The sequence below is a fragment of the Actinomadura barringtoniae genome (genome assembly GCF_017573505.1).
GTDB classification, from domain to species: Bacteria; Actinomycetota; Actinomycetes; order Streptosporangiales; family Streptosporangiaceae; genus Spirillospora; species Spirillospora barringtoniae.
Genome location: NZ_JAGEOJ010000007.1, coordinates 57,672 through 173,014 on the forward strand (window position 1 = coordinate 57,672; position 115,343 = coordinate 173,014).

General features: G+C 69.4%; 99 protein-coding genes and 2 riboswitches (1 of these 101 only partly in view). Of the genes, 49 read left to right on the forward strand and 50 right to left on the reverse strand.

What is annotated here, in order from left to right:
* Positions 1–4: 4 nt before the first annotated feature.
* Genes J4573_RS17915 through J4573_RS56125 form a run of 3 tightly spaced genes read right to left on the reverse strand, consistent with a single transcriptional unit; the run spans position 5 to position 4,026 of the window.
* The gene (locus J4573_RS17915) at positions 5–559 is read right to left on the reverse strand and encodes a GNAT family N-acetyltransferase (RefSeq protein ID WP_208256760.1); all 555 of its coding nucleotides are present in this window, start codon (positions 557–559) and stop codon (positions 5–7) included.
* Between the two features lie 53 nt (positions 560–612).
* Positions 613–1,461 carry a sigma-70 family RNA polymerase sigma factor gene (locus J4573_RS17920; RefSeq protein ID WP_208256763.1) on the reverse strand — a complete coding sequence of 283 codons (849 nt, stop codon included), beginning with the start codon at positions 1,459–1,461 and terminating at the stop codon, positions 613–615.
* A 3-nt stretch (positions 1,462–1,464) separates the two neighbouring features.
* Complete coding sequence (locus J4573_RS56125; RefSeq protein ID WP_208256765.1) at positions 1,465–4,026, reverse strand: helix-turn-helix transcriptional regulator; 2,562 nt, start codon at positions 4,024–4,026, stop codon at positions 1,465–1,467.
* A 222-nt stretch (positions 4,027–4,248) separates the two neighbouring features.
* On the opposite strand from J4573_RS56125, the gene J4573_RS17930 reads away from it, so the two are divergent.
* The gene (locus J4573_RS17930) at positions 4,249–4,842 is read left to right on the forward strand and encodes a dihydrofolate reductase family protein (RefSeq protein ID WP_208256768.1); all 594 of its coding nucleotides are present in this window, start codon (positions 4,249–4,251) and stop codon (positions 4,840–4,842) included.
* 21 nt (positions 4,843–4,863) lie between these two features.
* On the opposite strand, the gene J4573_RS17935 is transcribed toward J4573_RS17930, so the two are convergent.
* Positions 4,864–5,568, reverse strand: coding sequence for a response regulator (locus J4573_RS17935; RefSeq protein WP_208256770.1), 705 nt, complete (start codon positions 5,566–5,568; stop codon positions 4,864–4,866).
* A 192-nt stretch (positions 5,569–5,760) separates the two neighbouring features.
* Here J4573_RS17935 and J4573_RS17940 point away from each other — a divergent pair, with 192 nt between their 5' ends.
* Complete coding sequence (locus J4573_RS17940) at positions 5,761–7,050, forward strand: serine/threonine-protein kinase (RefSeq protein WP_208256773.1); 1,290 nt, start codon at positions 5,761–5,763, stop codon at positions 7,048–7,050.
* On the opposite strand, the gene J4573_RS17945 is transcribed toward J4573_RS17940, so the two are convergent.
* The 5 genes from J4573_RS17945 to J4573_RS54075 form a co-directional block, all read right to left on the reverse strand.
* Complete coding sequence (locus J4573_RS17945) at positions 7,019–7,804, reverse strand: hypothetical protein (RefSeq protein ID WP_208256775.1); 786 nt, start codon at positions 7,802–7,804, stop codon at positions 7,019–7,021. The genes J4573_RS17940 and J4573_RS17945 overlap by 32 nt on opposite strands.
* 31 nt (positions 7,805–7,835) lie before the next feature.
* Positions 7,836–8,876, reverse strand: a complete 1,041-nt coding sequence (locus J4573_RS17950) for a tyrosine-protein phosphatase (RefSeq protein WP_208256777.1) — start codon at positions 8,874–8,876, stop codon at positions 7,836–7,838.
* A gap of 40 nt (positions 8,877–8,916) precedes the next feature.
* The gene (locus J4573_RS17955) at positions 8,917–10,920 is read right to left on the reverse strand and encodes a hypothetical protein (protein WP_208256779.1); all 2,004 of its coding nucleotides are present in this window, start codon (positions 10,918–10,920) and stop codon (positions 8,917–8,919) included.
* 7 nt (positions 10,921–10,927) lie between these two features.
* The gene (locus tag J4573_RS17960) at positions 10,928–11,167 is read right to left on the reverse strand and encodes a hypothetical protein (RefSeq protein WP_208256780.1); all 240 of its coding nucleotides are present in this window, start codon (positions 11,165–11,167) and stop codon (positions 10,928–10,930) included.
* A 79-nt stretch (positions 11,168–11,246) separates the two neighbouring features.
* On the reverse strand, positions 11,247–12,131 hold the full coding sequence (locus tag J4573_RS54075) for an SGNH/GDSL hydrolase family protein (RefSeq protein WP_307796680.1): 885 nt from the start codon (positions 12,129–12,131) through the stop codon (positions 11,247–11,249).
* Between the two features lie 90 nt (positions 12,132–12,221).
* On the opposite strand from J4573_RS54075, the gene J4573_RS17970 reads away from it, so the two are divergent.
* The 3 genes from J4573_RS17970 (at position 12,222) to J4573_RS17980 (ending at position 15,509) form a co-directional block, all read left to right on the forward strand.
* On the forward strand, positions 12,222–13,466 hold the full coding sequence (locus J4573_RS17970; protein WP_243773201.1) for a PucR family transcriptional regulator: 1,245 nt from the start codon (positions 12,222–12,224) through the stop codon (positions 13,464–13,466).
* A gap of 43 nt (positions 13,467–13,509) precedes the next feature.
* Entirely contained in the window at positions 13,510–15,147 is a 1,638-nt protein-coding gene (locus J4573_RS17975; RefSeq protein ID WP_208256783.1) for an ABC-F family ATP-binding cassette domain-containing protein, read from the forward strand.
* 134 nt (positions 15,148–15,281) lie between these two features.
* Complete coding sequence (locus J4573_RS17980; RefSeq protein ID WP_208256785.1) at positions 15,282–15,509, forward strand: hypothetical protein; 228 nt, start codon at positions 15,282–15,284, stop codon at positions 15,507–15,509.
* Between the two features lie 89 nt (positions 15,510–15,598).
* Here J4573_RS17980 and J4573_RS17985 read toward each other — a convergent pair whose 3' ends face one another.
* A complete protein-coding gene (locus J4573_RS17985) occupies positions 15,599–16,243 on the reverse strand; it encodes a GntR family transcriptional regulator (RefSeq protein ID WP_208256787.1) in 645 nt (214 codons plus the stop codon).
* A 65-nt stretch (positions 16,244–16,308) separates the two neighbouring features.
* On the opposite strand from J4573_RS17985, the gene J4573_RS17990 reads away from it, so the two are divergent.
* From J4573_RS17990 to J4573_RS18015, 6 genes are all read left to right on the forward strand, one after another.
* Entirely contained in the window at positions 16,309–17,418 is a 1,110-nt protein-coding gene (locus J4573_RS17990; protein ID WP_208256789.1) for a glycerate kinase family protein, read from the forward strand.
* A gap of 110 nt (positions 17,419–17,528) precedes the next feature.
* Positions 17,529–19,280, forward strand: coding sequence for a GMC oxidoreductase (locus J4573_RS17995; protein WP_208257227.1), 1,752 nt, complete (start codon positions 17,529–17,531; stop codon positions 19,278–19,280).
* A gap of 245 nt (positions 19,281–19,525) precedes the next feature.
* Positions 19,526–20,821: a L,D-transpeptidase gene (locus J4573_RS18000; protein ID WP_208257228.1), complete on the forward strand. Its 1,296-nt coding sequence runs from the start codon at positions 19,526–19,528 to the stop codon at positions 20,819–20,821.
* A 79-nt stretch (positions 20,822–20,900) separates the two neighbouring features.
* Positions 20,901–21,473, forward strand: a complete 573-nt coding sequence (locus J4573_RS18005) for a TetR/AcrR family transcriptional regulator (protein WP_208256791.1) — start codon at positions 20,901–20,903, stop codon at positions 21,471–21,473.
* Positions 21,474–21,602: 129 nt separating this feature from the next.
* The gene (locus J4573_RS18010; RefSeq protein ID WP_208256793.1) at positions 21,603–22,805 is read left to right on the forward strand and encodes a Cmx/CmrA family chloramphenicol efflux MFS transporter; all 1,203 of its coding nucleotides are present in this window, start codon (positions 21,603–21,605) and stop codon (positions 22,803–22,805) included.
* Positions 22,806–22,871: 66 nt separating this feature from the next.
* Positions 22,872–24,917 (forward strand): ATP-binding protein, encoded by a 2,046-nt coding sequence (locus tag J4573_RS18015; RefSeq protein ID WP_208256795.1) that lies wholly within the window; start codon positions 22,872–22,874, stop codon positions 24,915–24,917.
* Here the strand turns inward: J4573_RS18015 and J4573_RS18020 are convergent.
* Both J4573_RS18020 and J4573_RS18025 read right to left on the reverse strand, forming a co-directional pair.
* On the reverse strand, positions 24,914–25,489 hold the full coding sequence (locus J4573_RS18020) for a dihydrofolate reductase family protein (protein ID WP_208256797.1): 576 nt from the start codon (positions 25,487–25,489) through the stop codon (positions 24,914–24,916). The two genes, J4573_RS18015 and J4573_RS18020, sit on opposite strands and share 4 nt — an antisense overlap.
* A gap of 109 nt (positions 25,490–25,598) precedes the next feature.
* Positions 25,599–26,009, reverse strand: coding sequence for a DUF3291 domain-containing protein (locus J4573_RS18025; RefSeq protein WP_208256800.1), 411 nt, complete (start codon positions 26,007–26,009; stop codon positions 25,599–25,601).
* A gap of 84 nt (positions 26,010–26,093) precedes the next feature.
* Between J4573_RS18025 and J4573_RS18030 the strand changes: the two genes are divergently transcribed.
* On the forward strand, positions 26,094–26,642 hold the full coding sequence (locus J4573_RS18030) for a TetR/AcrR family transcriptional regulator (protein ID WP_208256802.1): 549 nt from the start codon (positions 26,094–26,096) through the stop codon (positions 26,640–26,642).
* Here J4573_RS18030 and J4573_RS55370 read toward each other — a convergent pair.
* On the reverse strand, positions 26,639–29,380 hold the full coding sequence (locus tag J4573_RS55370) for a helix-turn-helix transcriptional regulator (RefSeq protein ID WP_208256804.1): 2,742 nt from the start codon (positions 29,378–29,380) through the stop codon (positions 26,639–26,641). The genes J4573_RS18030 and J4573_RS55370 overlap by 4 nt on opposite strands.
* Before the next feature lie 161 nt (positions 29,381–29,541).
* Between J4573_RS55370 and J4573_RS18040 the strand changes: the two genes are divergently transcribed.
* On the forward strand, positions 29,542–30,141 hold the full coding sequence (locus J4573_RS18040; RefSeq protein ID WP_208256806.1) for a TIGR03086 family metal-binding protein: 600 nt from the start codon (positions 29,542–29,544) through the stop codon (positions 30,139–30,141).
* A gap of 72 nt (positions 30,142–30,213) precedes the next feature.
* Here the strand turns inward: J4573_RS18040 and J4573_RS18045 are convergent, their stop codons facing one another.
* Positions 30,214–31,947 carry a pyruvate dehydrogenase gene (locus J4573_RS18045; RefSeq protein ID WP_208256808.1) on the reverse strand — a complete coding sequence of 578 codons (1,734 nt, stop codon included), beginning with the start codon at positions 31,945–31,947 and terminating at the stop codon, positions 30,214–30,216.
* Between the two features lie 323 nt (positions 31,948–32,270).
* Here J4573_RS18045 and J4573_RS18050 point away from each other — a divergent pair, with 323 nt between their 5' ends.
* Together J4573_RS18050 and J4573_RS18055 are read left to right on the forward strand one after the other, a co-directional pair.
* Complete coding sequence (locus J4573_RS18050; protein WP_208256810.1) at positions 32,271–33,995, forward strand: ABC transporter permease; 1,725 nt, start codon at positions 32,271–32,273, stop codon at positions 33,993–33,995.
* Positions 33,996–34,006: 11 nt separating this feature from the next.
* A complete protein-coding gene (locus tag J4573_RS18055; protein WP_208256812.1) occupies positions 34,007–35,317 on the forward strand; it encodes an ABC transporter ATP-binding protein in 1,311 nt (436 codons plus the stop codon).
* On the opposite strand, the gene J4573_RS18060 is transcribed toward J4573_RS18055, so the two are convergent.
* The 5 genes from J4573_RS18060 to J4573_RS18080 are packed head-to-tail and all read right to left on the reverse strand — an operon-like array spanning position 35,314 to position 41,026.
* A complete protein-coding gene (locus J4573_RS18060; RefSeq protein WP_307796681.1) occupies positions 35,314–36,531 on the reverse strand; it encodes a DUF4032 domain-containing protein in 1,218 nt (405 codons plus the stop codon). The genes J4573_RS18055 and J4573_RS18060 overlap by 4 nt on opposite strands.
* A gap of 25 nt (positions 36,532–36,556) precedes the next feature.
* Entirely contained in the window at positions 36,557–37,891 is a 1,335-nt protein-coding gene (locus tag J4573_RS18065; protein WP_208256816.1) for an ABC transporter ATP-binding protein, read from the reverse strand.
* 6 nt (positions 37,892–37,897) lie between these two features.
* Positions 37,898–38,728, reverse strand: a complete 831-nt coding sequence (locus tag J4573_RS18070; RefSeq protein WP_208256818.1) for a carbohydrate ABC transporter permease — start codon at positions 38,726–38,728, stop codon at positions 37,898–37,900.
* Positions 38,728–39,651, reverse strand: coding sequence for a carbohydrate ABC transporter permease (locus tag J4573_RS18075; protein ID WP_208256820.1), 924 nt, complete (start codon positions 39,649–39,651; stop codon positions 38,728–38,730). The genes J4573_RS18070 and J4573_RS18075 overlap by 1 nt, the downstream gene beginning before the upstream one ends.
* Positions 39,652–39,667: 16 nt before the next feature.
* Complete coding sequence (locus J4573_RS18080) at positions 39,668–41,026, reverse strand: extracellular solute-binding protein (RefSeq protein ID WP_208256822.1); 1,359 nt, start codon at positions 41,024–41,026, stop codon at positions 39,668–39,670.
* A 234-nt stretch (positions 41,027–41,260) separates the two neighbouring features.
* Between J4573_RS18080 and J4573_RS18085 the strand changes: the two genes are divergently transcribed.
* Positions 41,261–42,577 (forward strand): ammonium transporter, encoded by a 1,317-nt coding sequence (locus J4573_RS18085; RefSeq protein WP_307796682.1) that lies wholly within the window; start codon positions 41,261–41,263, stop codon positions 42,575–42,577.
* Between the two features lie 214 nt (positions 42,578–42,791).
* On the opposite strand, the gene J4573_RS18090 is transcribed toward J4573_RS18085, so the two are convergent.
* Positions 42,792–43,748 (reverse strand): SCO0930 family lipoprotein, encoded by a 957-nt coding sequence (locus tag J4573_RS18090; RefSeq protein WP_208256823.1) that lies wholly within the window; start codon positions 43,746–43,748, stop codon positions 42,792–42,794.
* Between the two features lie 156 nt (positions 43,749–43,904).
* Here J4573_RS18090 and J4573_RS18095 point away from each other — a divergent pair, with 156 nt between their 5' ends.
* Positions 43,905–45,056 carry a hypothetical protein gene (locus J4573_RS18095; RefSeq protein ID WP_208256825.1) on the forward strand — a complete coding sequence of 384 codons (1,152 nt, stop codon included), beginning with the start codon at positions 43,905–43,907 and terminating at the stop codon, positions 45,054–45,056.
* A 41-nt stretch (positions 45,057–45,097) separates the two neighbouring features.
* On the opposite strand, the gene J4573_RS18100 is transcribed toward J4573_RS18095, so the two are convergent.
* Positions 45,098–45,310 (reverse strand): DUF6243 family protein, encoded by a 213-nt coding sequence (locus J4573_RS18100; protein ID WP_208256827.1) that lies wholly within the window; start codon positions 45,308–45,310, stop codon positions 45,098–45,100.
* 238 nt (positions 45,311–45,548) lie between these two features.
* Here J4573_RS18100 and J4573_RS18105 point away from each other — a divergent pair, with 238 nt between their 5' ends.
* Positions 45,549–46,628: a quinone-dependent dihydroorotate dehydrogenase gene (locus J4573_RS18105; RefSeq protein WP_208256829.1), complete on the forward strand. Its 1,080-nt coding sequence runs from the start codon at positions 45,549–45,551 to the stop codon at positions 46,626–46,628.
* A gap of 69 nt (positions 46,629–46,697) precedes the next feature.
* A complete protein-coding gene (locus tag J4573_RS18110) occupies positions 46,698–47,963 on the forward strand; it encodes a sodium:calcium antiporter (RefSeq protein ID WP_208256830.1) in 1,266 nt (421 codons plus the stop codon).
* Between the two features lie 18 nt (positions 47,964–47,981).
* On the opposite strand, the gene J4573_RS18115 is transcribed toward J4573_RS18110, so the two are convergent.
* The 4 genes from J4573_RS18115 to J4573_RS18130 form a co-directional block, all read right to left on the reverse strand.
* A complete protein-coding gene (locus tag J4573_RS18115; protein ID WP_208256832.1) occupies positions 47,982–49,493 on the reverse strand; it encodes a DUF7059 domain-containing protein in 1,512 nt (503 codons plus the stop codon).
* Positions 49,494–49,512: 19 nt separating this feature from the next.
* The gene (locus tag J4573_RS18120) at positions 49,513–50,388 is read right to left on the reverse strand and encodes an N-acetylmuramoyl-L-alanine amidase (RefSeq protein WP_243773204.1); all 876 of its coding nucleotides are present in this window, start codon (positions 50,386–50,388) and stop codon (positions 49,513–49,515) included.
* A gap of 248 nt (positions 50,389–50,636) precedes the next feature.
* Positions 50,637–50,873, reverse strand: a complete 237-nt coding sequence (locus J4573_RS18125) for a hypothetical protein (protein ID WP_208256833.1) — start codon at positions 50,871–50,873, stop codon at positions 50,637–50,639.
* Between the two features lie 640 nt (positions 50,874–51,513).
* A complete protein-coding gene (locus tag J4573_RS18130) occupies positions 51,514–52,530 on the reverse strand; it encodes a LacI family DNA-binding transcriptional regulator (protein ID WP_208256834.1) in 1,017 nt (338 codons plus the stop codon).
* Positions 52,531–52,769: 239 nt separating this feature from the next.
* Between J4573_RS18130 and J4573_RS18135 the strand changes: the two genes are divergently transcribed.
* Positions 52,770–53,444, forward strand: coding sequence for a TetR/AcrR family transcriptional regulator (locus J4573_RS18135; protein WP_307796683.1), 675 nt, complete (start codon positions 52,770–52,772; stop codon positions 53,442–53,444).
* 348 nt (positions 53,445–53,792) lie between these two features.
* On the opposite strand, the gene bldC is transcribed toward J4573_RS18135, so the two are convergent.
* Positions 53,793–53,996: a developmental transcriptional regulator BldC gene (gene bldC / locus J4573_RS18140; RefSeq protein WP_012850682.1), complete on the reverse strand. Its 204-nt coding sequence runs from the start codon at positions 53,994–53,996 to the stop codon at positions 53,793–53,795.
* Positions 53,997–54,234: 238 nt separating this feature from the next.
* Positions 54,235–55,140: a DUF8083 family protein gene (locus J4573_RS18145; RefSeq protein ID WP_208256835.1), complete on the reverse strand. Its 906-nt coding sequence runs from the start codon at positions 55,138–55,140 to the stop codon at positions 54,235–54,237.
* A gap of 134 nt (positions 55,141–55,274) precedes the next feature.
* On the opposite strand from J4573_RS18145, the gene J4573_RS18150 reads away from it, so the two are divergent.
* Both J4573_RS18150 and J4573_RS18155 read left to right on the forward strand, forming a co-directional pair.
* Positions 55,275–56,366: a Glu/Leu/Phe/Val family dehydrogenase gene (locus J4573_RS18150; protein WP_208256836.1), complete on the forward strand. Its 1,092-nt coding sequence runs from the start codon at positions 55,275–55,277 to the stop codon at positions 56,364–56,366.
* 260 nt (positions 56,367–56,626) lie between these two features.
* Positions 56,627–56,935, forward strand: a complete 309-nt coding sequence (locus J4573_RS18155) for a DUF3073 domain-containing protein (RefSeq protein WP_372442846.1) — start codon at positions 56,627–56,629, stop codon at positions 56,933–56,935.
* 157 nt (positions 56,936–57,092) lie between these two features.
* Here J4573_RS18155 and J4573_RS18160 read toward each other — a convergent pair whose 3' ends face one another.
* From J4573_RS18160 to J4573_RS18195, 8 genes are all read right to left on the reverse strand, one after another.
* The gene (locus tag J4573_RS18160) at positions 57,093–57,845 is read right to left on the reverse strand and encodes a SanA/YdcF family protein (RefSeq protein ID WP_307796685.1); all 753 of its coding nucleotides are present in this window, start codon (positions 57,843–57,845) and stop codon (positions 57,093–57,095) included.
* Between the two features lie 32 nt (positions 57,846–57,877).
* Positions 57,878–58,903, reverse strand: coding sequence for a phosphoribosylformylglycinamidine cyclo-ligase (gene purM, locus J4573_RS18165; RefSeq protein WP_208256837.1), 1,026 nt, complete (start codon positions 58,901–58,903; stop codon positions 57,878–57,880).
* Positions 58,900–60,354 carry an amidophosphoribosyltransferase gene (gene purF / locus J4573_RS18170; protein ID WP_208256838.1) on the reverse strand — a complete coding sequence of 485 codons (1,455 nt, stop codon included), beginning with the start codon at positions 60,352–60,354 and terminating at the stop codon, positions 58,900–58,902. Before purF ends, purM begins: the two co-directional genes overlap by 4 nt.
* An 828-nt stretch (positions 60,355–61,182) precedes the next feature.
* The gene (locus J4573_RS18175; RefSeq protein ID WP_208256840.1) at positions 61,183–62,541 is read right to left on the reverse strand and encodes a class I SAM-dependent methyltransferase; all 1,359 of its coding nucleotides are present in this window, start codon (positions 62,539–62,541) and stop codon (positions 61,183–61,185) included.
* Positions 62,541–63,620, reverse strand: a complete 1,080-nt coding sequence (locus J4573_RS18180) for a hypothetical protein (protein ID WP_208256842.1) — start codon at positions 63,618–63,620, stop codon at positions 62,541–62,543. Before J4573_RS18180 ends, J4573_RS18175 begins: the two co-directional genes overlap by 1 nt.
* A complete protein-coding gene (locus tag J4573_RS18185; protein WP_208256843.1) occupies positions 63,613–64,224 on the reverse strand; it encodes a hypothetical protein in 612 nt (203 codons plus the stop codon). The genes J4573_RS18180 and J4573_RS18185 overlap by 8 nt, the downstream gene beginning before the upstream one ends.
* Before the next feature lie 50 nt (positions 64,225–64,274).
* Positions 64,275–66,254: an AAA family ATPase gene (locus J4573_RS18190; RefSeq protein ID WP_208256845.1), complete on the reverse strand. Its 1,980-nt coding sequence runs from the start codon at positions 66,252–66,254 to the stop codon at positions 64,275–64,277.
* A 376-nt stretch (positions 66,255–66,630) separates the two neighbouring features.
* Positions 66,631–68,115, reverse strand: coding sequence for a helix-turn-helix domain-containing protein (locus tag J4573_RS18195; RefSeq protein WP_208256847.1), 1,485 nt, complete (start codon positions 68,113–68,115; stop codon positions 66,631–66,633).
* A gap of 927 nt (positions 68,116–69,042) precedes the next feature.
* On the opposite strand from J4573_RS18195, the gene J4573_RS18200 reads away from it, so the two are divergent.
* The 8 genes from J4573_RS18200 to J4573_RS18230 all read left to right on the forward strand — a co-directional run bounded on the left by J4573_RS18200 (position 69,043) and on the right by J4573_RS18230 (position 74,143).
* Complete coding sequence (locus tag J4573_RS18200) at positions 69,043–69,240, forward strand: hypothetical protein (RefSeq protein ID WP_208256849.1); 198 nt, start codon at positions 69,043–69,045, stop codon at positions 69,238–69,240.
* Positions 69,241–69,481: 241 nt separating this feature from the next.
* Positions 69,482–69,613: a hypothetical protein gene (locus J4573_RS55380; RefSeq protein ID WP_279575508.1), complete on the forward strand. Its 132-nt coding sequence runs from the start codon at positions 69,482–69,484 to the stop codon at positions 69,611–69,613.
* 27 nt (positions 69,614–69,640) lie between these two features.
* Positions 69,641–69,976: a hypothetical protein gene (locus J4573_RS18205; RefSeq protein ID WP_208256851.1), complete on the forward strand. Its 336-nt coding sequence runs from the start codon at positions 69,641–69,643 to the stop codon at positions 69,974–69,976.
* Positions 69,973–71,814 carry an FtsK/SpoIIIE domain-containing protein gene (locus J4573_RS18210; RefSeq protein WP_243773206.1) on the forward strand — a complete coding sequence of 614 codons (1,842 nt, stop codon included), beginning with the start codon at positions 69,973–69,975 and terminating at the stop codon, positions 71,812–71,814. Before J4573_RS18205 ends, J4573_RS18210 begins: the two co-directional genes overlap by 4 nt.
* A 72-nt stretch (positions 71,815–71,886) precedes the next feature.
* Positions 71,887–72,159, forward strand: a complete 273-nt coding sequence (locus J4573_RS18215; RefSeq protein ID WP_243773256.1) for a helix-turn-helix domain-containing protein — start codon at positions 71,887–71,889, stop codon at positions 72,157–72,159.
* Between the two features lie 155 nt (positions 72,160–72,314).
* Positions 72,315–72,494, forward strand: coding sequence for a CopG family ribbon-helix-helix protein (locus J4573_RS18220; protein ID WP_208256854.1), 180 nt, complete (start codon positions 72,315–72,317; stop codon positions 72,492–72,494).
* On the forward strand, positions 72,472–73,617 hold the full coding sequence (locus J4573_RS18225) for a site-specific integrase (RefSeq protein WP_208256856.1): 1,146 nt from the start codon (positions 72,472–72,474) through the stop codon (positions 73,615–73,617). The genes J4573_RS18220 and J4573_RS18225 overlap by 23 nt, the downstream gene beginning before the upstream one ends.
* 157 nt (positions 73,618–73,774) lie before the next feature.
* Positions 73,775–74,143 carry a DUF4190 domain-containing protein gene (locus tag J4573_RS18230; protein ID WP_208256857.1) on the forward strand — a complete coding sequence of 123 codons (369 nt, stop codon included), beginning with the start codon at positions 73,775–73,777 and terminating at the stop codon, positions 74,141–74,143.
* On the opposite strand, the gene J4573_RS18235 is transcribed toward J4573_RS18230, so the two are convergent.
* A complete protein-coding gene (locus J4573_RS18235) occupies positions 74,133–74,765 on the reverse strand; it encodes a LamG domain-containing protein (protein ID WP_208256858.1) in 633 nt (210 codons plus the stop codon). The genes J4573_RS18230 and J4573_RS18235 overlap by 11 nt on opposite strands.
* A 72-nt stretch (positions 74,766–74,837) precedes the next feature.
* Complete coding sequence (locus tag J4573_RS18240) at positions 74,838–75,278, reverse strand: sterol carrier family protein (RefSeq protein WP_208256859.1); 441 nt, start codon at positions 75,276–75,278, stop codon at positions 74,838–74,840.
* 169 nt (positions 75,279–75,447) lie between these two features.
* On the opposite strand from J4573_RS18240, the gene J4573_RS18245 reads away from it, so the two are divergent.
* The 3 genes from J4573_RS18245 to J4573_RS18255 all read left to right on the forward strand — a co-directional run bounded on the left by J4573_RS18245 (position 75,448) and on the right by J4573_RS18255 (position 80,039).
* The gene (locus J4573_RS18245; RefSeq protein WP_208256860.1) at positions 75,448–77,445 is read left to right on the forward strand and encodes a serine/threonine protein kinase; all 1,998 of its coding nucleotides are present in this window, start codon (positions 75,448–75,450) and stop codon (positions 77,443–77,445) included.
* A 159-nt stretch (positions 77,446–77,604) separates the two neighbouring features.
* Positions 77,605–78,771 (forward strand): S8 family peptidase, encoded by a 1,167-nt coding sequence (locus J4573_RS18250; RefSeq protein ID WP_307796686.1) that lies wholly within the window; start codon positions 77,605–77,607, stop codon positions 78,769–78,771.
* Between the two features lie 163 nt (positions 78,772–78,934).
* Positions 78,935–79,109, forward strand: a riboswitch (cyclic di-AMP (ydaO/yuaA leader).
* Positions 79,110–79,112: 3 nt separating this feature from the next.
* Positions 79,113–80,039 carry a coiled-coil domain-containing protein gene (locus J4573_RS18255; RefSeq protein WP_208256861.1) on the forward strand — a complete coding sequence of 309 codons (927 nt, stop codon included), beginning with the start codon at positions 79,113–79,115 and terminating at the stop codon, positions 80,037–80,039.
* A 140-nt stretch (positions 80,040–80,179) separates the two neighbouring features.
* Here J4573_RS18255 and purL read toward each other — a convergent pair whose 3' ends face one another.
* From purL to purS, 4 genes are all read right to left on the reverse strand, one after another.
* Positions 80,180–82,468 (reverse strand): phosphoribosylformylglycinamidine synthase subunit PurL, encoded by a 2,289-nt coding sequence (purL, locus tag J4573_RS18260; protein ID WP_208257236.1) that lies wholly within the window; start codon positions 82,466–82,468, stop codon positions 80,180–80,182.
* A 772-nt stretch (positions 82,469–83,240) separates the two neighbouring features.
* On the reverse strand, positions 83,241–83,921 hold the full coding sequence (gene purQ / locus J4573_RS18265) for a phosphoribosylformylglycinamidine synthase subunit PurQ (RefSeq protein WP_208256862.1): 681 nt from the start codon (positions 83,919–83,921) through the stop codon (positions 83,241–83,243).
* 95 nt (positions 83,922–84,016) lie between these two features.
* Positions 84,017–84,469, reverse strand: a complete 453-nt coding sequence (locus tag J4573_RS18270) for an ATP-binding protein (RefSeq protein WP_208256864.1) — start codon at positions 84,467–84,469, stop codon at positions 84,017–84,019.
* A gap of 323 nt (positions 84,470–84,792) precedes the next feature.
* Positions 84,793–85,035 carry a phosphoribosylformylglycinamidine synthase subunit PurS gene (purS, locus tag J4573_RS18275; protein WP_208257237.1) on the reverse strand — a complete coding sequence of 81 codons (243 nt, stop codon included), beginning with the start codon at positions 85,033–85,035 and terminating at the stop codon, positions 84,793–84,795.
* Positions 85,036–85,195: 160 nt separating this feature from the next.
* Here purS and J4573_RS18280 point away from each other — a divergent pair, with 160 nt between their 5' ends.
* Entirely contained in the window at positions 85,196–86,821 is a 1,626-nt protein-coding gene (locus tag J4573_RS18280) for a C2 domain-containing protein (RefSeq protein WP_208256866.1), read from the forward strand.
* A gap of 164 nt (positions 86,822–86,985) precedes the next feature.
* On the opposite strand, the gene J4573_RS18285 is transcribed toward J4573_RS18280, so the two are convergent.
* Positions 86,986–87,636 (reverse strand): maleylpyruvate isomerase N-terminal domain-containing protein, encoded by a 651-nt coding sequence (locus J4573_RS18285; RefSeq protein WP_208256868.1) that lies wholly within the window; start codon positions 87,634–87,636, stop codon positions 86,986–86,988.
* Between the two features lie 283 nt (positions 87,637–87,919).
* Here J4573_RS18285 and pdhA point away from each other — a divergent pair, with 283 nt between their 5' ends.
* The 3 genes from pdhA to J4573_RS18300 are packed head-to-tail and all read left to right on the forward strand — an operon-like array spanning position 87,920 to position 91,528.
* Positions 87,920–89,059 (forward strand): pyruvate dehydrogenase (acetyl-transferring) E1 component subunit alpha, encoded by a 1,140-nt coding sequence (pdhA, locus tag J4573_RS18290; RefSeq protein ID WP_208256869.1) that lies wholly within the window; start codon positions 87,920–87,922, stop codon positions 89,057–89,059.
* A complete protein-coding gene (locus J4573_RS18295) occupies positions 89,056–90,066 on the forward strand; it encodes an alpha-ketoacid dehydrogenase subunit beta (RefSeq protein WP_208256870.1) in 1,011 nt (336 codons plus the stop codon). The genes pdhA and J4573_RS18295 overlap by 4 nt, the downstream gene beginning before the upstream one ends.
* 16 nt (positions 90,067–90,082) lie before the next feature.
* Positions 90,083–91,528, forward strand: a complete 1,446-nt coding sequence (locus J4573_RS18300) for a dihydrolipoamide acetyltransferase family protein (RefSeq protein ID WP_208256871.1) — start codon at positions 90,083–90,085, stop codon at positions 91,526–91,528.
* A gap of 75 nt (positions 91,529–91,603) precedes the next feature.
* Here J4573_RS18300 and J4573_RS18305 read toward each other — a convergent pair whose 3' ends face one another.
* The 4 genes from J4573_RS18305 to J4573_RS18320 form a co-directional block, all read right to left on the reverse strand.
* Positions 91,604–92,641, reverse strand: coding sequence for a hypothetical protein (locus tag J4573_RS18305; protein ID WP_208256872.1), 1,038 nt, complete (start codon positions 92,639–92,641; stop codon positions 91,604–91,606).
* A gap of 103 nt (positions 92,642–92,744) precedes the next feature.
* A complete protein-coding gene (locus tag J4573_RS18310) occupies positions 92,745–93,071 on the reverse strand; it encodes a DUF6458 family protein (protein ID WP_208256873.1) in 327 nt (108 codons plus the stop codon).
* Positions 93,072–93,088: 17 nt separating this feature from the next.
* The gene (locus J4573_RS18315) at positions 93,089–94,561 is read right to left on the reverse strand and encodes an OmpA family protein (RefSeq protein ID WP_208256874.1); all 1,473 of its coding nucleotides are present in this window, start codon (positions 94,559–94,561) and stop codon (positions 93,089–93,091) included.
* A 138-nt stretch (positions 94,562–94,699) separates the two neighbouring features.
* Complete coding sequence (locus J4573_RS18320; RefSeq protein WP_208256875.1) at positions 94,700–96,535, reverse strand: acyl-CoA dehydrogenase; 1,836 nt, start codon at positions 96,533–96,535, stop codon at positions 94,700–94,702.
* Between the two features lie 523 nt (positions 96,536–97,058).
* Here J4573_RS18320 and J4573_RS18325 point away from each other — a divergent pair.
* From J4573_RS18325 to J4573_RS18370, 10 genes are all read left to right on the forward strand, one after another.
* Complete coding sequence (locus tag J4573_RS18325; RefSeq protein ID WP_208256877.1) at positions 97,059–98,327, forward strand: glycosyltransferase family 2 protein; 1,269 nt, start codon at positions 97,059–97,061, stop codon at positions 98,325–98,327.
* Between the two features lies 1 nt (position 98,328).
* Positions 98,329–100,797, forward strand: a complete 2,469-nt coding sequence (locus J4573_RS18330) for a right-handed parallel beta-helix repeat-containing protein (protein WP_208256879.1) — start codon at positions 98,329–98,331, stop codon at positions 100,795–100,797.
* Position 100,798: 1 nt separating this feature from the next.
* A complete protein-coding gene (locus J4573_RS18335; RefSeq protein WP_208256881.1) occupies positions 100,799–102,787 on the forward strand; it encodes a right-handed parallel beta-helix repeat-containing protein in 1,989 nt (662 codons plus the stop codon).
* Positions 102,788–102,913: 126 nt separating this feature from the next.
* The gene (locus tag J4573_RS18340) at positions 102,914–104,080 is read left to right on the forward strand and encodes a right-handed parallel beta-helix repeat-containing protein (protein ID WP_208256883.1); all 1,167 of its coding nucleotides are present in this window, start codon (positions 102,914–102,916) and stop codon (positions 104,078–104,080) included.
* 106 nt (positions 104,081–104,186) lie between these two features.
* The gene (locus J4573_RS56130; protein ID WP_208256885.1) at positions 104,187–105,338 is read left to right on the forward strand and encodes a right-handed parallel beta-helix repeat-containing protein; all 1,152 of its coding nucleotides are present in this window, start codon (positions 104,187–104,189) and stop codon (positions 105,336–105,338) included.
* Positions 105,339–105,387: 49 nt separating this feature from the next.
* Positions 105,388–106,719 carry a UDP-glucose dehydrogenase family protein gene (locus J4573_RS18350; protein WP_208256887.1) on the forward strand — a complete coding sequence of 444 codons (1,332 nt, stop codon included), beginning with the start codon at positions 105,388–105,390 and terminating at the stop codon, positions 106,717–106,719.
* 104 nt (positions 106,720–106,823) lie between these two features.
* A riboswitch (guanidine-III (ykkC-III) riboswitch) is annotated at positions 106,824–106,892 on the forward strand.
* Positions 106,893–106,939: 47 nt separating this feature from the next.
* On the forward strand, positions 106,940–107,266 hold the full coding sequence (locus tag J4573_RS18355; protein WP_208256889.1) for a DMT family transporter: 327 nt from the start codon (positions 106,940–106,942) through the stop codon (positions 107,264–107,266).
* A gap of 110 nt (positions 107,267–107,376) precedes the next feature.
* A complete protein-coding gene (locus J4573_RS18360; protein ID WP_307796687.1) occupies positions 107,377–108,159 on the forward strand; it encodes a sporulation protein in 783 nt (260 codons plus the stop codon).
* Positions 108,160–108,207: 48 nt separating this feature from the next.
* Positions 108,208–109,665, forward strand: a complete 1,458-nt coding sequence (locus tag J4573_RS18365) for a hypothetical protein (RefSeq protein WP_307796688.1) — start codon at positions 108,208–108,210, stop codon at positions 109,663–109,665.
* Between the two features lie 144 nt (positions 109,666–109,809).
* The gene (locus J4573_RS18370; protein WP_208256892.1) at positions 109,810–110,577 is read left to right on the forward strand and encodes an SDR family oxidoreductase; all 768 of its coding nucleotides are present in this window, start codon (positions 109,810–109,812) and stop codon (positions 110,575–110,577) included.
* Between the two features lie 87 nt (positions 110,578–110,664).
* On the opposite strand, the gene J4573_RS18375 is transcribed toward J4573_RS18370, so the two are convergent.
* Together J4573_RS18375 and J4573_RS18380 are read right to left on the reverse strand one after the other, a co-directional pair.
* Positions 110,665–111,486: a hypothetical protein gene (locus tag J4573_RS18375; RefSeq protein ID WP_208256894.1), complete on the reverse strand. Its 822-nt coding sequence runs from the start codon at positions 111,484–111,486 to the stop codon at positions 110,665–110,667.
* A gap of 78 nt (positions 111,487–111,564) precedes the next feature.
* Positions 111,565–112,179: a rhomboid family intramembrane serine protease gene (locus J4573_RS18380; protein ID WP_208256896.1), complete on the reverse strand. Its 615-nt coding sequence runs from the start codon at positions 112,177–112,179 to the stop codon at positions 111,565–111,567.
* A 123-nt stretch (positions 112,180–112,302) separates the two neighbouring features.
* On the opposite strand from J4573_RS18380, the gene J4573_RS18385 reads away from it, so the two are divergent.
* A complete protein-coding gene (locus tag J4573_RS18385; RefSeq protein WP_208256898.1) occupies positions 112,303–113,235 on the forward strand; it encodes an NADPH:quinone oxidoreductase family protein in 933 nt (310 codons plus the stop codon).
* Here the strand turns inward: J4573_RS18385 and J4573_RS18390 are convergent.
* The gene (locus J4573_RS18390; protein WP_208256900.1) at positions 113,232–113,546 is read right to left on the reverse strand and encodes a WhiB family transcriptional regulator; all 315 of its coding nucleotides are present in this window, start codon (positions 113,544–113,546) and stop codon (positions 113,232–113,234) included. The genes J4573_RS18385 and J4573_RS18390 overlap by 4 nt on opposite strands.
* Positions 113,547–113,675: 129 nt before the next feature.
* Here J4573_RS18390 and J4573_RS18395 point away from each other — a divergent pair, with 129 nt between their 5' ends.
* Positions 113,676–114,152 carry a GNAT family N-acetyltransferase gene (locus J4573_RS18395; RefSeq protein ID WP_208256902.1) on the forward strand — a complete coding sequence of 159 codons (477 nt, stop codon included), beginning with the start codon at positions 113,676–113,678 and terminating at the stop codon, positions 114,150–114,152.
* A gap of 6 nt (positions 114,153–114,158) precedes the next feature.
* Here the strand turns inward: J4573_RS18395 and J4573_RS18400 are convergent, their stop codons facing one another.
* A protein-coding gene (locus J4573_RS18400; protein ID WP_208256903.1) for a helix-turn-helix domain-containing protein crosses the window boundary here: on the reverse strand, positions 114,159–115,343 show its 3' portion. The gene runs 9 nt beyond the window's last position; only the last 1,185 of its 1,194 coding nucleotides appear in the window; the start codon falls outside the window, past its right edge; its stop codon occupies positions 114,159–114,161.

Below are 115,343 nucleotides of genomic sequence, written 5' to 3' on the forward strand. Positions count from 1 at the left end.
CGAGCTAACTAAGCCCGCGACGTCCCGGTCTCCTGGTCCAGATCATCAACCGCCCGCACTCGCCCGGCGCCTCCGGCGTCCGTTCGTCCACCCGGTCGAGGCTGTAGCCGAGCCGCCGGGGCACGCCCGCACTCGCGACGTTGGCCTCGTCGCAGCGGATCTCCACACGTTCGGTGCCGGGCACGGCGAGCGCGATGTCGGTGAGCGCCCCTGCGGCGGCCGTGGCGATGCCTCGGCGGGTGTAGGAGGTGCGGACCCAGTAGCCGATGTCCCAGGCGTTCGGGCCGACGCGGCGGTGGAGGCCGATCGTTCCGGCGAGCGTGCCGTCGGCGCCGAAGATGCCGTACTCGTACGCCTCGCCGGTGTCCCAGCGGTAGCGCGAGACGGCCATGTGCTCGCGTTCGGCGGCGAGCGTCGGCGCCTGCGTCATCCACGGCATCCAGAGCCTCAGCTCCGGTGCCGACTCGGTCACCGCCGCGAACAGCGCACGATCATCCTCGTCCGCCCAACGCCGGAGGAACCACCCCGACGCCACCATCTCCTCCGGAAGCCCACTCACACCTCTCATTCTGAACGGAACCATGATCTTAAGCAGCTCGATATTCGCCGGGTCTAGCCCTGCAAGACTCCCAGGTCGAGGGCGGCGAGGCGGGCGGGATCGGTCACAACGTCGACCTCGGTGACGTGGTCGCCGTCGACGGTGAGCCTGATGGCGACGGCCAGGCGGCCGTTCGGGGCGACGAGGATGCCCGCGACGCCGTCGACGAGGGCCAGGCGGGCGAAGCGGGCCCGGGCCACGTTGGTACGGGTCTCCTCGGCGACGTTCCGGGCGCCGCGCAGGTCCGGGCGGGCGTCGGAACGGCGGACGACGTCGGGGGCGAGCACCGACACCAGGCCGTCGAGATCGCCGGCACGGGACGCGGCGAGGAAGGCCTCCACCACCGCGCGCTGCCGGTCCAGGTCGGGGGGTGGCAGCGCGGGCGTTCCGTCGATGCGGGCGCGGGCGCGGCTGGCGAGCTTCTTGGTGGCGACCTCGGTCTTGCCCACGATGCCGGCGATCTCGGCGAACGGCACCGAGAACATGTCGTGCAGAACGAAGGCGACGCGTTCGTCGGGGCCGAGGGCGTCCAGGACCACCAGCAGGGCGAGACCTACTGAGTCGGCCAGCACCGCCTCGCCCTCGGGGTCGTCGTTTGCTGCCAGGTCCAGTTCGGCCATGTCGGCGAGGGTCTCGCTTCGGCGGCGGCGAGCGCGCAGCATGTCCAGGCAGATCCGGCTGATGATCGTGGTCAGCCAGCCGGGGAGGTTGACCACGCCCGAGGCGCCGTCACGGGAGGCGCGCAGCCAGGTCTCCTGGACCGCGTCGTCGGCCTCGTCGGCCGAGCCGAGCATCCGGAACGCGACCCCGCGCAGATGGCGGCGGGCCTCGTCGAAGCGCACGGCCAGCTCGGCCTGGTCCATCGATCAGCCTTCCAGGTGCGGTCCGGCCATCGCGGCCAGCTCGGTGCGGTTGGTGACTCCGAGCTTGGCGTACACGTGCGACAGATGCGTCTTGACGGTGCTGCGGCTCATGAAGAGCCGGGATCCGATCTCGGGGTTGCTGAGGCCCTCTACCGTCAGCCGCACGACGCTCTGCTCGGTAGGGGTGAGGCTTGCCCAGCCGGAGGACGGCCTGCCGCGCTTGCCTCGGGCCCTGCGCGCGTAGTCGACGGCATCGCGCAGGCTGAGAACGGTGCCTTCGTAGGGCTGTTGGGCGGCTGCCGGGGTTAGGCGGGGTGCGCCCATTTCTTGTCTTGCGTGGTTGCAGGCTGCTTGGAGACGTGCGGCTTCGGTTGTTCCGGGGGCTAGGTCGGCCAGGGCTTCCAGACTGTCGACGCATGGCAGCCACAGGCCGTGCTCGACGCGCAGGGCGAGTGCCTCGTGGTGGAGCTCTTCGGCGCGTTCGGGCTCTGGGGTGAGGAAGGCGGACTGTTCGAGGGCATCGGCCTCCACACTGGGCATTCCGATCTTGCGGGCCAGGGTGAGAGCGCGTTCGCAGGCTTGGGCGGCGGCCTCGGTGTCGCCGGTGGCCCGGTGCGCGGCGGCGAGGCCGGTCAGCGTCTGCGGGGCCAGGTAGAGGTCCACGCCCTCGGGCAGCCAGGCGGTCTCGCGGCCGAACCAGGCGACCGCCTCGGCGGGCCGTCCCGACCACAGGTGCAGGTTGGCGACGGCGCGCGCGAAGCCGGGGATGAACGGCGATGGATCGGTGGCCTCGACCAGCCTGATCACCGGATTGAGGGCGGCCCACGCCGCGTCCACGTCGCCTGCGGTCGCCTCCACGATGGCCACGGCCGCGGCGGCCGATCCGACCCGGTGGTGATCGGCGAGGGGGCGGGCGACGGCCGCGCCCTCGGCGGCCAGTTCGCGGGCGCGGGCGACATCGCCGGTGATCAGCGCGCTCCCGGCCAGGTAGCCGAGCGCGGTGGACGCGACGCCGCGGTCCCCGCGCCTGACCAGGCCGTCGACCGCCTCCTGGAGGTGCTTCACCGCCTCCGCGTGCTCGTCGCGCAGGTGCAGAACGATCCCCATCAGCGCGGTGGCGCCGTCGATCACGAAGCCCTCGCCGATCTCGCGGGCCCGCGCACGTGCCTGCTTCGCCTCCGACCAGCCGGTGTCCAAGTCCAGGGCGAACACCGCGACCGCGCCGAGGAGCCGGGCCATGGAGGCGGTCGCCGCGTCGCCGGTCTCGGTCGCGATCTCCATCGCGGCCTGCGCGGCGTCGTACTCCAGCCCGTCGGGACGCGTGGTGTCGGCGACCAGGGACAGCCCGGTGAGGAGGCGGGCCTGCAGCCCGGTCCGTTCACCCGCTCCAAGGTCGACGGCGCGTTGGAGCAGGTCGAGGCCCTCGCGACCCCGGTCGTTCAGGTGCCAGAGCCAGGGCAGGCCCGCCGCGAGCCGCCGGCCGCGCTCGGGGTCGTCCCGCGACAGGCCCCAGTCGATGGCCGCCCGCAGGTTCTCCTGCTCGGCGCCGATCGTGGCGCGCCAGGCGTCCTTGTCGCGGCCGAGCAGCGGCGCGGCCTCCTCGGTGAGGGCGAGGAACGCGTCCAGATGGCGGTCGCGGATGCCGTCCCGTTCACCGGAGGCCTCGAGCCTGGCCACCGCGTACTGGCGGATCGTCTCCAGCATGCGGTAGCGGGCGACCTCACCCCGGGTGTCGGCGATGACCAGCGACTTGTCGACAAGGCGACGCAGCCCGGCGACGACCTCGCCGTCACAGACCGCGCGGGCCGCCGCGAGCGTGAACCCGCCCTGGAAGACGCCCAGCCGCCGGAACAGCACGCGATCGGCCTCGTCCAGCAGGTCGTGGCTCCACGCCATCGACGCCGCCAGCGTCTGATGCCGCGCCGCCACCCCGCGCGGGCCCCGCACCAGCAGCGCGAACCGGTCGTCCAGGCCCTGGAGGATCTCGCGCTCCGACAGCGTGTCCGACCAGGCCGCGGCCAGCTCGATCGCCAGCGGGATGCCGTCCAGCCGGATGCACGCGGTCCGTACCGCCTCCGACCGGGCCGTACGCCCCGCCCGTTCCTCGAACAGCGCGAGCGCGTCGGCGCCGCTGAGCGGCGGCACCCGCCAGACGACCTCGCCCGCGACGCCCAGCGGCTCGCGGCTGGTGGCGAGAACGGTCACGCCCGGGCACGCGGTGATCAACTCGACCACCAGGTCCGCCGCCGCGCCGATGACGTGCTCGCAGTTGTCCAGGCACAGCAGCAGCGGCCGGTCGCCGATCTGCTCCGCGAGGGCGCCGGCCGAGGACGGCAGGACCCCGGCGGCGGCCGCCACGAGTTCGGGGACCAGGCGCGGCTCCGCGGTGGTCGTCAGGTCGACCCAGCGGGCGTCGGTACGGGCCGCCGCGGCCTGGAGCGCCAGGCGGGTCTTGCCGCAGCCGCCCGGCCCGACGAGGGTCACCAGCCGCGCCTCGTCCAGCGCGGCGGCGACCGCGTCGAGCTCGGCCGTACGGCCCACGAACGTGGTCAGCGGCCTCGGCACGGCTGCCGCGGGCGTCTCAGTACTTCCCGAGGGGGGTCGACCCCCCACACCCCCCGGGCCGACTTCGTCGGAGTCAGTGGTCATCGCCGTCCAGTCTCCCAGGGCGGATCTCAACCAGGCCGATGCCCGGGCATCGGCCAGGTGGCCGATGTTCCGATCGGCCTGAAACGGCAGCGTAGAGCGTGTTCGAAGACATCACCGCCACACCGCAGGGAGAACACGATGAGCAAGGTCATCGCCAACATGTCCATGTCCCTCGACGGCTTCATCGCCGACCCGGCCGACGGCATCGACCGGCTCTTCGGCTGGATGGGCAGCGGCGACGTCGAGGTGCCGACCGCCGTGGAGTGGGCGACGTTCCGGATGTCGCCCGCCAGCGCCGAGTACATGCGCACGTCCATGGAGAGCGTCGGCGCGCTGATCACCGGCCGCCACCTGTTCGACATCACCCAGGGCTGGGGCGGCACCCACCCGCTGGGCGTGCCGATCGTGGTCGTCACCCACCGCGAGGCCCCCGCCGACTGGCCGCACACCGAGACGTTCACCTTCACCGGCGGCGTCGAGGAGGCGGTCGAGGCCGCCACGAAGGCCGCCGGGGACAAGGACGTCGTGGTCGCCAGCGCCAAGATCGCCCAGCAGTGCCTGGACGCGGGCCTGCTGGACGCCGTCCACATCGACCTGGTGCCGGTGCTGCTCGGGTCGGGCGTCCGCTGGTTCGAGAACCTCGGCAAGTCCCCGGTGCAGTTCGGCGACCCGACCGTCATCGAGGGCAACGGCGTGACCCACCTCGCCTACGAGGTCACCAAGCGAGCGTGACCCGCCACCGATCCGGTCTGGTCAGCCGCCCGACTCGACCAGCCCGCTCTGGTACGCCGAAGCCACGGCCTGCGCGCGATCGCGCAGGCCGAGCTTCATGAGGACCCGGGTGAAGTGCGTCTTCACCGTCGCCTCGCTGATCACCAGGCGGGCGGCGATCTCCGCGTTCGACAGGCCCCGCGCGACCTCCTTGAGGATCTGGAGCTCGCGCGGGGTCAGTCCGCGCAGCCGTTCCGGCGGCACCGACGCGGGCTGTGAACGCGTCGTGAGCTCGCGCACCAGCCGCCCCGTCACCACCGGATCGAGCCACCCGTGCCCCGCCGCCACCGCGCGCACGGCGAGCACCAGCTCGGCCGGGCCGGTGAACTTCAGCAGGAACCCGGCGGCGCCCGAACGCAGCGCGTCGATCACCAGGTCGTCGGCGTCGTACGTCGTGAGGATGAGGACGCGGACCGGCGGATCGGGCCCGTCCGCGACGCCGGCGCGGGACGCGACGCCCGCGCGGGCAGCGTCCGCGACGATGGCGCGGGTCGCCTCCACGCCGTCCATGCCGGGCATCCGCACGTCCATGACCACGACCTGCGGGCCCAGCAGGCGGGCCGCCTCGACGGCCGCCGCGCCGTCGCCGACCTGGCCCACCACCTCGATGTCCGGCTCGGCGTCCAGCAGCATGGCGAGCCCCGCCCGCATCACCGGCTGGTCGTCGGCCAGCAGCACTCGGATCATCGAAACCCCCGTGGGGCCACCGCGTCTGAGAGCCGGCGCGGCGCCCCTACGTCCATGAAACACCGCGGCCTCCCGCCGGGAAACCGGATACTTCAACGGTCTTAGGCCCGCGCCGGACTACGCGCCTGGGTGCAGGGCAAGTCCACCGCACCGGTGGACGATTCCGGCCACGGACCGCGTCACCATGGCGCGATGGCCAGACTGCGCCCGGACGACCCCCAGCGCCTCGGGACCTACTACGTGATCAAGCGCCTCGGCGAGGGCGGCCAGGGCGTCGTCTTCCTCGCCCGCGACCTCGCCGGAACGAGCGTGGCGATCAAGCTGCTGCACGCCGACCTGACCGCGACCGCGCGGCGCCACTTCACGCACGAGGTCGGGGCGGCGCGGAAGGTCGCCAAGTTCTGCACGGCGCAGGTGCTGGCGGCCGATGTGGAGGGCGGCCGTCCCTACATCGTCAGCGAGTACGTGCCGGGACCGTCGCTCGCGCACGAGGTCGACGACATCGGGCCCCTGCGCGGCGGCGTCCTGGACCGGCTCGCGATCGGCACCGCCACCGCGCTGGTCGCCATCCACCAGGCCGGCATCGTGCACCGCGACCTCAAACCGGCGAACGTGATCCTCGGCCCGGACGGCCCGCGCGTGATCGACTTCGGGCTGGCACGCGCGCTGGACGCGACCGTCACCGACGGCCGTGCGACGGCCGGGACCCCCGCGTACATGTCACCGGAGCAGTTCACCGGCAAGGGCATCAGCCGGGCCACGGACGTTTTCGCCTGGGCTGCCACGATCGCCTACGCCTCGACAGGCTCACCGGTCTTCGGCTCCGGCACTCTCGCGGTCCTGATGTATCGCGTTCTCCACGACGAGCCGAGCCTGGACGGAGTGCCCAGCCACCTCCGCGGCCTGATCCTGCGCTGCCTGGCCAAGGAACCCGCGCAACGCCCAACCGCCCAGCGCGTCCTCACCGAGTTGCTCGGCATGGAAGCCGACTCCACACCCTCCGAGCTTCCAGCCGCCGTTCTCACCCAGGGCGTGGTCCGCGCCGACGCACGCAGAAGACCCCGAGCCACGCCCCTAGTCCGGCGCATCAGCCTCACCGCCATCGCCGCGTCCATCGCAGCGACGGCCGCCGTCGGCTACGCGGCGGCCGGGCGGACCACCGAGCACCCACAGCCCCCACGCACCCCCGCGCCGTCCACCACCCTGTCCACATCAGCAGAGGAACGCCCTCCGGACACCACGATCGAGGTGCCGGGCCCGACCTCCACCGTCACCGTGACGACCACCCCCGAGCCCGACATCATCTGGCCCCCAGCCAACCCACCGGTATCTCCGACGCCGACCCTTCCGGAGACGACACCGACGCCAACGCCGACGGCGTCTCCGACGGAAACCCCGTCAGAGACGCCCAAGGCCAAGGTGCGGGTCAGCGAGAGACCGTTCGGCCCGTCTAGCCCGTCGGACGGAAATGGCGGAAGTTGACTGAGACGCGGTTCGGGGCGACGTCCAGGACGTGCATCGTCGTGCCGTCTGAGCGCGGGAGGAACGTCAGGCCTTCGACTTCGGTGCCTGAGGGCACTGGGAGGTCTAGGGCCTTGGTGACGGCGCCGCTGTCCAGGTCGACCTCGTAGACGGCCTTGGTGCCACTGTCGGAGGTGGCGTAGAGGTGGCCTTGGTAGACGTGCGCGCCTTGGAGGTGCGGGATGGTCTGGCTGAGCGGGATGCGCTTGACCAGCTGGCCGTTGGCCAGGCTGTAGGCGTTGATGGCGGTCGCGTCGTACTCGGAGGACAGGATGAAGCCGCGTTCGGCGTCGACCGCGGTCCAGGGGACGCCGTCGCGCTGGATCTCCTGCGGAAGCGCGTAGGCGGTGCCCGTGTAGGAGAGGTTGGAGGCGTTGTAGAGGGCGATGTAGGGGTGCTGGTAGGCGTCCCCGTCCTCGATCGGCGCGTAGATCTTGCCGTTGTAGTAGTCGATCCCGCCGATGTGGTTGGAGCCCTTCAGCGCGAACGCCGCCGGGATCGCCAGGGTGTTGTTCGACAGCGTCTTCTTGCCGTCCAGCGAGACGCGGCTCAGCCCGTACTGCCAGGAGAAGTACCAGGCCTGCCCGTCGCTGGTGACGCCCTGCGAACGCTGGAGCGCGTCGGTCAGGTAGAACGTGTCGCTGGAGGTCTGCTGCCAGCCGGTCGCGGTGGTCATGGCCGCCGCGAGCGAGACGGCCAGAATGCCGTTGAGCATCACGTACTCCCGTTCAGGAGGCGGGCGGCGGTCAGGAGGCCAGCAGGCGCGACTTGAGCGCGGCGATGGTGGCGTCGGACAGGCCGAGGCCCTTGTGCACGTACGCGTCGAAGCTGCCGTACGAGCGGTTCACCTCGGCGAACGCGGCGTCGAGCCAGTTCGCGCGGACGCTGTCGCCGCCGTAGTAGGTGTTGCTCGCCAGGAAGTCGTTGTAGACGGTGGTGCGGTCGACGCCGAGGATCGTCAGCAGGACGGCGGCGCCCCAGCCGGTGCGGTCCTTGCCTGCGGTGCAGTGGAAGACGGCCGACGCGGGCTGCGAGGCCAGGGCGTTCATCAGGTCGCGGTAGGCGATGCGGGCGCTCGGGGCGTTCACCATCAGCCGGTAGCCGAGGTTCTGCTCGGCGTCCTTGGACGACTTCAGCAGGAACGGCAGGGCCAGCAGCAGCGCGAGCGTCAGGTCGGGTCCGGTCGGCAGGCCCTTGGTGATGTCGATCAGGTCGGCGACCTGGTACGTGGCGCCCGCCGGGATCTTGTCGGGATCGTCGCTGCGCTCCGAGCCGTTCCGCAGGTCCACGACCAGCTTCACGTTGTCGGCGGTGAGGCTGTTCAGCTCGTTCTGGTCGAGCTCGGACAGCTTGTTGGAGCGGTAGAACGCGCCCATCCGCACCCAGTGGCCGTCGGCGGTCCGGTAGCCGCCGACGTCGCGGAAGTTGCGGGCGTGCGCCAGGTGCAGCGAACGGTCCGCGACCACCAGCGGGGTGCCGTGCGCGGGAACCAGCCGGAAGTACCAGCGCGGTGCGGCGGGCAGGGCGGGGACCGTGAGTGAGCCCGTCGCGCCGCCGGAGCCGACGGCCGTTCCGGCGCCGCCGCCCGAGGCGTCGGTGGTGGCGGTGACCGCGACGGTCCCCGCGTCGGGCGCCTGCCAGCCGACCGTGTAGCTGCCGTCGGCGGCCTGGGTGACCGTGGCGGCGGTGAAGACCGAGCCGGTGGCCGCCTGCGCGGACGTCGCGACGGCCGGTGTCACGGGTGCCAGAAGGACGAGTGCGGAGGTCATCGCGATGGCGACGCGCATGGGAGTCTGCTCCTCAAGAGGGGGCTGCGGGAGAGAGTTGTCAGCCTTGCGGGGGGATCGTGCAGGGCGCTCCCGCACAGGTGTCGATCAACTGTCCGGTGCGCAAAAACTCGGCGAGCTGCGACATCGCCTCGGCGGAGCCGCGGGTCGAGCCGTGCGGATCGTCGCCGGCGGTGTTGGGGGTGTTGGTCAGCGGCGGAGCGGGCGTGCCGGCGTCCCAGATGACCAGCGACGAGCCGTCGTACGGGTAACCGGGCACCGCCGACAGGTCCCAGAACGGGGTCACGTCGGGCTTGCGGCCGGGCGCCATCGCGGGCTGCCGGACCCGCACGTCGCCCATCGTGCGGGCCATCACCTCGGTGGCGATGTTGGCCACCTGGTGGTCGCCGAACGCCTCGTGGACCAGGACCTTGTGCGCGGGCGTGCCCGGCAGCGGGTCGCGGGTGACGTGCGCGGCGTAGCCGTCGCCCTCGCCGCGGTCCCACAGCATCTGGATGAGGTTGAGGACGAGCTGCTGCTCCATCTTGTCCGGGTAGCTGATGTTGAGGATCTGCTCGTACTCGGAGAAGTCGACGCTGCGGTTCAGCATGGTGCTGTAGTTGATGCCGGGGACGATCAGCGCCGACCGGGTGAAGTCCTTGGCGAGCGCGGTGAGCGCCACGCCCTGGATGCCGCCCTGGCTGGCGCCCGCGTAGGCGAGGCCGCCGCCGATGAACGACTTTCCGGCGGGCGTCTGGAACGCGGTGGAGCTCGCGAAGCCCTGCGGGTGGATCAGGTCGCGGCCGAGGAACTGGAAGTCCAGGTAGCTTTGCTGCTGCCGGTCCGGAACGGTGTTGAACCGCGAGATGTTGAGCAGCACGCTCGCCACGTTCGGCACGTCGCCGGTGGCCATCCCGATCCAGTCGGTCGCGCAGATCAGGATGTTGTGGTCCTGCGAGGCCTTGCGCAGCTTCTCGCTGTCGATCTCGCTCGCGCTGCCGAGCAGTCCGTGCCCGTACATCACCGGTTGCGCGGGCTCGTTGAGCGCGCTGCGCGGGACGTTGCAGCGGAAGTTGGCCTTCTGCACGTTGCCGGGCAACTGCTCGGGGAGGCCGTTCTTGCCGTAGTGCAGCGAAGACCCGGCCGGGCCGCCGGGCAGGTCGAGGTAGCTGGGCACGTCCACGGTGCCCTCGACCCGCCGCGCCAGGTAGGGATCCTGGTCGGTCGTGAAGTCGGTGACCTTGTCGACCTTGAACGTGGGCGCCTTGCCGCCGAGCTTGCCGAACGCGTCGTCGCGCATGTGGATCGCGCGCTCGGTCAGGCTGCGGGTGGAGGCGACCGTGAAGTCCCAGGCCAGGTACAGCCCGTCAGTGGAGACGTGGTGGCCGTTCAGCTCACTGACGGTGCGGCGCAGCGCGTCGCCGCGGGCCTTCTCCGTGCCGCCGATCGTCTTGCCCGACAGCATCCGCTGCACGGCGTCCGTCGGCTTGATCGCGTTCCCGCTCGCGTCCTTCAGGTTGCGCAGCAACACCAGGTAGCGGTGCCCCTCGCGGAAGTTGCGGGCGGGGCGAACGAGCAGCAGCCGCCGCGACTCGGACGCGTTCGCGTCCAGCTCTGCGAAATAGGGCCAGCGCTCACCGGTGGCGGCGTCCACCAGCGCGATCGGGGCGTCCGGCGCCAGCGACCGCGCCATGTCGGTGATCGGCGCCGCGCCGGTCTTGGCCAGGTCGAGGCCCGGCACCCTGGTCAGCATCGCCGACCCCGGAGAGAAGCCGTCGCTGCGGTTCCACTCCTTGGGGTCGATCGGGACCGCACCGACCGCGCGCGGCGTCGCCAGCGGCGACAGGTTCACCCGCCGCCCGGTCGCCGTACCGGAGTCGGCGACCGTGAACCAGTTGTTCGGGAACGGCAGCATGCACGCGGCCGTGTCGGCGGGATCGCAGACGTGATCCGCGGCCGACGCGCCCGCCGCCGCGGAGGCCTGCACGGCCTGGGCGGCGGGCGGCGCGACGAGCGCGGCTGCGATCAGTGCGGCGGCGGTGACCAGAGGCCGGAGCAGCTTCATCGGATGCCTACAGCGTGGAGACCTCGCCTTTGATGGCGGAGAGGAAGCGCGGCGCAAAACGGCAAAGTGATCCCCCTTCCCGGGATGGTTCGCATTGAGTGGTCTTGTCGGTGCCGTCGGTTACCGTGCGGGGCGTGAAGCCGGTGGTGCAGGTGAAGTTGCTGCCGTCGCCCGAGGAGGCGGCGGCGCTGGCGGCGAGCCTGCAGGCCTGCAACCAGGCCGCCGACCATGCGTCGGCATGCCCCATGCGGCCGTGTCATCGTCCTCTCGTCCAGGGCTGTCACGAGTTGCAAGCTTGGTCCCTTCAGGGCCGGGCAGTTGACCGATCAGCTCCGGAGGGTGGACGAGATGATGCGGGCGTAGTTCTCCTCGCCACGCTGATTGGGGTGGAGCGGCGCGGCAAGACTGGTCGGCACATAACCTTCGAGCCACTTGGCCGACGGCGACTGGCAGGCGTCGTGGCCGGCGCTCGGGGTGACCAGGTCGATGTAGGTCATGCCGTGGCCTGACGCCTGGCGCGCGATGACGCCGTTCATCCGGTTGACGCTGCCCTGCAGCCAGTTGGCGTCGCCGGCGGTGACCGGGACGGCGGGCCAGCAGCCGTTCTGCCTGATGTAGAGGCCGTAGCCGGTGACGACGACGCGCGCCTGCGGCGACTTGGCGCGGATCCCGTCCAGCACCGCCGACAGCTTCGGCTCGAACGCGTCGATCCGCTGGGCGACGGTGTCGACGCCGCCCTGGGTGTACTGGTCCTTGCAGGGGGTGCCGCTCGGCGACGAGGTCGTGCAGTCCTGCGCGACCCCGACGAGCCCGGCGTCGTTGCCGCCGATGGTGAGCGTGACCAGCTTGGTGCCGGCGGTCAGCGCGTCGAACTGCGGCGGCACGGTGCCCGTCGGGACACCCGCGACGCTGGTGTCCTGCGACTGGGTCATGTGCTTGGTCGAGGCGCCGCTGCACGTCACGTCGTTCAGGCCCGCGACGTTCAGCGTGGAGGCGAGGTAGTGCGCGTAGTTGTGCGTCGAACGCCCGCAGCCCACATTGCCGGTGATGTTGGGGATCAGCGGGCCGGACGCCATCGAGTCGCCGAGCGCGACGTACTCGGGGGCGGCGGCCTGCGCGGCGGGCGAGAGGCTGAGGGCGGCGAGGGCGGTGACCGCGGGGACGAAGGTGGCGACGGACCGTCTGAACGCGGGGCGGGACGTGAGCGGCACGGGGTCCTCCTTGGGTGGCTGTGCAATGATCCGGCCGCTCGACCCGATGATTCTCAGTGAAATATCCAGAAATGGGCGGAGGGTCCTGTGATGGCGACCAAACCGGCCGGTAGCCTCGCGCCGACCATCGGCGGCATCGCGGCCGACACCCTGCTGGCGGCGCAGGTCCCGGGCCTGGCACGGGAGATGGTGGCGACGTTCACCGACCGCTTCCCGACCTATTCGGCCCTCCCCAAAGAGGAGCTCGCCGGGGACATCACGCGGGTCGTCGAGGACAACCTGCGCACGTTCGTCCGTACGCTGCGCACCGGCAGGCTGCCGACCGCCGAGGATCTGGTCGAGATGACGCGGTCGGCGACGCGGCGCGCGGAGGAGGGCGTGCCGCTCGGCGCGGTGCTGTCGGCCTATCACCTCGGCTGGCGGATGGGCCTGGACGCGCTGCTGTCGAAGGCTACGCCCGCCGACCTCGACGCGGTGATCCAGGTCGAGCGGCATCTCCTGGACGTGCTGCAGCTGGTGTCGGCGGCGGTCGCGGACGCGTACGTGGAGGAGCATCAAGCGCTGCACGGGCAGGATCAGGCGGCACGGCACGAGGTGCTGTCGGCGCTGCTCGAAGGGCAGGACCCGCACGAGGCGGCGCGGCGCGCGGGCATCCGTCCCGCGCCCGCCTACGCCGTGCTCACGTTCGCGCTGGGCGACCATCCGGACGAGACCGACAGCGACGTCACCAGCAGCGTCGCCGCCCGCCGCAAGCTGCGCCGCATCCAGGCCGAGATCGACCACCACGGCCGCGCCCAGGCCCTGCACGCACTCAACCCACAAGGCGGGCTCGCGCTGCTGCCGGTCGAGGATCCGGAGGTGGCGCTCACCGGCGACTGGGAGCGGCTGACCGGTCTCGTCGTACGGATCGGAGACCGTTCAGGCGCGACCGTGCACGCGGGCGTGGCCGCGACGGCGGCGGCCGGGATCGCCGAGGCGGCACGGCAGTCCGCCGACATCCTGGAGATCGTCCGGGTGACGGGCCGCCCGCCCGGGGTCTATCGCGTGACGGACGTGCTGCTGGACTACCAGCTGTCGCGGCCGGGCGCCGCACGCGAGCACCTCGCGGGGCTGCTCGCCGGGCTCGAGCGGCATCCGGTCCTGCTGGAGACCTTGCGGGCGTACGTGGCCGGGGAGTTCAGCAGGCGGCGCGCGGCGGGGCTGCTGCACGTTCACCCGAACACCGTCGACTACCGGTTGCGCCGCGTCGCCGTGCTGACCGGCCTCGACCCGACCTGCCCGGGCGACCTTCCCCAGCTCAGGGCGGCGCTTGTCGCCTACGACCTCGGCGCGTAACAAGGCCTGGCCAGGGTCCGCCTGCGGATACGGTTGTCAGATCATGAGTGCGACGATCGTGGCGAAGGACCTGGCCGCCGGGCACGGCGACCGGATGCTGTTCGAGGGGCTCGACCTGGTCGTCGCGCCGGGCGATGTGATCGGCCTGGTCGGCCCGAACGGGGCGGGCAAGTCGACGTTGATGGCGGCGCTCGCGGGGCTGGTGACGCCCGAGCACGGGGTCGTTCAGCTGACGCCCGCGACCGCGACCGTCGGCTACCTGCCGCAGGAGCCCGACCGCCGCCCCGGCGAGACCGTCGCGGCGTTCCTGGCCCGGCGGACCGGCGTCGCGCAGGCGCAGAAGGACTTCGACGAGGCCACCGCCAGGCTGGGCGAGGGCGCGCCGGGCGCGGACGACGAGTACGCGGTCGCGCTGGAGCGCTGGCTCGCGCTCGGCGGCGCCGACCTGGACGAACGGTCCGACGAGGTCGCGGCCGAGCTCGGCCTGGACGTCAGCCTGGATCAGGAGATGACCACGCTGTCGGGCGGGCAGGCGGCCCGGGCGGGCCTGGCGTCGCTGCTGCTCAGCCGCTACGACGTGTTCCTGCTCGACGAGCCGACCAACGACCTGGACCTCGCCGGGCTCGACCGGCTGGAGAAGTTCGTTCAAGGGCTGCGGGTGGCGACGATGCTGGTCAGCCACGACCGCGAGTTCCTGGTCCGTACGGTCAACCGGATCGTCGAGCTCGACCGGCCGCAGCAGCAGATCAACCTCTACGGCGGCGGCTACGAGGCCTACCTGGCCGAACGCCAGATCGCCCGCGATCACGCGCGCGCCGAGTACGAGGAGTACGCCGACAAGCTCTCCGACCTCAAGGAGCGGGCCCGCACGCAGCGCGGCTGGATGGAGAAGGGCGTCAAGAACGCCCTCCGCAAGGCCCCCGACAACGACAAGATCCTGCGCAAGGCCCGCGCCGAGTCCAGCGAGAAGCAGGCCGCCAAGGCGCGCCAGACCGAGAAGGCCATCGAACGGCTGGACAAGGTCGAGGAGCCGCGCAAGGAGTGGGAGCTGCGGATGGAGATCGCCGCCGCCCCGCGTTCCGGGGCGGTCAGCGCGACCATGCGCGAGGCGGTGGTCCGGCGCGGCGGCTTCACGCTCGGCCCGGTCAACCTGGAGATCGGCTGGGCGGAACGCGTCGCCCTCACCGGCGCCAACGGGTCTGGGAAGTCGACGCTGCTCGGCGCGATGCTCGGCCGGATCCCGCTCGACGAGGGCGCGGCCTCGCTCGGCCCGGGCGTGGTCGTCGGCGAGGTCGACCAGGCCCGCCGCCTCTTCGAGGGCGACGAGGACCTGCTGACCGCGTTCCGCGCGCACGTGCCCGACCTGGCGCCCGCCGAGATCCGCACGCTGCTCGCCAAGTTCGGCCACCGGGCCGACCACGTGCTGCGGCCCGCCTCGACGCTCTCGCCGGGCGAACGGACCCGTGCCGCGCTCGCGCTGCTGCAGGCCAGGGGCGTCAACCTGCTGGTGCTGGACGAGCCGACCAACCACCTGGACCTGCCCGCGATCGAGCAGCTGGAGTCGGCGCTGGACTCCTACGCCGGGACGCTCCTGCTGGTCACGCACGACCGCCGCATGCTGGACGCCGTCCACATCACGCGCCGCCTGGTGGCCGACAACGGCCAGATCACCGAGGCCTGACCGAAACCCGCCCAACGGCCGGTCCCTCGACGACCCTCCAACCGGGCCGGCCCGGCCCGCGTCCAAACCCGGTGAGAGCGGCCGCGCACACACGGTGATCTTCGACGCCGGGCGGGCCGCCGGGGGAGGTCAGCATGAACGCGGCCAAGGAGTTCAAGCCCCAGCCGGCCGGGCTGAGGATCATCCGCTACCTGCTCGCCTTCGGCTCCTTCGTCTTCCTGTTCCTCGCCATCACCCGGCTGCTCGGCGACCCTCCCAAGGTCTGGGAGGCGCTGAGCCTCGGCGGCGCCTGGATCAGCGTGATGGCCCTGCTGTCCGAGCGCCGCTACCGCTCCCGCCTGAAGCAGTCGCGCCAGCCCTGAACCCCGCCGATCTTGCTCTCAGCGCCCTCCGGAGGGCCATATGAGGGCGCTGAGAGCAAGATCGGCGTGTTGTGGGGGCGTGGGTGGGGTTAGGGGAGGTGGGTGAGGAGTTGGTGGCGGGCTCGGGTGAGGTGGAGGTCTAAGGCCTGCTCGGCGCGGGGCGGATCGCCTGCGGTGATCGCGTCGAGGATCGCCTGGTGCTCGTCCGCTATCTCCGAGACGCGCAGGAGTTCGTGCGCTTGGACTTGAGCCATGCACAGGCGCATCTCGGCCATCATCGCCTCGTGGATCCGGCTGAGCCGGGGGCTCTCCAGCGCGTCCACGAGCGTGCGGTGGAAGCGCACGTCCGGCTCGACGATCGCGGTCGTGGACGCGGCGCTCTCGCCCAGCCGGCGGATCTCGTCCTGGGCGCTGTACGCGGCGGCCGGGACCAGGCTGATGCGGCTCAGCTCGCGGACGACCTGGCGTTCCAGCAGGCTCCGGGCGAAGTAGAGGTCGGCGACGTCGTCGGCCTCGAAGACCGGGACGCGGGCGCTCTTGTGCGCGTCCCGGCGCAGCAGGCCCTCGCTCACCAGGCGCTCGATGGCGGCCTTGGCAGTGGGCCTGGCGACCTCGTACTCCCCGGCGACCTCGGTCTCGGTGAGGGCCGTGCCGCCGGGCAGCCGCCCGTCCAGCATCCGGTCGCGCAGCTCGGCGACCAGCGCGTCCACCAGTGACGTTGCCCGCAGCCGCATCGCCATGACTCCTCTTGACGGCTCTTGACTGTCCTGCACACTTGTCTTACAAGTATACCGTGATTGTGATCTGCTCTCCGGACAAGCTGCGCGGCGCGGTCGACGCCGTGCAGGCCGCCGCCGCCCTGGCCGAAGGGGTCCGCGCGGCGGGCGCCACGGCCGTCGAACACCCGCTGGCCGACGGCGGCGAGGGCTCGCGCGTCACCGTGCAGGCCGCCCGCGGCGGCACGGTGGTGGACGTCGCGACGGTCGACGCGTTCGGCCGCGCCTGGACCGCGCACATCGGCCTCCTGGACGACGGGACCGCGCTCGTCGAGGCCGCCGAGGCGGTCGGCTGGGGCGCGCTGAAGGACGGCGAGAAGGACCCGCTGCGCGCCTCCTCCGCCGGGCTCGCCGAGCCGCTCAAGGCGGCCGTCCGCGCCGGGGCGCGGCGGATCGTCGTCTTCGTCGGCGGCACCGCGACCATGGACGGCGGTACGGGCCTGCTCGCAGCGCTCGGCGCCGAGATCCGGGACTCGGGCGGCGAGCTCCTCGCGGGCAGCGGCGCCGATCTCGCCCGCGTCGCCTCGGTCGACCTGGCCCCGGCCCGCGAGCTGCTGGCCGGCGTGGAGCTGACGATGGCGGCCGACGTGGTCAGCCCGTTGCACGGCCCGGACGGCGCCGCGCACGTCTTCGGCCCGCAGAAGGGCGCCGACCCCGAGACCGTCGAGCTCCTCGACGACGGGCTGCGGCGGCTCGAACCGTTCCTCGGCGTGGGCGACGCCCAGGGCGGCGGCGCGGCGGGCGGCCTCGGCGCCGCACTGCTCGCGCTCGGCGCCGAGATGGTGCAGGGCTCCGGGCTGATCCGCGAGATCAGCCGCTTCGACGACCTGCTCGCGGACGCCGACCTGTGCCTGACGGCCGAGGGCAAGGTGGACGCCAGTACCGACGCGGGCAAGACCATCCGCGCCGTCGTGGACGCCTGCGCCGCCGCGGGCGTGCCCTGCGTGGTGCTCGGCGGCACGGTCACCGAGGACGCGCGGCGCCTCTACGACCGGGGCGCCACGGCCGTTCTGTCCATCGGCCCAGGCCCGCGCGATCTCGACACCGCGCTGCGGAACGCCGCCGCCGACCTCGCCGCCACCGCGTACGCGGTCTGCCGGATCCACCAGAGCGCCGCCTTGTCATCTGAGTGACAAGACCGGACGAAAGTATGCAGGCAACTCCATAGCGCGATCACACGGCGGGGTCGATCGTAGGTCCCCTTATCCCTCCGGTGAGCGTGGAGGCGGCGCGCATGGCGGACATGGCGGACACGGCGGACACGGCGGCGAGCAAGGCGGCAGGCAACACCGGCTTCGACTACGACGTGGTCGTCGTCGGTTCGGGCTTCGGCGGCAGCGTGGCGGCGCTGCGCCTGGTCGAGAAGGGCTATCGGGTCGCGGTGATCGAGGCGGGTCGCCGCTTCGAAGACGACACCCTGCCGAAGACGTCCTGGCGCCTGCGCAAATACGTCTGGGCACCGCGCCTGGGGATGCGCGGCATCCAGCGGATGCACCTGATCCGCGGCGAGGCCGGCGTGCTGGTCCTGGCGGGCGCGGGCGTCGGCGGCGGGTCGCTGGTGTACGCCAACACGCTCTACCAGCCGCCCGAGCCGTTCTTCAAGGACCGCCAGTGGGGCCACATCACCGACTGGCAGCAGGAGCTCACGCCGTTCTACGAGCAGGCCAGGCGGATGCTCGGCGTCGAGACCAACCGGTTCATGACCCCCGCCGACGAGGCGGTCAGGACGATCGCGGAGCGGATGGGCGTCGGCGACACCTTCCACCTCACCCCCGTCGGGGTGTTCTTCGGCGACGACGAGACCAAGGCCGGCGAGGAGACCGAGGACCCCTACTTCGGCGGCGAGGGCCCGCGCCGCACCGCCTGCACGGCCTGCGGGGCGTGCATGGTCGGCTGCAAGGTCGGCGCCAAGAACACGCTGGTCAAGAACTACCTCTACCTCGCCGAGAAGGCGGGCGTGGAGGTGCTGCCCGACACCACGGTCAACTCCGTCGTTCCCCGGGAGGGCGGCGGTTACGACGTGCGGGTCGGGCGGACCGGAGGGCTGCTGCGGCGCAAACGCCGGACCATCAGTACGGAGCAGGTCGTCTTCGCGGCCGGAACGTACGGCACGCAGCAGCTTCTCCACCGCATGCGCCTGGGCGGCCAGCTCCCGCACATCTCCCCCCGGCTGGGCGAGCTGACCCGCACCAACTCCGAGGCCCTGCTCGGCGTGGAACGGATGACCGGCTGGCACCGCAAGGACGACGTCGACCACAGCACCGGACTCGCGATCACCTCCTCGTTCCACCCCGACGAGAACACCCACATCGAGCCGACCCGCTACGGCGCCGGCGACAACCTGATGGGCCTCATCCGCACGCTGCTGATCGACGGCGGCGGCCGGGCGCCGCGCTGGGCCAAGTTCTTCGTCGAGGCGGCCAGGAAGCCGGGCACCATCCTGCGCGGACTCTCGGTGAAGGACTGGTCACAGCGCACGATCATCGCGCTGGTCATGCAGACCAAGGACAACTCGGTGACGGTGAAGGAGAAGCGCGGGCTGCTGCGGCGCAGGCTGATCGCCCGGTACGGCGAGGGCGAGCCGAACCCGACCTGGATCCCGATCGCGCACGACGCCGTCCGCATGATGGGCGAGGAGATGAACGCGACGCCCGGCGGCACCTGGTTCGACCTGTTCAACATCCCGACCACGGCCCACTTCATCGGCGGCTGCGTGATCGGCGAGAGCCCCGAGGCCGGCGTGGTCGACCCGTACCACCGCGTCTACGGCCACCCGGGCCTGCACATCGTGGACGGGTCCTCGGTGACGGCCAACCTCGGCGTCAACCCGTCCCTGACGATCACCGCCCAGGCCGAGCGCGCCATGGCGCTTTGGCCCAACCGCGGCGAGGAGGACGCCCGTCCGGAATTGGGCAAGCCGTACGAGCGGATCACCCCCGTGGCGGCGCACGCTCCGGCCGTTCCGGCGAGTGCTCCGGCGGCGACCCGCTGGTAGCGGGCCCGCATCGAGCCTGATCGTGGCCCGATCCAGGAAACGTGGCCACTTCGTGATCCTCAAGCCCGAACCTCAGGAGACCCACGAACGTCATATTTGGTCGAACGCATAAGTTGTGTCGCCGGTCTGTTCCAAGGCAGCATCTCCGGGAATAGGGCCGTTGCGTAGGCGTTCTTCGTTGCCGAAGCGTGGTTTCGCGTCGGCGGGTTTTGTGAGGGAGAGCGGTGCGAGGTAAGGCCTTGGCAGTGGTGGCCCTGGTGGCGGGTCTCGCGACTGCGTGCGCTGGTAGCGATGACGGCGGTAAGACGACCACTACGGGCGGCGAGGAAGGCACTCCCAAGCTGACCATCGCGCCGGCGAACGGGAGCGGCAAGGCGCGCCCCGACCAGGGCGTGACGGTGACGGCCGCGGGCGGCACCCTCAGCCAGGTCGTGGTGAAGCTCAAGGGCAAGGACGTGCCCGGGGCGCTGTCGGCCGACAAGACCAGCTGGAAGTCGACCTGGACGCTGGTCCCGGGCGCCAAGTACGACGTGACGGCGACGGCCGCGTCTCCCAAGGGGAAGACGACGCAGGCGACGAGCTCGTTCAAGACGGTGTCCGACACCGCCGCGACGAAGATCAACAACGTGGTCCCGGACGCGAACGAGACGGTCGGCACCGGCATGCCGATCCTGATCCAGTTCACCAAGTCCGTGCCGGCCAAGGCCAGGCCCGCCGTCGAGAAGGCCATCGAGATCTCCTCGAGCACCCCGACCAAGGGCGCCTGGCGCTGGCTGGACTCGGGCGAGTCGTTCAACGGCCTGCCGTCGGTGGTGTTCCGCCCCGAGCACCCGTGGAAGGCGCACCAGAAGGTCTCGGTCACCATCCACTACGCCGGGATCAAGATCGGTGACAACGTCTTCGGCGACAAGGACCTGACCCGCAAGTTCAAGATCGGTGACTCGCACACGATCTCGGTCAACTCCCACACCGACCGCCTGGTGGTCAAGAAGAACGGCAAGGTCGTCCGCAGCTGGGGCGTCAGCCTCGGCACCGGCGGCGAGGTGCAGAGCGACGGCATCGACCACCTGAAGACCACCAGCGGGATGCACCTGACGATGGCGCACAGCCGGGTCGAGCGGATGGTGGCGCCGGGCAAGAAGAAGGGCGACCCGGGCTACTACGACGAGAAGGTCCCGTTCGCCACCCGCATCTCCAACAGCGGCGAGTACATCCACCAGAACATGGACGACCCGAGCTGCCTGGGCAACCGCAACTGCAGCCACGGCTGCGTGCGCTCGCCGGGCGGGGACGCCCAGTGGTTCTACGGCTGGTCGTACCGCGGCGACATGGTGAGCATCACCGGGACGGGCCGCAATCTGGAGTACTGGAACGGCTGGGGCTACTGGCAGATGTCGTTCTCCAAGTGGCAGGACGGCAGCACCCTGAAGCGGTCGGTGACCACCGCGCCGCTGACCGCCACCCCGCCGCCGGCCACTCCGGGCACGACGCCCACGACCCCTGGCCAGGGCAACACCCCGGCCGCCGCGAACACCCCGTAGTACTTGCGTGAAGGCCCTCTCCGGAGGGCCGCCCGCACCATTTTGCACTGATCGATCCAAAACGTGCTACGGTGCCGGTATGGCACGACCGAGACAGTTCGACGAAGAGGCGGCGGTCGAGAGGGCGATGCTCGCCTTCTGGACCGCCGGCTACGAGGCGACCTCGACGCAGGACCTGTGCGAGGCCACCGGGCTGGGGCGGAGCAGCATCTACAACACCTTCAAGAGCAAGCACGACCTGTTCGAGAGGGCGCTGGACCGCTACATGGCGAGCAAGAACGCGTCGGCGTTCGAGGTGCTCGAGGGCGACCGGCCGGTCAAGGAGAAGGTCCGGGTCCTGCTCCAGCGGATCATCGATGCCGAGGCGGGCGATCCGGCCGGCTGCCTGGTGGTCAACTCCATGGTCGAGCTGGCGCCGCGCGATCCCGAGATCGCCGACCGGCTCGAACGGGACCGTGACCTGCGGTTCCATGCCCTGCGGGACGCGATCGAGGCGGGCCGGCGGGCCGGCGAGATCGCGACGGACAGGGACGCCGGCGCCCTTGCCCACTTCGTCACCGCGACGATCAGCGGCATGCGGGTCGCGTCGCGCGCGGGCGCCGACCGGGCGACCCTGCAGGCCATCGCGGACACCGCGCTGACCGCGATCTGAGCACGCCACGCACGGGCGGCACCCTGTCGCCCTCTTCTTTCGCCCTCATTTTGAACTGATCGATCCAATACAGAATCGATCCACTGCGGAATCGATCCACTGCGGAAGGGTCCACCGATGAGAACACGCATGCCCCTGGCCGTGTACATCCTGGGGTTGTCGATCTTCGCCCAGGGCACCTCGGAGCTGATGCTCGCCGGGCTGCTCCCCGAGATGGCGGGCGACCTGGGCGTCTCGGTCCCCCGGGCGGGCCTGCTGATCTCCGCGTTCGCCATCGGGATGCTGGCCGGCGCCCCGATCCTCGCCGTCCTCACGCTGCGCTGGCCGCGCCGGACCACGCTGCTGACCTTCATCGCGGTGTTCGTCGCCACGCACGTCGTCGGCGCGCTGGCGCCCGGCTACTGGACGCTGTTCGCGACCCGGGTGGTGGGCGCGTTCGTCTACGCGGGCTTCTGGGCGATCGCCGCGACGACCGCGATCGGGCTCGTTCCGCCGAACGCGCGGGCCAGGGCGCTCAGCGTCGTCGCGGGCGGCCTCACCGTGGCCTCCATCGCCGGTCTCCCCGCCGGAACGATCATCGGCCAGCACCTCGGCTGGCGCGCGGCGTTCTGGACGGTCGCGGTGATGTCGGCGATCGCGATGGCGGGCATCGTCGCCACGATCCCCGGCGGCCGCGCCTCCGCCTCGGCTGGAAGCGCGCCGAAGCTGCGGAACGAGCTGCGCGCCATGATCGAGCCGCGGCTGTGGCTCGCGTACGGCACCACCGCGCTGTCGACCGGCGCGCTGCTCGTCACGTTCAGCTACCTCGGCGCGCTGCTGACCGACACCACCGGCCTGGGCGAGGGCTGGGTCCCGGCCGTGCTCGCGCTGTACGGGCTGGGCGCGCTCGCCGGCATCACGATCGGCGGCCGCACCTCCGACGCGCACCCGTTCCGCACCCTCTACGTCGGACTGACGGGCCTCATCGTGATCTCGGTGGCGCTGGCGCTGACCGCGTCCGCGCCGATCCCCACGATCGCGCTGATCCTGCTGCTCGGCATGGTCGGCTTCGGGACCAACCCCGCGCTCAACGCCCGCGTCTTCACGGTGGCGGGCGACGCTCCGACGCTCGCCGCGGCGTTCAACGTCTCCTCGTTCAACGTGGGCATCACCGTGGGCCCGTGGCTCGGCGGCCTGGCGATCGGGGCGGGCTGGGGCTACCCGTCGGTGGCGTGGATCGGGGCGGTGCTCGGCGTGGTCGCGCTCGGCAGCGTCGCGCTCGGCGCCGCGCTCCGGCGGCGTCCGGCCGAGGCCGTGCCGGAACGGCGGCCGACCACCGCCGCGACCACCTAGGGACGGCAGAAATGCCGTTGTACGATTCGACACGAGCCGCACGCGGACCGTAGTCGGTGGTGACACATGGGCAGTCCCGTCCAACGTCGAGGCAACGTGCCGGTGGAGGCCGCGAGCTTCGTCGGCCGCACCGGCGAGCTGGCCGAGATCCAGCAGCTGCTGGAGGCCGCCCGGCACGTGACGATCACCGGCGCGGGCGGGGTCGGCAAGACCCGCACCGCGCTGGAGGTCGCGCGCCACCTGCACGACCGCTTCCCCGACGGGATCTGGCTGGTGCGGCTCTCGGAGCTGCGCGACGGCGCGCTGCTGCCGCACACGATCGCGCGCGAGCTGGAGCTCCAGGACCAGACGTTCCGGCCGATGATGGACGTGCTGGCCGACTACCTGGCCGAACGGCGCTGCCTGCTCATCCTGGACACCTGCGAGCACCTGCTCGACACGTGCGCGCTGCTGGTTCCGGCGCTGCTGAAGGGCGCGCCGGAACTGCACGTCATCACGACCAGCCGCCAGCCTCTGCACGCGCAGGGCGAGAACGCGTTCACGATCGCGCCGCTGGCGGTGCCCGGCGACGACGTTCCGGCGGCGGACACTCGCGACTGCGACGCGGTCCGGCTGTTCGCCGACCGGGCGCGCGCCGCCGCCCCCGCGTTCCGGCTGACCGAGGGCGACCTCGCGATGGTGGCGCGGCTGTGCCGGCTGCTCGACGGGCTGCCGCTCGCCCTGGAGCTGGCGGCGGCGCAGCTGCGGACCCTGGAGCTCGAAGAGATCGCGGTGCGGCTGGACGACCGGTTCGCCGTTCTCAACCAGACCTCGCCCTCGGTGCCGCTCCGGCACGAGACGCTGCGCGCGGCGATCGGCTGGAGTCACGAGCTGTGCACGCCGCAGGAACGGCTGCTGTGGGCGCGCGCCTCGGTCTTCGCCGGGAGCTTCACGCTGGAGGCGGCCCGGCAGGTGTGCGCGGGCGACCCGATCGACGTCACCGACGTTCCCGAGATCATCGCCGCGCTGGTCGACAAGTCGATCGTGCTGCGGGAGGGCAGCCGCTACCGGCTGCTGGACACCATTCGTGAGTACGGCGCGTACTGGCTGGCCGAGCTCGGCGAAGAGCACCGGATGTGGGAGCGGCACCGCGACCACTACCTGACGATGGCCCGGCAGGCGTTCCCGCAGTGGGCCCGGTCCGGCCAGGTCATCTGGTACCACCGCATCGCCGACGACCACACCGAGATCCGCGTCGCGCTGGAGACCTGCCTCGCCGAGGCCGATCCGACCGCCCTGGAGATGGCCGGCGCGCTGTGGTTCTTCTGGTTCACCTGCGGCTTCCAGCGCGAGGGCCGTTCCTATCTCGAACGGGCGCTGGCCCTGCCGACCGCGCAGGGCGATCCCTTCCGTGTCCGGGCCCTATGGGCGCACGGCTGCGTCGTTCTGGCGCAGGGCGATCTGGCCGCCGCCGACCAGAGCATCGACGCGTGCCGCCTCATCGGCACGCCCGAGGCGGAGCAGGCCGCCGACTACCTGGAGGGAACGAGCTGCTCCATCCGCGCCCAGCCCGACGAGGCGCTGCGGCTGCTGCTCGGGCTGAACCCGGTCCTCGAACGCGGCGGCGTCGACGAGGCGATCTGGATGCTGCGGCAGGCCGCCCTGGCGTTCACCCGGGTCGTGCGCGGCGAGCTGGGCGAGGCGTCCGCGCTGGCCCAGGCGATCCGCACCGAGGGGCTGCGGCGCGGCGAGTGCAAGTTCCTGTCGTTCGGCCACTACATCCAGGCCCTCGCCGACCTGGGCTTCGGCGACTTCGAGGGCTCGCTCCGGCACGCCCGCGAGGCGCTCGACGGCAACCGGCGGCTCGGCGACAGCTGGGGCATGGCGCTCGCCCTGGACGCCCTCGCGATGGCCACCGCCGCCTCCGGCGATCCCGCGCGCGGGGCGCTGTTCCTCGGCATCGGCGAACAGCTGTGGCGGCGTACGTACGGGCGCTCGCAGTTCGGGTCGCCCGAGCTGACCGCCGCGCGCCAGGGCTGCGAGGCGCAGATCCGTGCCGCGATCGGCGACGCCGCGACCGACGCCGCCCTCGCGACAGGCATGCGGACCGACCCCGTGGAAGCGCTCGCCTAGGAGTCCTTCCGGCTGTAGCGCAGCATCACGGTCTTGCCGTCGAACGCCCGCGTCTCGACGAGCTCCAGGTTGATCCGGTCCTTGGTGCCGGCGAACAGCTGCTGCCCGCCGCCGAGCACGACCGGGTGGACGACGACGCGGATGTCGTCGATCAGGCCCAGCTCGGTCAGGGCCGCCGCGGCGCTCGCGCCGCCCGTCAGCAGGATGTCCCCGCCCTCCCGGCTCTTCAGCTCGGTGATCTCCGCGGCGAGGTCCCCGCCCTCCTTGCCGATCACCGTGGCGCCCCAGCCGGGGTTCTCCAGGCTCCTGGAGATCACGGCCTTGGGGGTCTCCCGCCAGAACGGTGCGAAGCGCTTGACGTGCGGGTCGTCGAGCTTCTCGTCGGCTGTCGGCCAGAACTCCGCCATGACCTCCCAGACGACCCGCCCGTACAGGAGGAGGTCGACGCCCTCGTTGATCTCGTCGGAGTGGCCGAACAGCTCCGGCCCGACGGCCGGCCAGTCGAACTCACCGTTCGGGCCCGAGACGAAGCCGTCGGCCGAGGTGTGCACCCAGTAGATGATCTTCCGCATGATCCTGCTCCTTCGCTGTGGCCGCGCCCCCGTGGGCGCCGCTCGCATGATGGTCGGAGCGGGCCCCGCGCTCTCGACATGCTCGCGGAAGAAAGTTTGAAAAGTTGTCCTAACTCGTCGTGCCGCCCTTCGCCTCCTCCTCGGCGATGCGGCGCTCGACCTCCTCGTAGGTGATGGGCAGCTCGCTGACCTGCGCGTTCCAGAAGACGAACGTCGAGTCCTTCATCACCTTGTGGAGGCGCTTCATGGTCGACTTGTGCGGCTCGGCGCCCGCGTAGGCGTACAGGGCCTTCTTGTCGCTCCAGGCCGAGACGGTCCAGAACGTGCGCTTGAGCAGCTGGGCCCGGAGGGACAGGCCCCAGGCGCCGTCCGACCGGCGGGCCTGGCGCCACAGCTTGATGGAGGCGAAGAAGAAGCCCGGGACCTGGCGCAGCGACTTCACCTCCAGCCTGGACGCCATGACGGTCGCCTCGGCCTCGGGGTCGGCGGCGTTCGGGGTGATCCACGGCAGGGTCGGCATGACGGTCCTTTCCGAGCAAATCTTGTCAGTGCCTAGATTGCCTCGGCCTCGCGAACTTGTCAATGACAAGATAGGGTCGGTCCCGTGAACCAGCCGAGCTATCACCACGGCAACCTGCGGCGGACGGTCCTCGACGCGGCCATCGAGGCGATCGAGGAGTCGGGCCCGGCCGGCTGGAGCCTGCGCGAGCTGGCCCGCCGCGCCGGGGTCTCCCACGCCGCCCCCGCGCACCACTTCGGCGACAAGACCGGGCTGCTCACCGCGATCGCCACCGAGGGCTACACGCTCTTCGCCGACACCCTGGAACGCACCACCGACGACTTCCTGGAGACCGGCCTGGCGTACGTGCGCTTCGCCATCGACCACAAGGCCTACTTCGAGGTGATGTTCCGGCCCGAGCTCTACCGGGCCGGCGATCCCGAGGTGACCGCGGCCGCCCAGCGCGCGAACGAGGTCCTGGTACAGGGGGCCGCCCGCTACTCGCCGGACCGTTCGACGGCCATCGCCGCCTGGTCGATCGTGCATGGCTTCGCGAGCCTGTGGCTGAGCGGCGCCCTCCCGCCCGACCTGGGCGACTCCCCGGAGGACGCCGCCCGCCCCGTCCTGCGCGCCCTGCTGGACGACCCGCCCTAGGGGGTTTCCAGGCCCAGCCGTCCGAGCTCGGCTCGCGAGGAGACGCCCAGCTTGGGGAAGGCGTTGTAGAGGTGCTGGCCGACCGTCCGGGGGCTGATCAGCAGCTGTGCGGCGATCTCCCGGTTGGTGGCGCCGGTCGCCGCGAGCCGTACGACCTGCTGCTCCTGCGGGGTCAGCTCGGACGCAGCGTCGTTCTTGGCGCGCTTGCGCACGGCTCGTTCACCGGCCGCCCTCAGCTCGGTACGGGCGCGGTCGGCCCAGACGGTCGCGCCGAGCCGTTCGAAGCTCTCCAGCGCGTTGCGCAGCGGCCCGCGCGCCTCCTTGCGGCGGCGGGTGCGGCGCAGCCATTCGCCGTACGCGAGCCAGGTGCGGGCCTGCTCGTAGGGCTGCTCGCTCTCCTCGTGCAGGCGCAGCGCCTGGGCGAACAGCTCCTCGGCCGCGGTGTCGTCGGCCAGCAGCGCGCGGCAGCGAACGAGGATCGCGCGGGCCCACGGGTCGGCGCCGCCCGGCGTCCACTCCTCCACCTCGGCCACGGCCGCCCGTGCTCGGTCGGCCTTCCCCACGTGCACGGCGGCCTCGACGAGGTCGGCGACGCTGCGGTTGGCGATGTACGTCCAGCCGCGCCAGTTGCCGGCCATCCGTTCGTAGGCCTCGATGTGCCTGCCCATGCCGAGGTCGAGCAGGGCGAGCGCCCAGTGGCCGCTGATGGCGCTGTGGGGACTGTGGTGCTCCTCCGCGTAACGGATGGCGTCCCCGGCCAGGTCGCGGCAGCGCTGCTCGTCGCCTTGCTGGGCGACGAGCCAGGCGAGCACGCTGCTCAGGTGGGCGGCGAGCGGCCGCTGCCCGGTGACGCGCGCCAGCTCCAGCCCCTCGGTCGCGCTGGCCGCCGCGACGCCGTGCCGTCCGAGCAGGATCTGCGCGTACGCCAGGTGATGCAGGGCCCCGGTGAGGTGCCCGGCCTGGCCGCGGCTCCGGCCCATGAGGGTCATCGTGGAGGCCAGCTCGTGCGCGAGCACGGGCGCGTGACCGGCGACCAGCAGCAGTTGCGCGGTGTACTGGCGCAGCCAGGTCGTACGGGGCGTCAGGTCGCGCGCCACCAGCGCGAACGCGCGCAGCAGCGGGTCGGCGGACGCCGCGTCGTCGGCGGCCAGATGCCCGAGCGCCACGGTCACGTCGACGAACGCCGCGATCGGGTCGTCCGGCGGCACGCGCACCTCGCGCAGCCACTTGACGCCCTCGGCGACCATCAGCCGGTCGCCGCCGTGCCAGGCGTTGTGGACGCCGATCACCAGCAGGTAGGCGGCGTCGACCGGGCGTTCGGCGGTGATGCGCAGCGCGCCGTCGATCATCACCCGGCCGGCCTCGCGCGGCCAGCCGCGCTCGAACTCCACCAGCCCGCGGATCAGCGAGAGCATGGCGAGGTCGGCGGGCTGGGCGGCGGTGTGCGCGCCGAGCTCGCTCAGCTCGGCGGCGCGGTCCAGCAGGCCCGCGTCGGTGGCGGCGAGCGCGGCGGCGACCGATCGGCGACCGGCCGCGGAGGGCTTGCTGCTGAGCTGCGCGGAACGCTCGTACGCGGCGACGACGGCGGCGTGCCCGTTGCGGTCGGCGGCCCGCTTGGCGGTCCGTTCCAGCAGGTCGGCGACCTCGTCGTCGGGGCCGGTCGCGGCGGCGGCGAGCTGCCAGGCGCGCCGGTCGGCGTCGGAGTCCTCGTGCCAGGCCTGGGCGAGCGCGCGGTGGGCGGCGCGTCGTTCGGCGGCCACCGCGCCCTGGTAGGCGGCCGAGCGCACCAGCGGATGGCGGAACCGCAGGACGCCGCGGACCACGTTCACCAGGCCGGCCCGTTCGGCGGGCTCGATCGCGCCGGACGGGATGGCCAGCGTCTTGGCGGCGCGCATGATGACGCCGAGCTCGCCGGAGTCGTCGGCGGCGGCGAGCGCGAGCAGGTTGCGGGCACGGGCGGGCAGGCGTTCGATCTGGGCGGCGAACGCGCGCTGCACCCGGTCGCCGATCGGCACCGGGCCCATCGGCGGCCACCCCTCGGCGCCGACGGCCTTGGGCAGCTCGATCAGGGCCAGCGGGTTGCCCTCCGACTCCGACAGCACGCGGGCGCGCACCGGCGCCGGCAGATCGGGCGCGACCGAGGCGAGCAGGCTCGCGGCGTCCTCGGCGGTGAGCGGTTCGAGGCGGACCTCGGGAATGCCGAGCAGCGACGGCATGCCGGGCTCGTCGCGGGCCGCGAACAGCAGAACGACGCCCTCCGAGCGCAGCCGCCGGGCGGCGAACAGCAGCGCCTCCAGCGACGCCCGGTCGAGCCACTGCGCGTCGTCGACGACGCAGGCGATCGGCCCGTCCTCGGCGAGGTCGGACAGCAGCGTCAGGGTGGCGAGCCCGATGAGGAAGCGGTCCTCGCCCGCCACCGGCGTACCGCCGAGCGCGCCGTGCAGCGCCGCCGCCTGCGACAGGTTGAGCGCGCGGATGTGCGCGTCCAGGTCGCCCTCGTAGGAGGTCAGCAGCAGGTGGAGCCCGGCGAAGGGCAGCTCGGCCTCGGTCTCGGTCCCGACCGCGCTCAGCACCCGGATCCCGGCCGACTCGGCGGCCCGCGCGGCATGCTCGAAGAGCGCGGACTTGCCGATCCCCGCCTCGCCGTGAACGTAGAGCGCGCCGCTCCTGCCCCGGCGCGCGTCGGCGAGCAGACGGCCGATCCGGTCGACCTCCGCGCTCCTGCCAAACAGCCGCACACCGCCCAAGGACGAAACCTCCAGCACGATCAACACAGGCCGCAAGTGAGGCTACGCTCTCGAGCCCGGAAATATCACCAGTTCACGGGTCTCCATCTATTGGAATAGAGCATTCCGTTCTGCTAAGCTGGGGACATAACGAGAGCAAAGGGGTAGCGAAGATGACCGAGAACACCACCACCGACTGGACCGTCCTGGCCGAGGCGCACGAGGCGCTGCGCACCGCGGTCCGGGGGCTCGGCGCCGAGGACCTGACCAAGCCCACCCCTTGCAGCGAGTGGAACGTCGCCCAGGTGATCCAGCACGCCGTCGGCGACCAGATCGCCTACGCCGCGTTCATCACCGGCGGCCCCGGCCCCGAGGACGACCCGTTCTCCCCCTCGGGCAGCCTGGCCGAGTCCCCCGAGGCGATGGTCGAGCGCGCCACCGCCGCCTCGGCCGCGGCCTGGGCGACCGTCGCCCCGGACGCCCAGGAGGTCGCCGTCCCGATGCCGCCGAACAAGATGACGGCCGAGATCGGCGCGGGCGCCTGCGCGGTCGACGCCCTGGTGCACGCCTGGGACATCGCCCTCGCCACCGGCCGGCCGTCCCCGATCACGCCCGAGCTCGCCCGGACGCTGCTGCCGGTCGCACACGCCATCGTCATCGAGCCGCTCCGCCAGTACGGCGCGTTCGCCCAGCCGATCGAGGACGCCCCCGGCGACACCGACGTCGCGGCCCTCCTCCACTTCCTCGGCCGCAACCCCTCCTGGAGCGCCTGACCCACACGCCGATCTTGCTCTCAGCGCCCTCCCGGAGCCCGATTGGGGGCGCTGAGAGCAAGATCGGCGTATTTACGGGCGGGGGATGTTGCGCAGGTTGCTGCGGGCGAGCTCGACCATCTTGCCGACCCCGCCGGACATGACGGTCTTGCCCGCCGCCAGCGCGAAGCCCCGCACCTGCTGGCCGGTGATCCGCGGCGGGATGGACAGGGCGTTCGGGTCGGTCACCATGTCGACCAGGAACGGGCCGGGCGACTGCAGGGCGCGTGTCAGTGCTGCTCGGACGTCGCCTGGCTTCTCGACCCGGACCGACTCGATCCCGGCGCCCTGCGCGATCGCCGCGAAGTCGACCGGGCGGTGGTCGGTCTCGTAGTCGGGCAGGCCGTCCACCAGCATCTCCAGCTTGACCATGCCGAGCGAGGAGTTGTTGAAGACGATGATCTTCACGGGCAGGTCGTGCAGCCGCACCGTGAGCAACTCGCCCATCAGCATGCCGAGCCCGCCGTCGCCCGACATCGAGATGATCTGCCGGCCGGGCTGGGCGCACTGCGCGCCGATCGCGTGCGGCAGCGCGTTGGCCATCGTGCCGTGCAGGAACGAGCCGATCACGCGGCGGCGGCCGTTCGGCGTGAGGTAGCGGGCCGCCCACACGTTGCACATGCCGGTGTCGACGGTGAAGACCGCGTCATCGGCGGCCAGGTCGTCCAGCACGTCCGCGACGTACTCGGGGTGGATCGGGGTGTGCTTCTCGATGTCGCGCGTGTAGGCGCTGACCACGCCCTCCAGGGCCCTGGTGTGCTTGCGCAGCATCGTGTCGAGGTAGGTCCGGTCGCTCTTCTGGCCGACCTTGGGAAGCGCGGCCCGCAACGTCGTTCCGACATCGCCGTGCACGGCCAGATCCAGCGGGGTGCGGCGGCCGATCCGGCTTGCGTCGTGGTCGATCTGCACGGTCTGCTTGCCCGGCAGGAACTGGTCGTACGGGAAGTCGGTGCCGAGCAGGACGACCAGATCCGCCTCCTGCGTCGCCTCGTAACAGGCTCCGTAGCCCAGCAGCCCGCTCATCCCGACGTCGAACGGGTTGTCGTACTGGATCCACTCCTTGCCGCGCAGCGCATGCCCGACCGGGGAGTGCACGCGCCCGGCCAGCTCCATGACCTCCTGATGCGCGTCACGTACGCCCGCGCCGCAGAACAGCATGACCTTCTCCGCCGCGTTCAGCGCGTGCGCCAGCTGCTCGACCTGGTCGGCGGGCGGATGCACGATGCCCTGCTGAACGAGGAAATCGTGCTTGCCGGTCGGGTTCGGCGCGTTCAGGTGCGCGACGTCGCCGGGCATCACGACCACCGAGACGCCGCGCCGGGCCAGCGCGGTCTGGACGGCGATGCGCAGCACGCGCGGCATCTGCTCGGCCACCTGGATCTGCTCGCAGAAGTCGCTGCAGTCCTCGAAGATCCGTTCCGGGTGCGTCTCCTGGAAGAACCCGGTGCCGATCTGCTCGCTCGGGATGTGGGAGGCCAGCGCCAGCACGGGCGCGCCGGACCGGTGCGCGTCGTACAGGCCCTGGATGAGGTGGGTGTTGCCGGGTCCGCAGCTGCCCGCGCACACCGCGAGCCGCCCGGTCACCTGCGCCTCGGCCGCGGCGGCGAACGCCCCGGCCTCCTCGTTGCGCACGTGCACCCACTCGATGCCGCCGGTTCGCCGGATCGCGTCCACGATCGGGTTCAGGCTGTCGCCCACCACCCCGTAGATCCGCTCGACCCCCGCCTGCCGCAGGACCTGGATGAACTGCTCGGCGACCGTGGCCATGAGGCCCCCTCTCCTCGACACCCCATTACAAGATCACCCTAATCAGGGGACTCAACCCCAAGTTCCCACAAAGGAACAATCCGCCCAGGGCCAACCGCGAATCGGTGCGGGTAACCTCGCTGAGCGAAGGACCGGACCGAGTCGGAGGAGGTGAGCGCACATGTCGAGGACCCTGATGGTCCAGCGCGACGGCGCGCCTCCAAGTCGTCCCCACCCGACTCGCTGACGCACCGTCCCTGATTCCAGGCGCTTCCACGCGCTTCCCACGCGTTTTCGCGTGCGCTGACGCGTGCGTCGGCCAAGCCCCCGAAAGGAGCTTGGCGATGTCCACCTTTTCGTATGCGCTCAACCGTTCGCGTTCGCGGCAATGGCTGATCGACGGCCTCGTTCTCGCGGCCTTCGTGGCGCTGGCGGCCGGGGTCGTGTTCCTCGTACGGGACATGACCGCGCCCGCCGCTGACGTGGGCCCGACCGTCTCGACCGACCCCGCGAACCTGCCCTACTACGCGGCGCGTTCGCTGCTGCGGATGTTCGTCGCGCTCGGGCTGTCCCTCGCGTTCACCTTCCTGGTGGGCACGTGGGCGGCGCGCTCGCGGCGGGCGGAGAAGGTCCTGCTCCCGGCGATCGACATCCTGCAGTCGGTGCCGGTGCTGGGCTTCCTCACCGTCATCACGCCGTTCTTCATGGCGGTCTTCCCCGGCTCCACGATGGGCCTGGAGTTCGCCGCGATCTTCGCGGTGTTCACCGGCCAGGTCTGGAACATCACGCTGGCGTTCTACCAGTCGCTGATCACCCAGCCGCGCGACCTGGACGAGGCCGCGCGCAGCCTGCGGCTCGGCCGCTGGCGGCGGTTCTGGCGGCTGGACGTGCCGGGCTCGATGAGCCCGCTGGTGTGGAACGGGATGATGAGCTTCGGCGGCGGCTGGTTCTTCCTGGCCAACTCCGAGGCGATCACCACGGCCGGGCACACCTACGCGCTGCCGGGCGTCGGCAGCTACGTCGCCACCGCCGTCAGGGAGGCGCAGACGGGCCGGCTCGTGCCGGCCATCGCCCTGATGGCCGTCATGGTCGTCGGCGTCAACCTCCTGTTCTGGCGGCCGCTCACCGCGTGGGCCGAACGGTTCCGCGTCGAGGAGTCCGACCCGGCGCACAAGCACCGCAGCGTCGTGCTCAACGTGCTGCGCGACTCGACGGTGCCGGTCGCGGCCGGGCGGATGCTCCGTCCTGCGGGCCGTGGCCTGGACTGTGCGGGCGGGCTTCTCGGCCGTACGGGAAGCGGCCGCGCGGAGACGCCCAACCAGCGGCTCGTGCGTGACGTGCTGCTGGTCGTGGCGGGCGTGCTGGCGGTCGTGTGGATCGCCGACCGGGCGATCGTCTACCTGCACGAGAGCGGCGCCTTGCACTACCTGCCCACCGTGATCGGCATGGGCCTGGTGACGCTCGGCCGGGTGCTGGTCGTGGTGGCCGCGGCGACGCTGGTCTTCGTCCCGCTGGGCGTGTGGATCGGCATGAACCCGCGCGTCGCACGGCTGGCGCAGCCGGTCGTGCAGGTGCTGGCGAGCTTCCCGGCCAACTTCCTCTACCCGTTCTTCATCGGGCTGTTCGCGGCGGGCGGGATCGGGCTCGGCTGGGGCGCGATCGCGCTGATGGCCCTCGGCTCGGGCTGGTACATCCTGTTCAACGTCATCGCAGGGGCGTCCGCGATCCCCACCGATCTGCGGGAGATGAGCGCCGACCTCGGGCTGGGCCGGGCGGCGCGCTGGCGGAGCCTGATCCTGCCCGCGATCGTCCCGACGCTGATCACCGGCGTGCTCACCGCGGCGGGCGGCGCGTGGAACGCCTCGATCGTCGCCGAGTTCGTCCCGTACGGGCACCAGACCCTGACCACGACCGGGCTCGGCGCCTACATCGCCCAGGCGGCGAACGACCCCGACGGCGCCCCGCGCGTGCTGCTCGGCGTGATCGTGATGAGCGCGTTCGTCGTCGTGCTCAACCGCCTCGTGTGGCACCGCCTCTACCGCCGCGCCCAGTCCCGCTTCTCACTCTGAAGGAGGTCACCATGACCGCTGTAACTCTTCCCACCACCGCGTACGGGCCGCTCAACCGGGGCCGCGCGCCGCTCATCTCCATGAACGAGGTGTCCCAGACGTTCCGGGGCGGCCAGGGCGTGCCGCTGACCGTGCTGGACGGCGTCTCGTTCACCCTGTACGACGGCGAGATCGTCGCGCTGCTCGGCCGCAGCGGCTGCGGCAAGTCGACGCTGCTGCGCGTCATGGCCGGGCTCATCGAGCCGACCGGCGGAAGCGTGGAGTACCGGGGCGAGCCGGTGCGCGGCGCCACCCCGGGCGTCGCGATGGTCTTCCAGAGCTTCGCGCTGCTGCCGTGGCTCACCGTCATGGGCAACGTCGAGCTCGGGCTGGAGGGCGTGGCCGACCAGGAGCGGCGGCGCCGCGCGCTGGACGCCATCGACGTCGTCGGCCTGGACGGCTTCGAGACCGCCTACCCGAAGGAGCTGTCGGGCGGCATGCGGCAGCGCGCCGGGTTCGCCCGCGCGCTGGTGCGCGAGCCGGACGTGCTGCTGATGGACGAGCCGTTCTCCGCGCTGGACGTCCTCACCGCCGAGAACCTGCGCACCGAACTGCTGGAGCTGTGGTCGGCGGGCTCGTTCGCCACCCGCGCCATGGCGATCGTCACCCACAACATCGAGGAGGCCGTGCTGCTCGCCGACCGCATCCTGGTGCTCGGCGACGGCGGCATCAAGGGCGAGCTGCAGGTCCGCCGGCCGCGCCCGCGCGACCGGCACGCCCCCGCGTTCCATGGCCTGATGGACGCGGCGTACCGCATCCTGACCGGCGACAAGGTGACCGGCGACGAGGACGACCCCGGCTCGCCGCTGGTGAACGCGCTGCCGATGGCGCCCGTCGGCGCGATCGCCGGGCTGGCCGACTGGGTCGAGGCGCGCGGCCGCGCCGCCGACCTGTCCGACCTCGCGCTGGAGCTGGGGTTCGAGGCCGACGACCTGCTGCCGATCGTCGACGCGGCCGTGCTGCTGGGCCTGGCCCGGCTGGTCGACTCGACGATCGTGCTGACCCGGCAGGGCGTGAACTGGACGCGCGGCGGCATCCAGCCCGGGAAGGCGATCTTCGCGCGGCTGGCCACCGAGAACGCGCCGCTCGTCCGGACGATCCTTCGGGCGCTCGGCGGCAGCCGCGACGGGCGGCTGAGCGACGACTTCTTCCTGGCCGTGCTGCGGCGCGGCTTCACCGAGGAGGAGGCGCGCCGCCAGCTCGACACCGCGATCGACTGGGGCCGCTACGGGGAGCTGCTGGAGTACGACGCCAAGAACGGCGACCTCGTCCTTGCTTCCTAAATGGTCCCGGTCAGGTCCTCGGGGACGTTCGGGAGAACGTTCTCGAAGTAGTCGCGGGCGGCCGAGGTCGTGCCGATGTCGCGGCCGGTCGTCTCCGACAGGAACCAGCGGTGTTCCAGCACCTCGTGGAACACCTCGACCTCGTCCAGGCGGCCCCGGAGCTTGTCCGGGATCGCCTGGACGACCGGCTCGTACACCTCGGCCAGCCACCGGTTGGCGGCCACGACCTCCGGGACGGCGCGGCCCTCCTTGCGTTCGAGATAGCCGCGGAACGAGGCGACGTCGTTCAGCAGCCGTCGGGCCTGGTTCTCCTGGGCGCCGAGACCGGTACGGGTGTAGAGGATCTGGCGATGGTGGCCGGGCTCGGCGACCCGCGTCCTGATCCGCATCCGGCTGCCGCCGCCCTCGACGTCGGCGGCGTCCTCCAGCTCGACCTCGTCGACGTCGAAACCGAGCTCGTTGATGCGGCGCAGCCGTTCGGTGATCCGGTAGACCTGCTCGTCCGGCGGCAGGACCTCCTCGCGGGTCAGCTCGTCCCACAGGCCCTCGTAACGGCGGACCATGTCGTCGCCGACCTCGACCGGATCCACGTCGGGCGGCAGCAGCCCGCCCGCGAACAGATCGAACAGCTCGCCCGCGATGCGTTCCCTGGCGAGGTCGACGTCGTAGTGCCGCTGGCCCTCGCTGAGCGAGGGATGCAGCTCGGCGGTCTCGGCGTCGACGAGGTAGGCGGCGAACGCGCCCGCGTCGAACAGGAACAACGTGTTGGACAGCGAGCAGTCGCCCCACATGAAGCCCGCCAGATGCAGCCGTACGAGCAGCTCCACCAGGGCGTCCAGCAACCGGTCGGTCGGATGCCCGCCGCCGCGCGGGTTGGCGAACAGCGCACGGTAGGACGAGGCGTGGTCGAGGTAGCGCGTCACCAGGATCGCGTCGATCTGCTCGCCCCGGTCGACGACCACGCCGGTGACCTCGACCGCGGGCAGGCCGAGCTCGCGCAGGCGGCGCAGCAGCCGGTACTCGCGCCGCGCCAGCCGCTCGTCCAGCTCCTTCAGCGCGTAGACGTGCCCGCCCTCGGCGACGAACCGCACGACGTGCCGGGACAGACCGCGCGACCGGATCTCCACGATCCGGTCGTCGGTCCACTCCTCCAGCGGCCGGTGCCACGGGAGGTCGAGCAGGCCCGCCGCGGCCGTCCCCGGCGGGCTGAACACGAAGTGCATCCCGGAGGCCCGGACGTCAGTCGGGGTTGGTTCCGGGCTCGGCGGACGCGGAGCCCGGTTCCTCTGTCCTCTCCTCTGCCTTGGCCTCTCCGTTGCCGCTCGCGGCGCCGTTCTGGCCGCGGCGCTGTGCCTGGCGCGCCTGCTCGGCGCGGCGGGCCAGCTCGGTGACGCGGTCCTCGTCGCGGGTGAGGTTCTCGCCGGTCGCCGGGTCGAAGAGCTGGATACGGCCGGTGTCGATCCACAGCTCCGCCTGCTGCCCCTCGGTGATGAGGCTGGCCGGGTCGAGCGCGACGACGGCCTGGGTGCGCATCTGGTCGCTGTCCAGCTCGCGCGACAGGTCGCGCAGCTTGTCGGCCAGATCGGCGGGCGCCTCGTACGGAACGTAGGCGTACAGCTCGTTGCCGAGCCATTCGGTCACGTCCACGTGCGCACGCACCACCGCGCCCCGCGCCCGCTTCTCGTCGCTGACCAGCGTCGCGTCCTCGAAGTGCTCGGGCCGCACGCCGACCAGCACGACGCTGCGGTCGCCCGACGCCGCCGCGTGCCCCTTCTCGGGCATGGGGAAGCGGCCGAGCGGGGTGTCCAGGTGCGTGCCGTCCGCCGCCTTCTCGATCGTCGCGGGCAGGAAGTTCATCGACGGCGAGCCGATGAACCCGGCCACGAACAGGTTCGACGGCTCCTCGTACAGCTCGCGCGGGCTGCCGACCTGCTGGAGCACGCCCTTGCGCAGCACCGCGACCCGGTCGCCGAGCGTCATCGCCTCGGTCTGGTCGTGCGTGACGTACACCGTCGTGACGCCGAGGCGGCGCTGCAGCCGCGAGATCTCCGCGCGCATCTGGCCGCGCAGCTTGGCGTCCAGGTTGGACAGCGGCTCGTCGAACAGGAACGCGTCGGCCTGCCGGACGATCGCGCGGCCCATCGCGACCCGCTGCCGCTGCCCGCCGGACAGGTTGGCGGGCTTGCGCTCCAGGTGCTCGGTGAGCTCCAGCAGCTCGGCGGTCTCGTTCACCCGGCGGCGCACCTCGTCGTCGGGCTTCTTGGCCAGCCGGAGCGGGAACGCGATGTTCTCGAACACGGTGAGGTGCGGGTAGAGCGCGTAGTTCTGGAAGACCATCGACAGGTTCCGCTGCCGCGGCGCGATCGTGTTGACGACCTTGCCGCCGATCTTCATCTCGCCGGAGGTGATGTCCTCCAGCCCGACGATCATCCGCAGCAGCGTGGACTTCCCGCAGCCGGACGGGCCGACCAGGATCATGAACTCGCCGTCCTGCACGTCCAGGGTGACGTCGTTCACGGCCGGGAACCCGTCGCCGTACTTCTTGACGATGTTCTTCATCTCGATGTCGGCCATGACGGACTATCCCTTCACTGCGCCGGAGGTCAGGCCGGCGACGATTCGGCGCTGGAACAGCAGGACGATGACGACGACGGGGATGGTCACCACGACGGCCGCGGCGCAGATGGCCGTCGTGGGCTGCTCGAACTGCGAGGCGCCGGTGAAGAACGCCAGCGCCGCCGGCACCGGCCGGGCGTTGTCGGTCGAGGTGAGCGAGATGCCGAAGACGAAGTCGTTCCAGCAGAAGAAGAACGTCAGGATCGCCGCGGTGAACACGCCGGGCGCGGCCAGCGGCACGATCACCTTGCGGAACGCCTGCCAGGTGGTGGCGCCGTCCACCTGCGCGGCCTGCTCCATCTCCCACGGGATCTCGCGGAAGAACGCCGACAGCGTCCAGATCGCCAGCGGCAGCGCGAACGAGATGTAGGGGATGATCAGGCCCGGCCAGGTGTCGTACAGGCCGATGTTGCGCCACAGGTTGAACAGCGGCCCGACCAGCGAGACCACCGGGAACATCGCGATCGCCAGGGCGAACGACAGGATCAGCGTCTTGCCGGGGAAGTCCAGCCGGGCGATCGCGTACGCCACGAACGTCGCGAACACCACGCCGACCACCGTCGCGATCAGCGAGATGCCGATCGAGTTGATCAGCGCCGAGGTGAACAGGTCGGTGTTGAAGACCGTCCGGTAGTTGTCCCAGGTCCAGGTGTGCGGCAGGAAGCCCTTCTGGTTGCCGACCTCGCCGGGCTTCTTGAACGACAGCGAGAGTATCCACAGGGTGGGGAGAAGCGTCCAGATCAGGATCAGCAGCGAGCCGCCGATCCACATCCACTTGGAGCGTGCGGTCTCCATCAGCGTTCTCCCCTCGCCTGCGCCAGGTCCACCCTGAAGCCCTTGATGAATATGAACGCGATGAGGACGACCGACAGGAACAGCAGCACGCCGACCGCGTCACCGAGACCGATCGCGGTCCGGGTGATCGTCTGCCGGTAGGTGAGGAACGACAGGCTCTCGGTCTTGTTCTGGCCCGAGGTCATCACGAAGATGCTGTCGAAGATCCGCCAGGCGTCGAGGGTGCGGAACAGCACCGCGACCAGGATGGCCGCCTTCATGTTGGGGATGGTCACCCGCCACAGCCGCTGCCAGGCGGTCGCGCCGTCCACCGTCGCCGCCTCGCCCAGGTCGTTCGGCACCTGCGCGAGCCCGGCGAGCAGCAGCAGCGACACGAACGGCGTGGTCTTCCACACCTCGCTGAGGATGATGACGAACATCGACGACCAGCGCCCGGAGAACCAGGCGTAGTCGCCGAGGCCGAACCACTGGTCCACGAAGCCCGACTGCACGTCGAAGGCGTACTTCCAGGCGAACGCGGAGATCACGGTGACGATGCCGTACGGGATCAGGATCGAGGTCCGCACCGTGCGGCGGCCGAAGATCGCCTTGTGCATCACCATCGCGAACGCGAAGCCGAGCACGACCTCGACCGCGACGGTCACCGCGGTGATGAAGAACGTGGTCAGCACGTCCTGCCAGAACAGCGCGTCGGTGAGGGCCGTCACGTAGTTGCCGAACCACACGAACGTCTTGTCGTCCGGCGAGGTGAGCCGGTAGCGGAACAGCGACAGGTACAGCGCGTTGATCAGCGGGTAGCCGGTCACCAGCAGCATGACGATGACGGCCGGGGCGGAGAGCAGCAGCCCGAGGCGGCGCTCGGCGCGCGCCCGGTCGGAGACCTCCGGGCGGGCGGTCGCGGGCCGGTCCACGGCGATGGTCATGACGCGCGCTCCTCTCTCACAGCAACCTCTGATCGCGCAGGACCTTGGGCACGAACTCGTCGGTGACCCGCGGGGTGGTCGAGGGGTTCACCGACGCGGGCGGGTGCCACTTGCTCTGGATCCCGCCGGACACGTCCGGGTAGTACGGCGTGATGGGCCGCGGCTCGGCCGAGTTGATGGAGTCCCTGATCAGCGCCGCCATCGGGAACTTCTTGACGACGTCGGCGTCGTCGAAGATCGCGGGCCGGGCACCGGGGTTGCCCTCGCTGAGCATGTACTCCTTCATGTGCGGCTCGCTGGTGATGCACTGCGCGGCCGCGACGGCCTCGGCGTCGTGCTTGGTGAAGGCGCCGATGCCGAGCTCGATCCCGCCGAACGGCGGTTTGCTCGGCTGCCCGGCGACCACCTGCGGGTACTTGGCCCAGCCGATGTCGGCGGGCACGCTCTTCGGGATGACGCCCGACTCGGCGTCGCCGAGGTCGGCGGCGTAGATGTAGGGCCAGTTGACCATGAAGCCGCCGTTGGAGGCGTTGAACTCGTTGCGGGCCTGGTCCTCGATGTCGGTGGACAGCGTCGGGCTCGCGGCCTTGGAGGTGGCGAGCTTGCGGATGATCCGCGCCGCCTGCTGACCGGCCGGGTTGTCGAGGGTGACCTTGGCGTCGGCCCCCTTCTGCGGGTCGGTGAGGACCGTGCCGCCCGCGGATGCGACGAGGGCGTTGATCCACACCATGTAGCCCTCGTACTTGTTACCGGTCATCGCGACCGTGGTGCCGCTCTTCACCGCGCCGTCGATCATCTGGTCCCAGGTGAAGTTCGCCGCGGTCGGGTCGACGCCGGCCTTCTGCGCGGCGGACTTGCGGTACCAGAGCAGCTGGGTGTTGGCCCAGAACGGCGCCGCGTAGAGCTTGCCGTTCCACTTGGCGCTCTCCACCGCGGCGGGGAAGACGCCGCTGGTGAGCTGCGCGGCCTCGGCGTCGGTGAACTGCCTGAGGAACCCGGCGTTCGCGGCCTCGGCGACGAACACCGGGTCCAGGCTCATGAGGTCGAGCCCGGAGTCCTTGGCGGCCAGGCGGCGGACGAGTTGCTCGCGCTGGTCGGTGGCGCCGTTCGGCAGGATCGAGGTCTTGATCTTGTACTTGCCGCCGGAGGCCTGCGTGCACTCGGACGCGAGCTTGGCCTGGCCGCCGTTGTCGGGGTTGATGTACCAGGTCAGGGTCGGCGGCCCGCCACTGCTGCCGCACCCCGTGAGAGTCCCGGCGAGAAGGCCGAGCGCCGCCGCGCCCCTGAGCCAAGGGCTCCCCCGCCTGCCACCGGGCAGGGGGCTGCCCCGCCCGATGTTCGCTCGTCCGCTCCTTCGTCGTGCGATGTCGGCCATCGGGCCTCCCGAAGCTCGGGCGCGTTGCTGGCGGGTTGTACCGGTCCCATTACGCGGCGGGACCGTGCATTCACTGAAACACCGCGCTCCGGGGCTGTCGAGACGCCAACTTCTTGGTGATCAAATCGCAACACACAGGAAACGCGAAACCTGGCGGTAACACATCGGCATCAAGGTCGAAACGGGCATCGATGATCCTCAACCGGACACTTGGCCCCCCTCCTGGGAGACGACGTGCCCGAGAAGATCGACGCCGGTGCGACCGCCTGGCTGCTGGCGAGCACCGCGCTCGTGCTGCTGATGACCCCCGGACTCGCGCTGTTCTACGGCGGGATGGTCCGGGCCAAGAGCACGCTCAACATGATCATGATGAGCTTCGTGTCGATCGCGCTGGTCACCGTCGTGTGGCTGGTGGCCGGGTACAGCCTGGCGTTCGGCGACGACATCGGCGGCGGGCTGCTCGGCGGCTTGGACCACGCGGGGTTCTCGGGGATCACGCCGGAGACCGCGCACGGCAAGGTGCCCGAGCTGCTGTTCGCCACGTTCCAGCTCACCTTCGCGATCATCACGGCCGCGCTGATCAGCGGCGCCGTCGCCGACCGGGCCAAGTTCTCGGCATGGCTGGTGTTCGTGCCGGTGTGGACGCTGCTGGTGTACGTCCCGATCGCGCACTGGGTGTGGGGTCCCGGCGGCTGGATCGCCGAGCTCGGGACGCTGGACTACGCGGGCGGGCTGGTCGTCGAGATCGCCTCGGGCGCGTCCGCGCTGGCGATGGCGCTGGTGCTCGGGCCGCGCATCGGTTTCAAGAAGGAGGCCATGCGGCCGCACAACCTGCCGATGGTGCTGCTCGGCGTCGGGCTGCTGTGGTTCGGGTGGTTCGGCTTCAACGCGGGCTCGGCACTGTCGGCGGACGGGATCGCGGCGGGCGTCTTCCTCAACACGCTGGTCGCGGGCTGTACGGGCCTGCTGGGGTGGCTGTTCGTGGAGCAGCGGCGGGACGGGCACCCGACCACGTTCGGCGCCGCGTCCGGGGTGGTCGCCGGGCTGGTCGCGATCACGCCCTCGTGCGGATCGGTGAACGTGCTGGGCGCCCTGGCGGTCGGGCTGGCGGCGGGCGTGGTCTGCTCGTACGCGGTGGGCTGGAAGTTCCGCCTCGGCTACGACGACTCGCTCGACGTGGTCGGCGTGCACGGGGTCGGAGGCATCATCGGCACGCTGCTCATCGGGCTGCTGGCCTCCCGCATGATGACCGGCGGCAAGGAGGGACTGCTGCTCGGCGGCGGCGCGAGCCAGCTCGGCAAGCAGGCGATCGCCGTCCCGGCCGTCGCGGCCTTCGCGTTCACCGCCACCTACGTCATCGCCAAGGTGATCGACAAGGCGATGGGCTTCCGGGTGAGCGAAGAGGACGAGACCTCCGGCGTGGACCTCGCACTGCACGCCGAGACCGCGTACGAGCACGGCGTCCTCGGCCACGCGACGCCCCTCGGCCCTGTTTCTGAGCTTTCGCGGCCTCGGCCCGCTCGCCTGGCGGCTCGCGAACCGAACCGCTAAAGAGGCGAGCGCGACATCGCTTCGCGATCTGACCTGCGGGTCCTCGCCTCCGGCTTCGGACCCGCAGGTCAGGTAGCGCGCTCGCGTGCGTGGCTGAGGCCCCCCGGCCCGACTTCGTCGGGATCAGTAGCCACCTCCGTAGCCGCCCGAGTCGGAGCCAATGCCGGAGCCCGAACCGGAGCCGCTCCCGTTCCCGTAGCCGCCGTCGCCGCCGTCACCCCGCGCTCGGCGCGGTCGTGATCTTCTTGCCGGTCGGCGAGACGAGCCACCAGACGTTCCCCACGGCCTGGCCGTTGGTGTCGCCGGGGGTGGTGTCCTTCTCGTAGTAGTACATGGGCCAGCCGTTGATGGTGAGCTGGCACTTGCCGTCGTCCTTGCGCTCGATGAAGTTCACGTCCTTGCGCTCGATGCCCTCGAGCTTGAGCTTCTTCCAGCCGTTGAAGGTCACCGGCGGCCAGGCCTTCTTGCACGCGCCGAAGCAGGTGGAGTCCTTGGGCTTGTCCTTGTCGTAGCGGTACATGACGCGGCCCTTGCCGTCGGTCACGATCGCGCCGTACTTGGCGTCCTGCTTGACCTTGATGCTCGTCCAGCCGGCCCAGCGCCCGCCCTGCTGGGTGGGCTGCGCGGCGACGTTCGCGGCGGCCTTCTTGCCGTCCGGAGCCGCGGCGTACCAGGTCTTGCCGACGCCCTGGCCCTTGGCGTCACCGGGACTCTGGTCCTTGGCGTAGGTGTAGAGCGGCCAGCCGTTCAAGGTCACCTGCCACTTGCCGTCGGGCCGCTTCACCTTGCCGACCAGGCTCTCGTCCACGCCCTTCACCTGCGGGTCCTCGTTGGAGGCCCACACCGGCGGCCACGCCTTGGCGCACGCGCCCATGCACGTCGACGCCGGCGGCCGCGCGGTGTCCTTGTCGAAGCGGTAAAGCGTCTTGCCCTCGCCGTTCGTCACGACCTTGCCGATCTTGCTGACGCTGGCCACCTCCAGCGTGGTCGGCTCCGCCACCTGTTGAGCCGTGTCCTGCTGTGGTTTGGCCTGCGCGCCCGCCGACAGGTTCTTCTTGTTGTTCGCCTGCTCGGTGCCGCACGCGGTCAGCACCAGTCCCGTCGCGGTCAGGGCGGCCGCCGCAGGGATCGCCCACTTCGGGAAGTCCATCTCGTTCCTCCAGTCAGTCACGTTCACTCGAAGCGGAGCAGCCGCGCCGCTCTCCCCGGGATCGCCTCGCAGTACGGGGACCGGTGGGGAACGGGTTCAATCGCTTGCGTGACGCCGGACACGCGAACCGCAATGGCTCTTGGCCCGTCCAAGAGCCAGGAGGTGCGGGCGATGGTGATGGACGACGACAGGGTCGACCTGTTCAAACCCGTTGCGCCGCCGCCCGATCCGCCGCCCGCCGGACCCGGCTGGATCGTCGTTCCGGCCCGCGCCATCGCCCTGGTGGTCGTGCTGCCGTTCCGCCTCGTTCACGACCTGTTCATGCTGATCGGCCGGGGAATTCGTGGCCTGATGCGGACAGTGGGCCAGGCGCTCTACGCGTGGCTCCTGCGCCCCGTGGGGCGCCTCTTCGCCGCCATCGGCCACGGCATCGCGGCGGCCTTCGACTTCCTGCTCGTCCGGCCGTTGCGCTGGCTGGTCGTCGTGGTCATCCTCGGATTCCTGCGCCTGTTCGGGCGGGGAACGGGCCGCCTGGGCCGCTGGTTCTACCGGATGCTCCTCGCCCCGATCGGCCGCTTCTTCGCCTGGATCGGCCGCGGCATGGCCACCGGCTTCACTCGGCTGTGGCGAGGCCTGCTCTGGCTGCTGAACGTCCTCATCGTCCTACCGCTCACCCTCGTCGGCAGGGGCCTGGCCTGGCTCTTCAGAGGCATCGCCACCGCGGCGGGCGCCGTGGCGATGGCCATCGCCTGGGTCTTCGCCACGGTCGTCGTGCTCCCGCTGGCCCTCCTGTGGCGCCACATCCTGCGCCCGCCGCTGCAAGGCCTGTGGTGGCTGCTCCGCAAGATCGGCTCCGGCCTCGCCTACATCGGCCACGGCATCGCCGCGATCGGCCGCGCGATCGGAGCCGGCCTGGCAGCGGTCGCCCGAGTGATCGGCGCCGGGCTCGCGTACATCGGCCGTGGGATCGCAGCCGTCTTCCGTGCGATCGGGTCGGGGATCGCGGCGGTCTGGCGCGTGATCGCCGCCGCTTTCGCGTGGGCCTGGCGGACGGCGAGCATGATCCTTCGCCGGCTGGGCCGGGTCCTCATCGTGATCCCGGCGCTCGCGATCTACCGGTACGTCCTGCGGCCGATCGGCCTGGGCGTCACGTGGGTCTGGCGGACGTTCGTCGTCCTGCCCGCCCGCTGGATCGGGAGCGTCGTCCGCACCGTGTGGCACGTCACCGTGCGCGCACCGCTGCGCTGGATCAACCAGAGCCTCGTGCTCCCGGTCCGCGTGGCCGCCCGCGACATCCGGCTCCAGCTCAGGCGCGCGTTCCGAGGCTGAACGGAGAAGGGCCCGGCCGTGGTGGCCGGGCCCTTCAACGGTTACTCGTTCTCTTCGTTCGAGTTCTCTTCGCTGGTGTCGGTCTGCTGCTGCGAGCGCTCACGGAGCTTGCGCAGCAGTTCCCGCTTCTGGGCGAGCGGATCGTTGCTCTCGGGAAGCGACGAACCCGGCTTGCCGGCGAGCGACTTGCGCGAGAGCTTCTTGCGCTGGCCGCCTACGCCGAGCAGGCCGTCTCGGCCACGGTTCTTGGACATGGTGGTCTCCCGTAGGACAGGCGTGCTGGATTTCGTGCACCCATGTCCGGCCTGCGCGGGAGATCGCGGGAGCGGCCGCTGATCGCGTCTAGGCCGGACCAGCCGCCAGGCGCTCGCGAACCACACGCAACGGGGTCGGCCACCATGCGGTGGCGTACGCATTGATCAGCATGTTCCCCACCCTGCCAAGGGGGCGGGATGGCGCTCAACAGGTTTTCGCCTGAGACAATCGATCGCGATGTACAGACTTCTGTTCAACCAGGTCATTGCCCGCTTCATGGACGCCGAGGGCGTCCATCACGCGACCATGCGGGCGCTGAGGGTCATCCAGGCCGCTCCGCCGGCGGCTCCGCTGGTCAAGCGGGTGCTCGGGCCGCGTGATCCGGCGCTGGCGGTGCGGGCGTTTGGGCTGGAGTTCCCGGGGCCGCTGGGGCTCGCGGCCGGGTTCGACAAGGACGCGGTGGCGTACGAGGCGCTGGCGGCGTTCGGGTTCGGGCACGTGGAGATCGGCACGGTCACCGGGCAGGCGCAGCCGGGCAATCCGAAGCCGCGGCTGTGGCGGCTGGTGCCGGACCGGGCGGTCATCAACCGGATGGGCTTCAACAACCAGGGCTCGGAGGCGGCGGCGCGGCGGCTGCGGGCGCGGCGGCCGGGCACCGTGGTCGGGGTCAACATCGGCAAGACCAAGGTCGTTCCGGAGGCCGAGGCCGCCGGGGACTACGTGGCGAGCGCCGAGCGGCTGGCCCCGTACGCCGACTACCTGGTGGTGAACGTGAGCTCGCCCAACACCCCTGGGCTGCGCAACCTCCAGGCGGTCGAACACCTGCGGCCGCTGCTGTCGGCGGTACGGGAGGCGGCCGACCGGGCTACCGAGAAGCGTGTGCCGCTGCTGGTGAAGATCGCGCCGGATCTGGCCGACGATGATGTGGACGCGGTCGCGGATCTGGCGCTCGAACTGGGGCTGGACGGCATCATCGCCACGAACACCACGATCGGGCGGGACGGGCTGGCGAGCGACCCGGCGCTGGTGAAGGAGACCGGCGGGCTGTCGGGTGCGCCTCTGAAGGCGCGTTCGGTGGAGGTGCTGCGGCGGCTCAAGGCGCGGGTCGGCGACCAGCTGGTCCTGGTCTCGGTCGGTGGTGTCGAGAACGCCGACGATGTGTGGGAGCGGCTGCGGGCGGGCGCGACCCTGGTCCAGGGCTACACCGGCATGATCTACGGCGGGCCGCTCTGGGCGTACAAGATCAACCGGGAGCTGGCGCGGCGGCTGCGCGGCAGCTCCTACCGGACGCTGGGCGAGGTCTCCGCCGGTCACTGATCGGGAAATTTGCCGGGCGCGAACGGGCACATTGGTGTCGGCAGACCCGCCTGACGGCACTGTGCAGGCATGTCCGTTCAGACGATCTCGCGTGGAACCCTGGCGGCCCGGGTCGCCGCCACCCTGGTCATCGCCCTGCCCGCGGTCGTGCTGCGGGTGGCGGGGGTCCACCCGAGCCCGGTGGCCGGGATGATCGTCTTCGGTGCGGGCGTGCTCGGCGCGGCCGTCCTGCTGATGTGGGCGGCCGAGACCGCCCGTGCCGACATGTCCGGCGCGCTCGCGCTGGCGCTGCTCGCGCTGATCGCCGTCCTGCCCGAGTACGCGGTGGACCTCTACTACGCCTACGCGGCGGGCTCCAAGCCCGAATACACCTCGTACGCCGCCGCCAACATGACCGGCGCGAACCGGCTGCTGGTCGGCGTCGGCTGGGCGCTGGTCGTGCTCGCGTTCACGCTCGGGGCCCGGCAGCGCGCCAAGCATCCGCACCGGCGGACCGCCGGGAGCGCGAGCGAGGCCGACCTGACCCGGCGGGACGTGCACCTGACCGAGCATCACCGGATCGAGCTGGGCTTCCTCGCGATCGCCGCGGTCGTGGCGTTCGTCCTGCCGCTCACGGGCGAGATCGGCTGGTACGCCTCGATCGTGCTGATCCTGATCTACATCGCGTACGTCGTGCGGATCATCCGGTGCGGCGGCGACGACGTGGAGGAACTGGTCGGCGTGCCGAAGGTGCTCGTCGCGCTGCCGAAGGGGCCGCGGCGGCTGGTGACCTGGGGCGGGTTCCTGGTCGGCGCGCTGATCATCTTCGCGTCGGCCGAGCCGTTCGCCGAGTCGCTGGTGAAGGCCGGGTCGAGGCTCGGCATCGACGAGTTCCTGCTGGTGCAGTGGCTCGCGCCGCTGGCCTCGGAGGCGCCCGAGCTGATCGTCGCGGTGGTCTTCGCGTGGCGCCTGCGCGACAACGACGCGATCGGCGCGCTGCTGTCCAGCAAGGTCAACCAGTGGACGCTGCTGGTCGGCACGCTGCCGCTGGCCTACAAGCTGGGCGGCGGCGGCTGGTCGCTGCCGCTGGACTCCCGGCAGGTCGAAGAGGTGCTGCTGACGGCCGCGCAGACCGTGCTCGGCCTGGCCCTGCTGATCGACCTCTACTTCAAGCGCTGGGAGGCGGCGCTGCTGTTCGGGCTGTTCGCCGTCCAGTTCGTGCTGCCCGGCGAGACCGCGCGGATGTGGCTGTCGCTGGTCTACCTGGCGATCGGCTTCTCGGTGCTGATCGCCCGCCGCCGCGATCTGGGGCGGTCGTTCCAGATGGCCGTGCGCAACCTGCCGCACGCCGACTGAGACCCGTCAGCCGGCTGATCAGGGAAGCTCGAAGAAGCCGTCCGCGATCAGTTCCGGGAGGACGGTCTCGGCGTGCGCGCGCACCTGGTCGGCGTCGAGCGCCATCAGCTGGGCGATGGCGTCCAGCAGCGGATCGAGCGGGAGCGTGCCGTCGCAGACGCCCGCCAGGGCCGCCTCGACGGTGCCGACCCCGGCCGCGCGGCGCAGGCGGCCGGTCTGGCGGAGGACGATGCGTTCGGGATCCTCGGCGCCGGGCGGGCCGATCTGCTCCTGAACGACCGGGGTCGTGGCGAGCGGGAGATCTCCACAGCCTGTGGAAAACTTCGCGCCGTCCACGAGCCCGTCCAGGACCTGGCCGACATAGGCGCCGACGGGCTGCTCGACGGCGTGCCGGAGCTCCTCGACCCGTACGGCCGGCGCGGCGGGTGCGGCGGCGGTCGAGTCGGCGGAGGTGCGCCGCAGCGTGATCCAGCCGAAACCGATCCCGGTCACCCGCCGGCTCTCGAAGTAGTCGAGCCAGGCGTCGTAACGCGCCGTGTAGGCGGGCGTTCCGGTCTCGACCGAGTCGCGCAACCACAGCTCTGCGTACTCCGCCGGATCCTGGACGTCGCGCTGGACCGCCCAGGCGTCGCAGCCGGTCTCGCGGAGCCAGGAGCCGACCCGTTCCTCCCACGGGACACCGTCGATATGCAGCCAGTTCGCCAGCAGCTGGCAGGTCCCGCCCTCAGTGAGGAGCGCGGGCGCACCGGTCACCAGGCGGCGGCAGAACTCGTCGCCGTGCAGGCCCGATTCGCGGTAGACCAGGGCGGCATCGGGCGGCCCGATGACGAACGGCGGGTTGGAGACGATCAGGTCGAAGGTCCGATCCCGTACGGGTTCGTGGAGCGAGCCTTCGAGCGTCTCGACGTCCTCCAGGCCCGACAGCGCGAAGCTCATCCGGGCCAGCCGCAGGGCGCGGGGATTGACGTCGGTGGCGGTGATCGAGCCCGGCGCGGGGCGTACGGAGGCGTCGGCCAGGTGGACGGCCTGGACGCCGCATCCGGTGCCGAGATCGAGGGCGTTGTCCACAGGCCTGTGGACAACCAGGCGGGCGAGATTGGCCGACGCGCCGCCCGTACCCACGACGTGATCGGGCTTCAGCTCCACCCCGGAACCCGGGCGGGCCTTCAGATCGGAGACCACATGACCCGCGTGGCCCTCGCCGCTCACCGACTCCAGCGGCTCAACGTGGAGGAGGGCACGGAGCTCGTCGCCCGATCGTTCGGCGAGACCGGTCGCGACCAGAACGTCGGCGATCTCCCGCAGCGGCGCCTCGTTCACCGGCACCTGGAGCCAGAACAGGCGGGCGAACGCCTCCAGCGGCGAGCCGCCGCGCGTCACACGCAGCGCGGGCACGATCTCGTCGCGGGCCAGCGCGCCGCCGGCGGTCGCGCCGAGCAGGTCCCTCACCCCGGCGACGGTGTAGCCCGCCTGGTCGAAGGCGGCACGTACGGAGACGAGGAGCTCAGAGCGATCGGACACTCGATCCATCATTCCGCGTCGGCGGGGATCAGGCGAAGTACGCCTCGAAGCCCTTGGCGAACGCCTCGGCGATGCGCTGCCGGTCGGCCGGGTTGGTGAACTTGGCCGCGTCGCCGGAGTTGCGCATGTTGCCGCACTCCACGAAGACCTTCGGCACCGTGGACAGGTTCAGGCCGCCCAGGTCGTCGCGCTGGTCGAGCGCCTTGGAGCCGATGTAGTTGGAGTACGGGATGCCCGTACCGGCCTTGAAGGCGTCCCGGAGCGCGTGGCCCAGCTTGACCGAGGCCGGGACGATCTTGGTGTTGAAGCCCTTGACCGGCAGCGGCTCGATCACGTGGAAGCCGTGGCCGCTCGCCGGGGCGCCGTCGGCGTGGATCGACAGGGCCGCGTCCGCGTGCGCGCGGTTGCCGATGCCCGCCCGTTCGGTGACGCACGGGCCGACGCCGGTGTCGCTGTCGCGGGTCAGCACGACCTTGGCGCCCTGCGCCTTCAGCAGCTTGACCAGGCGCTTGGAGACGTCCCAGGTGAAGGCGGACTCGTTGTAACCGGAGTTGGTCGAGGTGCCGGTGGTGTCGCACTCCTTGTGACCGTTGCCGACGTTCACCTGCTTGGCGATCGCCGACGGGTGCTCGGAGTTGCCGCCGTTGTGGCCCGGGTCGATCGCGATGACCTTGCCCTTGAGGGAGCCGGACCCCGAACCGGAGTCGCCGTCGCCCTTGGACTGGCCGTCGGGCTTGCCGGTCGCGCCCGCGGGCGTCGTACCGCCGCCGGTCGCCACCGGGGGCTGCGCGCCCTCGCCGTTCTGGTTCGCCGAGCTCTTTCCGTCACCGCCGCATGCCGTGAGCGTGACCAGGCACAACGCCAGGCCGCCCGCCGCCATGGCGCCGCGTCGGTGGATTCGCAAAGGCCCGTCCCCCTGTGATGACTTCGTTATCGACCCCTGCCAGTTTGCACACAGGCTGGAGTTCGTCAAACGAAGTCGCAAGAATCCACCCGAAACTCCTAGGTACGAGACCGCCGCACTCCGTACATGAAGCGGCCGCGGCTCCGTCCCCCGGAACCGCGGCGCTCATCACATGAAGCGGCCGCGGCCGTGCCCTCCCCTAGGAGGTCGGCACGGCCGCGGCCACGTCCCCAATCAGCCCGAACGGGTCAGCGGAGCGCGTCCTCCTTGCAGAGGAGCGCCGCGAGGGCTCTCGCCTCGTCCGCGTCGAGGCCCAACACCACGCGGGGTCGTCCCCACGGGTGATCGATCGAGTGGGCCACGTAGCTGGCGACGGACTCCGAGACCTGTTCGGCCAGTCCGCGCGCGTGTCGCCATTCCGACCACGCGCGCTCCAACTCACTTGCCGCGCGCTGAGCGCACGACACCAATTCCGGATCACGCACGAATTGAACCCCCCTGGGTGAACATGATCCTTACTCCGTGTCCACTCGGCGGAGTCCCCTGTGCCGGGCCGTCTCCCCCGAGGCGACCCGAACGCGCGGTTCCCCCGACCCGCCGAACGGTGGATCCATTAACTCCCCGCGGACGGCCCGTGGCCCGCCAATTGCGGCAGGCTTGGCCAGCCTCTTACTCGTTAGGGAGATTGATCGACCTCGCCACTACCGATCACAGAGACCGATCACAAGGCCGGGCCCCCAGGGGCCGGCCCAGCACAAGGCGCGGGCGGGTCAGCACAAGCCGGGGCCGGCGGGCCGGCAGAAGCCGGGGGCCGGACTGGCGCAGGGCGCGGGCGGGGTCGGTACAAGCCGGGGCCGAACCGGCACAAGCCGGGGGCGGGCCGGCATGAGGCGGGGCCGAACCGGCACAAGCCGGGGGCGGGCCGGCATGAGGCGGGGGGCGGGCCGATCACTGAACGGGGCTTGATCGGTCACACAGCGGAGCCTGGAGCGCTCACGCGGAAGGGGCCCTGTACGGTCACCCAGCGAACTCCTGGGCGGTCGTACGGCGAGCCAGGCGGTCACACGACAGCGTGGGCCGCGGACTCGGACGGCGGACCTGAACGGGCCTGAACGGCCCGGGCCGTCAGACGGCCGGGACCGGGCCTGTGGTCGAGCGGACCACCAGATGGGGCACCACCAGGTTTTGGCGGGCCACCCGCGCGGGGTCGTCGATCCGCGCGGTCAGCATCTCGGCGGCGACGCGGCCCATGTCCCGCCGGGGTTGGTCGACGCTGGTGAGCGAGATGTGCCGGATCGCGGCCAGGTGGGTGTTGTCGTAGCCGACGATCGAGAGGTTCTCCGGAACGGTCAGCTCCAGCTCGTCGGCGGCCGAGAGCGCGCCGGTGGCGACCAGGTCGTTCGGCGCGAAGATCGCGGTCGGCCGGTGCGAGCGCGACAGCAGCACGCGCGCGGCCCGGTAGCCGCCCTCCTCGGTGAAGTCGCCGGGCTCGACCACGATCTCCTCGGCCAGCCCGTGCCGTTCCATGGCCTTCTCGTAGCCCGCGCGCCGGTAGCGGGCGGTCGTCGACGGTGCCCCCTCGATGTGCGCGATCCGCCGGTGGCCGAGCTCGACCAGGTGGTCGACGGCCAGGCTCGCGCCGAGCTCGTCGTCGTCCACCACGATGTCCACCCCCACGACATCGCGTTCGCCGACCACGACGACCGGGACGCTCGCGGCGGCCTCCTTCAGCGAGTCGGGCACCACGCTGAGCAGCACCAGCCCGTCGACCCGCATCTCCAGGAAGGCCTCGACCGCCTCGGCCTCGAACAGCGGGTCCCAGCGGCCGCTGCCGACCAGCATCCGCAGGCCCTCGCCGTGCAGGCTCTCCTGGAGGCCGTCCAGGAACTCGGCGAAGAACGGGTTGTGAAGGTCGGCGACGATCGCCCCGATCAGCCGGGTCCTCCCCTCGACCAGGCTGCGCGCGACCGCGTTCGGCCGGTAGCCGAGCTCTCTGGCAGCCTGCAACACCGCTTGTCGCCTGCGTTCGCTCACATGGGGCGAGCCGCGCATGACCAACGAGACCAGCGATTTGGAAACGCCGGCCCGTTCGGCGACATTACGGATCGTGGGCTTGGGGGGCCTTACATCACCAGCTGACATGGCTCTCCGTCCGGGGGGGACCTGCCGCCAAGGCGCTCCTCAGGGCTGGAACGCCCTCCTCGCTTGGGAGGAGATGCCATGATGCCTCGCCTTCACCCCATATCGTCGCAACAGTGAGTAACGGGCAGCCAGCAATGGCAGTTCGGGCCTGTGGTGTCGTGGATCACAGGTAGGAAAACCCGGCCCGCCCGCCCGCTCTGCACACCGTTCCGCTCGCCAAGCTCAGATACGCTGCCCACGTGGGAGATCGTGCAGTGGCCGCAGGAAAGGCGCGAGGCAGGCGCAGGCTGAGCGTCGACGAACGCCGGGACGAGCTGATCGAGGCCGCCCTGGAGCTGTTCAGCACCCGTTCACCCGAGGAAGTCTCGATCGACGACGTCGCGGCGGCGGCCGGGGCGTCGCGCGCCCTCGTCTACCACTACTTCGGCGGGAAGTACGAGCTCTACATCGCGGCGCTGGGCTCGGCCGCCAAGCAACTGTCGGTGCTGCTGGAGCCGCCCACCGAGGGCACCCCGATCGACCGCCTGCGCATCTCGCTCGAGCGCTACTTCGACTTCGTGGAGAGCCACGCGCCGGGCTTCACGGCCCTGCTGCGCGGCGGCCCGGCCGACCGTTCGGGCGAGGTCGGCGAGATAGTCGACGGCATCCGCCAGCTCCTGCTGGGCCGCATCCTGCACGCCATGGAGGTCGAGACGCCCTCCCCGGTGCTGCGCATCACGCTGCGCTCCTGGATGGCCTCGGTCGAGACCGCCGGCCTGGACTGGCTGGAGAACCGGGACGTCTCCCGTTCCGAGCTGGAGCGCCTCCTGGTCGACCACCTGGTCGTCCTGCTGCACGTGGCGGGCCAGCACGAGCCCGGCACCGCCGCCCTCTTCGACCGCCTGGCCCAAGAAGAGCTGACCCCCGAGTCCTGACCGGACGTCCCAGGGCCCTCAACCGAATGAGGGGCCGCCGTGGCGGCCCCTGCTCTCGGGTGCTTCTGGCTTCAGGTCTCCCCAGACCTGAGCCCCGCCGTCCACGAGTGGACCGCGGGGTTCGCCATGCCGAATGTCCCGCCCACGGGTGTGAACGGGACATCCGGTTCGTACGGTGAGTAGCTCACGAGCTGCGATTCTCGGTCGATCACAGTCGTGAACCTCCGCCCAGGAAAACTCTGAACAGCGGCCCGTCCAAGCTCAGGTCCGGGGTTGTTCAGGGCAGTCCTGGCCGCCCCCCAATTCTTGACAGTGCAGGTCCGGCGGGATTCCGCCGGTCGGAGCTTGTTACTCCGAGCGCTGCTGCGGAATACCCGCCAGCAGCGCCCGCACCTCAGCTTCGCGGTAGCGGCGGTGCCCCCCCAGGGTGCGGATGGACGTGAGCTTCCCGGCCTTCGCCCACCGCGTGACGGTCTTGGGGTCGACGCGGAACATCGTCGCCACCTCTGCCGGCGTCAGCAGGGGCTCAGCCTCTGGCGTACGTGCTGACATGTGTGCGGCCTCTCCTCCGTGGACCGATGACAGCGATCCTGCGATTGATCCTCGCGCGGTCACTGATGTCCCCTATGGCCCGAAAGAGCCACTATGACATCACAACGTGTAACCTTGCCACCACTCAACGCAACAAGCAAGTCCCTGACTGTAGTTGCGTGTTCAGTGGCGACTGGGTCACGCTGCGTGATTCTAGCGACACGTATAGTCGTATCGCGCGCGGATTCGGGAAATTTGTTCAGTTCGCCGATTCAAGAGCCCGTACAGGGCGCCAGCGGGCAAGGAGACGCTTGTACATCGCGACGGCCAACTCGACCTCGCCACGTTCCATCGCGGCGAGGGCGACACTGACCTCGTGCACCGACTCGTCGGCGCTCAGCGTCCGGTCGTCCAGCAGATGGACGAGTCCCCCGTAATCCAGCTCGACCAGTGCCTGCGGGTGAAACTCCGCGAGCCACCTGGCCAGCGACTCCACCTGGCCGGGGGCCAGGGCCGCTTCGTCGTCGAGGTTGGCGCGTACGGTCCGCAGCGCTCCGGTGACCCGGCGGCGCGCGGCGGCCATCCCCGTGACGTAGATGAGGGTACGCGCAGGGATGGCGGCCGCAGGGCCTCGACCAGGGTTTTCCTCAGAACCGGCCATGGCTTTACGTTTCGCGCGCACCTGGGCGCCCAGAAGCAGGCAACGCTCGGTGGGGGCGAACGCCACGAACCAGGCCAGCGGCACGTGCCACGTACTGGAGAGGATGTGCGGCCGGAGCGAGCGCCCGGCCTCCTGCCAGCGCTGGAACTCGTACGACGCCTGGTCGGCGACCTCGGTGGGCACGAAGGCGTCCGCCACCCCGGCGGGCAGGGTCGCACGGAACTCGTCGAACGCCAGCCAGGACCGCAGCCGCGTCTCCCACGGGCAGACGTAGATCATCTCGGCCGTACGGCGGACGTAGGCGTGCCGGCTCTCGCGCGCGGGCACGGGCTCGGGCGGCGCCGCGGTGAAGCGGCGCGCGGCCTCCAGGTGCTCGGCGCCCAGCGCGTGAACGCGCCGCGGCCGCCGCCGGGAGTCGGCGTAGGCCGTCCACAGGGTCCGTGCGGGTTCCGGAAACGCGGTCACCGGCTCATAAACCCGTAGGTACGCGGCGTACGGAAGCACCCTCGCATCGTGACATGGGGCCAGGTCCCGCGAGGGTGCGACGACGGCACCGAGACGACCGCGTTACCTGGAGAGGCGGCGCCCGAGACAAGCCGGTCATAGTCTGATCTAGAGACAGAGAGGAGGGCACTACCGTGCCTAATGTCTTCGGGTCGCCCCACAAGGGCTCAGAACCCCGACACGAGCAGGTCGTCTTCTGCCAAGACGAGGCCAGCGGCCTGCGCGCGATCATCGCGATCTACTCCACCGCGCTCGGCCCGGCACTGGGCGGCACCCGCTTCTACCCGTACGGGTCGGAGGAGGAGGCGCTCACCGACGTCCTGAACCTGTCCCGCGGCATGGCGTACAAGAACGCCCTGGCGGGGCTGGACCACGGCGGCGGCAAGGCCGTGATCATCGGCGATCCCACGACCGACAAGTCCGAGGCGCTGCTGCGCGCCTACGGCCGGTTCGTGGAGTCGCTGAACGGCCGCTACTACACCGCCTGCGACGTGGGCACCTTCAGCGAGGACATGGACCTGGTCGCGCGCGAGTGCGGCTACGTGACCGGCCGTACGGTCGCGCACGGCGGCGCCGGCGACTCGTCGATCCTGACCTCCTACGGCGTCTTCCAGGGCATGCGCGCCGCGGCCGAGGCGACCTGGGGCAGCCCCACGCTCCGCGGCCGCCGCGTCGGGGTCGAGGGCGTCGGCAAGGTCGGTCACCGGCTGGTCGACCTGCTCCGCGAGGACGGCGCCGAGGTCGTGATCTGCGACGTCAGCGAGGCCGCGGTGGCGCGGGTCAAGGCCCGCCACCCCGAGGTCGAGATCGTCGCCGACAACGCGGCGCTGGTCCGTTCCCCGCTGGACGTCTACGCCCCCTGCGCGCTCGGCGGTTCGCTGGACGACGAGACCGTGCCCGTCCTCTCCGCCAAGATCGTCTGTGGCGCCGCCAACAACCAGCTCGCCCACCCCGGCATCGAGAAGCAGCTGGCCGACCGCGGCGTCCTGTACGCCCCCGACTACGTGGTCAACTCCGGCGGCGTGATCCAGGTCGCCGACGAGATCGGCGGCTTCAGCTTCGACCGGGCCAAGACCCGCGCCTCGGGGATCCTCGACACCACCCGGCGGATCTTCGCCCTGGCCGCCGAGGAAGGCGTTCCCCCGGCGGTCGCCGCGGACCGGATGGCCGAGCAGCGGATGTCCGAGGTCGGGCGCCTGCGCGGCATCTGGCTCGGGGGCCACTGATCCCGGCCGGATCCCGGCCGGCGACCCGGGCTCGATCCTGGCCGGCACGCCACTGATCACTGCCATGAGCGACCGCTAGGTCACACCTGAAATTGTGATCTAGCGGTCGCGGCTTTCCCTGCTGAGGCGTGTCGCCCCACGTCAGTGAACTCGCCCATCAGCCGATACACTGTGGTTCTCCGCAACGAGCGTGCCGCCACCGTACTGACGATGTACCGAGCCGGGCGCAAAACGGGTACGGTTGTACCCGTGACTGAACCATGGCTCATCAGGCACCGGTTCGTGTGGTGGACGCGCGCGTTGATGGGCCCACGAAAGCCCTGACCATCGAGGGGGTCGAGCCAATGGGTCGCGGCCGAGCCAAGGCCAAGCAGGTGAAGGTTGCCCGCCAGCTCAAATACAACAGCGGCGGCACGGACCTCGACCGCCTGAAGAGTGAGCTTGGAGTCAGCTCCACGGACACGTCGCCGGAAGACGACGCGTACGACGAGCTTGCCGACAAGTACGCGGACTACGCGGATGATTACGGCACCGAGGACGACCGCAAAGACGGCACCTCCGGTCGCTGATCAAATTCCCTGGTGGGCCGCCCGCAGGCTCAGCGCTTGCGGGCGGTTTACTTTGCCCCTCACGGCTCCGCACGGCCTCTCACGGCCCCTCCGAGCGCCTTTATAACAGGGTCCCGTCACAGGACCTCTGAACAGGCCGGAGATCGCCGGTGAAAGGTCAGGGGCTCGCCAGGGCCGTTTTGACGCCGGGCTCCACCCGGCCGCCGACCTTCGGGTCGCGGTGGGTCGTGAGGTCGGTGAGGGCCTTGAGCATGGCGAGGGGTTCGCGGGCGTAGCCGTTGGCGGTGGCGTCCTCGCGGCCCGGCCCCCAGCTGTCGTCGCCCACGCCCCAGGCGTCCAGGCCGGCGGCACGGCAGAGGGCGACGGCGCGCGGCAGGTGGAACTTCTGGGTGACGACGGTGAGGCTGTCGACCTGGAAGATCTTCTTGGCCCGTACGCAGGAGTCCCAGGTGTCGAGCCCGGCGAAGTCACGGACGATCTTGTTCTCCGGAACGCCGTGGGCGACCAGGTACTTCTGCATGGTCGTGGGCTCGTCATAGCCCTTGACCCGGTTGTCGCCCGAGACCAGCAGCACCTTCACCTTGCCCCGGTGATAGAGGTCGGCGGCCAGGTCGAGGCGGCGGGCCAGCAGCGGCGACGGGTGGTCACCCCAGATGCCCGCGCCCAGGACGAGGGCCACGGGCGTCGCGGGAACGTCTGCGGGCGTCCGCCGGTAGTCGGCCGTGTCGGCGTACGCCCAGCCCAGCGGGGCCGCCACGGCGTACGCCAGCAGGCCCCCGAGGACCGTCAGCGGCAGCGCGCAGCGGCGAGCCAGCGCCGTCCAGCGGCGTGCCGGCGCCAGCCAGCGGCGTGCCGGGGCCAGCCAGCGGCGTGCCAGGGCGAGCAGCGCTCGCGAACGGGGAACGATCACACCTGTTGAGACGCCGAGGCGGTGGAACGAGTTCAGGCGAAGGTGGCCTGGCCGGTGCCCTCGATGATCTCGCCGAGGGTCCAGGCCGTGACGCCGCGGGCGTTCAGGAGCTTGAGCGCCTCGTCGGCGGCCTCCGGAGCCACGATGGCGACCATGCCGACGCCCAGGTTGAACGTCTTGTCCATCTCGGCCTGGGGCACCTTGCCGTACGACTCCAGGACCTGGAAGAGCGACGGGACCTCCCAGGAGGAACGGCTCAGCACCGCGTCCACCGTGTTGGGCAGCGAACGCGCCAGATTGGCCGTAAGCCCTCCACCGGTGATGTGGGAGAACGCCCGTACCGCCCCCGTCCGGGTCAGCGCCAGGCAGTCCTGGGCGTAGATCCGGGTCGGGGTGAGCAGTTCCTCACCCAGCGGCCGGGACAGATCCGAGACGGTCGCCTCAAGCGTGAGCTCAGTCGTCGCCAGGATGTGCCGGACCAGCGAGTACCCGTTGGAGTGGATCCCCGACGAGGCCATCGCGATCACCGCGTCACCGGCTCGCACACGCTCGGCACCGAGCAGCTCGTCGGCCTCCACGACGCCGGTCCCCGCGCCGGCGATATCGAACTCGTCCGGCTCCAGCAGCCCCGGGTGCTCGGCGGTCTCGCCCCCCACCAGAGCGCAGCCGGCAAGGGCGCAGGCGTCCGCGATGCCGCCCACGATGTCGGCGATCCGTTCGGGAACGACCTTGCCGCAGGCGATGTAGTCGGTCATGAACAGCGGCTCGGCGCCGCAGACGGCCAGGTCGTCGATCACCATGCCGACCAGGTCGTGCCCGACGGTGTCGTAGATTCCCAGGCGCCGCGCCAGGTCGACCTTCGTGCCCACACCGTCGGTGGAGGTCGCCAGCAGCGGCCGCCGGTACTTCAGGAACGCCGAGGCGTCGAAGAGCCCCGCGAACCCGCTGGCGTCGTCCACCACCTCGGGCCGCCGGGCGCGCGCCACGCGGGACTTCATCAGCTCCACGGCGCGCTCGCCCGCGGCGATGTCCACGCCGGCGGCCTCGTACGAGGTCACTTAAGGGCTCCTTCGAGCAGGTGCTTGCCGCGCGAGTCCTCCTCGACCGGGATCGGGTAGACCCCGTCGAAGCAGGCCCGGCACAACCGATCCTTGGCGATCTGGGAGGCGGCGATGAGCTCGTCCAGCGAGATGAAGCCCAGGCTGTCGGCGCCGATCGAGTTCCGGATGCCCTCGACGTCGAGATTCCCGGCGATCAATTCGGCCCGGCTGGCGAAGTCGATGCCGTAAAAGCAGGGCCAGGCAACAGGCGGGCTGGAAATCCGCACATGCACCTCGGCAGCGCCCGCGTCCCGCAGCATGCCCACGATGGCCCGCTGGGTGTTCCCGCGCACGATCGAGTCGTCGACGACGACCAGGCGCTTGCCCTCGATCGCCTCCCGCAGCGGGTTCAGCTTCAGCCGAATGCCCAGCTGCCGGATGGTCTGGGAGGGCTGGATGAACGTACGCCCCACGTAGGAGTTCTTCACCAACCCCTGCCCGTAAGGGATCCCCGAGGCCTCGGCATAGCCGATCGCCGCAGGCGTCCCCGACTCAGGCGTCGGAATCACCAGCTCAGCCTCAACGGGATGCTCCCGGGCAAGCCTGCGCCCAACTTCCACCCGAGTCGCCTGAACGCTCCGCCCGGCGATGGTCGTGTCCGGCCGCGCCAGATACACGTACTCAAAAAGACAGCCCTTGGGCCGAGGCTCAGCGAACCGCTCGGACCGGACCCCGTCGCCATCGATGGCGATCAGCTCGCCGGGCTCGATCTCGCGGATGAACCGGGCACCCACGATGTCCAGCCCCGCGGTCTCCGAGGCGACGACCCACCCGTGCTCTTCGAGCTGGCCGAGCACCAGCGGCCGGATGCCCTCAGGGTCCCGGGCCGCATAGAGCGTTCCCTCGTCCATGAAGACCAGCGAGTAGGCACCCCGCGTCACCGGCAGGATCTCTCTCGCCGCGGCCAGCGGCCCGCCATCCCGCGTCGCCAGAAGCGCCGTGAGCACCTCGGTGTCACTGGTGGCGGTCAAAATCCCCGCCGGCAGCTTGCCGGCCAGCTCAGGCGTATTGATCAGGTTGCCGTTATGGGTCAGCGCGAGCCCACCCGTCCCGGTGGACCGGAACGTGGGCTGCGCGTTCTCCCACGTGGGCGACCCGGTGGTCGAGTAGCGGCAGTGGCCCACCGCGATATGCCCACGCAACGTGTTCAGCACGGACTCGTCGAAGACCTGCGCGACCAGGCCCATGTCCTTGAAAACGACGATCCGCGACCCGTCGCTCACCGCGATCCCGGCCGATTCCTGGCCGCGGTGCTGCAACGCGTACAAACCGTAATAAGTGAGCTTGCTCACTTCGGCGCGGGCCGCGTCGCCCGGAGGCACCCAGACGCCGAATACCCCGCAGGCATCCTGCGGGGAGCGGTCAGAGGGGTCGATGTCGTGGCTCAGACGTCCATCACCGAGAGGCACGCCCGCCAGTCTAGATGCCATCCTCACCTGCTCCGATCAGCGCATCTCCTTAACCGACCTCTAAGGGGACAGACACACCCCTAGGTCCCCGCCACGTCCGCCTGAGTCGCGAGAGGCCGATCCGGGAGCCGCCCACCTGCACCAACCCCGAGAGGCCAGCCAGGCCCGAGTCCGAGGCAGTCAGCCCACGTCGATCTAGATCGACAGACACTGGCTCCCGCCTCAGGCTCCCCTGGCTCCCTCCCGCAGAAGGGAGGCCCCACATGGCAATCAAGATCACAGAAACAGCCCGCGTCGATGGAGTCCAGCACGAGACCCCGTACCCCCGCCCCACCGCCAACAACCGAACGATCAGTGCTCACCTAGGGAAGTCGTCCCATGGCTGACCACCTCACGCGGATCACCACAGCACTCGCCGTCGCCCTAGTCGCCGCAACCATCTCGTACCAGCACGCACAGGGGTTGGTCCGTCCTCACCCACCGCGATGGCGCCTCTATCGATCGCAGGCGACGACCGCATTTGGGCCTTATCGATGGCGCGGCCTAGACCACGGCCCCATCGGCGCTCTAATCAGCGTGTGGACGGGCCGGCACCTAGGAACCCATGCTGATACCCACTCGGACTACATCCACTGAGCTTAAAGAACGTCCATGCCGCCTATGTTCCTGTATCCCTGCGGCCTCGCCAGGGCGGTGAAGATGGCCTTATAGATCACTCGATCAACGAACTCAGAAGCAACCAATAACCATTAATCAGAGTCATTGACAGACACACGCTCCCAGCCAGCCTCCTGCGACCCCGACGCAGGCCCTCACCGATATACGAAGCTAAGAACGAAGTACCACCACACTCTCACGGAGGTGATCCGCATCAGTTGCCCTACGACGCAGCAGGCGCGCGACGCGAATTTCCTCTACCCGCCATCCCGCAAGTTCGGCAAGTCGCGCGAGTATCAGGTCCGCGGCGATGACAAAGCGTTGCGTACCTGTGCCGTGAATCGAATTTCCGACGACGATTGCGCAATAGGAGCCCACCGCCGCGACATTCCTGAGGCCACAGAGAACTTTAAGCATATCATCAGCATAGCCGGAAATAACTTGACGCCTACCCCGCTGATATCGATCATCCGGAACTGAATCGAGAATTGGAGAGATCAGCGACACAACAGGGTTCTTGAAGTCATTCTGCATAAACGCGTAGTCATCGGAGAACCGAAGGCTTGGATGGCTCCGAATGGTGCGTAGACGTTGATTTTTGAGCTCGTCTACGTCAGCGTATAGCTCCAAAGCCCAAGCTTCCATTTTATACACTTCGGTATAATCAATGTTGTTTGGGTAAGGCGGAGAGAAAACTATCAGGTTCGCGTCGAAGCCGGCTGCAATGGCACCGACCCCTCTAGCATCATCTTGCAGGACTTCCGCCGTAGCATGACGTGACGGGTCCGGAAGGCATGAAATGTCATTAACGCACTTCGCCAGCCGTTCCTTGAATGCCGCCTGGGGATCCACGACTCGCTTCTTGCTCATATACCTGAGAGCACGTCCGTCCCGCCTCACCCGGCCGGCAGGCTCAACTACTGCAGCAACGCACGCCTGAAAGATTGCCCTAACATCTACCTCATCAATAACTCTGGAAGCCCTGCCCAAGGCCAGCAAAGAATGCACGTGATTTGCATCAAAGTAGTCGAGGTTATTAAGGGTCGTCGAAGATGTCGAAAGATCTTGTCGTCGCCGAATAAGTCGCTTGTATTCTTTCCAAAATGCATTCTCCGCACTGGAAATCGCCTCCAACAAAGACACCCCTTTAAGGGCAGCATTGACTTTGGCGACGGCTATCGCATAGATCGCTGGATTCCTTTCAATGCCAAGACCCCTTACAGAGAACCCTTCCTCCCTTCCAAGCATCAATGAACTGACCAATGTGGTACCGCTCCCAAGAAAGGGGTCCAAGATGGCCAGCTGATCACGGGGGAGAGATGGGCTATCCTTAAGAAGCCGAGGAATTAGTGCCCACGAGTAACCCTCTTTAAAATGAAACCAGCGGTGAATCGGCTCGTTGGAGTTACCTGAAGGAGTGACCAAATGAGAATAGTCTGCGATGCGATCCGTGAGTATCCACCGCTCGGCGAGTGCGTCATAGTGCGCGTTGAGGTCGTCCCCTTCAGTAGCCAAATCGATCCCAGTCACTATGTAGGTTCTCTATTCTCAGTTAGATGCCGGCGATACGCTTCGGATGAAGGAAAAAGATACCATGACCTAAGTTCGACCACGAGTTGCTCTGCCAACTCCTTTACGGGCTCGAAACAGTCATCAGCTGTTGCGAGCCGCATGTCGAAGCAGCAGAGGGCAGCGAGTCGCGAACCACGTTCATCTCGATAGGCGGATGCCTGTTCAACGCCCTTACGAACCCAATCTTGCACGACTGATGCGGATACGGAGTTACCGCGAGAGTTTTTACTGCGAAGTACCTTTAGTTCCAAGATCGCATGTCGAACGATTTGACTCCGATCACTGACGAGAGGCTCCTCTATCTCCACATCAAGGCGGCCCGTTGCTTGTGATTGCTCGATCCTGATCGTACAAGTGGGGAAGAACCCAATCAGCCCGCAATGGACAACATGCTGAATTTGATCTTCAGCATCGTCAGCAACCCAGCTCTTTGAAGCATCAGCCCAGAGCTTCCCCGCCCGACTCTGAGCATCGGGAGTACACAGCTTGCTTTCGTATAGCCGGTCTATACTCTCAAATATCTGGTCAAATGTGAGCGCAGTTTCCTCCAGGCGAACTACCTGAAATGTATCTGTCTTGAGGAGTCCATATGGATAGAAACGCGCTTCGACCGGCACAGTACGCGTCTCAAAAACAACTGCTGGAAAAGTGCCGGCATTGAGTGTGTTAGTAGCAAGGTCGAAGATTGCCTCGTCGTCCTCCTCGGGCATCAATTCGATATAGGATCCGTCACTTGCAATTTGATTGACGAACCAGAGCTTTCCTGAAATAGCGTGCACTCCGTTATCCAGCATTGGCACACGCTTCATGCTTCTACTTGGCACCTCGTTCGGGCGCTGCGGGTGCAGAAAAAACAGGGCGGGCCGCTGTTCAGATGCTTCGAGCTCGCCTTCGCGAATCCTTTTCTGCAAGAGGCGCGCAACGTTAGCTAGAAACCGAAGTTCATCAGGAAGATCAACATCGGAGCCCACGCCGAAGTAGTCCATCAACGTCTGTCGGACTGCCTCGTCGCTCCAAGGTCCTTGCAGATCAGGCATCGCCGCTGGCCCCCAATTGTGCGTAAAGATGCCTAACATAGAGGTGAGTGAGTTCAGAGTCTGTGAGGTCTCGCGTTCCAGCCATTAGAGTTGCGAACCGCTCTGTCACCTGGGCCGTCCGCGTAGGAATGGCGCTCTCCGGTGCCAGGTCCACTACATTACCCGTATCAAGAAGCGGGTCCGAGTAGGTTGCATCTACGAGGACCGCGCCTGCGATTCCGTAGGTTCCAAGGCCGGCTAGGGCCAATGTAACCTCTCTGGCAAGGAGCAACTCACGGCTCCACCCCTCATCGACGCTCATGGCATCTATGATGCGACTACTGAAAATTGAATTCAAAGAGTACTCTGCATCTAGGCGCCACCCATCTCCGGTCTGTATATGCTGGATCTGAGTAGGAATAAGCACTGCCATGCCGACAAGTTCATCGATGTCTCGCTGCAGCTCGGGGTTTAGTGGCAAAATAGCTCGCTTTAGTACCTGAGCCTCAACGACCGGAATATTCCAAATGGGAGCAAGCGCGTCGGCGAAGTATGCAATGGCGTGGAGTGCGGGGAGCGGCACTGCTGCCATTCCAGCCTGTTCACACGCCTTTACGATCGCCACCAGTCGCGCCAGAGCGCGAACTTCGTGAGGGTCGGTGATTGGACGCATGCTCACGAAGCTTCTCTAGTAAAAAGTTCCGATATTGCTTGCTCGTATTCATCACGATGCGCTCTAAGGGCAGCCGTAGGGGATGCGATGCGCGTAAGGTCAACAATTCGAGGGTTTGTACGGTCGGTGATACCCGCGCGGGAAAGTAGAGTGGGGACCAGTTGACCTTCAACAAGATTTGAAGTCAAAATAACACGATTTCCCAATCCCGGATCACCAAAACGGGTCAACACATCGGCGGCCCTCGGGGCGAACACAGCGTCAAGTGATGCCTCTGGGGCATCCATCACAAGGGTTCCCAGGCCTTCTTCACCCGCGACCTCAACGAGCGCCATCCTAAAGGCTAGATCGATGAATTCTCGCTGGCTCTCCGAGACCTCGTCAGCAGACGACCTACGAACCGGCGAGTCAAAGTCGGTACCAGTCATGTCAATCTTGAATACAGAGAACTCCACGGGTGATCCCGTTTGTCCGACTTTAACTTTATGGCTGGTCCAAGTCAGTACACATGACTCCAGTAGGAATTCGGTAGCGTATCTATCAAACGCCGCTTTGATCGCCTCTCTCTGTTCGGCGATCTTTACGTTGACTCTACTGATGTACCGGGAGTGGCTAGCCTTTGCCTCGACAAGTTCCTCTTCCATGATCCGCAACCGAGAGCGAAGCTGGTTATATTCGGAACGCCTTGCACGAATTTCCTTCTCACCATCGGGCAATTGCTCTGCAAGCCTGTCAAGTTCGACGTTCCGCTCTGCAGTTGATGCTTCAAGTCCTCGCAGCCGAATCATTGCCTCCTGATACCGTTCTTCGGCTGCCACCCGAGACGACTTAGTCGCTTCGAGGCGTACATCAGCCGCTTTCAGCCTCCCTTTGGCCGAGTCAATGTCTTCCTGCGTAACTGATGCGGTGTCTTCTGGAGAAATTGGCGAGTCACAAACTAGGCAGCGCATCTGGTCAATGCGACTTCGCAATTCGGCCGCGATAGCAGGAACGTTAGAGTCACAGACTAGACAGTGGTCCCCAGCCATCAGCTGGCTGAGAATATAAGCGGCACTTTCCTGCGGACCAGGAAAGGCGGCCTTGATGGTCAAAAGGCGCTGATGTTCAACTGCGCGATATGCCGACTCTCTCGCGTCCTCTGCCTGGAGCGCTGCCAGTCTTGCGGTCTGCCGATCAGCATCCATCTGGTTGAGCTGACCTTGCAGTTCTTCGAGCTGCTGCTCCTCATTGGCTTGGAATCTCGTCAATTCCCTGATACTTGTTTCTAGGTCCGATCGAGACGTCACAGCCAATTCGTCCTGCTTAAGCTCTCGCTCTTGCCGAGAAAGTGTGGCCCTCAGGTTTCTAAAAGTAGTGTCTCTTTGCAAGACTTCACTCTCGAGCGTCACATACTTCTGCGTTTCCTTCTTCGAAAGGAAGAGCAGGCGTAGTATATGACGCTGTGCATCAGGATCCCAAACCAGAGATCCCCTATCATCGGAGTAGAAAACTAGATACCTAAGTATAAGGATCCAGTCAGCAAAATTCTGTATTCCTGCGGCAGTCACAATTGCGTTTTGGAACTCCTCTTCTGTTGGCCGTCGTTCCTCTCCATTAATGGATAGTGAAACTAGACCGAAGGTTCGTAGCTCGCGCGCCAGACTAAATTGGACGCCGGCAATCCGGAAGGTAAGCGTCGAGACGGCATCTTTGGCGCTGTCGTTAACTCTCGCTGCAAAGGTTCGGCGTTCCCGCGGGCTAATCACGCTGATATCGACCTGTCGCGACCCGAAGGGCCCGCCAGCCAAGCCCGCAATATCTGCAAGCCCAGTGCACATTCGATACATCAGATGCACCAGCGTGCTTTTGCCTAGGCCGTTTGCGCCCAGCACAAGCGTAAGGCCGGGCAGAAAGCGCGTTTCTAGCCCCGGTTTTCTGGGGGTACCTGGGTAAAGCCCGTACCCATCAATTGACAGGGACTCGAGGATTGGAAACCTAATCATAGTTCTCCATCGGCCTCAGGCTTGTTGCTCAGTATTGTTTATCGGTTTTGTTTACTTAGTGCCAGTTTTCGAATTTTACTCCATACATGCGGTTTGAGGCACTAGGTGTACATGGCCTACATCGGACTGTTATCGCGGTATCCCGCGTCACCTAGTTCTGTTGCTCGTTCGCATCAGACTGAGGCAAGGTGCGAAGGCCGCCGTACTCACCGAATGCCTGACGCTCCCGGGTGGTCCGGGCCGCTCGTCGATCTCATCTTCTATTGCCCACGGAATGCCTCGGCGGTCGACGACTGCGGGGCAACTCGCTGACCGTCTTCCTGGGCACTGCCAGGTTCGCGCGCAACCTGACGGTTCTATCCAGGCGAAAGAACTGTTACCTGAGGAGCACCGAGCGGTGGTGCCAGGCGAGGGTTAGGCAGGCTGCGCCGCTGGGGGCGATCGGCTCGTTCTCCAGGAGATGGGTGATCGTCTGCTCGTCGAAGGCGAAGTGTTCGCGGTTGTTGCCGGAGCTGGCTACGGAGCCCTCTTCGTTGTCTTCGACCAGGTCTCGGAAGATGTCGTCGAAGACGTCGGCGTCGAAGACGGCCACGGTGAAGACGTCGCCGACCATGTTGAGGGCGTCGATGCCTACGCCCAGGCAGAGGGTGCGGATCTTTCCGGCGTCGCGAGCACGGTTGAGGGAGCGGAAGGGCTCTTGGTTGTCGTAGTCGATGGGGTCGCCGCTGCCATCGTGTTCGGGGTTGCCTAGGAACTCTTCGCTGTACTCGCGCATCATGTTGTTCCACAGGTTGAGGTCCTGGTACGGATCTCCCGGGAGTAGCGATGCGGGTTGGAAGACGCCTGTCGGCATGACGCTGAGCATGCCGCCGGCGATGGCTACTCGTTCCACTCCGCGGCGCAGCATGACGAAGGTGTCGCCTGCGTTGCTACGGCGAATCGTCATGGTGCTGATGGAGATCAGTAGCGGGTAGTTCTGGAGCGCGAAGGGGTCGCGGACCAGCCTGCGGAACGGGAGATTGGCCCATGTGGCGCGGTGGGGCGTGAGGTTGTCGCGGCCGACGGCTACTGACGCCAGTTCGTGCGCCAGGGATTCTCCTACGTCGATCATGTCGAAGTAGCGCATCAGGCCTAGGGAGAGTTGTCCCTCGCCTGCGCTCTGTTCGAAGTCCAGGAGCCGGTAACAGACGCGGTTCTCAAACAGGCGTGGGCTCGCTAGGTCGCGCATCGCGCGGTGGTAGGAGTCGTAGCGCTTGCCTGTGGAGACGAGGGGGCGGAGAGGGTTGGTCTCGCCTTGTTTTCCGGTTACTGGGGGGTGGGGAGTGGTGTCGGCTAGGGAGAGTTTGAGGGCGTCTAGCTCGATCGGTTCTTCGGGGCGCCATCCGTCGGCCATGAGGATGGCCGTACCTTCTAGGCGGGCGTTTGAGGGGTAGAGGTCCCTTGCGAGCCGGGTCAGGTCTGAGCGGTGCTCGTTGAGGCGGCTGCGTGTATGGAGCCATTCGCCCTGGCTGGTTGCTACGTCGGCGGGAAGGCTCTTTTCGCGGCTGGCGTGGTCTACCCAGTTGGGCTCGTTGACGGGAGCCAGGCCGAGCGCTCGGCGCAGGTTAGTCGGCATTCCCAGGCCTGCGGCCATCGACTCGAAGGTCGTGTGCGCGGTGGGTATGCGCTTGCCGTTCTTGTACTCGCTGAGGCGGCCCTGGGCGATGCCGGTGAGGACGGAGATGCTTCCCTGGCTGACCCCGTACTTGTTGAGAACGCGGATGACCGCACCAAGGTCTCGACGCTCGCAGGCCTCTTCCATCTCCGGACGAGCGAAGACTCCTTCGAGGAGTTCCCTCAGAGCGGCCTCATCCAGGGGCATCGTGCGCGATCCCGTTCCGTGTCGCAGCGGGGGCGGTTGCTGATCGAGTGACGCCAGTCCATCACATCGTGCGATATCACGATGAGATTTGCCAAGGTTGAGGCGCCTGCGAGCCTCCCGCGTGACCCCCTTTACGGTGAGCGACGGGAGCGTGACAGGTCATGTCAGACCGGCGTCCATGGGAGCCGCAGGCCCTCTACTCGTGGGACGTCCTGTTCCCCGACTCTGCTGAGGCGGAGAGCGCCGCGCACGGCGTGGGTGGGGTGACCGATGACCGGTCGGAAGCGATCACCGTTGTGCGTGACGAGCTCTCTCGCGCGGGTGCGGGTGCGCATGGAAGCGTCCGGAAGGTCACGCCTAGCCGGACGGGGAACCTGGAGTACGTCGATCTTGGGTTGGTCGGTGTGGGGTACCGCGACGACCACGGCGTTCGGTGGCTGGAGTGACGGAGCCTGCGGGTGTCCTAGATGGCCGTGTGTCCGTCAGCCGTACTGCTCCACATGCCGAGATGGAGGGGTGTGTGGGGCGGCATCTGTCGCCGCCTGGGGCTCGTGCGGAGGCACTGCATTGGACCAGGGCCCATCGTCCCGAGACGGTTCGGGTCTATGAGCACACCTGCGCCAAGTGCCGGGATCGTTGGTACGAGTTCTGCATGCTCGGCGGCGCGTTCTTCATTCGCCGTACCGATGTGAGCGCGGCGCATCCCGCCGTGCACGAGACCCCGCATGTTCGGCAGAGACTTGCCTATGAGTGGTGGTGCCGACTCGTGTACGGGCAGGCAATCTAATCGCCGCTGTGCTCATCGCACGCTGATATGGCACGGCGATATATATCGCCGCAGTATTACTCCGTGGGATGGGACCACCCCTTTCACCAGACCTACTTTCTTATTCGTAGGTTCCAAACTGGTGAAAGGGAGTGATCATCATGATCCTCGTTCTCGCAGCAATCATCGCCGTTTTCCTGGCCGGAACGGTCTGCGGAATCTTCGCGATGCTGGTGATCGGCATCCACGCCGAAGAACACCGGACCGGAAGCACCTCGACCGCAGGCAGCGCCTCACGGCGCCTTCTGCGCTCGGAGACGTGCGACGACCTTCCCGCCCGCAACAAGGCCGGGAGGTGATCTGGGTGGGCAACGTGCGGATGCCTCGCGTCATCACCGGATTTCAGTGCGCATGCGGTGCACGGATCGAGCCTGGTAGCCGGCGCTGCCGCAAGTGCCGGTCCCGCGCTCGCTGGCTGCGCCGCAAGCAGGGGTCTCGCTATCCCGATCTCTGGTTCTGAGGGGGTGAGTTTCCACTGTGACTGTGTCGGTCCCGTTGGTCGCTGTCCTGGCAGCCGTGGTTTGGGTCGCGTGGCGGTATATGGGTTTGCGCGTCTGGCAAGCGCTGGCATGCCTGTTGTTCGGCTTCTTCCTCGCCGCCACGTCCGCCGCTCCGGACATTCGCCGGATCGTCGCCGCCATCCTCCAAGCGCTGCCCAAAACGCATTCGTGACCGTCCGAGCGAAGGAGGCGATGCCTAGTGCCAAACACTCCGCACCCCGCCCGCAATGACCTCCAGGAGGCCAAGGCCAAGAACCGCACTGCACGCGAAACGCTCGCCGCAATTGCCGAGTCCATCGCCCCTCTGTCGGAACAGTGGGAACGCATCAACGCCACGCTGACCGACACTCCCGCCCTCATCTCAGAAATCCGGCACCTGCGCGCCGAGATCGAAGCCCTCCGACTCAACCTCGCCAATCTCGCCGCTGCCGCTCGCGCCACCCTGGCCGCTTACCGCGACGCTGAGTCCGACCCGTGCTCGTATCTGCGTGACGAGTTGAGCGCGCAAGGGTGGGCCGACGGGGACCGCCCATGAAGACCGAACACATGCGGCCCAGGCAGATGCGCCGCAACGCTCGCCGAATGCGCCGCTACGGCATGCAGCCCATGGTGGTCATCAACTCTGGTGACTCACTGCCGGATGTCTTCGCGGTTTTGTTCGGCCGGTGGCTATGGCGCTACCGCTCCGAGCTGGCCCCGTTCACCCTCGCGATGGTGACCGTGCTCGTCTCGCTGGTTCTACATCTCACACACCCGCAGTGGTGGCCCTGGCTCCTGGCAAGCGCAACTGTCGTCGCGTCGTCGCTCGTGGGGCTTGGTCAGCGCATGGGCCTCGTGCGACGTAGCGAGCGTGTCTACGCGGCCACGGTCGCCATGGCGGTCGGGGCATGGCTTGCGGCAGGGACGGCTCTCGGACCGTCCTTCCGTCCGCTGCCTCAACTGCTGCTGTACGGGGGCGTAGTGCTGGCCGTTCCCTGGTGGGCACACCGTCGCCGGCGCGCCCGTGTGCGCGTAGAGCGCAAGCTTGCCGCGTGGCCGGAGATCTCCGCTGCGATCGGGCTCAACGGCTCGCGCGTCATGTCCGCAGTCGTGGACGTGTGGGGATGGCGTGCCCGCTTCGGCCTGGCTCGCGGTCAGACCATCCAGGACGTGACCGCGAAGATCCCGGCTCTGGAATCGGCGCTCGGGACCTTCAGGGGCGCCGTCCGCGTCCACCCCACTCCCGATGACAAGGCCAACCGCTTCGAGCTGCGCGTGCTGGACATCGACCCGCATGCCGACGCGATCCCGTGGCCGGGACCATCAGTCTCCTCCATCACCGAACCGATCGACCTGGGGCCGTTCGAGGACGCCACCCCTGCGCAGGTCCACCTCAAGCGTCGTCACGGGCTGATCGGCGGAGCGACGGGATCGGGCAAGAGCGGCGTGATCAACGTCCTCATGGGCAACCTCTCGGCCTGCACGGACGCCGTGATCTGGGCGATCGACCTCAAGCGCGGGATGGAGCTCCAACCCTGGTCGGCCTGTATCGATCGCCTCGCCACCAATCCCGAACAGGCAAGCGCGCTCCTACGCGACGCCGTGACCATCCTGGAGGGGCGCGCTGAATGGCTCGCCGCACACGGACAACGCGTGTGGGAGCCGACATCCGATATGCCCGCCCTCGTGATCCTCATCGATGAGTACGCCGAACTCGCCGACGAGGCGCCCGACGCGATCAGTGATGCCGACTCGATCGGCCGTCGCGGACGTGCCGTCGCGGTGCAACTGATCGCCGCCACACAACGCCCGACACAGAAGGCGATGGGCAGGGGCGCTCTCCGTTCCCAGATGGACGTACGGCTCAGCTTCCGAGTGCGTGAGCGCAGAGACGTCGACCTCATCCTGGGGCAAGGAATGCTCAGCGCCGGATGGCACGCACACACGCTCAATGCGCCCGGCAAGTTCCTCATCTCCGCACCCGAACACGACACCCCGCGCCGCGCACGCGCGTACCTCCTCACCGACGAGGCCGTGAGCGCGACGGCCAGCCAGCACACCGTCTGGCGTCCGCCACTCGATGAGGTGTCACGGCGTGCGCTCCAAGCCGAGCGAGACCAGCCACGCAGCCAACGCGCTGAGCCGCCCGTAGACGCCTCACCCGGTGCCGGTGAACGGCAGGGACAGGGTGGCGACGACAAGGCCCCTGAGGGCGTCCTGTGGTCGATGCTGGCCGGTGCTCCGGACGAGGGAGTCCCCATCGCCCATCTCATGACGGCGACGGGCATGGGCCGCTCGTGGGTCTACTACCGCCTCCAGGAACTCGCCGCCGAGCGGCGTGCCTGCCAGGTCAGCCGGGGACGCTGGCGCGCCACTCAACCCACCGAGCCGTGACCGTCCGTGATTGTCCACGTCCACGTCCGCACGCGCGTGTCTGCACGTAAGGGACGGAGATAGAGCGTGGACATGGACGTGGACGAATACGCAACGTCACCACCGAGAGGAGAACGCGACGCCCCGACAAGACCCGAGCATGACTCGGGAGGCAAGGAGGTGAACGTGCAGGCTTACACCGTCGAACAGGTCGCCGAGACCCTCCAGATCGGACGCGACAAGGTCTACTTCCTGCTCCGCACTGGCCAGCTTCACAGCATCAAGATCGGAAAGCTTCGCCGCATCACGGACCGGCACCTGGCCGAGTTCATCGCCTCACTGGAATCCGCCGACGAGAAAAGCTGACGCTTGTAGCACACGTTGCTACGGTGTTCTACATGGCCCCGGGACTCGTCCCGAAGGAAAGGTCCCGGGGTTCCGCTTCTTGATAACTCCATCGACGCGAGTGCGCTCTCACCTCGGCAAGCACATGAACATCCCGAACGAGAGGAGTCACTCACATGGCCGAAGACAAGACGACGACCCTGCCTCCGGCGCGCGTGGACGCGGAACTCAAGAACCGCCTCGTCGCGTACGCCGAATCGCAGGAACGCCCCGTGTCGTGGGTCATCAGGAAAGCGATCAAGGAGTACCTCGACCGACACGAGGAGGGATCCCTTGGCAAAGATCCTGATCGGTAAGTACGAAGGCAGCATCTATCGAGAGGGCGACGGCTACACCGGCGCCCTGTCTCTCGGCTTCAAGCCGAACGGCAAGCGCAACAGGCTCAAGCGGAAGGGCAAGAACAGGACCGAAGTCCGAGACAAGCTCATCAAGGCCGTCAGGGAGTTGGAGACGGGCGCCAAGCCCGCACCCAACTACCGCGTTGAGAACGCGGTGAACGACTTCCTAGCGGCGTTCGCGACGACGGACCGGTCGGACTCCAGCAAGAAGACGTACCGGACGCTCGTCGATGGGCAGATCATCCCCCTGATCGGCCGCATCCCGCTCACCGATCTCTCAGCCGACGACGTTGAGAAGTGGCTGAACGGGCGGACGAAACACCTCGCCACGTCCACCCTGAACATCGTTCACAACCTGCTCGTGCGCTCCATCAAGCGCGCGATGCGGCATGACAAGGTCGGCCGGAACGTGGCGGAACTCGTCGACACCCCTGTCGGCAAGGACGGTCGGCCATCGAAGTCGCTCAGCTTGGAACAGGCAGACGCCCTCCTGACGGAGGCGACCAAGCCAGAGCACAGGCTCGGCGCGTACGTGATCCTCGCGGTCACGTCCGGGCTGCGTACCGAGGAACTACGCCCGCTCAAATGGAGCGACGTGGATCTCGACTCGGCGACCGTCTACGTACTGCGCGCTGACCGCCACAAGGGCGAGACCAAGACACTCCTGAGCCGTCGCGGCCTGGGGCTCGCCGATATGGCCGTCGAAGCGCTCCGCGCTCTCCGCACGAGGCAGGCAGCCGAACGCCTTCAGGCCGGAGAGACCTACCAAGATCACGATCTGGTGTTCTGCCACGAGGACGGAACCCCGTACACGGGGAACTCGATCCGCTACTTCTTCAGGAAGGTCCTGAACGCCGCCGGACTCGTCGGCGACGAGTGGTGTCCGCGTGAGCTTCGCCACACCTTCGTGTCGCTCATGAGCGATCACGGCGTCTCGATCGAGACGATCAGCAAGCTCGTCGGACACAAGTCGACGAAGATCACCGAAGAGGTCTACCGCCATCAACTCAAGCCGGAGATCCGGGATGGCGTCGAGCACATGAACCTCATCTTCAAGAGCAAGGCCCCGAAGTCCGCCTAGAAGTCCACCTAAGTGTGGGCGTGCTCCCGGATTGGCCCCTGCTCGCCCCAGGTCAGGACGTGACCGGGTCTGTTTCTTCAACCGACCTTTACCCCGTGCGTCGGCGGGGCAGTGGGGTGGCACGGGACTCTGAGGGGGCGACTTGGGGGAGGAACGCATGACGATGCCGGGGTACCAGACCTACTCGCCGCCCGCGGCCCCCGAGCGGAAGGGGCTGGCGGTCGCGTCCCTGGTGCTCGGGATCGTCGGGTTGCCCGCGCTGGCGCTGTGCGGAGCGGGGATGGTGGTGGCGCTCGTCGGGTTCGTGCTCGGGGTCGTGTCCGCCGTACGGGGGCAAGCCCGGAGCATGGCGATCGCGGGGGTCGTCTGCTCGGCGGCGACCTTGGTGATCGGGGGTGTCGCCATTTTCTTCTTGCTGAACAAGGCGGCGGAGTGTGCCGACAGGCACAAGTACCCCGATGACACGGCCAGGAGGCAGTGTGTGGAACGGGAGTTTCCGTTCGCCGACAATGCTTCTACGCGGTGACCAGGGCGCGTACGGCCTCTTCGTTCAGGGGCGAGGAGTAGACGCGGAAGTCGTCCAGTTCCCCGGTGAGGCCTGGTTTGCCGGGCTCTGCGCCTAGGGAGATGGGGCCCGCGGGGGTCACCACGGCGTGTTCCAGGGGGACGGCGACGTCGAGGTTGCCGTTGACGTAGAGGAACATGCCGTCGGTGTCGACGACGAACGCGATGTGCGTCCATTCGTTCAGGTGGAGGCGGGCCCTGCTGTCGATGTACTCGGGGCCCTTGATGGTGAAGAGCTGGGCCCGCAGGCGCAGGGCGTCGGGGTAGAGCCATAGGCCGACGGCCCTGGCGTCGTGGTCTATCGCCACGGATTTGTAGACCAGGCCGCGCCATTCGCCGGTGGGCTCGCCGGTGACCTTGACGAAGAAGGTCAGGCTGAAGCCGAAGATCTGGCTCAGGACCAGCTGGGGTGCGGCGGCGACCGTGGCCTGGGCGTTGCCGTCGAAGGACAGGACCTCGCCGTCCCGGCCGGGGACGATCTCGGCGTGTTCGTCGAGCTCGGCGGCCAGGCCGCCGCCGCTCGCGTCCTTCACCTTGCGGCCGTCGATGTCGCTGACGTCGAACGTCCAGTGCGCGATGAGCATGGCATCTCCGTGCGCCCCGATCTCGGTGCCCCCACCGTCGCAGCGCGAGGGAGCCGAGTAAAGACCCGAATCTCAGTTCGGGGGCAGCGGCAGGTAGGCCGACAGGTCGGCGCGGGAGCCGCTGGCACGGACGCGGTTCTCGGCGATCGCCTCGGGCCAGGTCAAGCGGCCCGTGGCGAGCCGAATCCAGGTGGTAGCGTCCATCTCCACCACATTCGGGGGGGTTCCGCGAGTATGGTGCGGGCCGTCGATGCATTGGACGGCCGCGTGTGGAGGGACGCGGACCTCCACGGACTTGCCGGGCGCCAGCTCGGCGAGACGGTCGAGCAGGTGGCGTACGGCTCCCCTGACCACCGGCCCGGCCGGCTCCGCGCCCGCCTCGTGGGCGGCGAGCACCGTGTCGAGCGAGGCTCGGCGCAGCGCGGCGGGCTCGTCCTCTCCGGCGTACGGCGGGAGGCCCAGCGCGGCCCGCTGCTCGTCCAGAACGGCGCGGGAGAGGCGTGTACGGGGCATCGGCACCGAGGCTACCGCGTGACCGGAGGGTGGCCTTCCGTCCGTCTCAGGCACCAAAACCGGGCTTCACCCGGTAAAAAGGACCCCGGTGCCGACATGGGGGCGGAAAAGTGATCGGGGGGCCGGCCGGGGCGACCGACCCGGCGGGACGACACGGAGGTTCGTTTAGATGGCCGAGGCTTTGCCCCTGCAGCCCGGTGATCCGCATCGCCTCGGCGGTTACGAGATCACGGGCCGGCTCGGCGTGGGCGAACAGGGCGCCGTCTTCCGCGGCAACAGCCCCGCCGGTGGTTCGGTCGCGGTGAAGCTCCTGCACCTGCGCCTGAGCGGCGAGCCCGCCGCCCGGTCGCGGTTCGCGGCGGCTTTCGACGCGGCGCGGAAGGTCTCGGGCTTCTGTACGGCCGGGATCGTGGACGCGGACGTGGAGAGCGACCGCCCGTACGTGGTCACCGAGTTCGTCGACGGCCCCTCGCTGCAGCAGCTTGTTTTGGAAGAGGGCCCACGCGGTCCCGCGGTGACCGAACGGCTGGCCGTCGGCATCGCGATCGCTCTGGCCGCCATTCATCGCGCCGGGGCCGTTCACCATGACTTCAAGCCCGGCAACGTGCTGCTCGGCCGCAGCGGACCCCGGGTCACCGACTTCGGCGTCGCGCACGCCCTGGACGAGGTCTCGGCCGCGCCGACCGGCCGGGTTTCCGACGACCCCGCTTACAAGGCTCCCGAACAGCTTCGCGGGGTGGACATCGGTCCTGCCGCGGATGTGTTCGCCTGGGGCGCCACGGTGTTGTTCGCCGCGACAGGGGAAGCGCCCTTCGGGGACGACAGCCCCTCGGAGGTCATGCAGCGGATCGTTTACGACGACCCGGACCTGACCCCGGTGCCCGACAGCCTGCGCGAGGTGGTCTCGGACGCCCTGGCCAAGGAACCCGGCGACCGCCCGACCTCCGCCGAGCTTCTTGAACGCCTCCTGGACGAGGACGCGCCGCTGGCCTCCCAGCTGCCGAAGTCCATGGTCGATGAGGGCCGCGCCCTCGCCACGGGCACCGCACCCGCCGCACCCGTCATTCTTCCAAAGGCGCCTCAGCCGATGGTCGAGGACGTACAGGCTCCCCCTGCTCCCGAGGCTCCCGCTCCCACCCTGGCCCCAGATCCCGCCCCGGCTCCCGAGACCCCGGTCGGCCCGCGGAACTCCCTCGCTCTTCCCCCAGCGCCTGTGGACGAGTCGGCTCAGTCCACTCAGATGCTTTCCGCACCCCCGATCACCGCGCCGTCCAACGGCGTACGGCCGCAGAGCCGGCCGTTCCAGCCAGGCCCCCAAGGGCCGCAGGGGCCGCAGGGGCCCAACGGGCCGCAGGGGCCCAACGGGCCGCTCGGACCGCCGCCCGGCCCGCCCCGCCCGAACGGGCCGCAAGGGCCGCAGGGACCTCAGGGGCCGGGATCCGCCGGGCCGTTCGGTCCTCCGGGATCGCGCCGGGCCATCGAGCCGCCGCAGCCGGCCGAGCGCAACGACGGTGAACGCCGGCCGCATCTGATCCCCGGCATGGACACCGGGGCGCAGCGGCACCTCCAGGACGACGGACAGGGACACGGGCAGGGATACGGGCAGGGACGAGGCCAGGACCACGGCCACACGGCGATCCTGTCGGTGCCGAAGACGTCCCGGATCCCGTGGCCGTCGGGGATCAAGAGGCCCGACAACCACGTGCTGGGCGTCGCGGCGTCGGTGGTCATCGGCGTGCTGGTCGGCGTCGCGATCATCGCGCTGGTGCTCGGCCCGCAGCTCAAGGGCGGTTCGGACGACTCCTCCAAGCCGCCGGGGCCCTCCACGCCGCCGAACAACTCGCCGGTGACGGCGATCCCCGAGACGTTCGCGGGCACCTGGCGGGGCACGGCGGTGAACGCCAAGAACCACGCCTCGTTCCCGATCGAGGTCACCTTCCAGGTGGGGAGCAAGGTCGCCCAGGCCCGCTACCCGCAGAACAACTGCGTCGGCAACCTCGCGCTGAACAGCGGCACGACCCAGAAGCTCCAGATGTCGCTGACGATCGGGCAGCCGTGCCACAGCGGGACGGTCCAGGTCGTCAAGCAGCCGGACGGGTCGCTCAACTACGCGTGGACGGCTCCCAGCAATCCGGCGGGCTACCAGGGCAAGCTCGTGAAGGGCTGACCAAAGCCGGGGGCCGGGTCCAGCCCGACCTTGCCCGGTCAAGTCCGAATTGCCGGGCCTAGCTGCGGATATCAGGACAGATCCACTAAGGTGCCTCTCTGTCGGTTCCCTGGATCTTCTCCCCTCAGGTCCACCGGCGCGACCGTAAGGAGTCCCTCCGTGCGGGCTGCCCCCCGAAAGCTGCTGATGGCCGGCTCGATCGCCGCGTGCCTCGGCGCCGCCGCCGCACTGCCCGTCCTCGCCGACGGCCCGGACCCGTCGCTGGTCCAGGTCACCGCGGCCGAGGGCACGCCGATCGCCGGGCAGTACATCGTGACGCTCAAGGACGGCGCCTCCACGTCGGCGGCCGCCGCGCAGGTCAAAGCCTCCGCGGTCCAGCAGTTCGACGGCGTGCTGAACGGCTTCGCGGCCAAGCTGACCTCCGACCAGCTGTCCAAGCTGCAGCGCAACAAGCAGGTCGCGGCGATCGAGCAGGACCAGATCGTCAAGGTCGCGGGCACCCAGATCGGGCCGACCTGGGGTCTGGACCGGATCGACCAGCGCAAGCTGCCGCTGAACAAGCGCTACAACTACAAGGCGCTCGGCCGCGGCGTGAACGCCTACGTCATCGACACCGGCCTGGACACCAAGCACAAGGACTTCGGCGGCCGCGCCTCCATCGCCTGGAAGGCCCCGGGCTACAAGGACGGCAACGACTGCAACGGCCACGGCACGCACGTGGCGGGCATCCTGGGCTCCAAGACCTACGGCGTGGCCAAGGACGTCAAGCTCCGCGCGCTGCGCGTGCTCGGCTGCGACGGCACCGGCCCGATGTCGAACGTGGTCGCCGCGGTCCGCTGGCTGCACAAGAACGCCGCCAAGCCCGCCGTCGCCAACATCTCGGTCGGCGGCCCGAAGTCACAGGCCCTCGACATCGCCGTCTCGAACCTGTCGCGTTCGGGCGTGTTCGTGTCCGTCGCGGCCGGCAACGAGGGCGCGCCCGCCTGCAACAGCTCTCCCGCGGGCGCGAACGTGGTCATGACCGTGGGCGCCACCACCAAGACCGACTCGCGCCCCACGTTCTCCAACTACGGCAAGTGCGTGGACATCAACGCCCCGGGCCACGCCGTGGTCTCCACCTGGCCGGGCAACCGCACCGCCAGGCTCGACGGAACGTCGATGGCCACCCCGTACGTCAGCGGCGTCGCGGCCCTCTACCTGGCCGGGCACCGCAAGGCGAGCTTCGCCCAGGTCGAGAAGTGGCTGAAGACCAACGCCACCAAGAACCGCATCACGCACCTGCCCAAGGGCACCCCGAACCTGCTCCTCTACAAGGGCACCCTGTGACGATGGCCACATGAGACGGCCCGGCTCCCTGCAGGGGGCCGGGCTTCTCTGGCCTACCAGCCGCTTCGCCGGCCACCACGGTTTACTCTTGGCGAGGTAACGAGCGGTTCTTTACAGTTCAATGGCATTCGGTCAATGACTCGCTCCGGCGCCGCCGGGCAGTCTGGCCGGACAGCCGAATCCCGCGAATGCCGCGCGGGAACCGGGGACCCATTCAACGAACGGCCCCATGCCGTACGTACCAGGGGTGAATCCGCAGCGCACCCAGCGGTCGCGGTAGGGCAGACTCCCGGCCCGAACCCGTCAGCTAACCCGGTAGGCGATCGAGGAGAAGGAGACACGTGGAGACCCCCACCTCCACCCGATGGCGCCGTGCCCGGCTCGCCCTCGTGGGCTTCGCCGCGGCCGCGCCCCTGCTCGCGAGCGCGACGCCCTCCGCCCAGGCCGACCCCGGCGACAGCGGCCGCGTCAGCAAGCTGAACGCCCAGATCGAGAGGCTCGACAAGGCGTACGGGGGCGACCTCGCCAAGCTCAAGGACACTCAGTTCGCCGTCAAGCAGGCGCTGAAGAAGTCGCAGGACCTGAAGCAGGACCTCACCGCCGCCCGCGCCCTGGTCGCGCAGATGGCGGCCTCCCAGTACATGAGCAACGGCGCGGACCCGTCGGTCACGGCCCTGTCCAGCGACGACCCGTCCACTGTGCTGAACAACGCCTCGCTCGTCAGCCACGTCGCGCAGAACCAGGCCGGCAAGGTCAAGCAGATCCAGGTGCTGGTCGCCTCGCAGGAGCAGGCCCGCCGCGACGCCGAGAAGAAGATCGACGAGCTCGAGGGCGAGATCAAGGACCTGGTGAAGCAGAAGGCCCGGGTCAAGGCCCTGCTGAAGAAGTACAAGCCCGAGTCGCCCAGCGTCGGCATGGGCGGCATCACGGCCCGTATGAAGAAGGTCCACGACATCGTGGACCAGGAGATGGGACCGTTCCCCACGATCGGCTGCTTCCGCAGCACCGGTGACCCGCAGGACCACGGCACCGGCCACGCCTGCGACTTCATGGTCACCACCGGCGGAACGATGGCCGCCGGGGCCGCCAAGGACCTGGGCGACCGTACCGCCGCGTTCGCGATCTCCAACGCGAGCAAGCTCGGCATCAAGTACATCATCTGGCGGCAGCGCATCTACGACATGCGCAGCCCCGGCTGGCGCGCCATGGAGAACCGCGGCGGCGTGACCGCCAACCACTACGACCACGTCCACATCTCGGTCTTCTAAGGTCGCAGCCGTCTTCTCAGGGCCTCAGGGGGCTCTCAGAGCCCTCTGGCGGACAGCGAAGCGCCCGATCACCTTCCCTAGTGATCGGGCGCTCGGCGCTTTCTGGGGCTCGTCAGCCCGCGTCGCTCAGCGCACGCGGCTCAGCCCGCGTAGCTGGGGAGCGTGCGCTCGTGGGCCTCGCGGAGCTCGGCGAGGGGGATGGAGAACAGCTCCTGCTGGTCGCCCTCGGGGCCGCGGCCGGTGATGGCGAGAGAGTCACCGCCGGTGACGCCCAGCTGGCTGACGGGCACGCCCGCCTGCTCGCAGAGCGCCTGGAGGCGGGCCTCCGCGCCCGGCCGTACGGCCACGACGGCGCGCGCGACCGACTCGCTGAACAGCGAGACGAACGGGTCGCCGGGCAGCGTGATCTTGGCGCCGAGGCCGCCGCGCAGACAGGACTCGACGAGCGCCTGGGAAAGGCCTCCGTCGGACACGTCGTGCGCGGCGGTGACCAAGCCCTCGCGGGCGGCCGTCACCAGGACGGTGGCGAGCGCCTTCTCGGCGGCCAGGTCGACCAGCGGCGGCAGGCCGCCCAGGTGGTCGTAGACCACGTGGGCCCATTCGGAGCCGCCGAACTCCTCGCGGGTCTCGCCGAGCAGCGCGATCACGTTGCCCTCGGAGGAGAACGACATGTTCACCCGGCGGCGGACGTCGTCGTGGACGCCCAGCACGCCGATGACCGGCGTCGGGTTGATCGGCGTGCTGCCGGTCTGGTTGTAGAACGAGACGTTCCCGCCGGTGACCGGCGTGCCCAGATACTGGCAGGCGTCGGCCAGGCCCTCGACCGCGCGCGCGAACTGCCACATGACCCCGGGGTCCTCGGGGGACCCGAAGTTGAGGCAGTTGGTGACGGCCAGCGGGCGGGCGCCGGTGGCGGCGACGTTGCGGAACGCCTCGGAGAGGGCGAGCTGGGCCCCGGCGTACGGGTCAAGCCGGGTGTAGCGGCCGTTGCCGTCCAGCGACAGCGCGATGCCCAGGCCGCTCTCGTCGTCGATGCGGACGACGCCCGCGTTCTCGGGCATCGCCAGCACGGTGTTGCCGAGCACGTAGCGGTCGTACTGCGAGGTCACCCAGGTCTTGCTCGCCAGGTTCGGCGACCCGGCCAGCCACAGGACCGTGTTGCGCAGGTCGTCGGCGTTGGCCGGGCGGGTGAGGCGGCCCGGGGTGTCGGACTGCAGCGCGCCCAGGTCGGCCGGCGGCTCGTACGGCCGCTCGTAGACCGGGCCCTCGTCTGCCGCGGTGCCCGGCGGGATGTCGACGATGGTCTCGCCGCGCCAGGTCATCACCAAGCGGCCGGAGTCGGTCACGGCGCCGATCACGGTCGCCGGGATCTCCCACCGGCCGCAGATCTCCATGAACCGGTCGACCTTCTCCGGCTCGACCACGGCCATCATGCGCTCCTGCGACTCGCTCATGAGGATCTCCTCAGGGCGAAGGGTCGCGTCCCGCAGCGGCACCGAGTCCAGCTCCACGTGCATGCCGCCGGTGCCGGCCGCGGCCAGCTCGGTCGTCGCGCACGAGACCCCGGCCGCGCCGAGGTCCTGGATGCCGACCACCAGGTCCTCCTGGAACAACTCCAGGCAGCACTCGATGAGCAGCTTCTCCATGAACGGGTCGCCGACCTGAACACTCGGCCGCTTCTGCTGCGACTCGTCGTCGAAGGTCGCCGAGGCCAGCACGGACGCGCCGCCGATCCCGTCGGGGCCGGTGCCGGCGCCGAACAGGATGACCCGGTTGCCCGGGCCGGGGGCGATCGCGCGCTGGATGTCGTCGTGCTTCAGCACGCCCACGCACAGGGCGTTGACCAGCGGGTTCTGCGCGTAGCAGGCGTCGAAGACGGTCTCGCCGCCGATGTTGGGCAGGCCGAGCGAGTTGCCGTAGCCGCCCACGCCCGCGACCACGCCGGGCAGCACGCGCTGGGTGTCGGCCGCGTCGGCGGGCCCGAACCGCAGCGAGTCCATGACCGCTACCGGACGCGCGCCCATCGACATGATGTCGCGGACGATGCCGCCGACCCCGGTCGCCGCGCCCTGGTAGGGCTCGACGTAGGAGGGGTGGTTGTGCGACTCGACCTTGAAGGTGACCGCCCAGCCCTGGCCGACGTCGACCACGCCCGCGTTCTCGCCCATCCCGACCAGCAGCGCGTCGGTCTTGGGCGCCTTGTCGCCGAACTGGCGCAGGTGCACCTTGGAGCTCTTGTACGAGCAGTGCTCGCTCCACATCACCGAGTAGATCGCCAGCTCGGCGGCGGTCGGACGGCGGCCGAGGATGTCGCGGACGCGCTGGTACTCCTCGTCCTTCATGCCGAGCTCGGCGTACGGCTGCTGCCGGTCCGGCGTGACCTTGGCGGCCGCGACCGTGTCGGTCTCGTGCACCACCGGAGGCGTCATCGCGGACGGCGCCAGCGGCGCCGGCTCCCGCTCGCCGGACTCGTCCGCGGGCGCGGGCGGCTCGGCCTCGGTCGCAGCCGGAACGGGAGCGGTCTCGGCCTCGGGGGCCGGGGGCGCCTCGGCGGCGTGCGCGGGCTCGGGCTCTCCAGCGGGCTCGGGCTCGGGAACGTCGGCGGGGTCGCCGCCGGCCTTGAGCTGAGCGCCGAGCTCGGGGTCCACGGCCAGGTCGGTGAGAACGTTCAGCGCCTGGCTCGTGGTCGCGGCGGCCTCGTCGGGCGAGCCCTCCTCCACGCGCTCGGCTCGTTCGGCGGACCCAGCGGGCGCAGCGGGCGCAGCGGCCCCAGCGGATCCAGAAGCTCCGGCGGAAGCGGCGGACGAGCCGGACGCGCCGGGCTCCGCTCGCTCGGCGGCGATGGCCTGCGCGAACGCGTCGGCGGCCGCGGGCGTCGGAACGATCTCGCCGGGCACGGCCGGGATGGCGATGCCGGCGGCCTCCTCCTTGTCGCCCTCCTCGATGATGGCCTCGAAGGCCTGGGTCACCGCGGGGTCGACGGGCTGGAGCTCGGGGTCGTCGGCGTCGCTCTTCAGGTCGGCGAACCACTCCAGGGTCGGCTCGTGCTCGCCGGGGCGGCGACCCCCCTCGGGGGCGCCGGAGTCGGGTGGCTGCTCGCTCATGCTCTGTTGTCCGTTCGCTTGCGCGGCGCCCTTTGGCGCCGCCTTCCCTCGTCGCTGCGCTCCTCAGTCCAGGCGGCGCCGCGCCGCTCCAGCTCGCTCATGCGTTGACCAGTCTCTTGACGATCGAGGTGAAGAAGCCGAGCCCGTCGGTGGAGGGCCCGGTGAGGGACTCCACGGCGTGCTCGGGGTGCGGCATCAGGCCGACGACGTTGCCGGCCTCGTTGCAGATGCCGGCGATGTCGTTCAGGGAGCCGTTCGGGTTGAGGTCGAGGTAGCGGGCGACGACGCGGCCGCTGTCCTCGAGCTCGGTGACGACCTTCGGGTCGGCGGTGAAGCGGCCGTCCCTGTTCTTGATCGGGACGACCAGTTCCTGGCTCTCGCGGTAGTCCGACGTCCAGGCGGTGCCGGCGTTGTCGATGCGCAGTCGCTGGTCCCGGCAGACGAAGTGCAGGCCCGCGTTCGGCAGCAGCGCGCCCGGCAGCAGGTGCGACTCGCACAGCACCTGGAAGCCGTTGCAGATGCCGAGCACTGGCAGGCCGTCGCCCGCGGCGGCGACCAGCTCCGTCATGATCGGCGCGAAGCGCGAGATCGCCCCGGCCCGCAGGTAGTCGCCGTACGAGAACCCACCGGGCAGGACGACCGCGTCCACGCCCTGCAGGTCGTGGTCGGCATGCCAGAGCGCGACCGGCTCCGCGCCGGCCAGGCGCACGGCACGTGCCGCGTCACGATCGTCCAGAGAACCAGGGAAGGTGATGACCCCCACCCGGGCAGCGTCCATCTCTACAGTTCCTCCGAAATGAGGGCGGCCGGAATCGACGGTCCGTAGTCCGTCGCTCACCGATGCGCGCCAGATCCCCCCGCGCGCGTCCCAATCTACCCGGCGCTGTGCATGAGCTGGCGTTCGAGGCGCCGAATCAGGGCCTCATCGCGCCAGGTCAGGCGCTTCCTGAGGTGGACCACCGTGCCCCGGTCGGGGGTGGAGTCGATGCTGAGGTCGTCCACCAACGCCCGCATGATCTTAAGCCCGCGGCCCGATTCCCTCAAAGTTCCCAGGTCATCGGCGGACGTCGCGCGGCGCAGCCCGCGACCCCAATCCATGATCTTCAATACGCAGACGTCGTCGTCGACCAGGCCGACCACTTCGTAATTGCCGCCCGAGCGAGCGTGCTGGATCACATTGGTGCACGCCTCCGAAGTGGCGACGAGGATATCCGCGACGCAGTCCTCATTGACCCCTAGTCCGCGCAGCGCGTCCCCCAGAACGCGGCGGATCACCGGGACGCTCAGCGCCTCGTGGGGCAGCGCTAGCGAGAGCTTCAGATCCACCGGCCACCTCGTGTCATTGCCTGGCACCCCGGTCGGGCCGCGACCCTGGACGACTCGTGGCTCGACGAAGCTAAGACTTCCCCGGCGATAACTGGCGTAATCGCTACAGTTGCTGGTTCTTTCATGAACCCTGCATGTCGGCGTGCCAAGTGACGCACAGATAGCGCGTAAAAAGATTAGCCCCACGAACAATGGCAGGATTGGCGGCCGATTGGAACGCGCCAATTGTGGCGCCCATCACATGGCCCATCCGTCCCGCTATTTCCCACGCTTCATTCGCGGGATCGGGATCGCATTGTTCCCCGGAGAATCCGTACCCGGGCCTAGAGGACGTGAACCTCGTAGGTCTCGATGACCGGGTTGGCCAGCAGGGTGTCGGCGATCTTGCGGGCCTGCTCCAGCGCCGCCTCGTCGGCGGGCCCGTCCAGCTCCAGCTCGAACCGCTTGCCCTGGCGGACCGCCGAAACGCCCTCGAAGCCCATCTGCGGCAGCTTCCGGGCGATCGCCTGACCCTGGGGGTCGAGAATCTCCGGCTTGAGCATGACGTCGACGACGACGCGCGCCACGATCGCCCCCTCACTGATCAGCACTTTTCCCTTACGGTCTTGAAGCGTACGGCACCATAACCTGTTGCAGCTCCACCCCAGGCCCGGCCCGGCCCGGCACCCCCTGTTCCAGCCCGGCCCGGCACCTCCTGCTCCAGCCCACTCCCCCGGAGTCGATTCGATGAACATCGAGGAACTGTCGCCACCGGAGCGCCGCCTGTGGGAGGCGTTCCCCAGCGGTGAGGCCGTCGACCTGTCCAGCCCCGACCCGGGCCAGACCGACCCGGCGTTCGCCGAGCGGTGGAGCGAGGACCGGGTGGTCCGCGCCGAGGTGCTCGTCGCGCTGCTGGCCGGGGCAGTCGAGCGCACGCCGGGCGAGGTCGCGGCGCTGCGGCTCACCGGCGCCCGCATCACCGGGGCGCTCAACCTGGGCCACGCCGAGGTGACAGTCCCGCTCGCCCTCACCAGGTGCTCCTTCGATGAGGCCCCGCACCTGTACTGGGCGACGATGAACAGCGTCCACCTGATGCACTGCCGCCTGCCCGGCCTGGTCGCGTCCGGCACGCGCATAGACGGCCACCTGTGGCTGGAGGGCAGCCGGGTCTCGGGCGGGCTGTGGCTGGACGGGGCGCACATCACCGGCATCCTCAACATGTCCGGCGTCCACCTGGTCAACCAGGGCGGGGACGCGCTGCTGGCCGACCGGCTGACGGTCGACGCCAACGTCTACTGCGATCAGGGCTTCGTGGCGAACGGCGAGGTGCGGCTGCCGGGCGCCCGCGTGGGCGGACAGCTGATCTTCCGGCAGGCCCGGCTGCACAACCCCTCCGGTTCCGCCCTGTACGCCAGCCGCCTGGACGTGGCCGCGAACGTGTTCTGCGACGGCGGGTTCTCGGCGCAGGGCGAGATCCGGCTGCGCGGCGCGCGGGTCGGCGGATACCTGTCGTTCGTCGGCGCCGACCTGTCCCACCCCGAGCGGACCGCGCTGAACGCCGACGACCTGGCGGTGGAGACCGACGTCTACTGCTCCGACGGGTTCAGCGCCGCCGGGGCGGTGAGCTTCGCCGGGGCCCGCATCACCGGCCAGCTCAGCCTGCGCGGGGCCCGGCTCCACAACAAGTCCGGAACGGCCCTGAACCTGCAGCGCATCCAGGCCGAGGAGGTGCTGCTGCGCCCGGCCGAGCAGATCGACGGCCTGGCCGACCTCTCGTACGCCAAGATCAACCTGCTCCGCGACGACCAGAACACCTGGCCGACGCGGCTCCAGCTGGACGGGCTGCAGTACGAGACGCTCGACCCTCCGATGCCGGCCAAGCAGCGCCTGGCGTGGCTGCATCTGGACACCGACAACACCGGCTACGCGCCGCAGCCCTACGAGCGGCTGGCCCAGACGTACCGCACGCTGGGCCTGGACGCCGACGGCCGCACGGTCCTGCTGGCCAAGGCCCGCGACCGGCGCAGCAACCAGGGCCCGGCCCGCAAGATCGTCGGATACGCGCAGGACCTCCTGATCGGTTACGGCTACCGGCCGTTCCGCGCCGCGAGCTGGCTGTTCGGGCTGCTGGCCTTCGGCACGATCGTCTTCTCGATCCACAAGCCCGGCGTCCTGGACGACGGGCATCACCCGCACTTCAACGCGTTCCTCTACACGCTCGACCTGCTCCTGCCCATCGGCAGCCTCGGGCAGGAGGCCGAGTACGCGCCGTCCGGCGTCTATCAATGGATCGCGAACGTGCTCGTCGTCGCGGGCTTCATCCTCGGCCTGACCGTCGCCGCCGGCGCCACCCGCGCCCTCTCCCGCGAGTAGGCGCCCCCGCGCCCTCTCCCGCGAACAGGCGCTACCCGCGCCCTCTCCCGCGAACAGGCGCCACCCGCGCCCTCTCCCGTGAGCAGGCGCCACCCGCGCTCTCTCCCACGAGTGAGGGAGCCGGCGTACGGGCCCATGGCGCGGCCCGTACGCCGGAACGGGTGCTAGATGGCGGCTATCGGCTTCGTGGGGGCACGTTCGGCGCGGCTGAGCGCCCGGATGACGTCGGTCGCCCCGTGGCGCCGTACGGCCAGCTGAGCGAGCAGCGCCACGACCGTGTCGACCGCGCCGTCCGGCAGTTCGGGGGTGGGCAGGCCCACGCTGACGGCGAGGTCGTCGGTGTGGATCACCAGCTCGAACAGCCGGGTGGTGAGGAAGTCGTCGAACGTGAGCGACCAGTCGTGCCAGTTCGGGAGCCGTACGTTGCGGGGCGGCAGGTCGGGGAGCGCGGTGCGCAGCTGCCCGACCGCCCAGGCGGCCCGTTCCGACAGGGACTGGGGACCGGCCGCCGCCAGTTCCTGCGAGGCGGCGCGGATGCGCACGTTGGCGGGCGAGTCCAGGCCCGGCTCGTTCAGCCAGCTCACCCGGCTGTAGTAGTCCAGCAGCGGGATCGGCTCCTCCTTCGGCGGCGGCTCCTGCAGCACCCTGCCGATGAAGAAGATCTGCCCTGCGTAGTGCCCGGCCAGGCCGCCGACGGTGTACTCGGCCAGCGCGCTGTGCTCCTCCCAGGCGGCGGCCACGGCGGGTTCGGTGAGGAGGGCCGCCGCCACGTCGGCGACGTCCAGGTAGTCGTTCCGAAGCTCCAGGGGGTCCATTCCTCACATCCCAGCACGGCGACGCGGCCCTCGTCCTCGTGATCGACGACGAACAGTGACGCACTTCACTCGGGGTCGCCGAGGCGCTGTGTGGCCTGGGCGCGGTGCGCCGAGGCCGGCACGGGGTAGGGAACCCCCAAGGGAAGACTTGCGTCCTTAGGTGTGATGTCTGCCACGATGTCATTAGTGGCATTTCGTCCCCTTACCTGGGGGCGGCTGCCACCGATGTCGGCCGGTCCCCGCGGCGATCCCGCGACCCGGCCCCGAACGAGGAGGGTCATCGATGACGATCGACTCCGTGCGCGGCGCGCCCGACACCCCAGAGCTGTCGCCGTCCGACGGGACCGAGCTCATCCAGCTGCTCACCCCCGAGGGCGAGCGAATCGAGCATCCGGACTATCCGCTGGAGCTCACCACCGACGAGATCCGCGGGCTCTACCGCGACCTGGTGATCGTCCGCAAGATCGACATGGAGGCCGTCGCGCTCACCCGGCAGGGCGAGCTCGGACTCTGGGCCTCGCTGCTCGGCCAGGAGGCCGCGCAGATCGGCTCCGGCCGGGCGATGACCGATAACGACATGGTGTTCCCGACCTACCGGGAGCACGGCGTCGCCTACTGCCGCAACGTCGAGCCGATCAACCTGCTCGGCCTGTTCCGCGGCGTCAACCACGGCGGCTGGGACCCCGCCGAGCACGGGTTCCACCTCTACACGATCGTGATCGGCTCCCAGACGCTCCACGCGACCGGCTACGCCATGGGCATCCAGCGCGACGGCGTGCTGGGCACCGACAAGGCCGGCGCCACGATCGCCTACTTCGGCGACGGGGCCACCTCCCAGGGCGACGTGAACGAGTCGTTCGTGTTCGCCTCGGTCTTCAACGCCCCCGTGGTCTTCTTCTGCCAGAACAACCAGTGGGCCATCTCCGAGCCCCTGGAGAAGCAGTCCCGGATCCCGCTCTACAAGCGCGCCGAGGGCTACGGCTTCCCGGGTCTGCGGGTCGACGGCAACGACGTCTTCGCCTGCCTCGCGGTGACCCGCAAGGCGCTGGAGAACGCCCGTACCGGCCAGGGCCCGACCCTCATCGAGGCCTACACGTACCGGATGGGCGCCCACACCACCACCGACGACCCCACCCGCTACCGGCTGAAGGCCGAAGAGGAGTCCTGGAAGCTGAAGGACCCGATCGAGCGGGTCAAGGCCTACCTCGTCCGCAACGACCTGGCCGACACCGCGTTCTTCGACGAGATCGACGCCGAGGCCAAGCAGGTCGCCGCCGGCCTGCGCAAGGCGTGCCTGGCGCTCCCCGATCCCCAGCCCCTTGAGATCTTCGAGCACGTCTACGCGGACAAGCACCCGCTGATGACCGAAGAGCAGGAGCAGTTCGCCGCCTACCTGGCTTCCTTCGAGGAGGTGTCGTCATGACCCAGTCAACGGAGACTCAGTCCGCCGCACCCCTGCCCCTGGGCAAGGCCATCAACGCCGGCCTGCGCAAGGCCATGGAGAACGACCCCAAGGTCCTGGTCATGGGCGAGGACGTCGGCAAGCTCGGCGGCGTCTTCCGCGTGACCGACGAGCTCCAGAAGGACTTCGGCGAGGAGCGGGTCATCGACACCCCGCTCGCCGAGTCGGGCATCGTCGGCACCGCCATCGGGCTCGCGCTGCGCGGCTACCGCCCGGTCGTGGAGATCCAGTTCGACGGCTTCGTGTTCCCGGCCGCCGACCAGATCATCACCCAGCTCGCCAAGATGCACATGCGCTCGCTCGGCAAGCTGAACCTGCCCGTCGTGATCCGCATCCCGTGCGGCGGCGGCATCGGCGCCGTCGAGCACCACTCGGAGTCGCCGGAGAACTACTTCACCCACACCGCGGGCCTGCGCGTGGTGGCGTGCTCCAACGCCTCCGACGCGTACACGATGATCCAGCAGTCGATCTCCTCTCCCGACCCGGTGATCTTCTTCGAGCCCAAGCGGCGCTACTGGGACAAGGCCGAGGTCGACCGCGAGTCGTCCCCCGACTCCTGGACCCCGCTGCACAAGGCCCGGATCGTCCAGCCCGGCGAGCACGTCACCGTCCTGGCGTACGGGCCCGCCGTGAAGACCTGCCTGGAGGCCGCGGGCGCGGCCGCCGACGACGGCCGCTCGCTGGAGGTCATCGACCTGCGCTCGCTGAGCCCGCTCGACATCGACACCGTCACCGAGTCGGTCGACCGCACCGGCCGCTGCGTGGTCGTCCACGAGGCCCCGGTCTTCTCCGGCTACGGCGCCGAGCTCGCCGCGCGGATCACCGAACGGTGCTTCTACCGGCTGGAGTCCCCGGTGCTGCGGGTCGGCGGCTTCTCCACGCCGTACCCGCCGTCCCGCCTGGAAGACCACTACCTGCCCGACCTCGATCGCATCCTGGACGCGGTCGACCGGACCTTCGCCTGGTGACCGGGGGACGACGCTGATGAGTGAAACGAAGCAGTTCAAGCTGCCCGACGTCGGTGAGGGCCTGACCGAGGCCGAGATCGTCAAGTGGCACGTCCAGCCCGGCGACCAGGTCGAGGTCAACCAGACGATCGTCGAGATCGAGACCGCCAAGGCCATCGTGGAGCTCCCCTGCCCGTTCGAGGGAACGGTCTCGGAGCTGCTGGTGGAGGAGGGCGTCACGGTCGACGTCGGCATCCCGATCATCTCGGTGAACGTCGAGGGTGAGGGCGGCGACGCGGCCCCCGCCGCCGCCGACGCTGCTGCTGCGGCGCCCGTTCAGGAGGCCGTGCCCCGGGTCGAGGAGCCCGGCATGGTGTCTCCCGAGGAGCCCAAGCGGCAGCCCGTTCTGGTGGGGTACGGGGTCAAGCCGGGCGCCACCAAGCGCCGGGCCCGCAAGTCCGAAGCCCCTGCGGCTCCGGCTGCGCCCGCCGCTGCGGTCGCGACTCCCGTTCCCGCTCCGGCTCCGGCTCCGGCGGCCCCCACTCCGTCCGCTTATCCACAGCCTGTGGACAAGCGGACGCTGGCCAAGCCGCCCGTGCGCAAGATGGCCAAGGACCTGGGCGTCGACCTGACGGCCCTGACCGGTTCCGGCCCGCGCGGCTCCATCACCCGCGAGGACGTCCAGGCGGCCCTCAGTGCGCCCGCGACTCAGGCCGCCGCGCCCGCCGTCCCCGTTCGGGCGGGAGAACGCGAGGAGCGGATCCCGGTCAAGGGCGTCCGGAAGGCGACCGCCGCGGCCATGACGCAGTCGGCCTACACGGCGCCGCACGTGACCGAGTTCCTTCAGATCGACGTCACGCGCACGATGGAGACCGTACGACGGCTCCGCGAGCTTCCCGAGTTCGGCGAGGTAAAGGTCTCGCCGCTGCTGCTGGTCGCCAAGGCCCTGCTCACGGCGCTCCGCCGCAACCCGATGGCCAACGCCTCGTGGGCTGAGAAGGGGGCAGGGGAGGTGGGCGGGGGGTCGAACGGCTCCGGCGCCGAGATCGTGGTCAAGAACTACGTGAACCTCGGCATCGCGGCCGCCACCCCGCGCGGGCTGCTCGTCCCCAACATCAAGGACGCGCACGCCATGTCCCTGCCGGGGCTGGCGAAGGCCCTCGGCGAGCTGATCGAGACGGCCCGTTCCGGCAAGGCGACCCCCGCCGACCTCACCGGCGGAACGGTCACGATCACCAACGTGGGCGTGTTCGGCGTCGACACCGGCACCCCGATCCTGACCCCCGGCGAGGCCGCCATCCTGGCGTTCGGGCAGATCAGGGACATGCCGTGGGTCCACGAGGGCGAGCTGGCGATCCGCAAGGTGACCACGCTCGCGCTGTCGTTCGACCACCGCATCGTCGACGGCGAGCTGGGCTCGAAGGTCCTGCGCGACATCGGCGACATGCTCGAGGACCCGCTCCGCATGCTCGCCTGGAACTAGGAGCAATCCCCCCAGAAGGCCGCCCCGCTCCCACCCCGGGGCGGCCTTCGCATGTCCGGCGTTCCTGTTTCTCGTTCAGAAGCGGCGGATCGTGAACATGTCCGAGGTCGAGCCGTGGAACAGCACGTCCAGGCGGCCGCTCAGCACGTAGGCGCCGACGCCGGGCACATAGGCCGCTCCCGTGGGGGCAGGATCGGGCCAGGCCTGGTGCTCGGCCACGCCGGCCGACGACCAGTCCGCTGCCGGACGGAGGCTGAAGACCGCGTCGGCGCCGCTGGAGGCGACCTTGTTCGTGACCACGACCAGGGAGCCGTCGGGGCGCAGGGTGAAGCCGTCCGCGCCGGGCAGCGGGCCGCCGGCCAGCTTCACCTCGTCCACAGCCTGTGGATGAACGACCGGGATCCGGTAGATCCGGCCCGTGCTGTAGTTGCCGACCACGAGCCGTCCGGCCTGCTGGACGATGCCGTTCGCGCCGAACCCGTGCCTGGCTCCGGCCAGCCCCGCGTACCGCGTGAAGACAGAGGGCTTGCCGACGAGCGGGACGCGGTAGACGACCGGGTCGAACGAGTCGGTCACGTAGGCGGTCCCGTCGGACGCGATCGCCATGTCGTTGCCGAAGTGCTCACCGCCGTCGCCCGCCACGGCCGCCAGATCGACGTAGCCGATCCGGCGTCCCGAGGTCAGGTCGTATATCCCCAGCCCGGCCACGCGGCGTTTCGTCGAGGCCGAGGACTTCACGCTCACGCCCGCGTCGCCGTTGGCGACCAGCAGGCGGTTGCGCGCCTGGTCGATCTTGATTCCGGCGGCCGAGATCAACTCGGGGTCGTCGACGAGCGGGCTCACCGTGCCGTCCGGCCGCACGACCGAGACCGTGCCGTGCCGCAGCGACCCCACCAGGAAGGCGTGCCGCGCCGTGTCGTACGCGGCGCTCTCGGGGTGCAGGCTCGGCGCCGTTCCGTGCACGACGGGCGGCGGCGCCGGCGCTGAGGCTTGAGCGGCCGGTGAAGCCTCAGCGTCGGCTGAGGCCCGCGCGGCCGCTGAGGCTTGAGCGGCCGTGCCGGAGGTCAGCGCGGTGAGCGCGACGGCCAGGAGGCGGATCGACTTGCTGGTCACGTCAGGGATCATCGGGCATGCGCGACGACTGCGTTACCGTGCGACGCACCGCGCCGACCAATTCGTTGCGCACCCGGCGCGACCGGGTGACCTCGCCCGGAGGTCAGACGGGCGGCGGGTTGTTGTCGCCGTTATAGAGGCGGTCGCGGCCCGAGTTGTCGATGCCGTTGGAGGGCCCCCCGCCGCCGCGTTGCTGCATCCGGCTCATCATCAGCAACTGGAGCGCGAACGTGGCGCCGCCCACGATGATCAGGATGACCCCGATCACGTGGATGTCGACCGGATCCTTCATGGCGTCCGGCTTGATCGCGAACTTGAGGATCAGCCCGAGGGTAATGGTGAACACACTGACGCCGAGACCCATGCGCGTGACCTCCGCCGGACGAACCGTTGCCGTGCTCTTTAAGTATCCGCTCGGCTCGGTCGTCACACCCGTACGAGTGTGGATTACTGCACGGGGACGTTGTTCGTCTTGCCGAAAGGACCGCCGTCGAAGGTCACGGTCGTCGGATTGCCGGGCGGGGCGGGGATGTAGGCGAAGCCCCGGTTGGGCTCGTTCTCGCCCGTACGGAACGTCGCGGCGCCCGGGTCGACGTAGGACGCGGCGCCGTCGGCGGCCGGCTGGCCGACGCGGACCGCGCGGTAGACGTCCTTGCCGTTCGGGCTGACGATCGAGAACGAGGTGAACGCGCCGCCCACGTAGTCCTTGTGCGGGTAGGCGGCCTGCGGCGGGATCGGGCCGGGCCCCTCGTCCACGATGTTGAAGACGGCGACGATGTAGGCGCCGTCACGGTAGAAGGGCAGCACGTCCAGGCGCCGCTTCTGCTGGCCGACCCGGGCGTAGCGGCTGGCGACCTTCTGGCCGTCCTGGCCGTGGAAGTCGGCCGGCTTGACGGTCTCGCCGCGGCCGTCGGCGGCGGCGGTCGAGGCGGAGGTCACGCCGGGCGCCTGCTGCCGTACGACGTAGGAGATCTCGACGCGGCGGTTGCGGGCGCGGGCCTTGGCGTCGTCCGGGCCGCCCTCCTTGGCGATCAGCTCGGACTCGCCCTTGCCGTGCGGCGAGTACTTGAACTGGTTGCCGAGCCGGGCCTGCAGCTGCTTGGTGACCGCCTCGGCGCGCTCCCGGGAGAGCTTGAGGTTGAACTGGTCGCTGCCCTTGCTGTCGGTGTGCCCGTCGATGGTCAGCGGCCGCTTGGTGGGGTCGGCCTTGGCCTTGATCTCCTGCGCGGCCTCGTCCAGGACCGACTTGGCGCGGCCCGAGAGCTTGGCGGAGCCGAAGTCGAACAGCACGTCGGTGCGCAGGTTCATCTTCACGTCCGAGCCGCTGGACGTGACGTCCTTGATCTCGCCCTCGGTGATGTCGTAGAGGTCGAGCGGGTTGCCGTTGCCCTGGTCGCCGCCGTCGGCGCCGGCCGCGGGCGAGTCACCGGTGCCGGTCACCGGGATGCCGGTGAACTCCCCGGCCGTGCCGGGCGTGATCGCGGTGACCTTCTCGACGCCTTGCGGGATCGCCGGGTACTCGACGGTCTGGTCCTGGGTCGCGTTCGGCTGGAACGCCCCGGCGGGCGCCGCGGTGATCGGCTTGTAGAGCTTGCGGCCCACCGGGTCCAGCAGCGGGATCGACAGCGCCAGCGACTTGGCCGCCGGGTCCATCGAGGTCACGCTGTAGGTGAGCACCGTCTTGGCACCCTGGCGCTGGACGCCCTTGATCTCCATCCGGGCGTGCAGGCCGGGCGCGGCGCCGAACCAGCCCTCCTTGGTGAACTGGCCGAGCACCTCCACCTTCGACGGGGAGGCGTTGCCCTGGGTCTTCGGCGGAGCGGACTTGTCGGTCGCCTTGGAGTCCGAGCAGCCCGCGCTCGCGATGAGGACCCCGACGAGCGGGAGGGCGAGGGGGACGGTCAGCCTGCGGGCCGGCATGGGAGCTCCGGGAGATGGTGGGGGCCAGAGACGAATGCCGCACCAGACTACTGATGCCCCACAAAACACGCAGCGGCCCCCGTCACCTCACAAAGCGTGACGAGGGCCGATGTGTCCGCGGAGGCTTAGCGCGGGCGGCTAGAAGGCCTCCTCCGGGAGCTCCATCACGTCGAGCGTGGTGGTCTCGGCGACGACCCGCTCGGCGGCCAGCCTCGGCAGGACGGTCTGCGCGAAGAACTGCGCCGAGGTCACCTTGCCGGTGTAGAAGGCCTTGTCGGCGTCGGAGACGTCGCCGCCGCCGAGCTTGGCCAGGGCGATCTCGGCCTGGCGGAGCAGCAGCCAGCCGACGACCAGGTCGCCGAGGCCGAGCAGGAAGCGGCTGGAGTTCAGGCCGACCTTGTAGAGCTCCTTCGGGTCCTCCATGGAGCCGAGGGCCCACCCGATCATCGGGTTGAGGATGCCCTGCAGGTCCTCCAGGCCCTTGGCCAGCAGCGCGCGCTCGTTCTTGAGGCGGCCGTTGCCCGCGTCGCTCTGGGCGAACGCCTGGATCTCGCCGGCCAGCACCTTCAGCGCCTCGCCGTTGTCCCGCAGGATCTTGCGGAAGAACAGGTCCAGGCCCTGGATCGCGGTGGTGCCCTCGTAGAGGGTGTCGATCTTGGAGTCCCGGATGTACTGCTCGATCGGGTACTCCTGCAGGAAGCCCGAGCCGCCCAGGGTCTGCAGCGACTCGCTGCCGAGCAGCGCGTAGGCCCGCTCGGAGCCGAAGCCCTTCACGATCGGCAGCAGCAGGTCGTTGATCTTCTCGGCGAGCTCGTCCTTGCGGCCCTCGTGCTCGGCGATCTGCACCGCGTCCTGGTAGGAGGCGGTGAGCAGGACCAGCGCCCGCATGCCCTCGGCGTAGGCCTTCTGGGTGAGCAGGCTGCGCCGCACGTCCGGGTGGTGGGTGATGGTGACCCGGGGAGCGGTCTTGTCGGTCATCTGGGTGAGGTCGGCGCCCTGCACGCGCTCCTTGGCGTACTCGAGGGCGTTGAGGTAGCCGGTGGAGAGGGTGGCGATGGCCTTGGTGCCGACCATCATCCGGGCGTACTCGATGACCATGAACATCTGCTTGATGCCCTCGTGGACGTCGCCCACCAGGTAGCCGACGGCCGGGTGCTTCTCGCCGAAGGTGAGCTCGCAGGTCGTGGAGACCTTGAGGCCCATCTTCTTCTCGACGTTGGTCACGTAGGCGCCGTTGCGCTCGCCCAGCTCGCCGGTCTCGAGGTCGACCGTGTACTTGGGCACCAGGAACATCGACAGGCCCTTGGTGCCGGGGCCGGCGCCCTCGGGGCGGGCCAGCACCAGGTGGAAGATGTTCTCGGCCATGTCGTGCTCGGCCGAGGTGATGAAGCGCTTGACGCCCTCGATGTGCCAGGTGCCGTCGGCCTGCTGGACGGCCTTGGCCCGGCCGGCGCCGACGTCGGAGCCGGCGTCCGGCTCGGTCAGCACCATCGTGGCGCCCCACTGGCGCTCAAGGGCCAGCTCGGCGAACTTCTTCTGCTCGGCGGTGCCGATGTGCCAGAGGATCTGGGCGAAGCCGGGACCCGAGGAGAACATGTAGACGGCCGGGTTGGCGCCCAGGACCTGCTCAGCGACGGCCCAGGTCAGCGAGCGGGGAGCGCCGCTGCCGCCGAACTCGGGGGCCAGGTCGAGGCGGTACCACTCGGCGTCCATCCAAGCCTTGTAGGACTTCTTGAAGCTCTCGGGCATGGCGACGTCGCCGGTCGCGGGGTCGAACTTCGGAGGGTTGCGGTCGGCGTCCTCGAAGGACTCGGCGATCGGTCCCTCGGCAAGGCGGTTCACCTCCTCGAGGATGCTGCGCACGGTGTCCTCGTCCAGCTCCGCGTACGGACCGCTGCCGAGCAGGTCCTGGCGGTTGAACACCTCGAAGAGGTTGAACTCCAGGTCCCGGAGGTTGCTCTTGTAGTGCCCCATCGAACACTCCGTTTAGATCGGCGGCGGCTCAGCGGCCCCGCGTCGTGTACTGGTCAGTAACTCACCATCATGCTACCCGCTGGTAACCAGTGACAACCCCTGCAGGGACGGGCCGATTGCACTGCCGTAAGTCACACCGCAGGGTTCTGACCCCGGAGAAAGTGACACAACTCACAGCAACCGCGCGAGCGCCTCAAACGACCCCTTACGGGGCGCGTCAAAACCTCTGAATCGGTCATTCAGGGATGAAAAGGGTGGTCTCCCTGACCGGCGCGTTTCCGGAGCGTGACGCGGGCCAGTCCAGCCCGTTTCCAGCACATCGATCCGGAAACGATCGATCGTTTCCGCTTGACGGCAAATCCCCCAAACGGTAGTGAGCTGCCCCTTCCGGGACGCCGATGACCGGATCTGGCAAAAGTGAACCAATTGCTGATCTGCTCACTCTTACTTGTGGTGGCACGGGGTTGCTAGGGGACGCAGGGGTGCGAAATCCCTCCCGGGGCCATACGGAGGGAGGACCGTTTTGTCGTCTGTCACGGGGTGGCTCAGTAACGCCTGGGAGTCGATCCAGGGCGCGACCGCCGATGGTGACTGGCGGAAGTTCGTGCCGCTGGGTCTTGCGGGGCTGCTGGTGTGGTCGCTCTGGATCTATCGAGTGATCTTGTCGCGCATGGACAAGCCGGTGGTCAACAACTTCCGCACCACGGTCTCGGTCGTGGTGCCGTCCTACCGCGAGGACCCCGACATCCAGATCAAGGCGCTGGAGACCTGGCTCGCGCAGAACCCGAGCGAGATCATCATGGTCGTCGACGTCGGCGACCACGAGGTCCAGCGACGGCTCGCGCAGGTCACCGACCCGCGCCTGCACGTGCTGGTCTACGAGCACTCGGGCAAGCGCTCGGCCCTGGGCGTCGGCATCCGCGCCGCCCGCGGCGAGATCATCGTCTTCGCCGACTCCGACACGCTGTGGACCCCGGGGCTGCTCGACGCGGTGCAGATGCCGTTCGAGGACCCGCAGGTCGGCGGCGTCGGAACGCAGCAGAACGTCTACCAGCGCGAGACCAGCGTCTGGCGGCGCATCGCCGACTGGCTGGTCAACCTGCGCTACTACGACTACGTGCCCGCGATGGGCAGCAAGGGCGGGGTCGCGTGCCTGTCGGGCCGTACCGCCGCCTACCGCCGCTCGGTGATCCTGCCGGTCGTGGAGAACCTCGAGAACGAGTTCTTCATGGGCCGCCGCTGCATCGCCGGCGACGACGGCCGGCTCACCTGGCTGACGATCTCGCAGGGCTACAAGACCGTGCACCAGTCGTCGGCCAAGGCGATCTCGATGTTCCCCTCCAGCTTCAGCGCGTTCGTCAAGCAGCGCATCCGCTGGAGCCGCAACTCCTACCGCTGCTACCTGACCGCGCTGTGGAAGGGCTGGCTCTGGAAGACGCCGTTCGTCACCAAGGTCACCGTGCTGCAGATCCTGCTCACCCCGGTCACCATGGGCGTCACCCTCGGCTACCTGGTCTTCAGCCGGATCATGGACAACCTGCACCCGCTCGGCATCACCCTGGCGCTCGGCTGGGTGCTGCTCGGCCGCGGCGTGCGCGGCTGGTCGCACCTGAAGCGCCACCCCGGAGAGATCCTGCTGCTCCCGCTCACCGCCCTGATCATCATCATGGTCTCGCTCCCCATCAAGCTGTACGCCTTCGTCACCATGAACAAGCAGGGCTGGATCACCCGGACCTCCGACCAGGTCGGCGGCGCCGGCCAGAGCGCCTCCTCCCTGCAGGGAGTGGGCTGACGTGACCCTCGCGATTCGGCGAAGCTCGCTGGGTCTCGTTCTCTCCCTCGGCTTCGCGCTCCCCGTCGCGGCGATCCCGGCGTTCGGCTCCGGCCAGGCGTTCGGTGCGACCACCCCGGCGAACGGATCGGCGGGCACGGTGCCGGCGGGCACGGTGAACGGATCGGCCGTCCCCGGCAACGGCGCCCGGGGCAGGCTCGATCCGCTGGCCGACGCCCAGCGGCAGGCGACCCTCGTCGACCAGGAGGACCAGCGGGTCCTGCAGACCCGGTCGACGCTGGCGGCGATCCTGCAGATCGGCGGCGCCGCGACCGCGCAGTGGAAGCGGCCGCAGATCTTCACCTCGGCGCACGGCAAGACGCTGGTCCTGCCCGCGGTCAACAACGGCAAGCCCTACACGGTCGCCGACCTGGTGAAGTACGGCGGCCGCTACTTCAGCAAGCTCCCCGACGGCTCCTACCTGCTGAGCATTCACGTCTTCGTCTCCGACGGGGCCAAGCTCGTCCTGCAGAACCCCTCTGGGGCGCTCAACATCAAGATGGCCAGCGGGCCGAACGGCTTCTCCTCGATCGTGAGCTTCGGCGGCAGCATCAAGATCGAGGGAACGGCGCAGAACCCCGTCCAGATCGCCAGCTGGACGCCGCAGAGCCGCGGCCCCGACAACGTGGTCGCCGACGGGCGGGCCTACATCCGCGCGGTCGGCGGCGACTTCAAGATGAAGTACGCGCGGGTCTCGTCCCTGGGCTTCTGGTCCGGCCGTACGGGTGGCATCGCGATGACCGGCACCGACCGGCCCGCGAGCGCCGTCAAGCACCTCAACAAGGAGCAGCGCCACCAGGCCAAGCAGGACCGCCTCAAGAAGAACAAGCAGCAGGGCAAGAGCGGCGGCGGTCCCGGTGACATCGAGACCGAGGCGCCCGGCGGCACCGCCACGCACGTTCCGGCGGCCGACCTGGTCACCGGCGCGATCGACAACAGCACGCTCGCGGGCAACGCGTTCGGGCTGTTCGTGTCCGGCTCCAACCAGACCCAGATCACCAACGACCGGTTCGAGAACAGCCTGGTCGACGGGCTGGTCCTGCACCGGTTCACCAAGAACGCCAACGTGCAGAACACCACGGTGCTCGGCAGCGGCGGCGACGGCTTCGTGTTGTCACGTGCCACCGAGAAGGTGCGGGTCAGCAACTGCACCTCCGAGCGCAACAAGGGCAACGGCTTCACGCTGAACGGCCAGGCCCTGGCGGTCGGCCCGTCGGCCTCCGGCGAGTCCCTGCAGAGCTTCGGCGACAGCTCGGTCAACAACAGCGTGGCCAAGGACAACGGCCACTACGGGCTGGAGCTCATGGGCGGCGACAAGCTGGCCGTGCAGAACAGCAAGGTCATCGGCGGTGACATGGGCATCGTGGTCCGCGCCGGTGCCTCGTCCGTGCAGATCTCCGGCAACCAGCTGACCAAGCAGGTCCGGCAGGGTATCGCGCTGCGCGACGGCGTGACCGACGCCAGCCTGGCGGGCAACACCGTGGTCGGCGCCCGTACCGGCATCTACATGCGCAACGCCAGCGGAACGCTGGTGGGCAACGTGATCCAGGGCGCGACCGCGCACGGCATCTCGGTCACCGGGAAGGCGGGCGGGTCGGAGATCCGCAACAACTCCCTCAGCGGCCGCGGCACCAGCGCGGTGAGCACGTCCCGTGCGCACGGCCGGGTGACCAAGGAGGACAACAACACCGACGGCTGGACCGACACGGCCTCGCTGTGGATGAAGGCCCAGCGCTACATGACGCCGCTGAACCTCATCTGGGCCGCGGTCTTCTCGATGGTGTTCTTCGCGATGGCACGCTCCCGTGGCCGTGGCGGTTCGCGCATCGGCCGGATCGGCGTTCACCCGTACGAGCTCCAGCAGCCGATGGAGCGGCGGCAGGTGTGGAGCCTGCCGCGCCGCGCGATGGGCGCCGCCCAGTCGGCGGCCCAGGCGGTCGGCCGGCGCATGCCCGCCCAGCCGGGCAGGCCCGCGCCCGCGATGGCCGGTGCCGGTGCTCCCGGTGTGCCGGTCGCGGGACCTGGCGTTCCGGTCGCGGGGCCCGGTGTTCCGGTGGCCGGGCCCGGCGTTCCCGTCGGCGGCCCGGGTACGCCCGGACGCCCTGCCGTTCCCGCACGCGGACCTGCCGCTCCGCCCCAGCCGGGCGGTGGCGCACAGCGTCCCGGCGGCGGTCAGCGTCCCAGCGACGCGCCGCCGTGGGGTGCGCAGCCGCAGCCGAAGCCCGTCTCGGCACCGTCGCCGGGACAGCCGGGCTCGGCGGGCGGAGCGCCGGCACCGCGTCCGGTGACGCCGCCGCAGCCCGCGCCGCCCGCGCCTCCCACGGTGCCGCGGTCGGCCTCGCCTCAGCCGGGTGGAGCTCCCCGCCCGGTCCAGCCCAACCACGCGACGCCCCACCAGGGCGTCCCGCGGCCCAAGCGGAAGGGGGGTTGACGTGGGATCGCACTCCGAAGGGGCTCCCCCGAAGGGCAAGGGTCGCACCAAGAAGATCGTGACGACCGTGCTGGTGCTCGGCCTGGCCGGCGGTGGCACGTACGCCTACCGCACCTACATGGACCAGGGCGCGGGCGCGCCCGGCGTCAACGACGTCTCGGCGGACTCGGCGCGCCAGCAGGCGACGCTGGTGGACGCCGAGGACCTGCGCGTCATGCAGATCCGCGCCAAGCAGGAGTCGGACCTGGCGGGCGGCGGCGCGGCCGCCGCCCAGGCGCGCGCGCCGCGGGTGCTCAGCTCGGCCAACGGCCGGACGCTGATGCTGCCGCAGCGCCGCGAGCCCTACTACGTCCAGGACCTGGAGAAGCTGGCCGGGCAGGACTTCCAGAAGCAGAACGACGGCTCCTACCTGCTCAGCGTCAACATCTTCGTCGCCGACGGCGGCAAGCTGGTCCTGCAGAGCGCGTCCGGCCCGCTCACGATCCGCATGCGCAGCGTGCCGGGGCAGTTCACCACGATCGTCAGCGGCGGCGGCAGCGTCAAGTTCAACGGCTCGGCACAGAACCCGGTCCGCTTCACCAGCTGGAACAACGACACCCGCAAGCCCGACACGACGGTGGCCGACGGCCGCGCCTACATCCGCGCGATCGGCGGTGAGTTCGCCATGAAGTACACCCAGGTCTCCAACCTGGGCTTCTGGAGCGGGCGCACCGGCGGGGTGGCGCTGACCGGCTCGGACCGGCCCGACTCCTCGGCCGAACAGACCGCGACCCCGACCGGCACCAAGGACGAGGTCACCGTCTCGGCGGCGCCGAGCGAGGGCAAGGGCGGCGCCAGCTTCACCGTCCCGGCCGCCGACCTGGTCTCCGGCCAGATCGACCACACCACCATCGACGGCGACGCCTACGGGCTGTTCGTCACCGCCTCCAACCAGGCGCAGATCACCAACGTCACGATCCGCAACAGCCTGGTCCACGGCGTGCTGCTGCACCGGTTCGCCAAGAACGCGGTCATCGAGAACACCTCGGTGAGCGGTGGCCGCGGCGACGGGTTCGTGCTGTCGCGCGGTACGGAGGGCGTGCGGATCAGCAACTGCACGTCGGAGGGCAACGGCGGCAACGGCTTCACGCTGAACGGGCAGCCGCTCGCCGACGGCCCTTCGGCCTCCGGCGAGGCGATCCAGGCGTTCGGCAACAACTGGGTGAGCGGCGCGACCATCAAGAACAACCGCCGCTACGGCGTCGAGGTCCTCGGCGGCAACGCGGTGTCGGTGCAGAACAGCCGGATCAGCGGCGGCGACATGGGGATCGTGGTGCGCGAGAAGGCCACCCACGTCCAGCTCGCCGGCAACCAGGTGAAGGAGCCCGCACGGCAGGGCATCGTCCTGCGCGACGGCGTCAGCGGCGCCACCGTGTCCGGCAACGTGGTCACCGGCACGCAGACCGCGCTCTACCTGCGCGACGCCGCCAGCGTCGTCACCGGCAACACCGTCGAGTCCGCGCACAAGCACGGCATCACGCTGAAGGGCAACGTCGCCGGGACGCAGATCACCGGCAACACGCTGAGCGGCGCGGGCACGAGCGTCATGGACGTGGACCTGTCGCGCGGCTCCTACTCCAACGTGAACAACAACGTGAAGGGCTGGCACAAGACCGCCGGCTTCTGGACGTGGATGAAGCGCGTGTTCAAGCCGATGAACGTGATCTGGGCCAGCGTCTTCCTGCTGGTCGGCATCTCGATGTACCGCTCCCGGTCGACCGGGCTGCGGATCGGCCGCCGCGGGGCGCACCCGTACGAGCATCAGGACAAGCTCGAGGAGCGTCCCGTCCGGCTGCTGCGGCGCGCGGGCGCGACCGTTCCGGCGCCGCCGGGCGCGGCACCGGCCACCAGACCGGGAAGCGCGGCCCCCCGGATCGCCGCGGGCAGCCCGGGTCGCCACGGGGCCCCCGGAGGCCCTGGAGGCGCCGGAGCCCCGGGGGCCAGGCGATGACCTGGCGCTCTGGAGCCGGGAGATGACTGAGCGGTAGGGTCACGGGCTCGTCCCGCGAGGCAAGGCGAGATCTCTAGCTACGCGAAGTCGCCAGCATGATCGGTCAGGAGAGGAAGTAGTTCAGTTATGAAGTCCAAGATCGACCTGAAGTTCGTCATCGGACTGGTGGTCGGTGCACTGGTCATGGGCGGCGTGGCGTTCCTTGTCATCGGTCTCACCGGCGGTGACGACGGTGACAAGACCAAGAACACCTCTGCCAACGGCAACAACCCCGGGACGGCGCCGACCTCCGACGTGAACGGGGACGACGAGGGCGGCGACGGCGGTGACGACGGCGGCAAGGGCGGCGGCGCGCAGCCCGGCCAGCCGCTGGCGCTGCCGGTCCCCGAGGGCGCCGGCAAGATCAACTGCCCGAACCCCACCAAGACCGTCACCGACGCCAAGTCGCTGGAGCAGGCCGTGAACGGCGCCAAGCCGGGCGACGTGATCAAGATGAACGCGGGCACCTACTCGGGCAAGTTCGTGGCGCAGGCCTCCGGGACCGCGCAGCAGCCGATCTTCCTGTGCGGCGACCAGGGCGCGATCATCGACGGCGGCGGCCCGAAGAAGGGCTACGCGTTCCACCTGAACAAGGCCAACTTCTGGCGGCTGATCGGGTTCACCGTGCAGAACAGCCAGAAGGGCGTGATGGCCGACACCAGCAACGGGTCGATCATCCAGGGCCTCACCGTGCACGACATCGGTGACGAGGCGATCCACCTGCGCAACTTCTCGACCGGGAACACCGTCCAGTACAACAAGATCTACAACACCGGGCTGCGGCGCGAGAAGTTCGGCGAGGGCGTCTACCTCGGCACCGCGCAGTCCAACTGGAAGAAGTTCTCCGGCGGCAGGATCGACAACAGCGACAACAACGTCGTGCGCGGCAACGTGATCCGCGCGACCGCCGAGGCGATCGACATCAAGGAGGGCACCACCGGCGGCAAGATCATCGGGAACGTCTTCGACGGCTCGGTGACCGGTGGCGACAAGCACAACGACTCCTGGGTCGACGTCAAGGGCAACAACTACGTCCTTGAGGGCAACAAGGGCACCAAGACCCCCGCCGACGGCTTCCAGGTGCACAAGATCCTCGACGGCTGGGGCAAGGGCAACGTCTTCCGCGGCAACACCATCGACCTGGCCGGCGGCAAGGGCGTCGGGATCAACGACACCGTCGGCGGCAACACCATCGCCTGCGACAACAAGGTGACCGGTGGCCAGCTCGTGGCGAAGGGCCAGTGCTCCGGCTGAGCCCTCCGGGGACTCAGGCGGGAACTGACGCGGGGGCGTACGGGGACATGCGGGACACACGGGGGCTACGGGGCCGAGGTGACGAGACGTTGACGACGGTGAAGCAGTGAAGATCGACATCAAGTTCGCCGGGATTCTGCTGGCGGGTGCGGTGGCCACGAGCGGGATCGTGCTGGTGGCCACCAGCGGAGGGGACGACAAGCCGAAGGACCCGGCCGCGGGCTCGGACCCGTTCCCCGGTGCCGGGGGCGCCGGCAACGGGCCGTCGGCCGGGGCGACTGTGCCGGGGGCCGCCAACCCTGGCGCCGGTTCGGGCGGGGGAACGCCGCCGCCGCAGAACCTGCCGCTTCCCGAACCCGCCAAGCAGGAGCCCTGCCCGTCGGCGACGGTCACGGTCCACGACGCGGTGTCGCTCCAGCAGCAGCTGAACGAGGCCAAGGCCGGCGACGTGATCCAGCTGGCCCCGGGCGTCTACAAGGGGCAGTACCGGACCGAGCAGTCCGGCCTGGCCGACAAGCCGATCTACCTGTGCGGCACCGCCAAGGCGGTCCTGGACGGCGGCAACGCCGACAAGGGCTACGGGCTGCAACTGGAGGGCGCCGCGTACTGGCGCCTCATCGGCTTCACCGTCCGCAACAGCCAGAAGGGCGTGATGCTCGATGGCAGCAGCGGCTCGGTCGTGCAGGGCCTGACCGTTCGCGACACCGGCGACGAGGGCATCCACCTGCGCAAGTTCAGCACCGGCAACACCGTCTCCTACAACAACATCTTCAACACCGGCACCCGCAACCCGCGCTTCGGCGAGGGCGTCTACCTGGGCACGGCCCACAAGAACTGGGGCGAGCTGACGCAGGGACAGCCGGACAAGAGCGACAACAACCTGGTGGCCGGCAACAAGATCCGGGCGACCGCCGAGGCGGTCGACATCAAGGAGGGGACCACCGGAGGGCGTGTCTACGCGAACGTCTTCGACGGTTCCAAGCTCTCCGGCGACCAGGTGAACGACTCCTGGGTCGACGCCAAGGGGAACAACTACGTTCTCGACGCCAACCGCGGCAGCAAGACGGTCGCCGACGGCTTCCAGACCCACGAGGAATACCAGGGCTGGGGCACCGGCAACATCTTCCGCGGCAACGTCATCGACCTGGGCGGCGGTAAGGGCGTGGGCATCAACCTCAATTCCGACGGGAACGAGGTCGCCTGCGACAACAAGATCATGGGCGGCGGAAAGCTGCTCAACAAGGGCAATTGCTCCTGAGGGCCTCTGCGGGAGCGCCAGATCCGTCATGAGAGAACAAGGAGAAGCTATGAGCACGACGGAGTCCCCGAGGCTCACCGTCATCGGCACCGGATACCTCGGTGCCACCCACGCGATCTGCATGGCCGTACTCGGCTTCGACGTCCTCGGCGTGGACGTCGACGAGCGCAAGGTCGCCAGGCTGGCGGCGGGAGAGGTGCCGTTCTTCGAGCCCGGCCTGCCCGAGCTGCTCACCAAGGCGCTGGAGTCGGGCCGGCTGCGCTTCACGACCTCCTTCGAGGAGGCCGGCGAGTTCGGCGACGTGCACTTCGTCTGCGTCGGCACCCCGCAGCGCCCCGGCTCCGACGCCGCCGACCTCACCTACGTCGACGCGGCCGTTCGGTCCCTCGCCCCGCACCTGACGCGGCGCGCGCTGGTCGTCGGCAAGTCGACGGTGCCGGTCGGCACGGCCGGCCGGCTCACGAGCCTGCTGAACGAGCTGGCGCCCGCCGGTGACGAGGTCGAGCTCGCCTGGAACCCCGAGTTCCTGCGCGAGGGCTTCGCCGTCGACGACACCATGCGGCCCGACCGCCTGGTGTTCGGCGTCGCCTCCGAGTGGGCCGACGAACGGCTGCGCGCCGCGTTCGCCCCGATCCTGGAGCTCGGCACCCCGGTCGTGAAGACCGACCTCGCCACCGCCGAGCTGGTCAAGGTCGCGGCCAACTCCTTCCTCGCCACCAAGATCTCCTACATCAACGCGATGGCCGAGGTCTGCGAGGCCGTCGGCGCGGACATCAAGGACCTGGCCGACTCGCTCGCGCTGGACGACCGGATCGGCGGCAAGTTCCTCAAGCCGGGCCTGGGCTTCGGCGGCGGCTGCCTCCCGAAGGACATCCGGGCGTTCGCCCACCGCGCCGAGGAGCTCGGCGTCGGCCAGGCCGTCGCGTTCCTGCGCGAGGTCGACGACATCAACCGGCGCCGCCGGGCCCGTACGGTCGACCTGGTGCGCGAGCTGCTCGGCGGCCAGATCTCCGGCGCCCGCATCGCCTGCTGGGGCGCGGCGTTCAAGCCCAACTCCGACGACATCCGCGACGCTCCCGCGCTGGACGTGGCTCGCACGATGCACGGCCTGGGCGGCCACGTGCGCGTCTTCGACCCGGCGGCGCTGGACAACGCGCGGCGCGCCTTCCCGGAGCTGCGCTACGGCGACAGCGCGCTGGACGTCGCCGAGGACGCCGACGTGGTCGTGCTGCTCACCGAGTGGGCCGACTTCCGCCAGGTCGACCCCGAGGCCCTCTCCACGGTCGTCAAGCACAAGCGCATCGTCGACGGCCGGCACGCCCTGGACGCCGCCCAGTGGCGCGGCGCCGGCTGGGAGTACCGAGCCCTCGGCCGCAACTGACGTCTCTTGGCCCGCAGTTTGGCCCGCAGTTTGGCCCGCCCTTTTTGGCCCGCCCCCGCCGGTGACCTTGGAATAGGCACCGGCCGGGGCGGGTTAGAGTGGAGTAGAGGGACCCGTGGGGCCCTTCCGGACGAGGAGTACGCGCCGTACCCGGCATGCAAAGACGACGCGTGGCAAGTGCAGGCACGCACGCACGCGATCGTTCCGGGAGTGAAAGACCATGGCGTGGATCCTCGTCGTCATCGCCGGCCTCTTCGAAGTGGCCATGGCGCTCAGCCTCAAGGCCAGCAACGGCTTCTCACAGCCCCTGCCCACGGCCGGCTTCCTGCTCTTCGCGGTCATCAGCTTCGCGCTGCTGAACCTCGCCCTGAAGACCCTCGACGTGGGCACCGCGTACGCGGTCTGGGTGGGCATCGGCGCGGTCGGCACGGCCGCCCTCGGCATGATCGCGATGGGCGACCAGGCCTCCCCACTCAAGATCGCCGCCCTCGCGATGATCATCATCGGCGTGATCGGCCTCAACCTGGCCGGAAGTGGCGCCCACTAGGGCATTTGAAGTACCGCCACGGCGCAGAGTTGGAACGTAACCTCCCGTATGGGCGTCTACTGGACGAGGGCGTCGGGAGCGCCCCTTCACGGGAGGACTGACAGGACTTGGTGTTCAAGAAGCTCATGCAGGCGGTGGGCGTCGGCGGCCCTTCGGTCGAGACGATCCTGCACAACTCGGGCACCACGCCCGGCGGCGTGGTCACCGGCGAGGTGACCATCCAGGGCGGGTCGCACGACTCGGAGATCCTGGGCGTCAACCTGGCCCTGAAGACCCGCGTCGAGGTCGAGTCAGGCGACAACGAGTACACCTCCAACCTGGAGTACGCCAAGCTGCCGATCGCGGGCGCGTTCCACCTTGAGGACGGCGCGCGGCACACGGTGCCGTTCCAGTTCCCCATCCCGTGGGAGGCGCCGCTCACGCACATGTACGGGCGGCCGCTGCACGGCACGACCGTCGGGATCTCCACCGAGCTGGAGGTGGCGCGGGCGATCGACGCGACCGACCTGGACCCGATCGCGGTGCACCCGCTGCCCGCGCAGGAGCGCCTGCTCGCGGCGTTCTCCAACCTCGGCTTCCAGTTCCGCAACGCCGACTGCGAGAAGGGCCGCATCTGGGGCGTTCACCAGGAGCTGCCGTTCTACCAGGAGATCGAGTTCCACCCGCCGCACCAGTACGCGGGCGGCATCAAGCAGCTCGAGGTCACCTTCGTCTCCTATCCGCAGTCGATGGAGGTCGTGCTGGAGCTCGACAAGCGCGGCGGGGTGTTCACCGAGGGCCACGACGCGTTCAGCCGGTTCACGGTCGACTTCGCCACGTTCGAGCACACCGACTGGGAGCACCAGCTCGACGGCTTCCTGCAGCAGGCGGGCCGCCGCCGGGGCTTCTTCTAGGCCGCTCCTATTGATCGTCTGGGGGGTTGGCGCATAGAAAGGGTCCCCGTGGCCGAACCCCCCGGACTGAGCGCCGCCGAACGGCGGCTGTGGCACGCGTTCCCGACCGGCACGATGGTCCGCCTCGGCGAGGATCGGCCCTCCGGTCCCCACCCGGACCGGATCGTGCGCGCCGAGGTGATCGCTCAGCTGCTGCTGGGCGGGTGCGAGACCCGCAACGGCTTCGTCGCGGCGGTGCGGCTGCGCGGCGCGTACATCGTCGGCCGCCTCGACGTGACCGGCGGCACGGTCGAGCACGAGCTGCGGCTGGAGCACTGCCGGCTGCTCGAGGCGCCCAAGTTCGCCAACGCCCACACCCGGCAGTTGCGGCTGTCGGACTGCTGGATGCCCGGCTTCGACGGCGGCGGGCTGCGCGCCGACGGCTACCTGAGCCTGTCCGGCTCGACGGTCGAGGGCTCGGTGCGGCTGCCGCGCGCCCAGCTGCTCGGCGGCTTCCGGATGAACGGGACGACCGTCACCGCGACCGCGGAGGAGCAGTGGGCGGTGTTCAGCGGCGCCATGGTCGTCGAGGTCGGCATGTTCGCCCGCAACGCGGTCGTCACCGGCGGGATGCGCCTGGTCGGGGCGCGCCTGAACGGCGGGCTGTTCATGCAGGGCGCCACGCTCACCAATCCGGGCCGCATCGCCCTGGACGGGCAGAACATGGTCGTCGAGGACTCGGCCGAGTTCAGCGGCGGGTTCGCCTCCCACGGCACCATCCGGCTCCGCAGCGCCCGCATCAACGGCATCCTGTCGTTCTCCAAGGGCGTGCTCGACTCGACCGACCCGGACCGGCTGGCACTGCACGCCAGCCACATGTACGCCGACGAGCTCATCCTGTGGCCGGAACGCAGGATCCAGGGCCGCGTCTCGCTCTCGTACTCCACCATCAACCTGATCATGGACGACCCGTCGATCTGGCCGGACCAGCTGTATCTGAACGGCCTGACCTACAGCACGCTGCGGGGCGGCGAGTTCAAGGACCGGCTGCGCTGGGTGAACCGCGATCGGATGTTCCATCTGCAGCCGTACGAGCAGCTCGCGGCCTGGTACCACGGCATCGGCCACGACGACCTGGCCCGGAAGGTCCAGCTCGCCAAGCTGCGCGCCCGCCGCAAGACGCTGAACCCCGTCGGGCGGGCGTGGAACGTGCTGCTCGACTGGACGGTCGGCTTCGGCTACCGCCCCTGGCTGGCGTTCATGTGGTTCGCGATCCTGCTGGCCGTCGGCACCACGGTCTTCTCGATCGACCATCCCCATCCGATCAAGGAGAGGGTCGAGCAGCCGCACTTCCACGCGCTCGTCTACTCGCTCGACCTGCTGATCCCGATCGACACGTTCGGGCAGCAGTCGGCGTTCGACCCCGGCGGCTGGTCCCGGTGGGTCGCCTACTCGCTCGTCGCGGTCGGCTGGGTCCTGGCCACCGCCCTCATCGCCGGCGTCACCCGAGTCCTGAGACCGAACTGAACGGCCAGAGCCCCGGGTCCGGACGGCCAGAGCCCCGGCACCGGACGACCAGAGCCCCGAGAGGGAGCGAACAATCGGCGCCCGGCACGCGTCGATCAAGATGACCGGGTCTTTTCCCCCCGAGATCCAGGAGAATGAGCCTCCATGGGCACCTACCTCATCACCGGCGCGACCGGCGGCATCGGCAAGGCGGTCGCCGAACTCCTCCGCGAGCGCGGCCACGACCTGATCCTCACCGGCCGTTCCGCCGAACGCCTCGCGACGCTGACCAAGGACCTCGGCACCGGCGCGCACGCCCGCACGCAGGTGTTCATGATGGATCAGAACGGCGAGGCCGGCGCGGTCCGTACGACCAACGCGCCGCGCGCCTCGGTCTCCACCCTCACGCTGGACCTCATGGAGCCGCGCCGCCTGGAGGCCGCGCTGGCCGAGACGGGCCTGCCCACCACCCTCGACGGCGTGATCCACGCGGCGGGCATCGTCGATCTCGGCCCCGTCGCCGAGCAGGACGCCGACCACTGGATCGACCAGCTGATGGTCAACCTCGTCTCGGCCGCCGAGCTGACCCGCATCCTGCTGCCCGCCCTGCGCGGCGCCCGCGGCCACATCGTCTTCGTGAACTCGACCGCCGGTCTGCAGGCCAACCCCAACTGGTCGGCGTACGCGGCCAGCAAGTTCGGCCTGCGCGCTCTGGCCGACTCGCTGCGCGCCGAGGAGCTCGAACTGCGCGTCACGACGGTCTACCCGGGCCGTACGGCCACCGAGATGCAGCGCAAGGTCCGCGCCCAGGAGGGCCAGCCGTACGACCCGAGCGACTTCGCCGACCCGGTCACCGTGGCCCGCGTCCTGGTAGGCACCCTGGAGACCCCCAGCGACGCCGTGGTGGCCGACGTAACCGTCCGCCCCCACTAGCTCGCGCTGGCCCCCACTGGCCCGCGCCAGTCCGCGCTGGCCCCCACTAGCCCGCGCCGGCCCGCGCTAGTCCGAGATGTCCGCGCGCTAGTCGGAGATGTAGGCGATCAGCCAGTGGCCGTTGTCGCCCTTGCGCAGGGTGAGGGTGGAGCTGACGAGCGTGCCGTACGCGGGGTCCCGCAGCGCGATGACCACGCGCGCCTCCTGCTCCGCCTTGGACCGCACGCTGATCTTCGCCTTCCGCATGGCGGCCCGCTTCTCCCCGGTGACCCCTTCCTGGGAGAGCGCCGCGATTCCCGCGTCGGAGTCGCAGTGGCTGAGAAGGCGCAGCTGGTCCGAGAGGTACGAGCAGGCCTCGCGGTAGTCGTTGTCCGCGACCGCATTGGCGTACGACCGCACAACGCTCTCAGGGGTGTCGTCGTCGCCTGAGGTAAGCGAGTAGAGGAGCACCCCGGCCGCCGCGACCAGAACGACCACCCCCGCTACGACCGCGGCCTTGACCTCCCGGGCAAGCCCCTTCCTTGCCCTGGGCGGCACTGCGGCCCCTGGCGGCTCACCGGGCGGCTGTCCGGCGTTCAGCTGCGTGCCCTCAAGAGCCCGCGTGACCATGTGGAGTTCATGCGCGAGCCCTGCGTCCGCATCCAGCTTCTCCGCCAGGTCGTTCGCCACCTGATGTTGCAGGGCGGGATCCTGCGGATCGTTCTGGAGCGCGTTCACGACCTTGTCGCCGAGCACCCGCCGCGCGATCGAGACGAGCGCGTCCGCGGGGGAGCCGCCCCCGCCGCGTTCGCCGCGTTCGCCACCCTCCGCCGCCGCTGTCGCCGCCATCGCCGCCGCCGTCGCCGACGGGTCGGTGAAGCGGTTGACCAGCGCCGTGGTGACAGCGGCCGCGAGGTTGGGATGCGCCATGAACCGCACTATGTATCAGCGCGACGAAAACGGGGTCAACAAACGGTCGACCCTTATCGGCCCGGCGGGCGGTATCGGTCAGGTGCCTTCCATCGCGCGGCGGCGCAGGAACCAGGAGGCGATCACACCGCCGATGAGCCCGAACAGGTGCCCCTGCCAGGAGATGCCCGGGTCGTTCGGCACCACGCCGACGATGATCCCGCCGTACAGCACCACGACGACCAGGGCGATCACGATGTCGAGGATGCGCCGCTCGAAGATCCCCCGCCCCAGCAGGTAGCCGAAGTACCCGAAGATCAGGATGCTCGACCCCAGCGTGTTGGCCGAGCTGGTGAACCAGACGCCCAGCCCGCCCACCACGATGATGATCAGCGTGGCGGCCAGGAACTTGGCGATCCCCCGGGCCGCCGCGAGGAAGCCCAGGATGAGGAACGGGATCGTGTTGCCCATCAGGTGGTCGAACCCGGCGTGCATGAACGGCGCGGTGAAGATGTCGGGCAGGTCGTTCACGTCGTGCGGCTGGATGCCGTAGGAGTCCAGCCGCCCGTTCAGCCCGTAGTCGATGAACTCGAGCATCCACATGATCGCGGTCATCGAGCCGACCAGCGCGAACGCCGAGACGGCGCGCATGCCGTGCTCGGCCAGTCCTTCGGACCGCTGCTTCTTCTCGGGGACCAAGGGGTCGTAGCTCATGACGCCACCGTATGTGTGGGGGACCCTGCCGTCACCAGGTTGAACGTCCAGGATCCCGGCCAGGTGCCCGGTCGCGCCCGTCACACTGGCGAATCCCATTCGGTTTCGGCCATATTGGGCCACATGCGTGCAGTGGTGTGTGAGGAACTCGGGTCAGTAGCGGTACGAGACGTCAAGCCGGTGGAGGCAGGCCCCGGCCAAGTCGTCATCACGGTGGAAGCGGCAGGCGTCAACTACGTGGACGGCCTCTTCGTCCAAGGCAAGTACCAGATCAAGCCCCCGCTCCCCTTCGTTCCGGGCTACGAGGTCGCAGGCACGATCGCCTCCACCGGAGAACGAGTCCTAGCCACCTGCGGCCTGGGCGGCTTCGCCAGCCAAGTAGTAGTCCCCGAACACGCTGCGGTCCCCATCCCGGACCAACTGGACGCCGTCAGGGCCGCCACGTTCACCCAGAGCTACTCCACAGGCCTCTTCGCCCTCCGCAACCGAGGCGACCTCCAGCCCGGCGAAACGGTCCTGGTCCTGGGCGCAGGCGGCGGCGTAGGCCTGGCAGCCGTCCAAACAGCCAAGGCCCTAGGAGCCAGAGTCCTGGCAGCCGCCTCATCTCTCCCCAAACGCGAAGCAGCCCTAGCAGCCGGCGCAGACTTCGCCTTGGACACCGCAGAAGACATCAAAACCGCCGCCCGCGAATGGTCGGACGGCGGCGTGGACGTGGTCTACGACCCCATCGGCGGCGCCCTGGCAGACCCAGCCCTCAGGGCCCTCCGCGAATTCGGTCGCTACCTGGTCATCGGCTTCGCCTCGGGCACGATTCCCTCCCTGCCCCTCAACCAGGTCCTGCTGCGCAACAGAACCGTGGTCGGCGTCGACTGGGGCGCATGGTCAATGTCACACCCCCTGGACCAACGAGCCCTTCTAGAGGAACTCCTGGCCCTGGTGGCCACCGGCAAACTCAACCCGATAGCCCCTCGCACCGAACCCCTGGAAGCAGCCGCCCAAGTAATGGACGACCTGCTCAACCGCCGGGTCGTGGGCAAGGTGGCCCTGATCCCCTAAGCGGCCGAAGCGGTCTCGTGCTCGTCCCGTACCGAAATAACAGGCAGACGGTGCCGCACAGGAGCCTCCGGCGAACGACGCAGGTGGCGGCGCTCCTCAGGAGTCGTTCCACCCCAGACACCATCCGGCTCCCCGACCCGCAACGCCCAAGTGAGGCAGTCAGAGACAACCGGACAATTCGCACAGATGGCCTTGGCCTCCGCCTGCTGCTCCTGCAGCAGCTCGGCCGAGTAACCAATAGGGAAGAACAGATCAGGATCGGCGCCACGGCAGATGGCGTGGTCGGTCCAGTGCTCTTCGGTGTTGAACATGGCATCTCCCTGCGGGGACGCAGAGCGTCGAACGGGGGCGGGATGTTGTCCACTCAACGTAGTACTACAACCCGTAGTACTACAAGCCGATGTGACTTATAAGACCGAACGTCCGGATAGCCTGTGCGCGTGCGCCCAGCTCAAGACGTCACGTTCCGCCCAGCGACGCGGAACGACCTGCCCGAAATCGTCCGCATGTTGGCGGACGATCCCCTAGGCGTGACCCGCGAGACCCCCGGCGAGGTCATCCCCGACGCCTACTGGCGGGCCTTCGAGGCGATCGAGAACGACCCCAACAACGCCGTCATCGTCGCCGTGATCGACGGCAAGATCGCCGGCACCCTCCAGCTCACCTACATCCCCGGCCTCACCTACACCGGCGGCGAACGAGCCCAGATCGAGGGCGTCCGCGTAACTTCCGACCGCCGCGGCCACGGCATCGGCCAGGCAATGATCAACTGGGCCGTCGAACAGGCCCAGTCCCGAGGCTGCCGCGTCGTCCAGCTCACCACCGACCGCCAACGCCCCGAGTCGATCCGCTTCTACCAAAAGATCGGCTTCCGCCCCTCCCACATGGGCATGAAGTACCACCTCAAAGCCGACTGACACCGCTCAGGCGCCGCCATCCGCGCGGCAAAGCTCACGGTAGGCCTCACGCAACCCGGCCGCCTCGGGGACGTTCAACGCCTCCACAGCGTTGATGACCTCTGTCGCACGCCAGTAGTTCGACGGCACAAGACGGCCGCTCGTCACGGCCTCCAACGCCGTGTGGGCTGCCTCATCCGGCTGATCGGCAGCCACCAACGCCAGAGCCAGATCGAGCCGCGCCGAGGCGGCCCTCCGCGGCCGCGCCGGCCCACTGACCGGCCGTTCCAACCTCGCCAGCAGGCCCCGCGCGTACGGCTCAGCAGCAGGATCACCAACCCACGAGAGCGTGGTCGCGGTATAGGCATCGCTCTTGGCCGGGTCATAGCGGAAGTGATGCTCAGGCCGGTCGGGCGTTTCGAGCGGCTCGACCAGCCTCTCCACACGCCCCAGAGCGTCGCGAGTCTCGCGGCCCGCGCCCAGCCTGGCCCATGCCCTCCCCTCCTGCGCCGTGGCCTGGATGTGCGCAGACCCGTTCTTTGGCGCGACCGTCTGCGCCCCCCGCGAGAGCGTGATCGCACGCTTGTGGTCGCCGTCCGTCACCAGCTGCCACGCCTGCGTTTCCAACGTCCAGGCGAGGATCTCCAAGTGCCCGGCGTGCTCGGCCAACTGCGCGGCCGTCTTCAGGCGCGCAGCGGCAGCAGAACGCCGCCCAAGATCGACATCACATGTGGCGGCCAACAAGGACAGCCACCCGCCAACGACCGTCAACCGCCGCCGCTCGGCCGACGTCATCCGCACGTCCATGAGCCGGGCGACGTACGCCAGGTGCCCACGGGTGCGGGCCAGCAGTTCCGCCGGTGCCGAACGCGGATAAGCCGAGGCCAGATCGTCCACCGCCGCCTCAAGCGCGGCCATCGTCTCCTCACCCACGTCGCTCGCCGCGACCCGGCGCGCCAGCTCCACGGCCTCCAACTCCTCGCTCGGCGCCAACTCTCCACCTTGCGCCATCCGGCCGTCCGGCGACCGTCTCAGCAGGACGAGAGCCCCCTCCGCCCCGAGAAGCCCATCGAGCCGTTCAGCAAGCCGGGCCGAGGGGTTCTTCAGACCATTACAGATCTTGCTCAGGTGACCCGCATCGCAGGGGACCATCTCGGCCAGCCCACGCAGGCTCACACCACGCTCGCCCATCAACGACCGAAGCTTCTCGCC

Excerpts from the sequence above, each read along its gene's own strand:
- J4573_RS17940 (WP_208256773.1), top strand. The coding sequence starts at position 5,761 with ATGGCCAGACTGCGCCCGGACGACCCCCAGCGCCTCGGGACCTACTAC.
- J4573_RS17950 (WP_208256777.1), bottom strand. The coding sequence starts at position 8,876 with ATGCGCGTCGCCATCGCGATGACCTCCGCACTCGTCCTTCTGGCACCC.
- J4573_RS18095 (WP_208256825.1), top strand. The coding sequence starts at position 43,905 with ATGGACGACGACAGGGTCGACCTGTTCAAACCCGTTGCGCCGCCGCCC.
- J4573_RS18380 (WP_208256896.1), bottom strand. The coding sequence starts at position 112,179 with ATGAGCTACGACCCCTTGGTCCCCGAGAAGAAGCAGCGGTCCGAAGGA.
- J4573_RS18070 (WP_208256818.1), bottom strand. The coding sequence starts at position 38,728 with ATGGAGACCGCACGCTCCAAGTGGATGTGGATCGGCGGCTCGCTGCTG.
- J4573_RS17935 (WP_208256770.1), bottom strand. The coding sequence starts at position 5,568 with ATGATCCGAGTGCTGCTGGCCGACGACCAGCCGGTGATGCGGGCGGGG.
- J4573_RS18045 (WP_208256808.1), bottom strand. The coding sequence starts at position 31,947 with ATGGCCACGGTCGCCGAGCAGTTCATCCAGGTCCTGCGGCAGGCGGGG.
- J4573_RS18315 (WP_208256874.1), bottom strand. The coding sequence starts at position 94,561 with ATGCCGGCCCGCAGGCTGACCGTCCCCCTCGCCCTCCCGCTCGTCGGG.
- J4573_RS18065 (WP_208256816.1), bottom strand. The coding sequence starts at position 37,891 with ATGGCCGACATCGAGATGAAGAACATCGTCAAGAAGTACGGCGACGGG.
- J4573_RS18025 (WP_208256800.1), bottom strand. The coding sequence starts at position 26,009 with ATGCCGACCCTGCCGTGGATCACCCCGAACGCCGCCGACCCCGAGGCC.
- J4573_RS18300 (WP_208256871.1), top strand. The coding sequence starts at position 90,083 with ATGAGTGAAACGAAGCAGTTCAAGCTGCCCGACGTCGGTGAGGGCCTG.
- J4573_RS17945 (WP_208256775.1), bottom strand. The coding sequence starts at position 7,804 with ATGCTCAACGGCATTCTGGCCGTCTCGCTCGCGGCGGCCATGACCACC.
- J4573_RS18055 (WP_208256812.1), top strand. The coding sequence starts at position 34,007 with ATGACCGCTGTAACTCTTCCCACCACCGCGTACGGGCCGCTCAACCGG.
- J4573_RS18350 (WP_208256887.1), top strand. The coding sequence starts at position 105,388 with ATGAGCACGACGGAGTCCCCGAGGCTCACCGTCATCGGCACCGGATAC.
- J4573_RS17960 (WP_208256780.1), bottom strand. The coding sequence starts at position 11,167 with ATGGGGCATGCCGACGCATGGTCGGCGGCCTGGTTGCAGGCCTGCAGG.
- J4573_RS17955 (WP_208256779.1), bottom strand. The coding sequence starts at position 10,920 with ATGAAGCTGCTCCGGCCTCTGGTCACCGCCGCCGCACTGATCGCAGCC.
- J4573_RS18010 (WP_208256793.1), top strand. The coding sequence starts at position 21,603 with ATGCCCCTGGCCGTGTACATCCTGGGGTTGTCGATCTTCGCCCAGGGC.
- J4573_RS18370 (WP_208256892.1), top strand. The coding sequence starts at position 109,810 with ATGGGCACCTACCTCATCACCGGCGCGACCGGCGGCATCGGCAAGGCG.
- J4573_RS18115 (WP_208256832.1), bottom strand. The coding sequence starts at position 49,493 with ATGGATCGAGTGTCCGATCGCTCTGAGCTCCTCGTCTCCGTACGTGCC.
- J4573_RS18075 (WP_208256820.1), bottom strand. The coding sequence starts at position 39,651 with ATGACCATCGCCGTGGACCGGCCCGCGACCGCCCGCCCGGAGGTCTCC.
- purQ (WP_208256862.1), bottom strand. The coding sequence starts at position 83,921 with ATGGACGCTGCCCGGGTGGGGGTCATCACCTTCCCTGGTTCTCTGGAC.
- J4573_RS18375 (WP_208256894.1), bottom strand. The coding sequence starts at position 111,486 with ATGGCGCATCCCAACCTCGCGGCCGCTGTCACCACGGCGCTGGTCAAC.
- J4573_RS18215 (WP_243773256.1), top strand. The coding sequence starts at position 71,887 with ATGGACGTGGACGAATACGCAACGTCACCACCGAGAGGAGAACGCGAC.
- J4573_RS17980 (WP_208256785.1), top strand. The coding sequence starts at position 15,282 with ATGAACGCGGCCAAGGAGTTCAAGCCCCAGCCGGCCGGGCTGAGGATC.
- J4573_RS18295 (WP_208256870.1), top strand. The coding sequence starts at position 89,056 with ATGACCCAGTCAACGGAGACTCAGTCCGCCGCACCCCTGCCCCTGGGC.
- J4573_RS18130 (WP_208256834.1), bottom strand. The coding sequence starts at position 52,530 with ATGTCAGCTGGTGATGTAAGGCCCCCCAAGCCCACGATCCGTAATGTC.
- J4573_RS18005 (WP_208256791.1), top strand. The coding sequence starts at position 20,901 with ATGGCACGACCGAGACAGTTCGACGAAGAGGCGGCGGTCGAGAGGGCG.
- J4573_RS18050 (WP_208256810.1), top strand. The coding sequence starts at position 32,271 with ATGTCCACCTTTTCGTATGCGCTCAACCGTTCGCGTTCGCGGCAATGG.
- J4573_RS55380 (WP_279575508.1), top strand. The coding sequence starts at position 69,482 with ATGGGTTTGCGCGTCTGGCAAGCGCTGGCATGCCTGTTGTTCGGCTTC.
- J4573_RS18100 (WP_208256827.1), bottom strand. The coding sequence starts at position 45,310 with ATGTCCAAGAACCGTGGCCGAGACGGCCTGCTCGGCGTAGGCGGCCAG.
- J4573_RS18040 (WP_208256806.1), top strand. The coding sequence starts at position 29,542 with ATGACCGAGAACACCACCACCGACTGGACCGTCCTGGCCGAGGCGCAC.
- J4573_RS18155 (WP_372442846.1), top strand. The coding sequence starts at position 56,627 with ATGGCTCATCAGGCACCGGTTCGTGTGGTGGACGCGCGCGTTGATGGG.
- J4573_RS18385 (WP_208256898.1), top strand. The coding sequence starts at position 112,303 with ATGCGTGCAGTGGTGTGTGAGGAACTCGGGTCAGTAGCGGTACGAGAC.
- J4573_RS17985 (WP_208256787.1), bottom strand. The coding sequence starts at position 16,243 with ATGCGGCTGCGGGCAACGTCACTGGTGGACGCGCTGGTCGCCGAGCTG.
- J4573_RS18245 (WP_208256860.1), top strand. The coding sequence starts at position 75,448 with ATGGCCGAGGCTTTGCCCCTGCAGCCCGGTGATCCGCATCGCCTCGGC.
- J4573_RS18390 (WP_208256900.1), bottom strand. The coding sequence starts at position 113,546 with ATGTTCAACACCGAAGAGCACTGGACCGACCACGCCATCTGCCGTGGC.
- J4573_RS18110 (WP_208256830.1), top strand. The coding sequence starts at position 46,698 with ATGTCCGTTCAGACGATCTCGCGTGGAACCCTGGCGGCCCGGGTCGCC.
- J4573_RS18105 (WP_208256829.1), top strand. The coding sequence starts at position 45,549 with ATGTACAGACTTCTGTTCAACCAGGTCATTGCCCGCTTCATGGACGCC.
- J4573_RS18190 (WP_208256845.1), bottom strand. The coding sequence starts at position 66,254 with ATGATTAGGTTTCCAATCCTCGAGTCCCTGTCAATTGATGGGTACGGG.
- J4573_RS18015 (WP_208256795.1), top strand. The coding sequence starts at position 22,872 with ATGGGCAGTCCCGTCCAACGTCGAGGCAACGTGCCGGTGGAGGCCGCG.
- J4573_RS17975 (WP_208256783.1), top strand. The coding sequence starts at position 13,510 with ATGAGTGCGACGATCGTGGCGAAGGACCTGGCCGCCGGGCACGGCGAC.
- J4573_RS18210 (WP_243773206.1), top strand. The coding sequence starts at position 69,973 with ATGAAGACCGAACACATGCGGCCCAGGCAGATGCGCCGCAACGCTCGC.
- J4573_RS18235 (WP_208256858.1), bottom strand. The coding sequence starts at position 74,765 with ATGCTCATCGCGCACTGGACGTTCGACGTCAGCGACATCGACGGCCGC.
- J4573_RS17930 (WP_208256768.1), top strand. The coding sequence starts at position 4,249 with ATGAGCAAGGTCATCGCCAACATGTCCATGTCCCTCGACGGCTTCATC.
- J4573_RS17995 (WP_208257227.1), top strand. The coding sequence starts at position 17,529 with ATGGCGGACACGGCGGACACGGCGGCGAGCAAGGCGGCAGGCAACACC.
- bldC (WP_012850682.1), bottom strand. The coding sequence starts at position 53,996 with ATGTCAGCACGTACGCCAGAGGCTGAGCCCCTGCTGACGCCGGCAGAG.
- J4573_RS18285 (WP_208256868.1), bottom strand. The coding sequence starts at position 87,636 with ATGGACCCCCTGGAGCTTCGGAACGACTACCTGGACGTCGCCGACGTG.
- J4573_RS18355 (WP_208256889.1), top strand. The coding sequence starts at position 106,940 with ATGGCGTGGATCCTCGTCGTCATCGCCGGCCTCTTCGAAGTGGCCATG.
- J4573_RS18180 (WP_208256842.1), bottom strand. The coding sequence starts at position 63,620 with ATGCCTGATCTGCAAGGACCTTGGAGCGACGAGGCAGTCCGACAGACG.
- J4573_RS18340 (WP_208256883.1), top strand. The coding sequence starts at position 102,914 with ATGAAGTCCAAGATCGACCTGAAGTTCGTCATCGGACTGGTGGTCGGT.
- J4573_RS17970 (WP_243773201.1), top strand. The coding sequence starts at position 12,222 with ATGGCGACCAAACCGGCCGGTAGCCTCGCGCCGACCATCGGCGGCATC.
- J4573_RS18080 (WP_208256822.1), bottom strand. The coding sequence starts at position 41,026 with ATGGCCGACATCGCACGACGAAGGAGCGGACGAGCGAACATCGGGCGG.
- purL (WP_208257236.1), bottom strand. The coding sequence starts at position 82,468 with ATGACGCCTCCGGTGGTGCACGAGACCGACACGGTCGCGGCCGCCAAG.
- J4573_RS18220 (WP_208256854.1), top strand. The coding sequence starts at position 72,315 with ATGGCCGAAGACAAGACGACGACCCTGCCTCCGGCGCGCGTGGACGCG.
- J4573_RS18280 (WP_208256866.1), top strand. The coding sequence starts at position 85,196 with ATGAACATCGAGGAACTGTCGCCACCGGAGCGCCGCCTGTGGGAGGCG.
- J4573_RS18195 (WP_208256847.1), bottom strand. The coding sequence starts at position 68,115 with ATGCCCCTGGATGAGGCCGCTCTGAGGGAACTCCTCGAAGGAGTCTTC.
- J4573_RS18320 (WP_208256875.1), bottom strand. The coding sequence starts at position 96,535 with ATGGGGCACTACAAGAGCAACCTCCGGGACCTGGAGTTCAACCTCTTC.
- J4573_RS18240 (WP_208256859.1), bottom strand. The coding sequence starts at position 75,278 with ATGCCCCGTACACGCCTCTCCCGCGCCGTTCTGGACGAGCAGCGGGCC.
- pdhA (WP_208256869.1), top strand. The coding sequence starts at position 87,920 with ATGACGATCGACTCCGTGCGCGGCGCGCCCGACACCCCAGAGCTGTCG.
- J4573_RS18230 (WP_208256857.1), top strand. The coding sequence starts at position 73,775 with ATGACGATGCCGGGGTACCAGACCTACTCGCCGCCCGCGGCCCCCGAG.
- J4573_RS17920 (WP_208256763.1), bottom strand. The coding sequence starts at position 1,461 with ATGGACCAGGCCGAGCTGGCCGTGCGCTTCGACGAGGCCCGCCGCCAT.
- J4573_RS18200 (WP_208256849.1), top strand. The coding sequence starts at position 69,043 with ATGATCCTCGTTCTCGCAGCAATCATCGCCGTTTTCCTGGCCGGAACG.
- J4573_RS18020 (WP_208256797.1), bottom strand. The coding sequence starts at position 25,489 with ATGCGGAAGATCATCTACTGGGTGCACACCTCGGCCGACGGCTTCGTC.